The organism is Segatella copri, assembly GCF_015074785.1.
Taxonomy (GTDB): domain Bacteria; phylum Bacteroidota; class Bacteroidia; order Bacteroidales; family Bacteroidaceae; genus Prevotella.
Genome location: NZ_CP042464.1, coordinates 3203358 through 3318700 on the forward strand (window position 1 = coordinate 3203358; position 115343 = coordinate 3318700).

The 115343-nt window shown below is 45.9% G+C and carries 78 protein-coding genes, 2 tRNA genes and 1 pseudogene (1 of these 81 only partly in view); 45 read left to right on the forward strand and 36 right to left on the reverse strand.

Annotated elements, in window-relative coordinates; genetic code table 11:
- Window positions 1-622 precede the first annotated feature (622 nt).
- Window positions 623-1243 carry a hypothetical protein gene (locus FO447_RS13210; RefSeq protein WP_117588248.1) on the reverse strand — a complete coding sequence of 207 codons (621 nt, stop codon included), beginning with the start codon at window positions 1241-1243 and terminating at the stop codon, window positions 623-625.
- Window positions 1240-1383 carry a hypothetical protein gene (locus tag FO447_RS13215; protein ID WP_153089775.1) on the reverse strand — a complete coding sequence of 48 codons (144 nt, stop codon included), beginning with the start codon at window positions 1381-1383 and terminating at the stop codon, window positions 1240-1242. The genes FO447_RS13210 and FO447_RS13215 overlap by 4 nt, the downstream gene beginning before the upstream one ends.
- A 266-nt stretch (window positions 1384-1649) precedes the next feature.
- On the opposite strand from FO447_RS13215, the gene FO447_RS13220 reads away from it, so the two are divergent.
- The 3 genes from FO447_RS13220 (at window position 1650) to FO447_RS13230 (ending at window position 3346) form a co-directional block, all read left to right on the forward strand.
- Entirely contained in the window at window positions 1650-2147 is a 498-nt protein-coding gene (locus tag FO447_RS13220) for a PD-(D/E)XK nuclease domain-containing protein (protein WP_437182721.1), read from the forward strand.
- Between the two features lie 459 nt (window positions 2148-2606).
- Complete coding sequence (locus FO447_RS13225; protein ID WP_118416843.1) at window positions 2607-2813, forward strand: group II intron maturase-specific domain-containing protein; 207 nt, start codon at window positions 2607-2609, stop codon at window positions 2811-2813.
- Window positions 2814-3157: 344 nt separating this feature from the next.
- Window positions 3158-3346 (forward strand): hypothetical protein, encoded by a 189-nt coding sequence (locus FO447_RS13230; RefSeq protein WP_200756736.1) that lies wholly within the window; start codon window positions 3158-3160, stop codon window positions 3344-3346.
- A 17-nt stretch (window positions 3347-3363) separates the two neighbouring features.
- On the opposite strand, the gene FO447_RS13235 is transcribed toward FO447_RS13230, so the two are convergent.
- The 9 genes from FO447_RS13235 to FO447_RS13275 form a co-directional block, all read right to left on the reverse strand.
- Window positions 3364-5034, reverse strand: coding sequence for a RagB/SusD family nutrient uptake outer membrane protein (locus FO447_RS13235; protein ID WP_200756739.1), 1671 nt, complete (start codon window positions 5032-5034; stop codon window positions 3364-3366).
- A gap of 40 nt (window positions 5035-5074) precedes the next feature.
- Window positions 5075-8293, reverse strand: a complete 3219-nt coding sequence (locus tag FO447_RS13240; protein ID WP_200756741.1) for a SusC/RagA family TonB-linked outer membrane protein — start codon at window positions 8291-8293, stop codon at window positions 5075-5077.
- Between the two features lie 809 nt (window positions 8294-9102).
- Complete coding sequence (locus FO447_RS13245; RefSeq protein ID WP_118063380.1) at window positions 9103-10554, reverse strand: AAA family ATPase; 1452 nt, start codon at window positions 10552-10554, stop codon at window positions 9103-9105.
- A gap of 135 nt (window positions 10555-10689) precedes the next feature.
- Window positions 10690-10845, reverse strand: coding sequence for a hypothetical protein (locus FO447_RS13250; RefSeq protein WP_200756743.1), 156 nt, complete (start codon window positions 10843-10845; stop codon window positions 10690-10692).
- Between the two features lie 444 nt (window positions 10846-11289).
- Window positions 11290-13281 (reverse strand): RagB/SusD family nutrient uptake outer membrane protein, encoded by a 1992-nt coding sequence (locus tag FO447_RS13255; RefSeq protein WP_118063382.1) that lies wholly within the window; start codon window positions 13279-13281, stop codon window positions 11290-11292.
- Window positions 13282-13293: 12 nt separating this feature from the next.
- Complete coding sequence (locus FO447_RS13260; RefSeq protein WP_437182722.1) at window positions 13294-16377, reverse strand: SusC/RagA family TonB-linked outer membrane protein; 3084 nt, start codon at window positions 16375-16377, stop codon at window positions 13294-13296.
- A gap of 256 nt (window positions 16378-16633) precedes the next feature.
- Window positions 16634-18280 carry a DUF5597 domain-containing protein gene (locus FO447_RS13265; RefSeq protein ID WP_200756747.1) on the reverse strand — a complete coding sequence of 549 codons (1647 nt, stop codon included), beginning with the start codon at window positions 18278-18280 and terminating at the stop codon, window positions 16634-16636.
- Window positions 18273-20279, reverse strand: coding sequence for an alpha-glucuronidase (locus FO447_RS13270; protein WP_200756749.1), 2007 nt, complete (start codon window positions 20277-20279; stop codon window positions 18273-18275). The genes FO447_RS13265 and FO447_RS13270 overlap by 8 nt, the downstream gene beginning before the upstream one ends.
- Before the next feature lie 83 nt (window positions 20280-20362).
- Complete coding sequence (locus FO447_RS13275; RefSeq protein ID WP_200756751.1) at window positions 20363-24283, reverse strand: hybrid sensor histidine kinase/response regulator transcription factor; 3921 nt, start codon at window positions 24281-24283, stop codon at window positions 20363-20365.
- A gap of 251 nt (window positions 24284-24534) precedes the next feature.
- Here FO447_RS13275 and FO447_RS13280 point away from each other — a divergent pair, with 251 nt between their 5' ends.
- From FO447_RS13280 to trmB, 7 genes are all read left to right on the forward strand, one after another.
- Window positions 24535-25737, forward strand: coding sequence for an SGNH/GDSL hydrolase family protein (locus tag FO447_RS13280; RefSeq protein WP_200756753.1), 1203 nt, complete (start codon window positions 24535-24537; stop codon window positions 25735-25737).
- Window positions 25738-25802: 65 nt separating this feature from the next.
- On the forward strand, window positions 25803-27236 hold the full coding sequence (locus FO447_RS13285) for an MFS transporter (protein WP_200756754.1): 1434 nt from the start codon (window positions 25803-25805) through the stop codon (window positions 27234-27236).
- A 37-nt stretch (window positions 27237-27273) separates the two neighbouring features.
- The gene (locus FO447_RS13290; RefSeq protein ID WP_234699009.1) at window positions 27274-28398 is read left to right on the forward strand and encodes an endo-1,4-beta-xylanase; all 1125 of its coding nucleotides are present in this window, start codon (window positions 27274-27276) and stop codon (window positions 28396-28398) included.
- A gap of 9 nt (window positions 28399-28407) precedes the next feature.
- A complete protein-coding gene (locus tag FO447_RS13295) occupies window positions 28408-29370 on the forward strand; it encodes a glycoside hydrolase family 43 protein (RefSeq protein WP_200756756.1) in 963 nt (320 codons plus the stop codon).
- Window positions 29371-29632: 262 nt separating this feature from the next.
- Window positions 29633-31033 (forward strand): DUF5687 family protein, encoded by a 1401-nt coding sequence (locus FO447_RS13300; RefSeq protein ID WP_200756758.1) that lies wholly within the window; start codon window positions 29633-29635, stop codon window positions 31031-31033.
- Between the two features lie 36 nt (window positions 31034-31069).
- The gene (locus tag FO447_RS13305; RefSeq protein WP_153112300.1) at window positions 31070-31780 is read left to right on the forward strand and encodes an ABC transporter ATP-binding protein; all 711 of its coding nucleotides are present in this window, start codon (window positions 31070-31072) and stop codon (window positions 31778-31780) included.
- 96 nt (window positions 31781-31876) lie between these two features.
- Window positions 31877-32647: a tRNA (guanosine(46)-N7)-methyltransferase TrmB gene (trmB, locus tag FO447_RS13310; RefSeq protein WP_022121261.1), complete on the forward strand. Its 771-nt coding sequence runs from the start codon at window positions 31877-31879 to the stop codon at window positions 32645-32647.
- 260 nt (window positions 32648-32907) lie between these two features.
- Here trmB and rhuM read toward each other — a convergent pair whose 3' ends face one another.
- Window positions 32908-33909 carry a virulence protein RhuM/Fic/DOC family protein gene (gene rhuM, locus FO447_RS13315; RefSeq protein ID WP_144154584.1) on the reverse strand — a complete coding sequence of 334 codons (1002 nt, stop codon included), beginning with the start codon at window positions 33907-33909 and terminating at the stop codon, window positions 32908-32910.
- A gap of 413 nt (window positions 33910-34322) precedes the next feature.
- Between rhuM and FO447_RS13320 the strand changes: the two genes are divergently transcribed.
- Complete coding sequence (locus FO447_RS13320) at window positions 34323-36677, forward strand: beta-glucosidase (RefSeq protein WP_200758595.1); 2355 nt, start codon at window positions 34323-34325, stop codon at window positions 36675-36677.
- Between the two features lie 133 nt (window positions 36678-36810).
- On the opposite strand, the gene FO447_RS13325 is transcribed toward FO447_RS13320, so the two are convergent.
- The 4 genes from FO447_RS13325 to FO447_RS13340 all read right to left on the reverse strand — a co-directional run bounded on the left by FO447_RS13325 (window position 36811) and on the right by FO447_RS13340 (window position 41862).
- On the reverse strand, window positions 36811-37905 hold the full coding sequence (locus FO447_RS13325; protein ID WP_200756760.1) for a type II toxin-antitoxin system HipA family toxin: 1095 nt from the start codon (window positions 37903-37905) through the stop codon (window positions 36811-36813).
- Window positions 37902-38240 carry a helix-turn-helix domain-containing protein gene (locus FO447_RS13330; protein ID WP_200756762.1) on the reverse strand — a complete coding sequence of 113 codons (339 nt, stop codon included), beginning with the start codon at window positions 38238-38240 and terminating at the stop codon, window positions 37902-37904. Before FO447_RS13330 ends, FO447_RS13325 begins: the two co-directional genes overlap by 4 nt.
- 163 nt (window positions 38241-38403) lie before the next feature.
- Window positions 38404-40956, reverse strand: a complete 2553-nt coding sequence (locus FO447_RS13335; protein WP_200756764.1) for a carboxypeptidase-like regulatory domain-containing protein — start codon at window positions 40954-40956, stop codon at window positions 38404-38406.
- An 87-nt stretch (window positions 40957-41043) separates the two neighbouring features.
- Window positions 41044-41862, reverse strand: coding sequence for a GLPGLI family protein (locus tag FO447_RS13340; RefSeq protein WP_200756766.1), 819 nt, complete (start codon window positions 41860-41862; stop codon window positions 41044-41046).
- A 157-nt stretch (window positions 41863-42019) separates the two neighbouring features.
- Between FO447_RS13340 and FO447_RS13345 the strand changes: the two genes are divergently transcribed.
- From FO447_RS13345 to FO447_RS13365, 5 genes are all read left to right on the forward strand, one after another.
- Window positions 42020-43246, forward strand: coding sequence for a transposase (locus tag FO447_RS13345; RefSeq protein WP_117664388.1), 1227 nt, complete (start codon window positions 42020-42022; stop codon window positions 43244-43246).
- 251 nt (window positions 43247-43497) lie between these two features.
- Entirely contained in the window at window positions 43498-44577 is a 1080-nt protein-coding gene (locus FO447_RS16350) for a winged helix-turn-helix domain-containing protein (RefSeq protein WP_437181648.1), read from the forward strand.
- 124 nt (window positions 44578-44701) lie between these two features.
- Window positions 44702-46225, forward strand: a complete 1524-nt coding sequence (gene gpmI / locus FO447_RS13355) for a 2,3-bisphosphoglycerate-independent phosphoglycerate mutase (protein ID WP_200756768.1) — start codon at window positions 44702-44704, stop codon at window positions 46223-46225.
- A 102-nt stretch (window positions 46226-46327) separates the two neighbouring features.
- On the forward strand, window positions 46328-46993 hold the full coding sequence (locus FO447_RS13360; RefSeq protein WP_200756770.1) for a uracil-DNA glycosylase: 666 nt from the start codon (window positions 46328-46330) through the stop codon (window positions 46991-46993).
- 92 nt (window positions 46994-47085) lie between these two features.
- Complete coding sequence (locus FO447_RS13365) at window positions 47086-47721, forward strand: DUF3109 family protein (protein ID WP_118079652.1); 636 nt, start codon at window positions 47086-47088, stop codon at window positions 47719-47721.
- 82 nt (window positions 47722-47803) lie between these two features.
- On the opposite strand, the gene FO447_RS13370 is transcribed toward FO447_RS13365, so the two are convergent.
- The 4 genes from FO447_RS13370 to rpsT form a co-directional block, all read right to left on the reverse strand.
- Window positions 47804-48697 carry an alpha-L-rhamnosidase N-terminal domain-containing protein gene (locus FO447_RS13370; protein ID WP_117728176.1) on the reverse strand — a complete coding sequence of 298 codons (894 nt, stop codon included), beginning with the start codon at window positions 48695-48697 and terminating at the stop codon, window positions 47804-47806.
- Window positions 48698-48711: 14 nt separating this feature from the next.
- Window positions 48712-51087, reverse strand: a complete 2376-nt coding sequence (locus FO447_RS13375) for a glycoside hydrolase family 95 protein (protein WP_200756772.1) — start codon at window positions 51085-51087, stop codon at window positions 48712-48714.
- Between the two features lie 131 nt (window positions 51088-51218).
- Window positions 51219-53189: a DNA topoisomerase (ATP-hydrolyzing) subunit B gene (gyrB, locus tag FO447_RS13380; protein WP_022121274.1), complete on the reverse strand. Its 1971-nt coding sequence runs from the start codon at window positions 53187-53189 to the stop codon at window positions 51219-51221.
- Between the two features lie 307 nt (window positions 53190-53496).
- Window positions 53497-53751 (reverse strand): 30S ribosomal protein S20, encoded by a 255-nt coding sequence (gene rpsT, locus FO447_RS13385; protein WP_200756775.1) that lies wholly within the window; start codon window positions 53749-53751, stop codon window positions 53497-53499.
- Window positions 53752-53984: 233 nt separating this feature from the next.
- On the opposite strand from rpsT, the gene recO reads away from it, so the two are divergent.
- A complete protein-coding gene (recO, locus tag FO447_RS13390; RefSeq protein ID WP_022121275.1) occupies window positions 53985-54710 on the forward strand; it encodes a DNA repair protein RecO in 726 nt (241 codons plus the stop codon).
- A gap of 63 nt (window positions 54711-54773) precedes the next feature.
- Here recO and ftsZ read toward each other — a convergent pair whose 3' ends face one another.
- From ftsZ to rsmH, 12 genes are all read right to left on the reverse strand, one after another.
- Entirely contained in the window at window positions 54774-56105 is a 1332-nt protein-coding gene (gene ftsZ / locus FO447_RS13395) for a cell division protein FtsZ (protein WP_117692949.1), read from the reverse strand.
- Between the two features lie 89 nt (window positions 56106-56194).
- Entirely contained in the window at window positions 56195-57640 is a 1446-nt protein-coding gene (ftsA, locus tag FO447_RS13400) for a cell division protein FtsA (protein ID WP_200756777.1), read from the reverse strand.
- A 39-nt stretch (window positions 57641-57679) separates the two neighbouring features.
- Complete coding sequence (locus FO447_RS13405; RefSeq protein WP_022121278.1) at window positions 57680-58474, reverse strand: hypothetical protein; 795 nt, start codon at window positions 58472-58474, stop codon at window positions 57680-57682.
- Complete coding sequence (gene murC, locus FO447_RS13410) at window positions 58475-59851, reverse strand: UDP-N-acetylmuramate--L-alanine ligase (RefSeq protein WP_200756779.1); 1377 nt, start codon at window positions 59849-59851, stop codon at window positions 58475-58477.
- Window positions 59851-60957, reverse strand: a complete 1107-nt coding sequence (murG, locus tag FO447_RS13415; RefSeq protein ID WP_117692953.1) for an undecaprenyldiphospho-muramoylpentapeptide beta-N-acetylglucosaminyltransferase — start codon at window positions 60955-60957, stop codon at window positions 59851-59853. Before murG ends, murC begins: the two co-directional genes overlap by 1 nt.
- 91 nt (window positions 60958-61048) lie before the next feature.
- Window positions 61049-62326, reverse strand: coding sequence for an FtsW/RodA/SpoVE family cell cycle protein (locus FO447_RS13420; protein ID WP_006847637.1), 1278 nt, complete (start codon window positions 62324-62326; stop codon window positions 61049-61051).
- A gap of 38 nt (window positions 62327-62364) precedes the next feature.
- A complete protein-coding gene (gene murD, locus FO447_RS13425) occupies window positions 62365-63702 on the reverse strand; it encodes a UDP-N-acetylmuramoyl-L-alanine--D-glutamate ligase (RefSeq protein WP_200756781.1) in 1338 nt (445 codons plus the stop codon).
- Between the two features lie 43 nt (window positions 63703-63745).
- Window positions 63746-65014 (reverse strand): phospho-N-acetylmuramoyl-pentapeptide-transferase, encoded by a 1269-nt coding sequence (gene mraY / locus FO447_RS13430; protein WP_117692957.1) that lies wholly within the window; start codon window positions 65012-65014, stop codon window positions 63746-63748.
- Between the two features lie 24 nt (window positions 65015-65038).
- Window positions 65039-66502 (reverse strand): UDP-N-acetylmuramoyl-L-alanyl-D-glutamate--2,6-diaminopimelate ligase, encoded by a 1464-nt coding sequence (locus FO447_RS13435; RefSeq protein WP_200756783.1) that lies wholly within the window; start codon window positions 66500-66502, stop codon window positions 65039-65041.
- Window positions 66503-66584: 82 nt separating this feature from the next.
- Window positions 66585-68744 carry a penicillin-binding protein gene (locus tag FO447_RS13440; RefSeq protein WP_200756785.1) on the reverse strand — a complete coding sequence of 720 codons (2160 nt, stop codon included), beginning with the start codon at window positions 68742-68744 and terminating at the stop codon, window positions 66585-66587.
- Window positions 68741-69247 carry an FtsL-like putative cell division protein gene (locus tag FO447_RS13445; protein ID WP_200756787.1) on the reverse strand — a complete coding sequence of 169 codons (507 nt, stop codon included), beginning with the start codon at window positions 69245-69247 and terminating at the stop codon, window positions 68741-68743. Before FO447_RS13445 ends, FO447_RS13440 begins: the two co-directional genes overlap by 4 nt.
- Window positions 69244-70158: a 16S rRNA (cytosine(1402)-N(4))-methyltransferase RsmH gene (gene rsmH, locus FO447_RS13450; protein ID WP_200756789.1), complete on the reverse strand. Its 915-nt coding sequence runs from the start codon at window positions 70156-70158 to the stop codon at window positions 69244-69246. Before rsmH ends, FO447_RS13445 begins: the two co-directional genes overlap by 4 nt.
- A 356-nt stretch (window positions 70159-70514) precedes the next feature.
- Between rsmH and FO447_RS13455 the strand changes: the two genes are divergently transcribed.
- The 3 genes from FO447_RS13455 (at window position 70515) to fic (ending at window position 73530) form a co-directional block, all read left to right on the forward strand.
- A complete protein-coding gene (locus FO447_RS13455) occupies window positions 70515-71342 on the forward strand; it encodes a glycerol acyltransferase (protein WP_118416213.1) in 828 nt (275 codons plus the stop codon).
- Window positions 71343-71414: 72 nt separating this feature from the next.
- Complete coding sequence (locus FO447_RS13460) at window positions 71415-72410, forward strand: GNAT family N-acetyltransferase (protein ID WP_200756791.1); 996 nt, start codon at window positions 71415-71417, stop codon at window positions 72408-72410.
- A gap of 238 nt (window positions 72411-72648) precedes the next feature.
- Entirely contained in the window at window positions 72649-73530 is an 882-nt protein-coding gene (fic, locus tag FO447_RS13465; RefSeq protein WP_117692967.1) for a protein adenylyltransferase Fic, read from the forward strand.
- 84 nt (window positions 73531-73614) lie between these two features.
- Here fic and FO447_RS13470 read toward each other — a convergent pair whose 3' ends face one another.
- Window positions 73615-74952 (reverse strand): deoxyguanosinetriphosphate triphosphohydrolase, encoded by a 1338-nt coding sequence (locus FO447_RS13470; RefSeq protein ID WP_200756793.1) that lies wholly within the window; start codon window positions 74950-74952, stop codon window positions 73615-73617.
- Between the two features lie 168 nt (window positions 74953-75120).
- Here FO447_RS13470 and dut point away from each other — a divergent pair, with 168 nt between their 5' ends.
- From dut to FO447_RS13505, 7 genes and pseudogenes are all read left to right on the forward strand, one after another.
- Entirely contained in the window at window positions 75121-75558 is a 438-nt protein-coding gene (gene dut / locus FO447_RS13475) for a dUTP diphosphatase (protein WP_117692971.1), read from the forward strand.
- Between the two features lie 42 nt (window positions 75559-75600).
- Window positions 75601-77451: a tetratricopeptide repeat protein gene (locus tag FO447_RS13480; RefSeq protein ID WP_200756795.1), complete on the forward strand. Its 1851-nt coding sequence runs from the start codon at window positions 75601-75603 to the stop codon at window positions 77449-77451.
- Between the two features lie 37 nt (window positions 77452-77488).
- Window positions 77489-78403, forward strand: a complete 915-nt coding sequence (locus tag FO447_RS13485; RefSeq protein WP_234699010.1) for a DUF4292 domain-containing protein — start codon at window positions 77489-77491, stop codon at window positions 78401-78403.
- Between the two features lie 50 nt (window positions 78404-78453).
- A complete protein-coding gene (locus FO447_RS13490; protein WP_200756799.1) occupies window positions 78454-80235 on the forward strand; it encodes a murein hydrolase activator EnvC family protein in 1782 nt (593 codons plus the stop codon).
- Between the two features lie 351 nt (window positions 80236-80586).
- On the forward strand, window positions 80587-81396 hold the full coding sequence (locus tag FO447_RS13495) for a starch-binding protein (protein WP_200756801.1): 810 nt from the start codon (window positions 80587-80589) through the stop codon (window positions 81394-81396).
- Window positions 81397-81405: 9 nt separating this feature from the next.
- Window positions 81406-83607 (forward strand): alpha-amylase family glycosyl hydrolase, encoded by a 2202-nt coding sequence (locus FO447_RS13500; RefSeq protein WP_200756803.1) that lies wholly within the window; start codon window positions 81406-81408, stop codon window positions 83605-83607.
- Window positions 83608-83729: 122 nt separating this feature from the next.
- A pseudogene (locus FO447_RS13505) lies at window positions 83730-84661 on the forward strand (IS982 family transposase).
- A 41-nt stretch (window positions 84662-84702) separates the two neighbouring features.
- Here the strand turns inward: FO447_RS13505 and FO447_RS13510 are convergent.
- A complete protein-coding gene (locus tag FO447_RS13510) occupies window positions 84703-85767 on the reverse strand; it encodes a M20 family metallo-hydrolase (protein WP_200756805.1) in 1065 nt (354 codons plus the stop codon).
- 129 nt (window positions 85768-85896) lie between these two features.
- Here FO447_RS13510 and FO447_RS13515 point away from each other — a divergent pair, with 129 nt between their 5' ends.
- From FO447_RS13515 to FO447_RS13540, 6 genes are all read left to right on the forward strand, one after another.
- Complete coding sequence (locus FO447_RS13515) at window positions 85897-87705, forward strand: AMP-dependent synthetase/ligase (RefSeq protein ID WP_200756807.1); 1809 nt, start codon at window positions 85897-85899, stop codon at window positions 87703-87705.
- A 39-nt stretch (window positions 87706-87744) separates the two neighbouring features.
- Window positions 87745-88872: a peptide chain release factor 2 gene (gene prfB, locus FO447_RS13520; RefSeq protein WP_200756808.1), complete on the forward strand. Its 1128-nt coding sequence runs from the start codon at window positions 87745-87747 to the stop codon at window positions 88870-88872.
- A gap of 21 nt (window positions 88873-88893) precedes the next feature.
- A complete protein-coding gene (locus FO447_RS13525) occupies window positions 88894-89043 on the forward strand; it encodes a hypothetical protein (protein ID WP_181976430.1) in 150 nt (49 codons plus the stop codon).
- A 4-nt stretch (window positions 89044-89047) separates the two neighbouring features.
- Window positions 89048-89548 carry a CYTH domain-containing protein gene (locus FO447_RS13530; protein WP_118416221.1) on the forward strand — a complete coding sequence of 167 codons (501 nt, stop codon included), beginning with the start codon at window positions 89048-89050 and terminating at the stop codon, window positions 89546-89548.
- Window positions 89549-89714: 166 nt separating this feature from the next.
- Entirely contained in the window at window positions 89715-91079 is a 1365-nt protein-coding gene (locus FO447_RS13535; protein WP_117692993.1) for a sodium-dependent transporter, read from the forward strand.
- Between the two features lie 112 nt (window positions 91080-91191).
- The gene (locus FO447_RS13540) at window positions 91192-92547 is read left to right on the forward strand and encodes a sodium-dependent transporter (RefSeq protein ID WP_200756810.1); all 1356 of its coding nucleotides are present in this window, start codon (window positions 91192-91194) and stop codon (window positions 92545-92547) included.
- Window positions 92548-92583: 36 nt separating this feature from the next.
- Here FO447_RS13540 and FO447_RS13545 read toward each other — a convergent pair whose 3' ends face one another.
- Together FO447_RS13545 and FO447_RS13550 are read right to left on the reverse strand one after the other, a co-directional pair.
- A complete protein-coding gene (locus tag FO447_RS13545; protein WP_234699011.1) occupies window positions 92584-93426 on the reverse strand; it encodes a helix-hairpin-helix domain-containing protein in 843 nt (280 codons plus the stop codon).
- Between the two features lie 191 nt (window positions 93427-93617).
- Window positions 93618-93693 (reverse strand) — tRNA-Pro (locus FO447_RS13550).
- Window positions 93694-93848: 155 nt separating this feature from the next.
- Between FO447_RS13550 and FO447_RS13555 the strand changes: the two genes are divergently transcribed.
- From FO447_RS13555 to FO447_RS13610, 12 genes are all read left to right on the forward strand, one after another.
- Window positions 93849-93921 (forward strand) — tRNA-Phe (locus FO447_RS13555).
- 200 nt (window positions 93922-94121) lie between these two features.
- On the forward strand, window positions 94122-94478 hold the full coding sequence (locus FO447_RS13560) for a subtilase (protein ID WP_200756814.1): 357 nt from the start codon (window positions 94122-94124) through the stop codon (window positions 94476-94478).
- A 17-nt stretch (window positions 94479-94495) separates the two neighbouring features.
- The gene (locus FO447_RS13565; RefSeq protein ID WP_200756816.1) at window positions 94496-96832 is read left to right on the forward strand and encodes a pectate lyase; all 2337 of its coding nucleotides are present in this window, start codon (window positions 94496-94498) and stop codon (window positions 96830-96832) included.
- Window positions 96833-97019: 187 nt separating this feature from the next.
- Window positions 97020-98105, forward strand: coding sequence for a glycoside hydrolase family 53 protein (locus FO447_RS13570; RefSeq protein ID WP_200756818.1), 1086 nt, complete (start codon window positions 97020-97022; stop codon window positions 98103-98105).
- A gap of 17 nt (window positions 98106-98122) precedes the next feature.
- The gene (locus FO447_RS13575) at window positions 98123-100576 is read left to right on the forward strand and encodes a glycoside hydrolase family 2 TIM barrel-domain containing protein (protein WP_200756820.1); all 2454 of its coding nucleotides are present in this window, start codon (window positions 98123-98125) and stop codon (window positions 100574-100576) included.
- A gap of 156 nt (window positions 100577-100732) precedes the next feature.
- Window positions 100733-103612 (forward strand): two-component regulator propeller domain-containing protein, encoded by a 2880-nt coding sequence (locus tag FO447_RS13580; RefSeq protein ID WP_200756822.1) that lies wholly within the window; start codon window positions 100733-100735, stop codon window positions 103610-103612.
- Window positions 103613-104310: 698 nt separating this feature from the next.
- On the forward strand, window positions 104311-107247 hold the full coding sequence (locus FO447_RS13585; protein ID WP_200756824.1) for a SusC/RagA family TonB-linked outer membrane protein: 2937 nt from the start codon (window positions 104311-104313) through the stop codon (window positions 107245-107247).
- A gap of 18 nt (window positions 107248-107265) precedes the next feature.
- Window positions 107266-108792: a RagB/SusD family nutrient uptake outer membrane protein gene (locus FO447_RS13590; RefSeq protein ID WP_200756826.1), complete on the forward strand. Its 1527-nt coding sequence runs from the start codon at window positions 107266-107268 to the stop codon at window positions 108790-108792.
- 15 nt (window positions 108793-108807) lie between these two features.
- Window positions 108808-109710 carry a DUF4984 domain-containing protein gene (locus tag FO447_RS13595; protein WP_200756827.1) on the forward strand — a complete coding sequence of 301 codons (903 nt, stop codon included), beginning with the start codon at window positions 108808-108810 and terminating at the stop codon, window positions 109708-109710.
- Window positions 109711-109728: 18 nt separating this feature from the next.
- Complete coding sequence (locus FO447_RS13600) at window positions 109729-111279, forward strand: DUF5003 domain-containing protein (RefSeq protein WP_200756829.1); 1551 nt, start codon at window positions 109729-109731, stop codon at window positions 111277-111279.
- Window positions 111279-113963 (forward strand): DUF4458 domain-containing protein, encoded by a 2685-nt coding sequence (locus FO447_RS13605; protein ID WP_200756831.1) that lies wholly within the window; start codon window positions 111279-111281, stop codon window positions 113961-113963. The genes FO447_RS13600 and FO447_RS13605 overlap by 1 nt, the downstream gene beginning before the upstream one ends.
- Before the next feature lie 21 nt (window positions 113964-113984).
- Window positions 113985-115343, forward strand: the 5' portion of a protein-coding gene (locus FO447_RS13610; RefSeq protein WP_200756833.1) for a BACON domain-containing protein. It continues 693 nt past the right edge of the window; only the first 1359 of its 2052 coding nucleotides appear in the window; it begins with the start codon at window positions 113985-113987; its stop codon lies beyond the right edge, outside the window.

Consider the following 115343-nt stretch of genomic DNA (forward strand, 5'->3'; position numbering starts at 1 on the left):
CCGATTTGTATAAATACTATTGCCATCGTTTCTCCTTGGGAAAATGTTTGAGAGAGATAAAAAGAAAATTTTCGACGACATCTATTGTTTGGCCTTTCGATCTACATGCAGTGATTACAAAGTCACAATTCATTTGTAGTATTTCGGTTCAGGGGAGATTGTCCGTGTATAGACAATCTCTCCTGAGCCCATTTATGTCATTTTTTGGGAACGAGAAAATGGGAAAGTGACGAAAAGTGGTAAAACTACCACTTTTTGCTTGTAAATCACCCTCGCTAATCTTATGCAAAGATACGCTTTTCTTCTGAAAGATGCAAGGATTTACTGGAAAATTTTTTAGGGTGAGGAAGATAAAAAGAATAAGGTGTATCCTCGCTTGCCCGATGTATGGGGCAAGAAGGATATACCTTATTACATTATAGTTTTCCCTTTCCCAGATCAAAGTACAGAATGCTGATGGAATATATTATATACCAAAGCTTTTGCCCTTATAGGGTGTAGTTTGCATAGCGATATTTCACCTAGTGCGGTGTCCTGAGCTATGTGGCTCATTGCTCATTCAGCCCGCCTTGGCTGTTACTATCTGTAACTGTTCGTGTAGTTTTTTACAAACGAGTAATAGTTATGGATTAGGATAATCTGGATTAATACCTCTAGGCAGGAAATATCCCTTGATGCAGTTTGGATTGCAGACACATATCTGAATATGGTTCTTTTCTCTAAATCCCGCATTAGGATAAAGTTCTTGCCCCTCCCAAAATACACCCTTCACGGAATCGTAAGGATGCTGGTTGGCTTTTGCATTAATTCTTCTGGCTGTTTGAACAACAGCACAATCTAATTTTCTAATCAACAAATCTGTTGATTTGCCAATTGTTTCATTTCTAGGTAATGGCATGTTAGCATCAGCATAAAGTTCTTTGAGTACAGAATAAGAAGTTTTTAATTCTTGCAAATAAAAACTATCTGTTAAATCCAGACAATAGCCAAGGTCTATAATTGCACCTATTACGGCTGGTTCTTTTACACTGGAGCTTTTTCTTGTTGACAATTGTTTAGCCCATTGCCAGGCCCTATCTTCATTATTTTCCCAAAAATATATACCATTGCCTAGCCAGTCATAGTCATTGGCGCTAGCAAGAAGTTCTGTTTTGCCAGCAATCACTGCATCCACTACAGATTTGTCACAGCCATGAAACCCAACAACAAGGTTGGATCTTCTTGAATATAGAGACTCTTTCATCGTAGGTGTGGTGCTAATTGCCCATCAGGGAGCAGGATGCCTGCTTCCTTAAGAAACTTTATCGCATTTTCTTTGCTAGCAGTAATCTCTTTGATTACAGCTTGCATCCTTTCTTGTCTTTTGCTATCAAATAATTCCATATTTACCTCCTATTTTAAAGGATTAATACTATTCGACTGCAAAGATACGCTTTTCTTCTGAAAGATGCAAGGAATTATTGGAAAATATTTGAGACTGAGGGAGATAAAAAGAAAAAGGTGTATCCCGCTTGCCCGACATGTTGGGCAAGAAGGATACACCTTATTGATATTTAAATCTTGTTCGGATTTTTATTTGTATGCATCAGTACAACTTGGATTGTTGTAGTCTCTAACTGCTGCATTGTTGTTTACTTCGTTGATAGAGATTGGCCAGTTCATCCAAGCAGGACGATTTGGTATATGATAGATATAGCAAGGGTAAACTGGAGAGTAAACTGGCTTATCATGGAGAATACAAGCCATACTTTGAGTATATCGCCGACTGCCTGAAGAAGTACTCCTCCCAGCGAGACAAGCAGAAGGGAGAGGCTTTCGTGCACGGCTTCACCTTGGCGATGACAAGCCAGAACAAGTTCTATCGCCCCATCTCTGAGCTGGACAATGACGGCGGCTATGCCGACATCTTCCTCTCTCCGCTCTGTGACATCTACAAGGACATGGTAGATTCATATATCATCGAGTTGAAATATTGCAAGAGCCAAACCACAGATGAGCAAGTAAAAAAGCTCTTCGAGGAGGCTTCAGCTCAAATCTCTCGCTATGCGGACAGTGATATGGTCAGAGAAGCAGTAAAGACTACAAAGCTCCACATGCTGGTGGTTATCTACCGCGGAGCGGAAATGGTGGCTTGCGAGGAGGTATAAAACTGTTTCAACCATACAGGTCGAAAATGTTTGAGAGAGATAAAAAGAAAATTTTCGACGACATCTATTGTTTGGCCTTTCGATCTACATGCAGTGATTACAAAGTCACAATTCATTTGTAGTATTTCGGTTCAGGGGAGATTGTCCGTGTATAGACAATCTCTCCTGAACTCATTTATGTCATTTTTTGGGAACGAGAAAATGGGAAAGTGACGAAAAGTGGTAAAACTACCACTTTTTGCTTCTAAAGACAGATAACTGGGAGGTCAGGTTTGTTACCTGTCCAATAGCAAGAATGCCCTATAATCTAAGGATAGAGCGGCTAGTGCGCACACCTTTTTAGTATAATAAATCTAAAAATTTTTGGTTAGAACTCTACTTTCGCATATCTTTGCACTTAAAAAAAGTGGCACATGTGCCATAAATTTTAAGTAGAGGCATTTAGGAGTACGAAATCGGATGTTACTATTGCCGTCTGAGTTCCGCAAGGTTTTAAAGTACATCAATGAGCGACTGATCCGATGGGTGATGCGTAAGTACAAGCGCTTCTCCAAGGGTAAGAAGTTTAGCAAAGCGTATGAATGGCTTGTGGAGTATGCGGCACACAACAGAAATGAGTTTTTACCCTGGGTAAAGGGATTTGTACCCTATCCACGTCTAGGTTAATAAAGAATATAAACTTATGAACAAAAGAGTTAAGTGCGAAGAGCCTTGTGATGGGAGGCTGTCAAGCATGGTTCCGAGAGAAGGGTGGGTGAAATTCCCTCCACTTACTCGACAGCAGAACTGAAATCTTGGTACCATTTGCAGCGATACAAGCGGTACCGATTGCAGTGATAGCATGGTACCGATTATCCACGGACAATCTCTCCTGAGCCAGTATTTACCTCAGTTCGGGATAAGAAATATTGTCATGTATTGAGAATCTTTGTTTCTCAAATATTCCATCAAAAACCGATTTGTATAAATACTATTGCCATCGTTTCTTCTTGGGAAAGCCCATAAATGTTATGGAAGACACTATATTGGCTAGTTCTTTCTTACGCTACTTTGTTTTTATAGAGGAAAGATACGCTTTTCTGTCGAATGAAGCAAGGAATAAAGGAAGTTTTTTCTTGGATGTTTTTCGGGTGGAGAGAAAAATAAAAAAAGGTGTGCCCACTGCGCTCTATGACGAGCGGCGAGTGAGCACACCTTAATTATCGTAATACAAAAATTACCAATTATATTTCGGACTATCACCTACAGGAGCAGATGGTGTAGGGTTGTTCTCAGTGATTCCTGTATTGTATGAAGTCTCAGCCCTTGGCAAGCAACGATTCATCCATTCTGGAGTCTCTTGCATATTCCAACGATACAACTCAGGGTGATTGCTGTTTTCGTAGCTACGTATGATACCCTTCTTCAAGCGCTTGATATCATAAGTAGCTAAACCTTCTCCCCAGAACTCTGTTCGACGCTCCCACCAAACTTCATTTTGGAATTTGCTGGTAGAAGTATTGTAGTATGCCTCATTGTGAGTGCCATATACATACTGAGGGTCACGTGTCTTAGCAAAGGTGGTAAGCAACTGAATACCTTCTGCTTCTCGACCACTTTGCATACCTACAGCTTCAGCCTCGATAAGTTTCATTTCCTCCACACGCATCAAAGGGATATCCATACACCAACCTACATATTGATCCATTACTCCAGCTGCACCGCCAGCATTCTTGAATTTAGCGGTAATACCACCCAAAGAATGTTTGTTGGCTTTAAGTAATTCTGGATAGTCTGTATTCACCTTTAAAGCTTCCAATATACTGTTTTCATCTGTGTAAGAATCAACAGCAAAATCAACGAAGCACTTCTTGCGACAGTCTGTTGAAGGAATTGTCTCATACAAGTGGCGGTCTATATACAAAGGATAACCATAGTTGGCACCATAGCCACAGCCAGAGCCTTGCTCTGTTGTCATCTTTGCGCCCCAAGAACCATCACCATCATTATCCTTGATGTTGGTATTGGTTGCAACGTTGCGAGTTGCCAACATCCAAGACTCATTGGCAGTGTTAAACCCTTCGGTATGACTGGTATATTCATCAGCTGTCATTACTTGATAACCAGTCTGAGCCAACTTGGCATATTTCTCTGCATTTACCCAATCCTCCATCGTTAAATATGTACGAGCTTTCAAACCGTATACAACAGACAAGTCAGGTGTATACTTTGTGGTACGCTCATATCCTGCCAAATACTCCTCAGCCTTGTCAAGATCAGAGAGGATGAAGTTAAACGCCTCCTCATTAGTCATTCGAGGGTTGTTTGTAGACATCTCTCTTGTTGTAGCTTCTGTTATCTTTGGTACAGTCAATGCATTCTTGTCCTCTGCATAAGTCTTTGCGCTATACATGCGAGCGAGGTCGAGATAGAACATTGCACGCATGGCATACGCTTGACCAACTCCAGCCTTTTGGCTTTCTGTAGGCTCACCATTAGGATAAGCTATAACAGTGTTGCAGTTCTTAATCCATAAGTAATAATATGTCCAAGGCATTTGACACAGAGCATAGTTTGGCCCCAAACCTTCAGCTTGACCTGCATACCAAGTTGCAAACCATTCTGAGCCAGAGCAATCGGCTGGCACAATATCCTGTCCCATAATGTCATTCTGAATGAGTATAGATGGATAGCCCCAGTCGTTTGCATATTGACTAGAACCACTATATGTGTATTCTCCAGAAAGGTTTGATGTGATAGCATCAACAAGAGAAGCAAAAGCTTTAGGCGCTTCTTCCAACTCCTTCTGGCTAACATAACCCTTTTCTGCATCAAACTCCTTTATACAACTCGTCAATGAAGTGGCCATCAACGAGACTGCAATGAATTTAATTATATTCTTGTTCATTTTGAAATTTCATTTTATCAGTTAAACAACTCTTTCCTTATTAGAATGTAACCTGGATGCCACCAGAAATGTTACGAGTTGGAGAGTAAGAACCGTAGCTGCTTGAGCCATCGTATGAGAAACGAGGATCAAGACCCTTACGAGCAGACCAGAAGCAGAGGTTCTCGCCCATTACATAAACACGAAGCTTAGACAACAGTGGAATCATACCTTTAGGGAAGGTATAACCTACAGAAAATGATTGGAAGTTGAGATAACTTGCACTTTCCAAGAATCTGTCACTGCGTGATGCCACATACTGGTCACCATACTGATAGCGAGGAATATTGGATGAAGTATTGTCTGCGCTCCAAGACTTGAAGATATCTTTGTGGAGTCCCAATCCTCTACCTGCACTGTATGCATTATCCATAAGAACTGCGTAACCACTATCATATACCTTACCACCAAGCTGGAAGTCGAAAATCAAGGAAGCATCAAATCCTTTGAAGCTAAAGTTTGTACTGAAACCTCCAAATACCTTTGGCAGCAATGAACCCATCTCATAATAGGTAGCCTTAGAGTAATCTGTTGTGGTAGAACTCATATTCTTACCAGGGCGTGTTCCTGCATTTGCTTCCTGCAACTCGTCGTCAACCCAGTAAAGAGCTTGACCATCTTCGCTTACGCCAGCATATTTAGGTAAGAAAGCGTTATAAAGCGGACCGCCCTCACGATACCAATATTGGAATGTTCTTGTTGGGTTTGCCTCAGAGAATCCGCCATAATCCTTTGTCTTTGACTCAGGCAATTTGAGAACCTTGGTAGAGTTATGAGACATATTCAAACTTACAGACCAATCTAAATCACGTGTGCGAATGATAGAACCAGTCAAGGCAAATTCAATACCGTTGTTTCGAATGTCGCCTACGTTGCCATAGTAACCACGAGAACCATTTGACTCTGGAATAGACAGCCAGAAAAGCAAGTCGGATGTCTTCTTGGAGTAGAAGTCGATGTTACCGCTCAGTCTATTCTTGAAGAGCGAGAACTCTACACCTACGTTGAAGTTGTTGGTCGTCTCCCATGTGATATCTTCATTACCTACTCTGTAGAATGAAGGAGAAATAGTTGTTGTACCTGCAATGGTAAGTGTGTAAAGATTGGTATAAGCAAAGCTACCAATGTTATCATTACCTTGCTGACCGTAAGATACTTTCAACTTCAAGTTATCTACCCAAGGAGCGTTAAACCAACTTTCCTTGCTGATAATCCAAGCGGCACCAAGAGACCAGAAATTACCCCAACGATGTGACTTTGCAAAGTAGGAAGAACCGTCTCGACGATAAGAGGCAGAAGCGAAGTACTTCTCATCGTAGTTGTACTGTGCACGACCGAAGTAACCTTCTACGTTGTAGTCGGTTTGGTATGAGGTGTTGCTATAAGGATTGGCATACGCATAGAGTTCCTGAATATATGGAGAGAACTCATAACGAGCATTACCTTCAAGATACTTCACATTCTGACGATAGTATTCATGTCCGAGCAATGCATCAACATTGTGCTTGCCAAACTGCTTGAGGAATGTCAATGTCTGGACATTGTTTGTTCTCAAGTTCGCTGTATTGCTCTTTTTCAAAGAACCATTTGCACCAGCATTAGGACCCTCGAAAGAGTTCAAATAGTCGTGCAAATCAAACACATCGTATGTTACGGTGCTAGACAGATTCAACTTCAACCAATCTGTAAAACTGATGTCCGCAGCAATGTTGGCGTTGATCTGGTTCATACCTTGCTTCCACTTGTTGTACTGGTTGGCTGCAATAGGGTTGCCAGTAGCCATGTATGGACGAGTCATACCATAACCATTAGCTGGAGTACCGTAATCATATCTCTTGTGACCGTATTGGTCTGTGAGAATGTAAGGATTACCACTCTCATCGACACCACGAATGTAAAGAGGATAAATTGGAGCAATACGTGATACAAAGTAGAACATGTTACCTGAGCTACCTGTAGTAGAACTCAAGTTAGGGTTCTGCTCTGTGTCTGAATGAACGAACTGAGCGTTGGCAGCAAGTTTCAACCATTTCTTTGCCTGATAGTCTGCCTTGATACGTCCACTATAACGCTTGTAACTAGAGTTTTCGATAACACCATTGTCATCCAAGTAGCCTAAACTAGCATAGAAAGAGCCACGATCCAAAGCTCCCCTTACACTGATGTTATATTCCTGGCGGAACGAATTTTTGTAAGCAGCATCAGCCCAGTTGTCTGGTGTCAAATAAAGAGTCTGCCCGTTTGCGGTAATGGTTCTGCCAAGAGTTGCATTGGGATTCAACTTGCCGTCAGTGCCAATTAAAGACTCTCCGTCTGGCAAGGTGTAGCAATTGTATACCAACTGATTAAGCATCGTTTTGTTAGCCCAAGCATTTGCAGAAGTTGCATCCATACCTCTTGACAATGCATAATTATTATACTGCATATAATAAGCCTCATAATACTGACCTGGATCACGGATAACATCATATTCTGGGATAGCACGTGAGTTGGAACCCCACTTCATGTCAACAGTAACCTCTGCGTCCTTGTTCTTACCACTCTTTGTTGTAATCAGGATAACACCAGCAGCACCACGAGCACCATAAAGTGCAGCAGATGCAGCATCTTTCAATACGGTTACAGACTCGATATCTTCAGTTGGAATTGAAGAAAGGTTACCTGGATAAGGAGCACCATCAACAATAACCAAAGGTGCTGTTGCTGCATACATAGAGGCAATACCACGGATGTTGACGCCGTTGTTGTCAGAACCAGGCTGACCAGAAGTACCACGCAACTGCAAGCCAGGCACAGAACCAACCAAAGCATCAGTTACGTTAGTTGAAATCTTCTTAGAAAGTTCCTCAGAACCTACCACGGCTGCAGAACCGGTAAATGCACTCTTCTTAGCAGTACCGAAAGCAACAACCATGACTTCATCCAATGCATGATTGTCTGGGTCAAGAACAATTTTCATGTTCTTGCCAGCCTTTACAGTCTTACCAATCATACCGATGTAAGAAATCTCCAACTTAGCATTTGCAGGAGCATTCAATGAGAAGTTACCATCAACATCGGTAACTGTACCGGTATTGGTACCTGCTACTTTGATAGAGGCACCAATAACTGGGCTTCCATCCTCAGAAGAGGTAATAGTACCGGAAACTTGAGTTTGCGCCAACGCCATTCCTAAACTAAGGAAGAGGCAGGCAATAAACGTCATGAGTCTTTTTTCCATAAATCTCTCTCGTTTAATTAATTAATAAATATATAATGTTTTATATTTCTTTCTCACTACATATCCTCCCAACTTTTATTGAGCCTGGGGGCTCATTTCTTGTCTCCAACTCTTATTCCGAACTGGTGGGGTGGGTATGTTGCCATACCTTATTATATATAGGGAAGTATCTCAAACTTCACTAAATTTTAATAATATTTTTAATCGGCTGCAAAAATAAGCATTTTTTAGGAAATCACCAAACTTTTTTCTAGAAAAGTTGCACTTTCCCCGACATTTTATTATAAATATGCGGTTTTTATACACTTTTGCTTATGAAAAACAAGAGAAAGCGGCAGTTTTGTCAAAAACTGCCGCTTTCTCTGAAATACTGAAGTTTCGCAAGTTTCGCCCCACACGCCCTGGGCTAGGAGCTTCTGGGCCTTCAGCCCGTACTTAAACCACATTTGAAAGTTCTGCCTTTAATTCTTTGTCTAGAACAAAGAGCATATAGAGGGGGATGTTGATGGTTTTTGAACTGTTGTTTCTCTCGTATGGCAAGAGACTGGTGCGAACCAACTTGTCTTGCACCTTCCAGTATGAGTGGCTTCCTTCCGTGACTGTCTTTCCATTTTAACAATTGGGGTATAAGTAGTCTTTCCATACGCTAAAAATTATGTTTTGGCAAAGATGCTAATAAACAGTGAATTACGCAAGTAAAATCACATTTTCCTAAGGACTTTTAAGTATATTTATCACATTTTCCTAAGGACTTTTCTGTTAAATCATCACATTTTCCTAAGGACTTTTGACTGGAAATCCCACATTTTTCAAAACAAGTCGTCTCCTGTTACCTGTCTGTTGATCTTTCTTGCATACATATTATTATACAGTCCATGAGGGGTGACAAAAGTTGGTATGAGCGTCTTGGTGGTCTTCGTCACTTTCTTGAAAACCTTCAGGCGGTGTGCCAGATGGGCATCGTATGCCTTGCTGATTTCATATTCCCCATTGCAATATTTCATCTCGCAGATAGAGATGGATTTATCCGAGCGGTCTATCAGCAGGTCAATCTGTGTTCCACGTTTCAGGTCTTCGTCTGCCTCCTCGTCTGCCATAACTTTGGCAGTAGGTCGGTAAGACCATGAACAAGGGGTATTGATGCTGCCATCTATGCCCAAAGCTCTGATAATTTCGTTGATGTGGTGAAGGCATACGATTTCAAAGGCATGACCGCACCATGATTCATACTCTGCAGTGGTTTGCATCTTGACCCAATAGTTGTCGAGGAATGCCCCCTTATTATGCATGAATTTGAAATAAAACAGGCAGAAAGGATCTATGAGCTGATACATCATATCTTTCTTCGACTTGCCGAAAGGAGTATAACTGCGGATGAAATCACATTGCTCAAGTTCTTTGAGTATCTGGCTGAACCTTCCGTTGTTTGCCAGTCCCGTGGCGTCCAGCAGGTCTTGTCGGGTCATTCCTTTGCCTTTGCTTTTCAGGGCTTTAACTATGGTAAGATGGTTGTCGGCTTTCTTGAAGAGCGAACTGAACAGACGGTCAAACTCTTCGGTGAGTTCGCCGCCACGGGTGAAGCAAAGCTGCTGGATATTCTGTGCCACACTTTTGTTGTTTTCGAAAAGAGACAGGTAATAAGCTACACCGCCCATTGCCATATAGCACTCAATGATTTCCGGGCGCTCATAATAAAAACCCTGTGCTTTGAAATACTCTTCTACTTCATGCAGCTTGAAGGGAGAGAGCAGAATGTTGTGAGTAATGCGATTATGGAGCCCTCCCCGTGAATTGATAACCTGGTTGAGCATCCAGGTGGTAGCACTTCCACAGGCTATCAGTTTGATGTCGCTGCGGTATGATGCCCAGTCGTTCCAGAAATGTTCCAGTGCACTGATGAAGTGGGAGGCATACGTGTCGAACCAGGGAAGTTCATCGAAGAAGATGATTTTTGTTCCTTCTGGCATTTTTTCCAATGCTTTCTGCAGAAGCCGGAATGCTTCCGGCCAATTAGAAGCATCAGTTTCTATGCCTAACTGGTCGTTGAGTGCGAAGCTGAAACTCGCAAGTTGCTCCTTGGTTGTAACATTGTCTTTGCCTGTAATGCGGAATGTAAATCTGTTTTCGAACAGTTCTTTTACAAGAAAAGTCTTGCCTACACGGCGTCTGCCATAGATGGCTATAAATTCTGATTTGCGGCTTGAAATATAGTTCTCAAGCTTTCCAATCTCTTGTTCTCTGCCTATAATATTCTCCTTCATATCTATCTCATATTAGTGAAACCTGTCGCAAAGTTACAAAAAATATGAGATTACGACAACTTTTAAACGAGAAATCTGTCGTAATCTCGATAAAAAAGTGAGATTACGACAGATTTTCATGAATTTTCTCTTTAATTACTTGTCTACGGTAGAAGAAACATTGTTCTTCTCATAGAAAGCTTTGTATTCTTCACCACCATACTTCAGACCGAGATCTTCGCCGGCGATACCATCGCAGAAGCCCTTGTAAGCCCACTTGCACTTGTAGTCCTTGTCGAAGAGGTTAGGCACCTGACCCTTGAGCCAGTATTCGTGTTCTACCTCATTATCTGACTTTAGGGGCTTTCAAGGTGAAGTTACCTGCATTCTGGTATGGGAATGCAACGAATATAAACAGCAAAGACAGGTACTTTAAAGCATTACCTGCATGTCTCATGATTAATTGGTTTTTATGATTTAATTGGTTTAAAACTTGTTCGTTGGTTTATATACGAATTTTGTTTTTATTGATTTTCTGTTGCAAAGATAGTCTTTTATCTGTTAAGTGCCGTTAACTAACGTGCCATCGGTGTTTCTTTTTGTTTCATATCTGAATAATATATAAATAAAAAAACAAAAGAAGGAAATATGAAACAATATATCTCCTTCTTTTGTTAATTAAGTGTATTTCGACATCTATTTATTGTATTCTAATACGTTTGTCGAAAATATGGTATTCTGTCATTGTAGCTTGTCTTATTCTGTATAGCTTGGGTTCTGATAAGCTGCTTTTTCCTCAGCAGACATCTGGAGCGCATCAATCTGTCCCTGTGGAATAGGACGGAGATACTTCTCTGGAGTGATGAGCACACGTTCCCAAGTCTTAGGAGTATGATCGCCTGCAGTAAGACCGCAGATGGTATAGGTTCCTGCAATCTGCTTCCATGTTTGGGTGCGGACGAGATCCCACCAACGGTAACCTTCACCGAAGAACTCGCGTGAACGCTCTGCCAGAATATACTCGATGGTGATATTCTGAGGTGTAGCATCCTTCATCTGCTGACTGTAGTCTGCCACCTTCTCGCGCTGACGGTTGTTGTCGTATGTCCAGACACCGGCACGACCACGAATCTCATTGATCAGATTGCGAGCGGTCCAGTTGCCAGTTGTTGTTGCACCCTTTACTGCAGCCTCGGCAGCGATGAAGTAGAGTTCAGAGAACTTCAATACAGGGTATGGACGTGGGCTGTCACCATTTGGCTTACCCAATGCGTTGCCATTGTCTGAACGGTAGATACCATTCTTCCAGTTGTTCAACCATGCATAGCGACTGATACCACTTGCTGCAATCACCCAGTCGGCACGACCAGGAAGCACACCTGCGCCTACATTGCTGTAGCCAGCTCCCTTTTTACCATCACCAGCTGCATTCTGTACACCTTCCTGTGGATAAACGATGCCTGCAGCTTCACTGTCGTCGATGAAGGTAAGGATAGAGTCCTGTGCATTTACAGGCAGGTTGTTGGCATTATATGCTGTGCCTGAAATAGCACCAGACTTATCCCAGTTGCTGCGGAACTGATAAGCAAATGTTCCGTCGAAACGAGAGTCCATCTTCTTCTCAGCGAAGGTCTTGGTCATTACCTCGATAGGAGTAGCCATCTGCTTCCAAGGACGGTCCTTTCCCTGCACAGCTTCACGCTGTACAGAACGGAATGCATCCCATGTTGTGGCATTCTTGGATGTCTCCAGGAAGGTATAGTCCCAACGGCACATCCAACGGGCGAAGTTACCAGGCGCATTACCACCTGCCCAGTCGAAGTTGGTACCACCATCATAGTAGTTGTTAGACTCGTTGTGGTCTGCATAGAGCAAAATCTCGTTGTTGCGGTCGTTTGTACCCACGTTAACCATATAGAATGATTTCTGCAAACCAAATCCAGCAGGATTGTTGATGGCTTCTACTGCAATATTGTATGCCTGCTGGAAGTACCATGCTGCATCATGACCATCTGGGTCTTGGCGGTCGCAGGTAGGGTAGGTTGGAATGTTGTTTGGATTCTGCAACCACCATCCGTATGTCAGATAAGCCTTAGCCAGTACCAGACGAGCTGCGGTCTTGGTGACACCACCTGTGACACGACCTGCGTCAGGAAGCTGTTCGATGGCAATCTTCAAGTCAGGAAATACCGCCTTGGTATAAACTTCTGGTACTGTGTTACGGGTAGAAGTACGGGTAGCATTGATGTTGAACTTCAACTCACCGGCACCTAAATCCAATGGAACACCACCGAAGGTCTGAACCAACTCGAAGTAGTCGAATGCACGGAAGAAGCGAGCTTCTGACAAAAGACTTTCAGTAATGCCTGCAGTAGAACCATTCTCAATTACACCACTTGCGGTATTGATATCAGAGAAGGCTACGTTCCATAAAACATCTGCTCGACAGTTGCTTGGATTCAGAATCTGCTCTGTCATATCGATAGGGTAATCGTTTCCGTTACCACCATGTCCGTAGGTATACTCATCGGTGCCTTCCTCTGTAGCTATGAGCCAATAACCATTGCCCCAATAATAGCGAAGGTTGGCATAGAGTGATGTGATACCTGCCTGTACACCTTTTTCTGTCTTAAAATATTCAGGGGTATATCCCTGACGGTCGGTTTCTTCGAGCACACTAGAGCAACCTGTAAATGCAAGGCCAGATGCAAGAAGTCCTGCTGCTAATATATAACTGCGAATTTTCATTGTTGTCAATTTTTAGAAGGTTATGTTTAATCCGAGCAACCAGTTGCGGGTAGAAGGTGTGTTGAAACCTACTACGAGCAAGTTTGACTTGTAGAATGAGGTTACAGCCTGATTCTCGTTACCGTATGAGTTGGTCTCTGGGTCCATGCCTGATTCATCATGGTATGGAGAGAAGAGTACGAATGGATTCTGTACGGTTGCATAAACGCGAGCCTTGCTGATACCACATTTCTTGAGCCATGGCTGATTGAAGTTGTAACCCAATGTGATGGTACGAATCTTGAGATAAGAACCACTGAAGTAACCCAGTGAATTACCATACTTAGGGTTGTTACTGCTTTCGATACCACCTGGCTTTGGATAATCATTTGTAGGATTGTCCTCTGTCCAATAGTTTACATCAATGTTGTTACGACGACCGGTCAGCATGTTCAGGTAACCCTGTGAACCGTAGATGGTGCTGATCAATGTACCACCATGACGGTATGAAGCTACTACTGAGAGATCCCAGTTCTTGTAAGCTACACGGGTATTGAAACCACCTTCCCAGTCTGGGTCTACCTTCATGATCTGACGGTCAGCCTCACCATATGGACGGGTTGGAGTGCCATCTGCATTATAGTCACCATTGTACTTAATCTTGATCATACCAGCGTTACCACCAGGTTCTGCAACCTTGCGGATGTCTTCCTCGTCGGTCTGCCAGATACCAATCTTCTCATAGTCGTAGATGACGTTGATTGGTTTGCCAACGAACCACCAGTTACTTTCGTCACGTGTTGCTCCTGAAGCCAATTCTACCAATTCATTCTTATTGGTATAGAAATTTACACCGGCATCCCATGTCCATCCATTCTTATTGTCGATGATGGTTCCGTTCAGAGAAAGCTCGAAACCCTTGTTGCGGGTCTTACCTACATTTGCCATATAGCTGCTTACGCCGGATGTTGATGGCAAGTTAACGCTCATCAGCAAGTCTTCTGTATTCTGAACATAGTACTCTGCAGTACCGCTCAAACGACCACCGAAGAGAGAGAAGTCGATACCATAGTTCCAAGTCTTGGAATATTCCCAGCCGAGTTCTGAGTTAGGAAGAGAAGAAACGTACATACCTACCGCATAACCATTAGGGTCGCTACCGAAGTTGTAGGCACGTGTGCTTAATGCACCGAGGGTTGAATATGGGTTTACTGACTGGTTAGATGTCTCACCATAACCCACACGGAGTTTTAAGCTTTCCAGCCAAGTAATATCCTTCATGAAGTTTTCACGAGAGATATTCCAACCGAGAGATACGGCAGGATAAGTATGCCACTGGTGTCCCTTTGCCAGACGGGAAGAACCATCTGAACGGAAGGCTACGCTTGCCATATACTTGTTGTCGTAGTTGTACATCACACGACCCATTACAGACTCAAGACCACTCTTGTAATAAGCCTGGTTTGCAGGATCTACTGTGACTGTCTTGGCATAACCGATGTTATAGAACTGGAACTTGTCGTTAGGAATGTCGAGTCCATACATATAGGTCTGGCGATAGTTGGTCTGCTCAGCTGAGTAAAGTGCTACCGCATTGATAGTATGCTTGCCCCATGTCTTGTCGTATGTCAGCATATTCTCGATAGCCCAGTTGGTTGTGCGCTGGTAGCGGGAAGTGGCATGAGAGTCTGCATTATCCTTGTCTGAGAATACCCCCTGGCCTACGAAATTACCATATTCGCTGGAACGATAGTTCAAACCGAGGTTGATGCGATACTTCAATCCATCTACATGAGGAATCTTTACTTCACCATAGAAGTTGTTGTAAGTACCGTATGCCTTTGTCTGGTCCTTGTGGCTGTCGCCAAGATTCTCGATGGTATTCTTGGTATAAACCCACTGGTCATCACTAGACATGCGGATGCGTGTCTTTAAAGAACCATCTTCATTATATGGGTTAGCGATAGGAGTTGCACTCAATGTATTGTAGAGACCTAGGTCGCTATTATTGGTGATACTGTAGTTGCTGTTGGTGCTGAAACCAATCTTCACATATTTACCGATTTCTTGATCGATGGCTGCGTGCATGGCATAACGGTTGAAGTTCTGTGTTGGGATAACAGCTTCATCACGATAGTATGAGAGTCCGAAGTTATAGCTTCCTTTAGAAGAACCGCCAGATACTCCAATGTCATGGTTGGTTGTGATACCCGTCTTGAACAATTCGTCCTGCCAATCCATATCCACAGCACCATCTTCACCCCAATATTTTTCATCAGGACCGTTCTGGAACTTGTTGGCATACTGACGGAGTTTGGTGAACTGTTCTGCGTTCATCATCGGATAACGATGGAAGAGAGTCTTGGCACCGATGTAACCATTATAAGTTACAGTAGGGCGCTGTTCCTGATAACCTTTATAAGTAGTGATGATGATGACACCGTTGGCACCACGAGAACCGTAGATTGCAGTAGCAGAGGCATCCTTCAAGATGTCCATGCTCTTGATGTTGTTAGGGTCGATGTCGCTGATACTACCTGCGAATGGAATACCATCGAGTACGATCAATGGGTCATTGCTGGCAGTCAGGGAACGTGTACCACGGATACGAATCTGCATGGATGCGCCAGGCTTAGATGAAGTCTGAGCCATCTGTACACCTGCGATACGTCCCTGGAGGGCGTTGGTGATGTCTGCACCAGGAACCTCACGTACCAATGAACCAGTAACGTTAGCTACTGATCCTGTTACAGCTTCCTTACGTTGGGTACCATAACCGATAACGACAACATCGTTGAGGCTATGACCTTCTTCCTCCATTGAAACCTTAATGTTTGTCTGATTGCCTACTACAATTTCCTTGGTGTTGTAACCAACATAAGAAATCACGAGCGTAGCACCAGGCTTTACATTAATAGAGAAATTACCATCCAGGTCGGTTACTACACCGTTACCTGTTCCTTTCTCTTTGATTGTTGCACCAATCAGCGGACCCATAGAGTCGCTGATATTACCTGTAACCTTTTTTGTTTGTTGTACTGAAGTTGCTATTAGAGAATTTGCTTCTCCATTGCTAGCTTGTACCTCTGGAGCATACATTCCAAGTGCGGAACACATACCCATTAAGATTGTTGTTTGTTTAAAATATAACTTCATAGTTTAACAGCTTATAGGTATATAAAATGTTTTTTACTTACTATTTTGTTAATTGGTTTATGGCTGCAAAGATATGTCGTTTTTCGTAAAGTGCAGTTAAAATTTGTATCTTGCGTGTTTTAAAATGTTTCATGTACAATAAAACAGACATGTTTAGGTAAAAAAAAGGGGATTTGCAGCCGCAAATCCCCTTTATACTTTATTATATATAGACATTTTAGTATTCGTACAGCTTGATGTGGAGAATTTTATTATCGTCACATGAGATGCGGGCATGGCGTCCCTGGTGGTCCTGGTCGCCGTTGTCACGGCGGATAAACTGTAATTTGCCGTTTTCGTCTACTAGAACCTGGTCAACATATCCGATACCGATACGCTTGCCTTTGAAAGTAGCGGTTTGTTTCTTTGTTTCGGTTCCACCGTTGTCAGCAAATCCGTCCTCACCGAGTTTCTTTTCTTCAGCTTGCGCTTTTTCAGTCTTGCTTTGGAAGACTACGACAATTCCATTACCTGCTATGATGTATTCGTTCTTGGCGAGTTTCAGAATCAATCCGCCGCCTTCAGGCCATTTGCTTCCATCTGTAGCACGTGGATCCCATGGTAGCGTGAAGAAATGACGGCAAGTCATGGTGATATCTCCATCTTCGATGATGCGTTCTTTGTCTTTCTGGTCGAAGAGTAATCCCCAGTTTTTTCCCTTTCCCTGATGCTGGAGCAGGATAGGAGAGAGTTGGTCGATAACCTTATATGAACGTCTGAGACTGTTCTTCACCTTGTAGTTAGCTTCATCGAGAGCAAACGGACTGAAGCTGATAGCATCTGTTTCACCAAAGGTATAGTAAGCCTTTGCGCCGCTATTGATATCGCACTTCACTTCTGGAGTGAAGAAAGGATTGTCGGCACGCTTGTATTTCTCTACCCATCCCTTGTAACCGGTATCATAGATGTCTGGTGCAAAGATGTCGATACTTGGTGCACCGCATTTCCAGATATTAATCAGATGGGCAAGTGGTCCGGCAGAAGGATATTCGCCTGGTTTTCTGCCACGGCTGTTCATTGCAGCATTTACATACATCGGAATATTGTAGATGGCTTTGCCTGCTGAGGCTAGCTGCTCTACATACTTGGCATAATAATATGCTTGGAATTTCTCGTCAGCATAACGGCCTGTTCCGAAAACTTCTGCCCATGTACCTTTCTTCTTGAGCTTGAGTGCCTTGAGCAATGGAGCAGGAACGGGTTGTCTGTAAGCTTTTTCAGCAAGAGGAGAGTGGTCGCGGGCAGATTCTAGCATGCCGATTTCGTTTTCTACCTGCATCATGATAACGGTATTCTCCTGACTGTCAACTGCTTTAATGTGCTTCATCAGTTCGCAGAATGCTCGCTTGTCTGCTTGAAGCAGGTTATCGCTGAAGGCTGTGCATATCTCTAATGGCTTGCTGTTCTCTGTGAGTGAACGAGGGAAACGCTTGGTGTTTTCCTTTACCCATAGTGGAGCATAGCAGCTCATGGAGTTCTTCCAGGCACCGAACCATAGGAAGACAATCTTCAAGTCATGCTTACGGGCTGTTGTAATGATGCTGTCTACAAGTGCAAAATCATATTTGCCCTCATTAGGTTCTACAAATTCCCAATATGCAGGAACGAAGACGGAGTTGACTCCGCTATTCTTCATCTGTTTCAATGCTTTCCTGATGTCGGCAGGACTCGTTGCGGCTGAGTTGCTCAACTCACCAGCCAGGAGAAGCATCGGCTTGTCATTGACAACAAGCTGGGTTGCAGAGCCTTGCTTCTGCAGTTTCACTCCAGCTTGTATGTTGATGCAGCATAATAATGCAAGAAAAGATAATACAATCTTATTCATAGATCTTCATTTTTGAAAAGGTTTGAAAATACTTGAGACAGGTATTGCGCCATTCCTTTGCATTCTCCAACTGTACATTGAGCAGAGAGTCTGTATGTTGCCATTCCTGCTCATGCCCCTTCATATACTGCTTGGCTGAGGTATGCCAGAAATCGCGGTAAACTTCTACCATCGCTACACCCATGTTGTACTTCATGCAGAGTTCCTGCCAGAGGGTGCTGCCTGATTTCATCTTGTAAGTCCAAGGCACATGGTGGAACCAGAGAAGATATTCTTCAGGACAGGTCTTGATGTTATCATACAGACTGCGATATGGTTCTGGGTACTGACCAACGGCATCTGTACCTTTGGATGAGCGGTCGAAACCTACACCCTGAGCATCTGCCTTGTGATAATAAACCGGACACCATTCCAAAGGATAACTTGCGATGAAACCATCTGGCTCCGGACCGTAGTGGTGGTCGAACTTGAAGATATGATGTAAGCCCAAAGGCATCATATAGTTGACACAAGCTTCACGTGAGGTCATCATCATCATCTCTACAGGTTTGGTGAACTTCTCGTCCTGGTTTTCGTAGGTCTGTACGAGCCATTCATGAGCAATCTCTTCAGCTGTAAGTGAAGGATTCCATGCCAATCTGCCGAAAGCATACCAGTTAGCCTGAGAGAACGGATGACCGCACCAGTTGGCATCATCACCGATATTGGCTACACCTGAGATTCCAACCAGTCTGTCTGGATTAACAAAGCCAAAGAATTCCTTCCACATAGGAGCGAGATAGGTGAGGTGCTTAGACTGACCAAGATATTCCTGGGTAATCTGAAGTTCTGCTATCTGAGGAGTCTGTTTGATGTTGTCGAAGATTGGAGCGTATGGTTCACGTGGCTGGAAGTCGAGCGGACCATTCTTTGACTGTAGGATTACATTGTCACGGAACTTTCCATCCATACCTTTGAATTCGCTGACAGCTTGCTTTACACGGTCTTCTCCCTTATGGTTAGCACCATATACAAAGCTTCGCCACATGATGATGCCTCCGTATGGTTTGACGGCGTCGGCAAGCATGTTGGCTCCATCGGCATGTGTGCGGTGGTAATCGCCAGGACCAGGCTGTCCTTCAGAATTGGCTTTTACGAGGAAACCGCCAAAGTCTGGGATGGTAGCATATATCTCCTTTGCCTTCTTCTTCCACCACTGCTGAACCTTCTTATCCAGTGGGTCGGCAGTCTTGGTATAGCCCAATGCCATAGGCGAAGCGAAGTTGATGCTGAGGTATACCCGGATGCCATAAGGACGCAGAATGTTGGCGATGACTTTCACCTTATTAATATATTCAGCCGTCATCATCTTTGGCGATGCGTTTACATTGTTGAGTACGCTGCCGTTGATGCCCAAAGAGGCGTTGGCACGGGCGTAGGTGATAAGACGGTCGTGCAGACTCTTACTGATGCTGCCGCCCTTACCGTTTTTGCCGAGTTTGATTTCTTCCCATTTGAAGATGCTCTTTCCGGCATAGCCACGTTCGATGCTGCCATCGAGATTATCCCAATGGTTGAGGATGCGGAGACCCACTTGTGGCTTCTCGGTCTCATCAATAGCTTTGCTGAAGTTCTGCTGATTACCGCTACCTGTGTTGTAGGCATCAGTGTTCTGAAGTCGAATTAACTCGTAGGCACCATAGAGCAAACCGATAGGATTGCTGGCGGTGATAGTTGCTTCGTACTGAATGTTGTCGCCTTGCTGTGCAGGACGGGCGTAGATGTTATAGCCCTCGCCCAGGTTGAGACTCTTGTCTATCTTGAGCTCAACATTCTTGCCACGCCAGTTGTTTTCTAACTCCTGCTTGGCAATCTTGGCTGTTGCATCATCAGGCAACTGTGAGATGACTTGGCATGAGTTAGCATACTGCTTTCCGAGCCATAACTGTGAACCATCACTCTGTGCAGAAACATGGAGTGATGTAAGTACCGTAAATAATAAAATGAGGTATTTCTTCATATCTTTCCAGATCGTTAGTTTGTATTATTATTGTTTCTGCTGCAAAGATACGAAAAAATACCTTATTCTCTTCTATTTGTTGTTTATTTCTCATTTCTCTTTGTTTCAGCATACTCGCTAGGCGACATGCCATAGTGTTTTTTGAACACGGTAGAGAAGTGGGTCTGGTTGTTGAAACCTACAGAGTAGGCTACCTGCGTGATATTAATCTGCCCCTCTTCGATGAGTCGTGCCGCCTGTTCCAGTCGGAGGTTACGGATAAATTCTCCGGCAGAAACACCAGCAATCTCCTTCAGCTTACGGTGGAGCTGTGCGCGGCTGATGCCTACCTCCTCGGTAAGTTTCTCTACATTGAGGTCGGGATCGGCAAGGTGGGCGTTGATATATTTCATCACGCGTTCCATCAGGGCATCGTTGTTGCCCTTTACCTGAATCTGCTCAATTTTCGCCTTCTGACCCTGTGCTCCGCTGTATTTGCCGCGGATACGTCGCACATTATCCACCAGGTTGTCGATAAGGATATGCAGCTCTTCCATGTCGAAAGGCTTTGCCAGGAAAGCATCGGCTCCTCTGCGAAGTCCCTCCAACCGCTGTTCCACCTCGCTCTTCGAGGTGAGCAGGATGACTGGAATATCGCTGATGTTGCTGTTACTCTTGATGTTCTTGAGCATGGTGATTCCATCCATCTCCGGCATCATCACATCGCTTATCACGAGGTCGTACTTGCCGGTGAGCAGCATCTTCAAACCTTCCTTGCCGTTGCAGGCATGCTCAAAGCGGTACCAGTCGCTCAGTTCTGTCTTGATGTATTGGGCAATCTCGCTGTCATCGTCAACTATCAGGATATTGAAGTTGCGGTTAGCCTGTACTTTCTTTTTGGTAATCTCCTGCTCCTTCTTGTCTTCTTCTTCCAGTATCTCGCCTGGCTGCAGATGGCTGTTGCCCAGCGGAATGCTTACTTCGAAGCAGGAACCCTTGATGCCGTCGGTACGGTTGTAGGCCTTGATTTTGCCTCCGTGCATTTCTACAAATGCCTTACAGAGGTTGAGCCCGATACCGGTTCCTTCGATATGGAGACCGCTGCTGTTGTTTCCCTGATAGAAACGTTCGAAGAGGCGGTCGGTCTTCTCTTCTTTCAGTCCGATGCCTGTATCTTCTACCCTGATGATGGCATTCTTTTCGTCTTTGCCTATGATAACAGTAATCTCGCCGCCATCAAAGGTATACTTCATGGCATTGGAGAGCAGGTTGGAGATAACCTTGTCGAAGTTGATGCGGTCTATCCAAACCTTCAGCTTGTCTTTATCGCTGCTGAGGCTTTCGTCTTCTTTGAGCGAAAGGGTGATGTTGCGCTCCTGTGCATTGAAGCGGTAGAGCGATACGATGCCATGCAGGAAATCCTTGAGCGGAGTCTCCTGGCAATGGAGATGCATCTGGTTCTTGTCTATCTTTCGCTCATCAAGTATCTGGTTTACCAGAAGCAGGAGGCGCTGGGCATTGCGGTCGATGGTATCGATATCCTGTTTGCTTTCGGCATCTGTTAATCTTGTTTTCAGCTTGTTGAGCGGCCCCATGATTAATGTCAGCGGCGAGCGGATATCGTGGGTAGCATTGATGAGGAACTGCATCTTGGTCTCTTCCAGGTCTGCCTTGCGGCGGCGCTCGTATGTGTAGATGACATACAGGATGACGCTTACTATGATCAGGATATAGAGGAGATATGCCTCGGGTGATGCATACCAAGGGTCGCATACCTTGATGTTGATGATGGTAGGATTCTTGGAATATCTGCCATTGCTGGTAGCTCTCACCTCCAGCGTATAGTCGCCCGGTTTCAACTTGTTGAATGCTACGGCATTGGCTCCCTCATTGGTGCTGTTCCATTTGCCGTCGTTGATGCGGTATTGGAAACTGATATTGTCGGTGTTCCTGTAGTTGAGCAGCGAGAACTCCAGAGTGAATGAATTCTGGGAGTAAGGAATGCTGAAGTCTTTGACCATACAGTTGATTGGCTTTCCGTCGATGATGAAGTTGGTGAGATGTACATCTCCCAGTTCCATCTTCTTGGCTCTGACAACGTCAGGATAGAAGGTTGTGATACCATCACTGGTTCCGAAGGCGATAAGGTCGCTGGCGGTATGCATGGAAGAGCCCAGCACGTACTCACGGGTAGTAAGTCCGTTGCCGTTGATGTGCCCGATAAACTGTCTGTCCTTCTGTTCATACTGCCAGATGCCCATGGTTGTACTTACCCACAAGTCACCCTTCCTGTCTTTGATGATGCTGCAGACCTGCTTGCCTTTCAACGCTTCTGCATGAGGGAAGTTCTTCGTCTTGTTGCTCTTTCTGTCAAACAGATAGAGTCCTTCTTCCGTACCGATGATAATATCGCCGTTCTTTCCTTCGCAGATACCATTTGCCTGTCTGTCTTTCAGAATATTGTGCCATCCGAAATCCTTGAAACTGAGTGTTCGGGTATTGAGACAGGAAACTCCATTAGAGGTTCCTATCCATAAATGGCCTGTATGGTCGAGCGCCATGCTTCGCACCCAGTCGTTGCAGAGAAATCCTTTATCGCCTCTTTGCTGCATATTCAGAACGGTAACCTTGCCGCTTTCCACATTATATATATATAGGCCTTTGCTGTATACAGAAATGTAGAGGTTGCCCTGTGCATCGTCGGTCATACAGTAGATGCCGGCGCTGGTAAAGGTGAGTTTCTGCTGGTATGTACCTGTATGAGGGTTGTAGCTGTAGAGTGCGCTGCCATTGCTGATCCAGTAATCGCCACGTCGGTCTTTATAGATGATGCAGGTACCGGCAGGTGACTGGGGATGGGCGATAATCTTGCCTGAAGCGTCAAAACAGAACACACCACTGTTCTGTACCGTACACCATGTTTCACCATTCTCGCCTTGTGCAATAGATGAAACGCTGCTTCCGATGATGTAGTTCTGTGCCGAAAAGCTCCAGCTGTTGAAAGCCTGCTGGCGCTGGTTAATCAGATACAGACCTTTCTTGTAACAGCCTATCCAGAGATTGTTGTCCTTATCTTCGATGATATCGTTGACGAAGGCGGTAGCCAGATTGAAACTGCTGTTGCTGTTCTCCAACTGTTCTACCCTGTTGCTTCCCTTTCTGATCATGAGAACACCATGTTCAGAGGTACTGATATAAAGGTTGCCTTCGTGGTCGAAGGTAGCATTGTTGATGGTTACATTATTCTGATAACCGCCAAAGTCGTAGCCGGCATCAGCGATGCGGCCTGTCCGGTAATCATAATAGACGATGCCATACATGCAGACGATGAGCATGGCCTGCGGACGATGCTGGATGAAAGCCACAGGTGCTCCGCATGGCGATTTGAAGTCTTTGCGCTGCACCTTGCCTTGTTTCTTGATGAAACGGGTAAAGATAGAAAGGTGGCTACTCTGCCAGAGATAATGATGCTTATCTTCATAGATATGAGTAAAGAATACATCAGAATCGCGCTCAGCGTATTGCCTTTCCTGTCTGATAGCGAAAAGATGATCGGTTCCTTTCCGGGTATTTCTGTCTTTTACAGAATAGAGACCATATCCTGCTGTACCCAGCAGGATATCGCCATTGTGACTTTCTACCATAGAATAGATACGTGGCTTTCTGCCATCAGGAAACTGGAGACGGGCGAAATCGTTCGTCTCATAATTATAGCGCATCAGTCCCTTGGCACAACCTATCCACAGATTACCTTTCTTATCTACCAGCAGGTCGGAGATAATGTTGTCGGTAATGGAGGTTGTGTCTTCTTCGTTGTGCAGATAGTTGGTAAAGCGGTAGCCGTCAAACTTGCTGAGTCCGTATTCGGTTCCCACCCAGATATATCCGTATTTATCCTGCACCATGCAGTTGATGAGCGAACTTGACAGTTTGCCCGATATGAAAAGTTCACCACTGTCTGCCCATACCATGAGCGAAATGATGATAGCCATAAATGCCGTGAGGCAATGTTTCGTATATTTCATAAGTTTCAGTTTGTTGCTTGTTTAAAATAGGTTGTTACGGCTGCAAAAGTAACAAAAAACAATGAAAGAAACAAATTCTAATGCAACAAAATGTTTCATTTCTTTTTGTTTCTTTATCTTTTTGCGCTCTTTTTGCAAGTATGAAACAAATAGAAAAGTAATGGTAACTATTAAATGCCTGTTATTTCATTACTTATTAGTAAATTTGCATCGTCAACAACAATAGAAACATTAAAAGCATCATAATAACAATGAATAGACAAGCAATCAAAATCTTATCGCTGGCGCTCGTATTGGCTACGTCAGGTTCTGTAGCTTTTGCTCAGAAGGTATGGAAAGGATCTTGGGCTACTGCAGTGGAATGGACTGGTAAAGGAGATATGCCTAAGGAAAGCTTGAGCAACCGTTCTTGCCGGCAGATAGTTCATGTATCTTTTGGCGGAGAGGAACTCAGAGTGAAGCTCAGCAACGAGCAGAGTAAGGAGCCGGTAGAAATCAAATCGGTGTATATTGCAGATACCGATAAGGACAGCAACTGGTTTGTGAATGGTAAGACGGTGAAGTATCTTAAATTCAATGGCAAGAAGAATGTAACCATCGCTCCAGGCAAGGCTATCTTCTCAGATGATTTGAAATATGCCTTGAAGAGTGGACAGCGCCTTACGATTACCATCGACTATGGCAAGCAGACTCCAGTGAATGCAACATCCCATCGTGGTTCACGTACCACATCTTATATAGTAAACGGTTTGCATCGTACTCCTAAACCGATGGATAAGAGTTTTGATGATGGCGAGGAGGTGGACCACTGGTACAATCTTTCCGCCATTGATGTGAAGACCGATAAGGCTACCCCTGTGGTAGCTATCCTCGGAAACTCTATTACCGATGGCCGTGGAAGTACTACTAACCATCAGAACCGCTGGACCGATTTCCTCTCGGATGCTCTGAATGCAGAGAAGCCATACGGCGTATTGAATCTCGGAATCGGTGGCAACTGCGTGGTGCAAGGTGGATTGAGCGAACCAGCCATGAAACGTTTCGACCGTGATATCCTGGGACAGGCTGGTGTAGATAAACTCATCATCTTCGAGGGAACCAACGATATCGGTTGCTGCGGCGAAAATTATGAGCATGTAACAGATACCCTGATTGCCTGCTACAAGGTGCTGATAGCGAAAGCCAAGGCAAAGGGAATCAAGGTGTATGGCGGAACCATCACCCCAACCAAGGGAAACGGCTGGTATTCTTACTGGCATGAGGCGATGCGACAGACCGTGAACGAATGGATCAGAAAAAGTGGTGCCTTCGACGAGGTCATCGATTTCGATGAGCTGACTCGCGATCCGAAAGACCCTCAGCGTCTGAAGGCTGAGTATTCTGACGACTGGCTGCATCTCAATCCGAAGGGATATGAGGCAATGGGCAAGTTTGCCGCAGAGAAATTGAAGTAAATATATTATATGCATCTTTTATGTTATATATATAATAAGGTGTAAATTTAATGACAGAATAAAATATGGAACAGACATCTGTAACACAGGAATCTAAGGGATTCTACAAACTGAATTGGCTACAACGCATCGGATTCGGATCTGGCGACTTGGCGCAAAACCTCATCTACCAGACCATCTGCATGTATCTGTTGTTCTTCTACACCGACATCTATGGACTTAATCCTGGTGTTGCTGCCACCATGTTCTTGGTGGTTCGCTTGGTCGATGTACTCTGGGACCCATTGGTGGGAACTTATGTAGATAAGCATAATCCACGTTGGGGTAAGTATCGTTCATATCTCGTCCTGGCGGGTTTGCCACTCACCGTACTTGCCATCCTCTGTTTTTGGAATGGTATGGAAGGACAGACAGAAACCATCAAACTTATCTATGCCTATGTAACATATGTAGGCTTGTCTATGCTTTATACATTGATCAATGTGCCTTACGGAGCCTTGAACTCTTCGCTGACTCGCGATACAGACGAAATAACCATTCTTACCTCTGTACGTATGTTCATGGCAAATGTGGGTGGACTCTGTGTATCGGCAGGTGTTCCAATCCTGGTAGCGATGCTCGCTGCAGCCAAGGATCTTCCTATCGAAATGGCGCTCTTCATGGGCTTGGGCTCTTTGCCATCTTTCATCTTTATGCCACTGGTTCCTGCCATCAAGAAAAAGGTGGGCAAGAAGAATATGTTCTATATCTTCCTTACTGTGGCTATCGTGGGTATGGTGATGCTTTATATCATCAGCAAGATGGGACCTGTAAAGGATCATATCACGCTGGTTTATATCGCTCAGTTCATCAAATCAACAGGTGTAATCGTAGCTACAGGATATATGTGGGCTCTGATTCCGGAGGTTATCTCTTTTGCAGAATATACCAGCGGCAAGCGTATTGCCGGTATCGTCAATGCCCTGACCGGTATCTTCTATAAGGCAGGTATGGCTCTGGGTGGCGTTATTCCTGGTGCAGTTCTTGCATGGACCGGTTATCAGGCAGCAGCTGCTCAGGAGAGCAACTCTCTTCCTACCGACAGTAATGCTTGGTTTGTTGCCATGCTGATTTTTGCCCTGGTAGGTTTCGCCCTTCTGGTATTCTGCTTTACCCAAACCAAGGAACGTGTGGTAATGGATGAGAAGGAAACCAAGAATGTAAAGGTGAGCGACCTGTGGACAGAATTTTTCCACAACCGTCCTCTCCGTATCGTGGCACTCTTCTTCATTACAGCCTTTGCCATGATGTCGGTAGGTAATGCTGCCGGTGCTTACTTCATGAACGATTTGGAGCAGCAGACTCCTCTGGGACAGGAGGGTATCCGCTGGCTGGTATGTGTGATTCCTGCCATCTTGTTGGGCTTGGCGATGTTCATCATCTCTAAATATGAGTTGACCGATGAGGTTATCGACGACATCAACAAGAAGATTGAGGCCCGACACAAGGAAGAAAACTAGAGACTATAATTATTAACGAGAAAAATAGATATAAGATATGAAAAAGATCACAACTCTGGCACTGGGGCTGATGCTTGCTTCAACAGCTTTCGCTCAAAAAGCGAACTCAGCAGCTCAAATCCCAACATTCCAGGAAACTATGGGTAAGTACTTCCTGGTAGGTGCTGCCGTTAATACCGATTTGCCTAATGGACAAGACCCTGCAGGTGAGGAAGTAGTGAAGAAACAGTTTAACCAGGTAGTTGCCGAAAACTGTATGAAGGGTGAGAAGAATCATCCGGAGGTGAATCGCTTTGATTTCACTGATGGCGATAAACTCGCTGACTGGGCAGAGAAGAACGGCAAGACCTTGATAGGGCATTGTCTGGTTTGGCATTCTCAGCCACCTAAGTGGATGTTTACCGATGCTAAGGGTAATCTGGTAAGCCGTGAAGTGCTCATTGGCAGAATGTATAACCACATTATGAATGTGGTTACTCATTATAAAGGTAGAGTAAAGGGATGGGACGTAGTGAACGAGGCATTCGAGGATGATGGCTCTTACCGCAAGTCTTTGTATTATAAGATTATCGGTCCGGAGTTCATCGAACTGGCTTTCCGCTTTGCTCATGAGGCTGACCCTAACGTAGAACTCTACTACAATGATTATTCTACTTCGAAGCCAGCCAAGCGAGAGGCTATCTGCAAACTGGTTCGCGATTTGAAGGCGAAAGGTCTCCGCATCGATGCAGTAGGTATGCAGAGCCACAATGGTTTTGATTATCCTGACTATGCTGAGTATGAGAAGAGCATCGAGGCTTTTGCTGGTGAAGGCGTGAAGGTGATGCTGACGGAGTTGGATATGAACATGCTTCCTAATCCGGAAGGATTCGGCGGAGCGGAAATCAGCCAGAAGTTTGAACTTCAGAAAAAGTACAATCCATACGTGAAGGGACTTGACAAGAAGGCGCAGAAACTCTTCAATCAGCGTTATCTTGACCTCTTTAAGATTGTAGAGCGCCATAAGGATGTTATCAGTCGTGTTACCTTCTGGGGTGTCAACGATGGTCACTCTTGGTTGAATGGCTGGCCTATCCCTGGCAGAACCAACTATCCACTGCTCATCGACCGCAACAACAATGTGAAGCCAGTGGTGAAGGAAATCGTAAAACTCTTTAAATAATAAACAACAATGAAAGCAAGATATTTGTTCCCAAAGGATTATATGGCAGACCCATCTGCCAATGTGTTTAACGGTCGCCTGTATGTTTACCCATCTCATGACTGGGATAGCGGCGAAAGCTTCGACGATGATGGCGGTCACTTCCAGATGAAAGACTATCATGTTCTCTCTATGGACGATGTGATGGAAGGTGAGGTAACCGATCATGGTGTGATTCTCGATGTGAAGGATGTGCCATGGGCTGAGAAGCAGATGTGGGACAACGATGTTGTAGAGAAGGATGGCAAGTACTATCTCATCTTCTCTGCCAAGGATTATAATGGCGTGTTCCATCTCGGCGTGGCTGTGGCTGATAAGCCAGAAGGTCCTTTCATTCCGAATGCCGACCCAATCCGCAAGTCATACAGCATCGACCCTTGCGTGTTCAAGGATGATGATGGCAAGATTTACTGCTACTTCGGTGGTATCTGGGGCGGTCAGCTTCAGTGGTACAAGGACAACAAGGCACTGAAGGATGAGCATCTTCCAGAGGACAAGGAGAATCCGTTACCATCTCGTGTAGCCATGATGACGGATGATGTGCAGCAGTTTGCTGAAATGCCAAAGCCTGTTGTCATCGTTGACGAAGAGGGTAATGTATTGCCAGCTGATGATCCACATCGCTTCTTCGAGGCCAGCTGGATGCATAAGTATAAGGGCAAGTATTACTTCAGCTACTCTACCGGTGATACTCATTATCTCTGCTATGCTGTAGGTGATAATCCTTATGGTCCGTTCACTTACAAGGGCGTCATCCTGGAACCGGTAGTAGGTTGGACAACCCATCACAGTATCTGTGAGTACAAGGGACAGTGGTATCTCTTCCATCACGACTGCGTGCCATCTAATGATACAACCTGGCTTCGCAGCGTAAAGGTGGCTCCTCTCTTCTATGACGAGGATGATAACATCTTGCCGGTTCAGCCAGAATAAGAGTATTATACGTTTTAGTTGACTTTTAGGTTTATAATAGTTTTGATAAATAGTTGATATATAAGTTAATGTTAGTTTGGAAGATACGGCATCTTCGTGAGGAGATGCCGTTTTTACATATATGCCTTTTCTTTCTTTTCTTCTCTTTCTGTTTTCTTTTGCTTTTCATCTAATGTTATTTTTAAGTTATTTCTATCATTTTGTAGGAGATTTCGGATATTTTTATTTACCTTTGTGCCCGTAAATCATAAAAGAATAATTTATGTTGAGATTACTTTTAAGGCTTTGGTGGTTGCAGCAGCGCCGTAACTTCCATAAGAGAGATGCCTTCGTGGCGTGCTACATCATCTTCCTGTATGTGGTGATGGGCGTGAGCTTCTTTCTCAGCTTCACCGAGAATGGGGGAGAACTTGGGGGCGAAGACATGCCTGCCCTGTTGGGAGCCGGTATCGTTGTCGGTATGCTGATTCCAGACATCATCATGAAGATGGTGATGAAGCGGGATATTACGGCAATGGATGATTACGTGAAGTCGCGCCCTGTGCCAGAGAAGATCTGGAACAAGTTCCTGCTCACCACCAATCTCGTGAATTTCTGGAACTATGTGCTTCCGGTGCTTACGCTTCCGGTGTTTATCTATTTCCTGTCTGTAGGTCAGGTTATTGCCAGCTTCTTTCTGTTTCTGGCGTTTTCTTATATCAACGGCATCTATATCACCTGTTACCGCAAGGCTACGGAGTGGATTCTGAAATGGCCTTTGATATTGGGATGGATGGGAATGTTTGCCGTGCTGATAGGGTATATGTTTGTGGCTTCCTTCTTCCCGGTATGGATGGGATGGATAGGTCTCTTCTTCCTTGCCGGAGCGGTATTCGCCGGACTTACCGTCTATCTCTATCACGAAAAGATTTATAACGAGCAGAAACAGAAGGTTTCCAGGTTCCGTGGTTTCAGCCATATCAACCTCTTCAGTCTGCAATATATCGGCACATTGAGAGCAAAACGTGTCCGTACGATGGTGATTATGATTACTGCTATCTTCCTTTTCGATGCCTATCTCTTTGCCTTGCTCCCGGCAGAAGCGGGACAGGAAACGGGGGACAAGGTGGCTATGACTACCCTCTATGTGGCTGGTGCCATCCTGCTGCCATCGGTGGTGTTGTCGCAGTGGACCTTTGGCATCGAGGCAAACTTCTTCCATGGTTTGATGACCAAGCCTGTCAAGGTTAAACAGATGCTGCAGAATTGCTTTTATTATTATATGGTGGTGAGTGCTGTCGCTTTGTTGCTCACCCTTCCGTTCCTTTTCCTGCAGGCAGGAATCGGAATCCAGGTGCTTATCAGCGGTTTCTGTCTGGCAGTATTCATCAATCTCTTCAATCTGCCTACGGCACTCTTCTCTTCCCGTCTGGAGATATTCCAGACTTCCATGTTCAGCATGCAGGGAGCGAATCTGAAGATTAATCTTTATGCCATCGCCTTTCTCTTCCCGCTGGCTGGTGTCTGTGCTGTCTATTATTTCTTCGGTGAGACGGCATGGTTTATCACCTGCGTAACGCTGGCAGTCATCAGCATCGCCATCCACAAATGGTTCATCGCCAAGATAGCTGCCATCTTCGAGAAGAACAAGTATAAGCGTATGGAGAAGTTCATGGAAAGCTAAGTAAACATTAAACACTACACATTAAACATTAGAATAATGGATATTAAGATTCAGAATCTCAAAAAAATATATAATGGCAATACCGTACTCGATATTGATAATCTGGGTGTTGCAAAGGGCGAGCTGATAGGACTCGTAGGTAATAATGGTGCGGGCAAGACCACCTTGCTCCGTCTGATTCTCGACCTGATTCAGGCTGATGATGGTTTCGTGGAAAGCAATGGACAGAAGGTGAACGAGAGTGAGACCTGGAAGGAATATACCGGCAGTTACATCGACGGCAGATTCCTCATCGACTTCCTCACCCCTGAGGAATATTTCGATTTCATCGCTGATGTTTATCACATTGACGATGAAACCCTGCAGGAGCGATTGGCTCAGTTTGAGGGCTTTATGCACGATGAAATCATGGGAACCAAGAAGTATCTCCGCGATTTCTCTCAGGGCAACCGACAGAAGATTGGTATCATCGGAGCGATGATTATTAATCCGAAGGTTCTTCTCCTGGATGAGCCGTTCAACTATCTCGACCCATCTTCTCAGATGACTATCGCCCACATGATTCAGCGCATCTGCAAGGAGCAGGGCACCACGGTCATCATCTCCAGCCATAACCTCAACTTCGTTGCCGACATCTCCACCCGCATCCTTCTGCTGGAGAAAGGCAAGCTGGTGAAGGATCTTCCTAATGCCGATGGTGCTGCCATCGCTGAACTCAACGAGTACTTCGGTATTCAGGCGGAATAAACTTTTTCCGTTAATATTATACAAATTCCATGATATGATTTGTATAATTATCGTTAAATGCTTACCTTTGTACCCAAACGAAGAAAAAAAGAATCAATGAGCAAAGGAAAATTAGCAAAGTTTGCGGATATGGAGCGTTTCGAGAACGTGTTCCAGTATCCATATAGTGTTGTAGATGACGTGCCTTTCGATATGAAGGGCAAGTGGCGTGAGATGTATTTCCACAATGATAACCCTATCGTGCTGGAGTTGGGATGCGGCAAGGGTGAATATACCGTGGAACTTGCCAAGCTCTATCCTGAAATGAACTTCATCGGTGTGGATATCAAGGGCGCACGTATGTGGACCGGTGCCAAGAAGGCGATAGAGGAAGGACAGAAGAACGTGGCTTTCCTCCGTACCAACATCGAAATTATCGACCGCTTCTTTGCCGAGGATGAGGTGCAGGAAATCTGGCTCACCTTCTCTGACCCGCAGATGAAGAATCCTCGCAAGCGTCTTACATCTACATACTTCATGAACCGTTATCGCCACTTCCTCGTGGATGGTGGCATCATCCATCTGAAGACGGACTCCAACTTCCTCTTCACCTATACTACTTATATGGTGGATGGCAACCATCTGCCTGTGCTCTTCCGCACAGAGGACCTCTATCATCAGGAGGGTATCGACGAGGAAACCCGTAAGATTCTCTCTATCCAGACCTATTATGAGAGTATGTGGATAGAGCGTGGCTTGAACATCAAGTATCAGAAGTTCGCCTTGCCACGTGAGGGCGAGTTGGTGGAACCTGATATTGAGATTCCGCTGGATGATTATCGCAGTTATCGCCGTGATAAGCGAAGCTCAAAGGATACAGCGAAGTAGATTTCTACAATGATTTGAATAAGCTTCCGCAATGCTTTGAATGCCTTTCCTCAAGTGTTATTGGCGTTTGAAGAATGCGTCATAAGTATCTGAAAGAAGTAACTGAAGTTGTTCGGAGATACAATAGAAGTTGTTGGAACAGTAAGTATCTCGAAGCGCACAACAGTTGATATGCGGTCGCACATCAGCTGTTGTGCGCTTGTCTTTCAGCTGTTGTGCATGCGTAGAACAGCTGTTGTGCGGCTTTTTAATGGAAATTCTTATTGATTGTCTTTGTTAATCAAGTTGACGACTACTTTTACCATTACATCTTTTTCCTCAGTTCTGCTTTCTGCAATCATCAGAGTCAGGGCAACTAGTGTGTTGTCGGCAATTCTCTTATGTCCATTTTCTGCATACAGAATGCCATTTTTCTCCATAAACCAAAGAAAAAGCATGGCCGCAATTCTCTTGTTGCCATCGCTGAATGAATGGTTTTTTACGACAAGGTAGAGCAGCATGGCTGCTTTTTCTTCTACCGAAGCGTAGAGTTCTTCACCACCGAAGGTTTGGTAAATCTGACCTATGCTGCTCTTGAATGAATCATCCTTCTCATTGGCAAACCATTTACTGCCTCCAAACTTTTCTTTCAAAGCATTGATGGCTTCCATTGCATTTTCGTAGGTGGCATGGAACGGCTCGGCTTGAGTCGTCTTGTCTATGAGTAATGTCTGATAATCATATTTGTCGAGAGTATCCAGGGCATAAACATAGTCGCTGATGACATTGAACAGTCCGTTATATTCGCCCTCGGATACTTGATCTTGCAATGTAATCGCACGTGACATCAAACGAACCACTTCTTTCAGTTCGTTGTAATTGTCTAGGCGTTTCTGGTTGATGGCATAACCCTTGATAATGTATTGCTTCAAGATAGAGGTTGCCCAACGGCGGAAAGAGGTCGCATTCTTGCTATTCACTCTGTACCCTACCGAAATAATCATGTCAAGATTATAATAAGGAATATCACGAATGATTTGTCTCTTACCCTCAAAACGAACCTGTGCATTTTTTGCACAAGTTGACTTTTCGTCTAGTTCTTGACTCTTGTAAATGTTGCGAATGTGTCGTGTAACAGATGTTCTGTCAACAGCAAACAATTCTGCCATTTGGCTTTGTGTAAGCCAAACGGTATCATTCTCTAATTTTACATTCAGCTCTATGTTGCCCTCTGGGGAACGATAGATTTCGATGGAAGAATTTCTCTGCTCCATACCTTTCATTATTTAAATGTCCTTACACTAGTACCCAACTTTTGGATAATTCGGCAAAGATACGATAATTATCTGATTCCTACAAGGTTTTCGAGTATTTTTTCTTCTTTTTGATGAAATTTGCGAAAGATTGAAATGGAAGGAATGTTTTGTTTTTGATTACTTCCAGATTAAATATCAGGACTAGTCTTAGGTTAAGGATATGTATAGTATGTTATGTTCTTCCTATACCTTTTGTTAAATCCGGGAATAATCTTGTTGAATTCAAGAAAAAAAGGTGGAAATGCTTGGCGTTTCCACCTTATTTTATTATATTTGCAGCAAGTTTTTGAAGAAATGCAGTATTCTCAGGGACTGCATGGAACTGACGAAACGACTAAAAGAACAGAAAAGTAATAACTAACTAGATAAACGACAAAATGATGAACTACAAGAAATTGGCTCTTACCGTTGCGGCTGGAGCGATGGCAACAACAATGATGGCGCAATCTGCACCAAAATTGAATGCCAACAACATCGACGAAGTAATCAAGGCGATGACCTTGGAAGAAAAAGCCCAGATGCTGGTGGGCGGTGGTAACGATGGATTCGTGGGCAGTGGCGCTATGCTCGGACATCAGAAGAAGTTCGTGCCGGGTGCTGCGGGTACTACTGTAGCCATCCCTCGTCTCGGCATTCCTACTACCGTTCAGTGTGATGGTCCTGCCGGTGTTCATATCGATGCTCATCGCCAAGGTGACAGCCGTAGCTACTTTGCTACCGGTTTCCCTATCGGAACCTGTCTGGCTTCTACCTGGAACACTGACCTGGTACGCAAGGTGGGTGAGGCTATCGGTAACGAAACCCTGGAGTATGGCTGTGATGTTGTGCTCGGACCGGGTATGAACCTGCATCGCAATCCGCTCTGCGGCCGTAACTTTGAGTATTATTCTGAAGATCCAATCGTAACGGGTCTTATCGGAACCGCCTTTGTACAGGGTGTGCAGAGTCAGGGCGTGGGTGTAAGTGCCAAGCACTTTGCCGTGAACTCTCAGGAAACTGACCGTACCAAGGTGGATGAGCGATTGAGCCAGCGTGCTCTCCGTGAGCTGTACCTGAAGGGTTTCGAGATGATGGTTCGCAAGAGCAATCCTTGGACTATCATGTCTGCCTATAATAAGATTAACGGTGTTTATGCCCAGGGCAACAAGGGACTCTTGACCGATATTCTCCGCAACGACTGGGGATATAAGGGAATCGTGGAGACCGACTGGATTGGTAAGCGTGCCGACCTTCCGCTGGAACAGGAAGTAGAGGCTGGCAACGACCTGATGATGCCAGGTTATCCAGCTCAGGTGCAGGATATTGTTGATGCAGTAAAGAATGGCAAGCTGGATATCAAGGATGTGGACCGCAATGTTCGCCGTATGCTCGAATATATCGTGAAGACTCCTCGATTCAAGGGATATAAATATAGTGGTGAGCCAGACTTGAAGGCTCATGCTGCCATCACCCGTCAGAGTTCTACCGAGGGTATGGTGCTCCTGAAGAATGATGCCGCTCTTCCTATCCAGGGCTTGAAGACCGTGGCGCTCTTCGGTGTCAACTCTTACGACTTCATGTCGGGTGGCCTTGGCAGTGGAGCAGTTAATGTAGGCTATTCTGTAGATATGGTTACCGGTTTGAAGAATATCGGCGTGGCAACTACTCCTCAGCTTACGGAAATCTATCAGAATTATGTGAAGTATGCCAAGGCTAAGTTGAAGGCAGACAAGAATCCGATGATGTGGTTCCTGGATCAGGGTCAGCCAAAGCTCGATGAAATCGAGATTACTGAGCGTTGTGTAGCTGGCGAGGAGCCAAAGGCAGACGCTGCTATCATCACCATCGGTCGTCAGGCAGGTGAGGGAATGGATCGCCAGATCAATGGTGAGTTCAACCTCAGTCAGATAGAGCAGGATATGATTTTCCGTGTATCTGATGCTTTTCATGCCAAGGGTAAGAAGGTGATTGTCATCATCAACTCTGGTTCTGTGATGGAGACTGCCAGCTGGAGAGACCGTGTGGATGCTATTCTCGTAGCTTGGCAGCCAGGTATCGAGGGCGGCAACTCTGTAGCTGATATCCTGACTGGTAAGGTGAATCCATCGGGTAAGTTGACCATGACCTGGCCTATCGCTGCTACCGATCATCCTTCTACAGCCAACTTTGCCAAGGATTACGATATGTATACCTACAAGAATCTGCTGGATTGGAGCAAGGGTAATATCAAGGGTTACGATTATAGCAACCACGAGGAGGATATCTACGTAGGTTATCGCTACTTTGATACCTTCAAGAAGAATGTGGCTTATCCTTTCGGTTATGGCTTGAGCTATACTACCTTCGAGTTTGGCAAGCCATCAGTCAAGGCTAAAGGCAACAATATCGAGGTTAGCGTAACTATCAAGAATACCGGTAAGGTTGCCGGCAAGGAAGTTGCTGAGGTTTATGTTACCGCTCCTAAGGGCGCTTACGAGAAGCCAGCCAAGGAACTCAAGACCTTCGGCAAGACCAAGTTGCTGAATCCAGGTGAGAGCCAGACTTTGAAGATGACCCTCGAGAAGCGTGATCTTGCCAGCTTCGATGAGGCCAACAGTCAGTGGAAGGTAGATGCAGGTAACTATCTCTTTAAGGTAGGTAGTGACGTAGAGAACATCAAGGGTACTGCTACATTGAAGGTGGCAGAATACACCGAGAAGACAAGCAATGCCTGCGCTCCTAATGTTCAGTTGAACTATCTGAAGCAGAATAAATAATTCGTGGTTTGTGCAAAATGAAATAGATTAAACAGAAACGCCTCTATCTCCGAAAAAGAGATAGAGGCTTTTTTATTGTAATTCCGTTGTAAGGAATTGACCACACAGCGCACGCAGATAGTTCGCTTTTATTCTAGCATTGTTCGCTTACCTCTTCATAGATTTTGCGGCATCTGTTTTCCTTCATTTTATTCTTTACGCCAACGGCTATCATATCCTCTACGGTCGGATGCCCAGTTCCATTTACAGATGTTGCGTGTTCACCATTATATCCCTCGGTGCAATGGGTGAGGTCGTAGGCAGGAGCTAAATGCCAATGCCATTTGCCATCGCTCTCTTTCTGAACCAAGAAAGAGAAGTTCTTGCAGTGGTCGTCCTTGTTGTCCATTATGTAATTAAAAACCATGCGGCGGAACATCTCTTCTACATCCTCTTGGCTCTGAGTAAGATAACCAGTAAGCGCCAAAAGGTTGAGATAATCGAGAATGGGGTTGGAAAGGGAAACGTTGAGCAAGGCTCCAGCTGTGGCTACGTGAATGCGTTCGCCTGTTGGAGAAATGTCGAAGCGACGGCAGGCAAAATACTTGTTGTTTAACAGTTTGAAGTCGGGTACTTGGATACCACATTGCTTGGCTATCTTATTATAATGATACTCTTGCTTTCCCATATCTTGTGGGTCATAGGTATGGCGAAACTTGACCAACCAATGGCCATCCTCATTTGTGAAAATGGCTTTCGGGCGACAACCGCCACTATTACCACTATTATATAATAGCAAACCAGCGTCATTATCCTGTTGCTCCTTCAATACTTCCAAGGCTTTGGCTTGTAAAAGGTCAAAGTCCTCAATCTCGTGTCCAGTCTGGATAGAAGTTATAGGTTCGTAGGTCAATGCGCCCATACCTCCATTGCCCACGATGCTCAGTCGGTCGAGAGCAGATAGCTCAAAGTCGTTGATGCCCTCTTTTAGCAAGGCTTTATGCAATAGGTATCTACCATATCCATCGGGAAGGCTGTCTTCGAAGATGCCAAAGTTCCCGTTGAAAGGGGTGGCTTTGGCAATGAAAAGACCAGGCTTCAGTGGCAATTCCAACGGAGATATACTAAAGCCAGATGCCAACCACTGATTGTCATACTCGAATGTGCATACTTTTCCATCGGCACTCAATGACAGTGTGCCGACTTTCTCCTGGTGATATTTCACGGCTAAAGATTCTATATGTTTCATTGTCTGTAAGCCTTTTTCTTGTTAGCGTTTCTTTTTATCTGTTGCAACTCCTCCATGGTGGAGTACTTGGGTTGCGAGAAGACGTTCTTGATTTCTGAGGTGTAGTCCAACGCTATGGCGATACCAATCAGATTTTTGAGGGAGATGAGGCCTTTTTGCTCGAATCTGGTGATGTTGCTGACGGCAACGCCTGACTTGTCTGCCACTTGCTCACGTGTCAGATTCTTTTCTATTCTTCGTTTTCTGAAGTCGTTTGCCATCTCCTTTGCAATCTCATCAGGATTGTCGTGGAGGTAGCTGTCTAATATTGCTAATATATTATTCGTTTCTTGCATAATCATTGGGATAATAATAAGATATTATCAGTTGCAAAGATACAAATAATAATGTTATGTTCCAAATAAAAATCAACTAAAAAAGTTAAAATCCCTTATAACCTTGTCTCTTATCCTTAAAAGCAAAGAACTCCCATCTCTGAAAAGAGACGGGAGTTCTTGTTTAGAAGGAATACTGGGCGGAAATCATCAGTTCGCGAGGGCGAAGATAATAGCAGTCGGTCAATGTACTGATGCCGCTATAGATGGTTTCCATATAATTCTTCTTATTGAATAGGTTTCGAAGCTCTGCTGAAAGGCGGAGCTTTTTCATTCTCCAAACTGCAGAGGCATCGCCAAGGAGGGTGTTAAGATGGCTGCCCTCTTGCAGTTCATTGCGATAATGTACGAGCGAGAAGGAGAGGTCCACATGGCTGATGGTAGCGGTGGCAGATATGCTTTGGCGCCAATTAAATAACGATGACTTCGCCATTTTTTGACGTTTCGAGTTGTAAAAAGAGAATTCTCCCTCATAGCTAAAGGCGCACCAGGACGGCGAGAAGTCGATGCTAGGCTTTACAGTATAGTTGTCGGCGGTGTAGCTGATGGCTTTGCCGCTGCTGTATTGCTCACCCTTGCTGTAGTTGTAACTGCCCTCCAGGCGGGTCTTCAGATGAAGGTCGTAGAAACCCTTGGAGATATAGAGCGAACCTCCGATGTCGTTGCTCTTGCTGTCCTGCTTATATAATGAGGTATAGTATTTGCCATCCACGATGCGTAGGTCGGATGCCGTGTTCATCCAGTTTTTGCTGGCATTGACCGATGCGCTGAAGAAGATTTCCTTGATAGGGCGCTTGTAGTCGTAACTCAACTTGCCATAAAGAGAGCGAGTTATCGGAATGATGTCGCTCGAAGTGTACCAAGAACGATAACTTTGACGATATTGCTTCATGGCGTAGTTGGTGGCATTGCCTGTTCCTGTACTGTATCCTGTGTAGATAGTCAACTCTCTACGGAAATCCAATTTCTTATATAAGTAAAGGTAGGGTGATACGGTAAGTAGAGTCTTCTGTGGATAGGTGAAGCGTTCCCAGATGAAATCGGGAGAGAACGACATACGGAACGTCTCGGTCTTGTATTGCCAGTAAGGGGTGAACTTCCCTGTGATGTTAAGGCTGTTTTGACCGATTTCATCGTGACTATTTTCGATGAATCCGTTGTTTTTGCCGATTTTATCGCTTCTTTCCTGATATTTCGCATAGATGTTGTTGAGGTCGATACTCATTCTATATTCCTGTGTCCAGTGGAAGCGATTCTTCATCCACTGTAAGGCGTGGGCTGTATGCCAAAGGTTGGTGCGGATGCGATTGCGCTCGTCGTTAACGTAGAGGTCCGCCACACCATGGTGATAGTCGGCAGTGCTACGCCAGGAGAGTTGGCTCTTCTTGAAGACGAAGAGACGGTAGATACTTGCCGAGAGGTCGAGCTTTGGGATGCGGACACGTTGGGTAAGCGTGTCGTTGATGTTTGACAAACCGTCGCTTTGTGCTGCGCTGAGGCTGATGCTCTCGTTGCCATAATGCTCAGCCTTGTTTACCTTGTTCTCCCATTGCAGATTGAAGGCATCGCTGATTATCGTCTTGTGGTTGTGCTCCGTGGTAACTGTGGGAGCTTCGCCGCCGAGGTCGTAGATACTCATGTTCTCTCGCTCTTGTCGGGTTACCGTACGAAGATAGTTGGCTTCTATGCGAGTCTCTGCATCGTCCTTGTTCTTCTTGATATGGTTGATGGAGTATTTTTGCGAGGTGTTGAAGCGCAGGCGTTCTTCGTCAATAGGAGCGTCAAGCGATGGTACTGATATCCATGATGGAAGGGAGGCAGGAGCCAGACGATTGCTGTAAGATGCGAGTTGGTTAAGTGCATAGCCGAGATTTTTACCTGTTCTGTCGTATTCTGCATCATACATCATCTGTTTCTTCTTGCCAATTTGCATGATATTGATGCTTCCGCCTACGCGGGACGGATGCCCTACGAGCATGTAAGGCTTGAGGGTGGACATCAGTTTGTTGCGAGCACTGTCTTTCAGGGCGATGTTCATCGCTACATTATCCGTAAAGGTCTTGTTCTGGAGCGCCTTGATAGGCTGGTCATGCTCGATGACTTCGGCCTTTTTCACATCTTTCGCCTTGATGTTCTCCTCTAGTTGGTTATATTTGCCACCGGTCAGGTCGAGACCTTCCACAGTGAATCGGTTGATGGGCTTACCATTGTAGTTGATACGACCATTCTTCTCTATATCCACGCCTGGCAGCTTTTTCAGTACATCTTTCAGTGAGTTATCTCGTTCGTTGGCAAAGCGGGTGAGGTCGAAAGATATGGTGTCTCGACCCGTGATGCGAGAGCCTTTCACCTGTACTTCCTTCAAGACAAAAGCTGTTGAAGCCATACTGATGATGGTTTCTTTTCCCGATGAAACCGCCTTTTTTTGCTTTTTATAGCCCATGTAGGAAACTTGCAGCATATCGCCAGTTTGCTTTTGTGCTATGGGAATCAGGAAAGTTCCGTCTTCCTTGCTGCGTGTAAACTTCAAGGGCTTTCCATTGCGCAGCAGTGTAACCGATACGTTGGTCAGACGGTTGTGTGTAAGTGAATCTTCCACATAACCGCTAATCTTCTCTTGGGCAAACGCATGGCACGCCACGAACAGAATAGTGAAAAGAACTATTATTTTCTTCATCTTTTTTCTCTCTTTTCTATTTTACCTTAGACACTTATCTTGCTGATGTCTTTAAGACGCTTGTCTGGCAAAAATGTAAACTGCTAATTATTTTTCTATCGGATTGTATGGCTCAGCACGCTTGGAATGCTTCAGGATATTTCCTTTTTCATCCTTGATCTTTACAATTGCAGCATACTTGGCATCTTGAAGCAGATAGCCGATAGGGTCGGCATAGTATTTCTTGTAAATGGAGGTCAATGATTTGCGGTCGATAGGCTCGAAAGTCTTACCTTTATAATAGATAGGTATGGAGCCTTTGCCTGTTGTGAGTCCTACAGCTGTAAATCCATAATCGTTCTCGGAGTCGTGAGCCTTGAGTATCAATCCCGGCAGTCCGCTCAGCTTCCAGGGACCATTGTCAATAGGGATGTCTTCCGTGTACCATGCAATCCATGTTCTCCCCTTAAACTTGGCAATAGCCTGGTGGCACTCGTAACCGCAGATGGAATCGATACTGTCTGTGAGTTGCCAGTCTATCGGTTCCATCGGTTCAATGCACAAATATCTGTCAGCAGCAAAGAAATCGAGATAAGCGGTCTTGCCCTGTTCTGGATAGTTCTTATATACTTTCCAATTAATCTGTCCGCCATTACCGGAGAAATTGACAGGTATTCCTTTTGCCATATTTGCGGAGATGGTAGAGTCTCTTTGGAATATCGGATAACTGTAGAATGCGGAATACTTGTTGCCAATCTGCAAGAGCATTTTCTCTTCGATGCGGCCAATGATGGTGTCGGTCTTGGTATATTTCTTTTCGTAAATATACTCGGCATCATATACTACCTGATACTTTACCTGATCAATGGAATCTCCAATGCCAATGCTTGATTCATCGAACAGGTTTACTGTTTGAGCTTGGAGCATGCATGCATATAATGCAAGCCATGCTATTAATCAATACTCTGTTAATTCTTATGTAATCGATTGAAAATGAGAGAGTTAATTAACGTAATATAACTAATAAAATTTGGTTAAGTGGCTGATTATCAGTAACTTTATAGTTCTCTAAGCTCAAAGTTATATGACATCAGAACCACTCAACCAATATACGGAAATATGCAGAGATGCTATCAAAAGTTCATCTGCAAAGTTAAGCAAAACTTTCGAGAGTCTACTCTTGGAAATACTTTTATTGTACATGACGATACAAAGAAAGATAAATTTCACTCAAATGGAGCGTTACGGCACCCATTGTGAGCAGACCTACAGAACGAACTTCAACCGTGGTCGTGCTAAATGCATAGACTGGGTGAAGTTCAACCTTGCCCTATGCCGACGTTACTTGAATATGGATGGTCTATTGGCTATAGCCATCGATCCGAGCTACATCAGCAAGTCGGGTAAGAAGACTCCGCATATCGGTACTTTCTGGTCCGGTTGTGCAAGTTCCATGAAGCATGGGCTTGAAATCATGGGGCTTGCACTTGTCGATGTCCATGCCAACAGTTGCATGATGCTGCGCGCCCATCAGACTCCATCTACTGGAGAATTGAAAATGCGTAACATGACTCTCGTGCAACATTACATAGCGGTCATCAAGCGTTATAAGAAGGATTTGTTGAAGGTCACCGATATTGTTGTCGCTGACGCTTTCTTCTCTATCCGTCCGTTTGTGGACGGAATCAAAGAGTGCGGTTTCCATCTTGTCAGCCGCTTCAGGGATACTGCGAGCCTATATTATGTGTATACGGGACCTCGTTCCAATAAGCCTGGACGTCCCAAGACACTTGACGGAAAAATCAACTACAAGAAACTTGACCTCACACGTATGGCAGAGTTGCATATTGAAGGACTTGAAGGCACAGCCTACACACTCATAGCCTATTCAAAGGCATTGAAGCAGAAAGTGCGCCTTGTCATTTGGGTTATGCCGAACGGAAAACACAAGCTTTTCTTCTCAACAAAGACATCCATGTCGGGTGAGGAAGTGTTGCGCACATACCGCTCAAGATTCCAAATAGAGTTTTGTTTTCGCGATGCAAAGCAATATACTGGTCTTACGCATTGCCAAGCAAGACACAAGAACCAGTTGGACTTTTCCTATAATGCATCATTCGCATCACAGAATGTTGCGAAAGTGATGATGAAGGAAAATGAATTGCCGTATTCCATGGCTTCTTTCAAGGAGATTATGGCAAGCACATACATCGCTAAATTAATTTTCAACAAGTGTCGGAGAATACCGAACCGAAAGTTAATTAGTCATACTATCAAAGAACTCTTTGGCTGGCAACGTAAAGCTGCTTAGCCATTATCTCAAATTTTAACGAACTATTGATTAATAATACCTTTTTCATAATCTTCGTCTATTATTCATTATTTTATCTGTTTCATTCGTTTTTGTGATGCAAAGGTACTGAGATCATCCGATGAAATCGATGATTTCTGTTACTGAGTTATTATTTTTGCTTTTTTTTGTCTATTATTATTTTATTACTCTTGCCTTTGTTTACGGATTTTTCAGTAACTTTGCTGTCAAATTCAAAAGATCAGAAAAGTATGAACAGTAACAGTAAGCTGAAAATAGTATGGATGGTATGTGGAGTAGCAATCGCATTGTTGTTCTGCACGCAGGCATATTGGCTCCATCTTCAATGTCAATATAGCTTAGACCAGCAGGTAGAGCAATTCAAGAAGGATTGTGATGAAGTGTTAGCGCAAGATTTGAAGAATAGAAAAAAGTTGCAGGAGAATTCATCTACGAAAGGTAGAAGAGATACGGTTATGCTTAAGATAGAATCTGAATATGATATGAAGAAGGGATGTAGCCGTACTACGCTTTCTTTTTGGAACAATCACCGCTTTCTTGTCCGTTTGAATGATCCTGATCTTACGGGTGATGATGCTTATCTCATCATCAGCAGATATCTGGCTTATATAGGTAAGCATCCCTCGTTGGCTTCTTATCAAAGATTACTGGATGATAAGGGATATGGGAAGATATCCTTTTTTCGCCATCTGGATTACAAGACTGTCTTCCTGAATGCAAAATATGATGCCGAAGGCAGATGGTCACGTGTGGTGACGGTAAAGTATCAGACGAACCCAATGTTTCGCCAAGGTATTTCTTTTCAGGTGCCCATTCCTATTACTCGAACGTTCAAAGCCATGATGTGGCAATTGATAGGAAGCATCTTTCTCTTTTTCATATTGATAGGATGTCTGTATTATCTGGTGAAGACCATAGTCTTCCAGAAACGCATTGATGGCATTCGCCATGAGTTTCTGAAGAATATGATTTATGAGTTGAAGCAACCGAAAGAAGACGACAAAGGTGAAGAATCTGCTGTTTTTATCGGTTCCATTGCTTTCTACTATGCGCAGAATGAACTGCTATGTGGTAATTTCAGAGTAGTCATCACATCTCGTCAAGCTGAAATTCTGAAGCTTCTTGCCGAGAACCAGAACCAGCTTGTAGAGCGGGATTTCATATTGAATGAAGTATGGGGTGATGATTCATACTCCAATTCCCTTGCCCTGAACGTGCAGATTACCTATCTTCGCAGGGCATTGAACCTGGATGAAAAGGTAAGTATCGAAGCTGTCATCAAAAAGGGATATATCCTGCGAACCTGTTGATCTTGTTATCAACTCTCATCTTTTTAGAAAGGTGGAAGTTTTTTTATCTTAATTTATTTTGTCCTTCACCTATTTTGTTGTAACTTTGCAGTCGAAATTCGAATTTAAATTATTTTATGTAATTATGGCAAAAAAAGCTCTTTTAATGATTCTCGACGGATGGGGAATCGGTAAGCATGATAAGGGTGATGTTATCTTCAAGACTCCAACTCCTTATCTCGATTATTTGACAGCAGTTTCAGCACATTCTACTCTCCAGACTTGTGGCGAGGACGTAGGTCTTCCTAAAGGTCAGATGGGTAACTCTGAGGTAGGTCACCTCAACATTGGTGCTGGTCGTGTGGTATATCAGGACCTCGTTAAGATCAACAAGGCTTGCGAGAGCGGTGACATCTTGAAGAATCAGGAGATCATCAACGCTTACAGCTATGCTCAGAAGACTGGTAAGAAACTCCACTTGATGGGCTTGACTTCTACCGGTGGTGTTCACTCTTCTTTGGATCACCTCTTCAAGTTGATTGAGATTGGTAAGGAATATGGTTTGAAGGAGACATACGTTCACTGCTTCATGGATGGTCGTGATACAGACCCTAAGAGCGGTAAGGGCTTCATCGAGGAGGTGCAGGCTTGCTGCGACAAGAATGGTGCACACATCGCAAGCATCGTGGGTCGTTTCTATGCTATGGACCGTGACAAGCGCTGGAACCGTGTGAAGGAAGCATACGACTTGCTCGTTGAGGGTAAGGGTAAGCAGGCTGACGATATGGTGAAGGCAATGCAGGAGAGCTATGATGAGGACGTAACAGACGAGTTCATCAAGCCAATCAATAACTCTAAGGTTGACGGTACTATTCAGGAGGGTGATGTTGTTATCTTCATCAACTACCGTAACGACCGTGCCAAGGAGTTGACACAGGTATTGACTCAGCAGGATATGCCAGAGGAAGGCATGCACACCATCAAGGACTTGCAGTACTACTGCATGACTCCATACGATGCAGGCTTCCAGGGCGTTCACATCCTCTTCCCTAAGGAGAACGTAATGAATACCCTCGGTGAGTACTTGAGCGCACAGGGCAAGAAGCAGCTCCACACTGCAGAGACAGAGAAGTATGCTCACGTAACATTCTTCTTCAATGGTGGTCGTGAGACTCCATACGAGGGCGAAGACCGTATCCTGGTTCCTTCTCCAAAGGTGGCTACATACGACTTGAAGCCAGAGATGAGCGCTTACGAGGTAAAGGATAAGTTGGTTGGTGCTATCAACACTCAGGAGTACGACTTCATCGTTGTAAACTTCGCTAATGGTGATATGGTAGGTCACACAGGAATCTACAACGCTATCGCTAAGGCTGTTCACGCTGTTGACAACTGCGTAAAGGACGTTATCGAGGCTGCTAAGGCTAACGATTATGAGGCTATCATCATCGCTGACCACGGTAATGCAGACCACGCTATCAACGAGGACGGTACCCCTAACACCGCTCACTCTTTGAACCCAGTTCCATTCATCTACGTAACTGACAACAATTCAGCTACTGTAAAGGATGGTCGTTTGGCAGACGTAGCTCCTTCTATCCTCCATATCATGGGCTTGGAGAAGCCTGCAGATATGACAGGTGAGAACTTGATTTCTGACAACAAGTAAAAACGATTTTATATACCTCAAAAAAGTATCCTAAGATACTTGGCCAAGTATCTTAGGATACTTGCGTAAGTATCTTAAGATACTTTTGAATTTATATTAAGCATGAACGTAAAGATAGAAGAAAGTTGGAAACAGCATATAGGAGAAGAGTTCAACAAGCAGTATTTTGTTGACCTCACAAACTTCGTGAAAGAGGAATACCTGCGTACGCCCTGTTATCCTCCTGGCCGCTTGATTTTCAATGCCTTCAATCTCTGTCCTTTTGATGATGTGAAGGTAGTGATTATCGGACAGGATCCATACCATGAGCCGGGTCAGGCGATGGGACTGAGTTTCTCTGTGCCGGACGGAATCACTTTCCCACCATCATTGATTAATATATTCAAGGAGATTCAGATGGATCTCGGTACTCCGATGCCAGCTACGGGCGATTTAACCCGCTGGGCAAAGCAGGGAGTATTGTTGCTCAACGCCACGTTGACCGTTCGTGCCCATCAGGCAGCGAGTCATCAGCGCAAGGGCTGGGAGGAATTCACAGATGCTGCTATCCAGGCGCTCAGCAAGGATAAGGAGCATCTGGTGTTTATCCTTTGGGGCGGTTATGCCCGGAGCAAGGCGAAGCTCATCGATACAAGCAAGCATCTGATATTGGAAAGCGTTCATCCTTCGCCATTATCAGCCAACCGTGTCGGATGGTTTGGCAATCATCATTTCTCCCGCTGCAATGCGTATCTGCAGCAGAACGGAATTGCGCCTATCCAATGGTAGGTACACCGATTAATATATAGCTATCCACTCATGGGTAGCTATCATTATTTTTTATTATACACTCAAAGAAATTTATTCATCTCAAAAACATTATGAAGAAAGACGAACTGCGTATTCTGCAGGTGGGCAACGTATTGGTTTCACCTGATATTATCACCGAAAAATTCTGTTGCGACCTTGATGCCTGCAAGGGTGAGTGCTGCATCGAAGGCGATGCGGGAGCTCCTGTTACCCTGGATGAGATTATGGAGATTGAGGATGCGCTGGATGTGGTTTGGGATGATCTCTCAGCTTCTGCCCAGGCTATCATAGATAAGCAGGGCGTGGCTTATACCGATATTGAAGGCGATTTGGTGACGAGCATCGTGAATGGTAAGGATTGTGTGTTTACATGCTACCAGGATTTGAAAGACCTGGGCGATGGACATACGATTCCGAATTGTTGTCTCTGTGCCTTGGAGCGTGCTTATCGCGAAGGAAAGTCGAAGTTCAAGAAGCCTATCTCCTGTGCTTTGTATCCAATCCGTGCCAAGGATTTCGGCAACGAGGTGTATGGCATCAACTATAACAAATGGCGTATCTGCAAGGATGCCATCAAGAAAGGAGAGGAGTTGAATCTTCCGGTTTATAAGTTCCTGGAGGGTCCGTTGGTAGAGAAATTCAGCAAGGAATGGTATGATGAGCTTTGCGAAGTGGCAGAGCAAGTACTTGCCGAATTGGAAGACTAAATTCAGTTAGAGACTTTGGAAGATAATAGTTCCGAAGTCTTTTTTGTTTTATAAAAAAAGAGATTTCGAAACGCTGTTGAGCTTATTCCGAAATCTCTAATCCTTCTATATTTGTGATATTACTTCTTCTGAAGCCTTTATCCCATGTTATCACGAAATCTTTTTGATGCTCAGCATGGAAACGGTAATAGGCTTGCTCGTCCATTTCGCCACTGCATACATATTGGTTTCCGTTAATATGAAGTGTTGTTCCTTTGCTGGCATTGCGTATCGTGAGCCGGATGGTTCCACGGAACGGACGTCCGAAGTCTATACGGCATCCCTGATGATCAAATTCCTCCTGGTATGGTTCTAATACCATTTGAAGTTTGTTCTGGGTGAGGTATGGCAGCTGGTCAACAAAGATATAGTTTACCGTATCTTTGAAGGCGCCTGTCGGATGAACCCATCCTGAAGATTGGTATTCAGCCGATTTCCACTCAGTAGTGTATATTCTATTGTCAAAGTGTTCCTTTTCGTTGTAACTGCCGCCTTTCAGGGGCTTGCACCACCATGTTTCGTCTGCTTTATGATAAAAAGGAACAGAGTCTGTATACCAGCCATGAAGTTCCAGCGAGAGTTGTTTGCTCTTATTTCTTATTCTTCCTGGTGCATACCAGACCGCGATGATGTTTTCGCCCTTTTTCAGATATCTGGAGATATCTATGGTTTGCATCAGAAGGATGCTGTCTCTGGCTCCTTCGTTGAAAATGCTTGGCGTAGCATTTCTTTCGTTGATGTATAGGCGGGTATTTCCTCCACTTGCCATGTTTATCTCAGCCTTTAAAGGCTTTTGATCAAGATGATAGATTTTCCTGTATAATATCTCAGAAGAATCGTTGGGGAATGGATATGATACCCAATGGGTACCGAATTCCTGTGCATAGGAATTCAGCACCCAGAGAGTTGTAAAGATGAGAATTGTAAAATATCTCATAGATTATTATTTGTCTATTTTATGAGTTTTGTTTCGCCAGCCTTGAAATTTAATGCTTTCTGCTTACCATTATACTTGACGGTCAGGTTTCCGGCATTCTTGCTGGTGATGGAAGCTTTGCTGACCTTTCCTCCGTTCCATACGAGATTAATCTCGTAGTTTCCACGTGCTTTGATACCCTTAATTTCGCCTGCAGGCCATTCTTTAGGTAGAGCAGGAAGAAGATGCATAGTCTCGCCATCGCATTGCATCAGCATCTCGCATACACCTGCTGTGCCTCCGAAGTTGCCATCTATCTGGAAAGGTGGATGGGCATCAAAGAGGTTAGGGTAGGTGCCACCGCTGTGGTGTTTGCTGTCCTTGTAGACTTCAGGGCTTACGTAGGTGAGCAGCTTGCGGTATATCTGATAAGCTTTGTCGGCACGATGCAGACGAGCCCAGAGGTTGATTCTCCAGCCTGTACTCCAACCGGTGGAATTATCGCCCTTGATTTCCAGGGTCTTGGTTGCGGCAGCAGCAAGTTCCGGAGTCTTGTTTACCGAAATCTGATGGAATGGATAGAGCCCCAGCAGGTGTGACTGGTGGCGATGATGCCAATCCTGGTCTTCCCAATCGTGGTACCACTCCATCAGATTGCCCCGCTTACCGATGTGGTAAGGGCGCAGGCGATTGAGGGCTGATTGCAACTGCTGCTGGTAATCGTTGTCGATGCCCAGGGCTTTTGCTCCCTTGATGGTATTCTTGAAGAGCTCGCGGATGATGGCGAGGTCGGCGGTTCCGCCATAGAAACTGCTGCCACGGTAGCCCTTATCGGTAATGTAATCTGCCTCTGGCGATGTGCAAGGAGCAGTAATCAGCTCGTTTGGATTGTGTGGATTCGGGATGAGCCACGCAAGCAGGAAGTCGGCAGCCCCCTTCATCAGCGGATAGGCTGTATTGCGAAGATATTCGGTATCGCGGGTATAGTCATAGTGATCCCAAAGGGTTTCTACAAGCCAGGCTCCACCCATAGCCCAGTTGCTCCATTGCGGACTTTCGTTTCCGGTTCCTACAGGATTGGTCATTGCCCAGGCATCAGTGTTGTGTCCAGCGCACCATCCCTTATCGATACCATAGAAGTGCTGGGCATTGTGGCGACCTGTCACAGCCATACCCTCTACCAATCCGTCTACTGGGGCTACCAGTTCTGAGAGGTTCGCAACTTCTGCCGGCCAGTAATTTTCTTCCAGATTGATGTTGATGGTATAGTTGCCGCGCCATGGCGAACGGAGGGCTGGTGCCCAGAGTCCCTGTAGGTTGGCAGGCACTCCCTTGGTTCTACTGCTGCTGATGAGCAGGTATCTGCCATACTGGAAATAGAGCTGTTCCAGATAAGGGTTGTTCTCGTGGTTGTCGCTGTAGGCGAGCAACTGTTTGTCGGTAGGGCGGGTGGCATCAAACTTGGCTCCTTTCAGGTTCAAACTCACTCTATCAAAGAGTTTCTTGTAGTCGGCGATGTGACGCTGTTTGAATTCTTCGTAAGTGAAGTTGGCAAGGTGCCAGGCTTCATCGGTTACGTTCTCGATGTATGGAGCTCCTTCCTTCACAGGATGCTTGTCGAATCCGTTGTAACTTGTTTCGTTTACGAGATAGATGATAGCCTCGCTCACATTCTTCAGATGGAGTACAGAATCGCTTGCCCACACTTTTCCGTCGGTGTTCTTCACCTGAAGCATGGCACAGTAATGCGTACTGTTGGTTTCATCGCCGAGAACATGTCCCGTCATGGTGAGCTGTCCTCTGGATGCTTTTACCTGATGGGGAATGAGGGAAGTGAGTGAGATGTCGCTGTTGATGGATCTCTTCTGGGAGGCACTCAGCTTGATGGCAATCATCTTGTCGGGATGAGAAGCAAAATACTCTTTGGTGTATTGGATGCCGTTGCGCCTGTAATGAACAGTAGCCAGGGAGTTGTCGAGGCTCAGTTCGCGGTAATAATCCGTAAACTCGCCCTGGTTGCAGTCTTTGATATTGATCATGCCCAGTGGCTGATAGAACTCCGAGTTATGGCCTTGCACATAGTGTTGCAGGGAATCGGCGGTCTTGTAATCCTCCTTGAACAGCGCCTCTCTGATTTTCGGAATCCACTTGTAGGCTTCGCCACCTTCGTTGGGATTCACAGGCACGCCCGTCCAAAGGGTGATGTCGTTGAGCTGGATAGAGTCATTATTGGCTCCACCATAAACCAGCGCACCCAGTTTGCCATTGCCTAATGGCAGTGACTCTTCGAAGGCGTATGCAGGTTTGTTGTACCACAACTTGTTGGGTTGCAACTCTTTACTTACTGTTGTTGCCTGGCAGTTCCACGTACTAGAGGCAGCTAACGCAATCGTAAAAAATATATGCTTCATAAAGATGGTATTGTTGGTTTTAAAATTCGATGCCCGGAAACGAAGTCGGAAGGTGATGCTCATTGGATGAGGCTATCCAAAAAAGGGGGAAGACTCTCGCTGAGTCTACCCCCAATATGTTCGTGTTAACTTTAAGCGTCGATATTGGCGTAAGTAGCATTCTGTTCGATGAACTCGCGGCGTGGTTCTACATCATCACCCATCAACATAGAGAAAATCTCATCAGCCTGGGCTGCGTTCTCGATAGTAACCTGCTTGAGCAAGCGTGTAGATGGGTCCATAGTAGTTTCCCAAAGCTGCTCTGGGTTCATCTCACCCAAACCTTTGTATCGCTGGGTGTGGATATTCTTGTCTTCTACTCCATCTCCATACTTGTCGATGAATGCCTGGCGCTGCTGCTCTGTATAGCAATACTCGCTTACCTTGCTGCGATAAGTACACTTGTAGAGTGGTGGGGTAGCGATATACAGATGGCCTTCTTCAATAACCTTTGGCATGAAACGATAGAAGAGTGTCATAATCAATGTGTCGATGTGAGAACCATCGACGTCGGCATCGGTCATGATGATAATCTTGTCGTAACGCAACTTGTCGGTATTAGCCTCCTTGCTGTCTTCGCCATCTACACCGAAGCGGACACCGATACTTTGGATGATATTCATGACAGACTCAGCTTCGAATACCTTGTGCCACTGTACCTTTTCTACATTCAGAATCTTACCACGCAATGGGAGAATGGCCTGACGGAAACGGTCGCGACCCTGCTTGGCAGAACCACCGGCGGAATCACCCTCGACGAGGAAGATCTCGCATTCTTTAGGATCCTTCATTGAGCAATCGGCAAGTTTACCAGGAAGACCACCACCTGTCATGAAGTTCTTGCGCTGTACACTTTCACGTGCCTTGCGGGCAGCTATGCGGGCCGTAGCAGCCAGGACAACCTTTTCGCAGATTCGCTTTGCCTCGTCTGGATGTTCTTCCAGATAATCAGACAAAGCCTCGTTTACAGCCTGCTGAACGGCACCTTGTACCTCGCTGTTACCGAGCTTGGTCTTGGTCTGTCCCTCAAACTGAGGTTCAGCTACCTTGATGGAGATAACGGCAGTAAGACCCTCGCGGAAGTCTTCTGGTGCAATCTCTACCTTTGCCTTCTCAATCTGTTTAGAGATGGTTGGGTCAGCTTCTGCGTAAGCCTTCAAGGTGCGGGTCAACGCCATACGGAAACCAGTCAGGTGGGTACCACCCTCAATGGTGTTGATGTTATTGACGTATGAGTGGATATTCTCAGAGTAATCTGTGTTGTACATCACAGCAATCTCGATAGGAATACCCTGCTTTTCTGTCTTCAGATAGATAACATCATCGAAGAGATGAGTGCGGTGACGGTCTACGTAACGGACGAATTCCTTCAAACCATCCTTAGCGTGGAAAACCTGCTCCTTGGTCTTACCTTCCTCGTCAGGGCGCAAATCTTTCAAGGTAATCTTGATACCTGCATTGAGGAATGCCAACTCGCGCATACGGTTGGCAATGATGTCCCACTTATAGACAGTGTGAGTAAAGATGGTTGGATCTGGCCAGAACTGCTGGCGTGTACCGCGCTTGTTGGTTTCACCTACCACCTTAACCGGATAGAGAGGCTTACCCTTCTCATATTCCTGCTGGTAGATTTTGCCGCCACGGAACACCTGTGACAACATGTGGGTAGAAAGTGCATTCACACAACTTACACCCACACCATGTAAACCGCCAGATACCTTGTAAGAACCCTTGTCGAACTTACCACCTGCGTGAAGCACGGTCATAACGACTTCGAGGGCTGATTTATGTAGTTTCTCGTGCATATCCACAGGGATACCACGACCATTATCTTCTACGGTGATAGAGTTGTCTTCGTTGATGGTAACTTCGATGTCGGTACAGTAGCCCGCCATTGCTTCGTCAATAGAGTTGTCTACAGTTTCGTTTACCAAGTGATGAAGACCCTTTTCGGAGATGTCACCAATATACATCGCCGGACGTTTGCGAACAGCTTCCAGGCCTTCCAGAACCTGAATGTTACTCGCAGAGTAATTATTTGCGTTGTTTTGATTTTCTGCCATTTTAGTATTGTCTTATTTCCGTGCAAAGATACTAAAAAAAGCTGAGAAACAGGAACTTTTGTTTGTGAAAAATCACCAAAAAGTGAAGAAAAAACGTAGAATGTGAACTTTAGCGGCAAAAGTGTCTTGAAAAAGCTGTTTAATAATCGTTTTGCGCGTTTTTATAGGGTATGTTGTAGTATAAAACCGGTTGTGATGGGAAGATTTTATGATGCAGGAAATGGATAGTCGGGTTCATAGAAAAGAATAAGGCTGCGACCCTATAAAGGATTGCAGCCTTATTTATTTCTTTGCTTTGACTTATAAGTTAGGCCAACTTAGCGATGTGCTTTGTAAGACCAGACTTCAAGTTTGCAGCCTTGTTGTCGTGGATAACGTTGATCTTAGCCAACTTGTCTAAAAGCTTCTGAACAGTAGGATAGAGCTTTGCAGCCTCTTCCTTGTCAGACATGTTGCGCAACTTGCGGACAGCATTGCGCATAGTCTTTGCATAATACTTATTGTGCAAAGACTTCTTCTTGTCCTGACGGATTCTCTTGATTGATGATTTGTGATTTGCCATCTTCTTTATGTTATTTTTTTTATTTCTTAAATGTTTGTAGTCCCTAGCAGAGTCGAACTGCTCTTTAGAGAATGAAAATCTCTCGTCCTAACCGATAGACGAAGGGACCATTGCTTATTTGCGGGTGCAAAGTTACTACTTTTATTTGAATCTAGCAAATTTTTCATAGAAAATTTTCGCTAAATGCGCATTTTTTTGTATTTTTGCCCTGTTTTTCACTAATATTAGGCAAAATGGAGATAAAAACTAGTGCTATCGTATTGCAAACCATCAAGTATGGGGACTCTCAACTTATCGTGGATTTCTTCACCGAAAAGTTGGGAAGACTCTCCTTTATGGTACGTGTGCCTAAGTCATCTAAGGGGAAGATGAAACGGCAGCTTTTCCAACCGCTCATGGTCTTGAATTTAGAATTTGATTATCGTCCCAAGTCAAATCTGCAGCGCCTTAGGGATGTTTCGATTCAGATTCCATTCTCTGATATCCCTTTTTCTCCATACAAACTTGGCATTTCCATGTTCTTGGCAGAACTGCTTTCATATGCTACCCGTCATGAGCAGGCTAATGGTGCGCTCTATCTTTTCATACAGGACAGTATCGAATGGTTAGACCATGCTAAAGGTGCTATTGCCAATTTCCATATAGTCTTTATGATTCAGCTCTCTTTTCATTTGGGTTTTATGCCCAATATAGAGAGCGGTATGTCTGGCGATTATTTTGATTTGGTAGATGGATGTTTTGCAGCTCATGTTCCTTCGCATGTACATTATTTAAATAAGGAAGATTCTATGCGGCTTGTGTCTTTGTTCCGTTTAGACTATAAAACAATGCACCTCTACACAATGTCTCGTATGGAACGAAACAGGTGTGTAGAGGTGATACTGGAGTATTATAAACTTCATTTGCCAGGTTTCCCGGAAATGAAGAGTTTTGCTGTTCTTCAGGAACTGTTTGCTTAGTCTTTTCAGGTTTCCCCGCTTGCTTGATGTAAGCGGGAAACAGACGACGGCTATGTCCTCTGTTTAGGCAAAACTGATAACGCCCTGTACTGTAGCATCATCATTATTGTCTTCTTTCGGTTCTGTATTACCGGAAGCTATATTACGGATTTCTTCCAGAGTCTGTCGGGTACGCTTATAGGTAGGCGTGTTTTCTACCTGAAGGATGACATCCTCGTTATCCAAATCTTCCTGGCGGAACAGGAATATGTGTGGATGACGCTTATACTGTGTCGTATTGCCATCGCTGCCATAATAGCGCTTGCGGCGGTCTTCTCTTTCAGCACGTTTCTCCTCTTCTTCAGCGAGACGGCGAGATTCTTCCTCAGTATGTTTCTTGAGGTGGCGGTTCATTCCCTCTACATCCTCGAGTCCGAAACCTGTTGCGAGTACGGTTACCTTTACGCGGCTTCCCAATTCAGGGTCAATGGCAAGACCCCATTTCAATTCGAAGTCGTCACCGAATTTCTCCATAAAGTCGTTGACATCATTCATCTCGTCCATGGTCAAGCCAGGATTATCTTTCTTCTCGCTTGCAAATGCGATGCTGAGCAGAATCTTCTTAGAGTTGAATACGTCATTATCGTTAAGGAGTGGTGAGTTCAATGCATCTTCTATCGCTTTCTTTACTCTTCCTTCTCCCTCACCGTAACCTGTACTCATGATAGCCACACCGCCATCTTTCAGTACGGTCTTCACATCATTGAAGTCGAGGTTGATGAGACCATGTACGGTAATGATTTCAGCGATACTCTTGGCAGCTACACTCAATGTGTCGTCAGCTTTGCCGAAGGCATCGAGAACGGCAAGGTCTGGATAAATCTGGCGAAGACGTTCATTGTTGATTACCAGTAAGGCATCTACATGCTTCGACATTTCCTCTACACCATCCAATGCCTGGTCAATCTTCTTAGGACCTTCAAAACGGAATGGGATGGTTACGATACCAACGGTAAGAATACCTAACTCCTTACTTACTCTGGCGATGACAGGTGCTGCACCTGTACCGGTACCGCCACCCATACCCGCTGTGATGAATGCCATTTTTGTTCCATCGTTGAGCATGTTCTTGATATCTTCAAGAGTCTCTTCGGCAGCCTGGCGTGCCTTGGCAGGTTTGTTTCCTGCACCCAGACCTTCCTTACCTAGCTGCAGGTGTACAGGCACAGGTGAGTCGTTAAGTGCCTGGTTGTCTGTGTTGCAGAGTACGAATGTTACATCGTGTATACCTTCGCGGTACATGTGGTTGACGGCATTTCCACCGCCACCACCAACACCAATCACTTTGATGATGCTATTTTCTTTTTCAGGTTCCCCAAAGTCAAGAATATGAGGAGCGTTTCCATTATCTAGCATAGTCGTATAATCTTTATAGGGTTTATCTATCTGATTTTTTATTTAACCTGTTGTGAAATCTGTTTTCTGATAGCCTGGTCTTTGGCATCTTATTCTTCTTCAGAAATGGTATCTTTCACAAACTTCTTGAAACCTCTCATCATTTTATGGATGAGACTGTTTTCTTTGCGTCTCTTTTCTTCTTCTTCGGCTTCTTTTTCTGCCAGAAGTCTTGCCTCAGCTTCTTCCAGTTCTTTTTGCTTGCGGGCAGCTTCGTCAGCAGCCGCTTTTTCTGCTGCAGTAAGAACAACGCCCTTGCCGGCAGTCTCGTTAGGGTTTCTTGGAGCCTTGTGCTGCTCGGCTGCTACTGGCTTTTCTGAAGAATTGCTGAAGAGATCAGTGCCGATTTCGTCACCTGCACAGTTCATGTCTCCCTTTGCCAGGAGTCCCAATACGGTGTTCATTGTACCATCGTGATTGGTAATCTTAGGATCCTTGGAGTTGACTGTTTGAGAAATAAACTTGGCAATGCGTACTTTGTCGATGTGGGTATGTGTCTTGAAAACCTTATCGATTTCAGGCATGTTGCTGCCGCCACCTGTAAGGATGATACCACCCAACAGCTTATCTGAGAATTCCACAGGAATCTGGAACCATGCGTTTTCTACGATTTCCTCTACGCGTGCTTCTACGATTTCGATGAACTTCTTGCTTTCAACCACTCTATCCTTGTCGATAGGGTAGTTCAGGGTCGGGTCGATATTGTTGATATCGGTATAAGCCTTGGCATACTTGAGTTTCATATTTTCTGCATCAGGCTCTTCAATCTGAAGACAAGTTAAGTCTTTGGTCACGTTGCCGCCGCCCAATGGGATGACAGAGAGATGACGAAGTATACCTTTATAATATACAGAAACGGTTGTCGTATCGGCACCCAAGTCAACAAGCATACAGCCTGCACGCTTTTCTGAGTCTGTCAAAACGCTGTCAGCCATAGCTAAAGGAGCCAGGTACATTTCTGCAATAGGAATGTTGGCATTTTCAAAACAGGTATTGATATTGTTATAGAAGTTCTTGCGCCAAAGTATATTCAGGAAGATACCTTCCAGATGGTTACACTGTATTCCTACAGGGTCTATCTGGTATTGGTTGTCTATCTTGTATTCCTGAGTTGCAGCATCCAGGATTTCCTGGTCCTGATAGGTCATGTTGCGGTTGATATCCATCAGTTCATTGATCATCTCTTGTGAGATGATGGTGTTACCTGGGAGATCCTTGACAATGACGTTTTTGATACTGCGTATAGAGCGACCGCCCACGCCTACATAGACCTGGGTGATATCCTGTTTCAGTATATTCTTCAACTTCTTGATGATGTTGGTCAAGCATTGGCAGGTTTTGTCAATGTTATAGATTACACCCTTTCTGATGCAAGAAGATGAATCTTCCTCTACGGTGGCAAGTACGGTGATGCTGCCGTCCAAATTCTTCTGACCTGCTATACCTGTCATCTTAGATGAGCCAAGTTCGATAGCTACAATAAATTCCTTTGGCATAGTTCTTATATGTTATCTTAATCTGTTTCTATTTTCTAATTAGCTATTTTGATGCTTTTTACATATGATCTGGTTGTCGAATTCGATATTGATATACGAATACTTGTTCCAGCCAGCTTGTGAGAGTCCATACTTATAGAATTTCTCTAATCGATTCATCTTCTTGTTGACGAAATCGTTGATGGCTTGCTCTCGTTTGTCGATGAGGTTGGTCTCTGGCAGGTTACCTATATATATAATGTGGTTGCCTACTCGCGGTACCAGTTCTATTCCTCTATCAGGCAGGACATTGATCTGTTCTATCTGGTTTCGCCAGAGTTCATTCGTCATCAGCGCTTTGCTTAGTAATGAGATGTATTTTTTAGCATACCACTTGTTGATGTAGCCCGTTGCGATGATAATGTCGCATGTATAGTTCGTGTTGGGCATGATCTGATTGTGGTCATCAATATAATAGTCCTCGTTGCTGATGCTTTTGATTCTGACGATTGGCATGCGTTGGGTGAGGTAAATGTCAACAAGACCATCCTGAGTCTTTGAACATTCTGCCGTCTTGACGAAAGGACTGGTCTTCAAGGTTTCTTCTATCATGCGGGCGTTCACCTCTTTGAGCGGTTCCCCCAGCGGATAGAGTTTCCTGGCTTCCAGTCGTTTCTTGATTTCCTTCGCATTCAGAAAGCCATTCGTCATCTCATCTTGAATGTTGATGTTCACCTTGGTGCATACCAACTTCGTTTCATCAGGTTTGTTAAACCTGGTGAAAGCGAATACCAGATAAGTACCGAGTACTAAATCCAGTGCGATGATGATGGTTTTCTTCCAATTGATATGCATTTATTTCTTTTCAAGTATTTTGGTAATTTGTGGAACATAGTTGTCCAAATCGCCAGCTCCTAAGATAACTAGAACATCGAAGTCTCGATTCTTTACCAGGTCAAGAACGTCTTCTTTGTGAATCATGCTCTTTTCTACACCTGGTTTCAGATTGTCATAGATAAGCTTGGAGGTTACTCCTGGAATAGGCTGCTCACGAGCTGGATAGATGTCGCAGAGGATAACCTCGTCCAAGAGACTCAAACTGTTGGCGAAATCTTTATAGAAATCGCGGGTTCTAGTATACAAGTGAGGCTGGAAGATGGCTGTTATCTTACGGTCCTTGTATAACTCTCTGATACTCTTAGCACTCTGATATATCTCCTTTGGATGATGAGCATAATCAGACAGGAATACCAGTTTGTTATTCTTGATCTTAAAGTCGAAACGGCGGTCAACTCCTCCGTAGGTCTTCATGCCGTTACGGAGTTCATCGGCTGTACAACCATTCAACTGTGCCATTGCCATTGCTGCCACACCATTTGTGATGTTGATAGGCACAGGCTGTCCGAGTTCTACGCCCGTTACGTTCTCGATAGGAGAGATGAAATCAAAGGTGATACCTCCATTCTCTATCTTGATGTTCTCAGCGTGGAAGTCGCCCTCGTCCTGACTGTATTCGTATATCTTGACACCGTCTTGTACGTGTTGCTTCATCTCCAGACCTTTGTGGATGATGAGTGCACCGCCCGGTTGGATCAGTTCTGTATAGTGACGGAAACTCTCCAGATAAGCCTCCTTGGTGCCGTAGATGTCGAGATGGTCTGGGTCTGTAGCCGTGATGACGCTCATCCATGGGCGCAACCAGTGGAAACTGCGGTCAAACTCATCTGCTTCAATGACAACATAGTCGCTCTTGTCGGAGAGGATATAGTTGGTGCCATAGTTCTTTGAGATACCACCCAGGAAGGCATTACAGTCAATATGGCTTTGGTGCATGATGTGAGCACACATGGTAGATGTTGATGTCTTTCCGTGTGTACCCGCTACGCACAGTCCCTTATGTGTACGGGTTAATGTACCCAGAACCTGAGCTCGCTTCTCGATGGTGAAGCCATTCTCATGGAAGAAAACCAGTTCCTTGTGTTCAGCAGGAATTGCCGGTGTGTAGACTACCAATGTTGTCTTGGCGTCCTTGCAGGCTTCTGGTATGAGGTCAACATTCTCCTCATAGTGGATAAGCATTCCCTCTTTCTCCAACTCGTGAGTTAGATTGGATGGAGTCTTGTCATATCCGGCTACAACCAACTTCTTGCTGAGGAAGTATCTGGCGATGGCGCTCATTCCGATGCCGCCCGCTCCTACAAAATAAACTGCTTTAATATCTTTTATTTCCATTACTTTGTTGCTAATTTGATTACTTCGTCGGCGATGACGTCGGCAGAGTTCTTTAATCCTAATTTCTTGATATTCTCACAGAGCGAAGCAAGCTTAGCCTCGTCTTTTACCGTGTCAACTGCTTTCTTGAGCAATACCTCTGGTGCATCGGCATCCTTTACGTAGATGGCAGCATCTTTGTTGACTAATGCCATGGCGTTCTTGGTCTGGTGGTCTTCTGCCACATTAGGGCTTGGAACCAGGATAACCGGTTTGCCGATGAGGCAGAACTCGCTGATACTGCTGGCACCTGCGCGGCTGATAACCAGGTCGGCTGCCTTGTAAGCTGCACCCATGTCGCTGATGAAATCAGTAACCTTGAGCATTGGCAGCTCCTGACCTTTCAGTTGCTCCATGATGGCAGCATTATAGTATTTACCTGTTTGCCAGATAAACTGTACGCCGCTTTCTTTCACCAGGTCGAGGTGCTGGAGCACACTCTCGTTGATGGTTCTTGCGCCAAGGCTGCCACCTACGAGCAAGATAGTCTTCTTTTCTGGGTCGAGACCGAATTGCTTGCGTGCTTCTTCCGGGGTGATGGTAGTTTCCAATACATTCTGGCGAACAGGATTACCGGTCATGATAATCTTGTCTGCTGGGAAGAAACGCTCCATTCCTTCGTAAGCCACACAGATTTTTTCAGCCTTCTTGGCCAAGAGCTTATTGGTTACACCAGCGTATGAATTCTGCTCCTGGATGAGGCAAGGTATTCCTTTGCTGGCACAAACATTGAGAGTCGGACCGCTAGCATAGCCACCTACGCCCACAGCTGCCATAGGCTTGAAGTTTTTGATGATGCTCTTTGCCATGTGCTGGCTCTTCCATATCTTGAAGAGTACGGCGATGTTCTTGAGCAGATGCTTTCTGTCAAAGCCGCAGATAGGCAAGCCCTTGATCTCATAACCCGCAGCAGGTACACGCTGCATTTCCATTCTGCCGAGTGCACCTACAAACAAAATCTTAGCATCAGGGCGCTTTGCCTTGATGGCATTTGCAATGGATACGGCAGGGAAGATGTGACCACCTGTGCCGCCTCCGCTTATGATAATTCTTAATTCATTATTCATATCCGTTCATGTTTATAACGCAAAGGTATAAAAAAATATCGATTTAACGGCATTTTCTGCCATTTTTTCACCTTAATTTATAAAACTCTTGTCAGGCAGCCACCATTTTGCTGTCGTCGAGCTCATTTTGAGGTATCTCTTTCTTCTTGGCTGTTCTACTGATACTCAGGATGATGCCCAGGTACAGACAGTTGATGATGGTAGATGTACCACCTCTACTGATGAGTGGTAGTGGCTGTCCTGTAACAGGAGCCAAACCTACTGCTACTGCCATGTTGAAGAGTGCCTGGGTAACCAGCATGATGGCGAGTCCCATGCAGAGGAATGCTGGAAAATTGTTCTCGCACCGGTTGGCTATTCTGCCAGCTCTGAACAGGAGGATGATATAGAGGAATGCAACCAGTGCGGCTCCCCATATACCCATCTCTTCGATGATGATGGCATAGATGAAGTCTGAGAACGCCTGTGAGAGGAAGTCTCTTTCTACTGAGTTTCCAGGCCCTTTGCCTACGATGTTGGAAGAGGCGATGGCGATGTTGGCATGTGCCACTTGGGCATCTTTGTCGAGATCGACATCCTGTGGGGCTACAGGCTTTGAGTTCATAAACTTGTCAATACGGGCTTTCCAGGTGTCGGCTCTATGGAACATCTTTTCTGCCATGTTAGGCTTGTTCTGTTCCTGCTCAACCTTCTCGGTCAGCGTATTTTCCGGTTTATTGCCCTCTTCGCCCTTGTCCTGTCCTACTATCATGATACCAGCAAAGGCTGTGACGATGACAATCATGCACAGTCCCACCAGCTTGCCAATCTGGTTCATCGGCACTCGTCCGATGAGCATCATGGCTAAGATTGTGATACTGAGGAGCATGGCTGTGGATAAGTTTTCCAGTCCGATGAGAATTACAAATGGAGCAGTTGCTACAAGTATGAACTTGAAAGCCTTCCTGTTGGCTCCTTGAGTTGTTTGCATAGCACTAAGAATCTGAGCTACAGCCAGTACTACCGCTCCCTTTGCTATTTCTGAAGGCTGGAACTGTATGCCCATCAGAGAGAACCATCGGGAGGCTCCGTTGGTAGATTGACCGGTAGCCAAGACCAGGACGAGCAACAGTAATGAGATGCCCATCACGACGGGGGTAACAATCTTGAAGTACTTGCATTTCACCTTGAGCATGCAAATCATGGTGAACAGACCGCCTCCCAAGAGCAAGATGTGGCGGATGACAGGTGCCATGTAGTTTCCTGTCTTGTACGACAAGGAGCTGGAGGCAGAATATACCTCCACGATGCTTATCATACAGAGAAAGAAGAAGACCATCCAGATCACCTTGTCTCCCTTGAAAATATTACCAATGCTCTTGTTATTCATTTCTTTATAGTTCTATCTGTTCTATTTTTTGAAAACTGTTATTCTCCGATAGCTCTTGCCAGCGCCTTAAACTGCTCGCCTCTATCTTCCATGTTCTTGAAGAGGTCGAAACTTGCGCAGCATGGGCTGAGGAGTACGGTATCGCCCGGCTTTGCCAATTCCTGGCAGGCTGCCACGCAATCCTTCATGCTGTGGGTGTCGCGTACAGGGATGCCGAGTGCGTCAAAGTTGTCGTGCAACTTCTGGTTGTCGGCTCCGAGATATACGATACCAGCACATTTCTCCTTTACCAGGTCCTTGATCTGGTTATAGTCATTTCCCTTATCCTTACCGCCGATGATGAGGATGGTAGGGGTGGTCATACTCTCCAGCGCATACCAGCAGGCATCTACGTTGGTAGCCTTTGAATCGTTCACATAGTAAACGCCCTGGTACTTGCCCACTTTCTCCAGACGGTGCTCTACACCAGGGAAGTCGCTCAAGCCTTTGTGCAGGGTCTCGTGGTCGATGCCTACGATGTTGCATGCCAGACCTGCAGCCAGACTGTTATAGATGTTATGCTTGCCGCGTAGACTCATGTCTGCCTGTGGCATTTCGAAGTCTGAAGGGAAGTTGAGTTTGTATTTGCCGTCTTCGATAAAGCCAACGCAACCCTCCTCCTTGAACTCAGAGAATGGGCAGAGATGTGACTTGAGGTTGTACTTAGCCAGCTCCTTTGTAACGATAGGATCATCGTTCCAGAAGATGAAGCTGTCTTCCTCTGTCTGATTCTGGGTGATGCGCATCTTGGCATCGGTATAGTTCTGCATCTTAAACTCATAGCGGTCCAGATGGTCTGGAGTGATGTTGAGCAGGATGGCCACATTGGCACGGAACTTATACATATTGTCGAGTTGGAAACTGCTCAGCTCGATGACGTAGTACTTATGAGGAGTTTCAGCCACCTGAAGGGCCAGACTCTTTCCGATGTTGCCTGCCAGACCTACATCATAGCCAGCCGACTTGATGATGTGGTAAATCAGCGAGGTAGTGGTTGTCTTACCGTTACTTCCCGTGATACAAATCATCTTGGCATCAGTATATCTGCCCGCAAATTCTATTTCGCTGATGATAGGTGTACCCTTAGCCATCAGTTTCTGTATCATAGGTGCTTCCTTAGGAATACCCGGACTCTTGATGACTTCATCTGCATCTAAAATCTTTTCTTCTGTATGGTGACCTTCTTCCCATTCGATGTTGTGGTCATCCATCAACTTCTTGTAGTTATCCTTGATCTTTGACATGTCTGAAACAAAGACCTCGAATCCCTCTTTCTTTGCCAGCACGGCTGCACCTGCGCCACTTTCGCCAGCTCCTAAAATTACAATTTTGCTCATTGTCTTATTCTCTATACTTGTCGGGCTGATAAGAGCCTGTATTTTATCTGATCTTCAATGTGATGATGGTCAATGCTGCCAGAATGATGGTTACAATCCAGAAACGGATGGTAATCTTTGATTCATGGAAGCAGTTGCGAGGCTTCTTCCACAGATACTTGCAGTCAGGATCCAGCTGACTGTCCTGTGTGCGGAAGTTGTCGTGGATAGGTGTGCGCTTGAAGATACGCTGCTTCACACCTCTCCGCTTTCCTATCTTGTAATAGTAAACCTGCATCATCACGCTGAGGCTTTCTACGAAGAAAATACCGCAGAGGATAGGCAGCATCAGCTCCTTGTGGATGATGATGGCACCTACTGCGATGATACCGCCGATGGTCAGCGAACCCGTATCGCCCATGAATACCTGGGCAGGGTAGGCGTTGTACCAGAGAAAACCGATGAGGGCTCCGATGAAGGCACAGAAGAATACTACCAGTTCCTCAGAACCAGGAATATACATGATATTGAGGTAGGCGGCAAACTCGATGTGCGACGACACATACGCAAGTATGCCTAGCGCCACACCTATGATGGCGGAGTTTCCGGCACACATTCCGTCCATACCATCGTTGAGGTTGGCACCGTTTGATACGGCTGTTACAACGAAGATGGTCATGATGACGAAGAGAATCCAGCCTGCTGCTACCTTGTACTTACCGCAGAAACTGGTGATGCTGGAATAATCGAGGTTGTGTCCCTTGACGAATGGGATGGTGGTCTTCAGCGATTTTCTTGCTTCCGTACGATGCTTTACCACCGTTTCCTGTCCCTGTTGCTCGATGGCGAGGTTCTCGTTCATCTTTACATCAGGTGAAGACCAGAGTACCAGTCCCACGATCAGGCCGATGCCAATCTGTCCTATAATCTTATATTTGCCCTTCAATCCCTCCTTGTCGCGCTTGAATATTTTGATGAAGTCGTCCATTCCACCGAGAAAGCCGAGCCATACGGTGGTGATGATCATCAGGATCAGATAGATGTTGCGCAAACGTCCGAGTAACAGTACCGGTACGAGGATAGCCAGGATGATGATGACACCACCCATAGAAGGAACGCCAATCTTCTTGACACCGAACGGGTCGATGCTGGCATCGCGCTGTGTCTCTGTAATTTGCTTGCTTTTGAGATACTTGATGAATTTCTCGCCGAACCAGGCAGAGATTACCAATGATAAAATCAGCGCAAGCAGGGCACGGAATGAGATGTAGCCCCACATGTGAGAACCTGTGATGCCCCACTGCTCCAGAAATCTAAAGAGATAGTATAACATTTTTCTTTCTTTTCTTGATTGATTTTACTTCTGTGAAATTCCGAAGATGTCGCGAATCACCTCCTTATCGTCAAAGTGGTGCTTTACGCCCTTGATTTCCTGGTAATCTTCGTGTCCCTTACCGGCTACGAGAATCACGTCGCCCTTCTTTGCCAGCATGCAGGCTGTGCGGATGGCTTCCTTGCGGTCTACGATGCTGATTACCTTCTTCATCTGCTGGGCATTGAGTCCGGCAAGCATGTCGTTGATGATGTCCTGTGGCTCTTCGAAACGTGGGTTGTCGCTGGTGATGATTACCTTATCGCTCTGCTTTACAGCCTCCTGTGCCATCAATGGACGCTTGCCCTTGTCACGGTTGCCACCGGCACCGCAAACGGTGATGACTTCTCCGTCCTTGCCTTCGAGCACTTCATGGATGGCGTTCAATACGTTCTCCAGTGCATCTGGTGTATGGGCATAGTCAACAATGGCGGTATAACCTTCTGGCGACTGGATTGGTTCCAGTCTTCCGCTTACGCTGTGAAGGGTACTCATCACTACGAGTACATCCTCTGGCTTCTTGCCGAGCATAATGGCTGCACCATATACGGCAAGCAGGTTGCTCACGTTGAACTTACCGATGAACTGTACGCCCACTTCTCTGCCGTCAATCTCCAGATACATGCCGCCGAAGTGACACTCCAGGATCCTGGCTCTGAAGTCTGCCATGCTGCGGGTAGAGTAGGTTTTCACGGTAGCCTTGGTGTTCTGTACCATGATCATGCCGTTCTTGTCGTCGGCATTGGTAATGGCAAAGGCAGTCTTAGGCAGTCCGTCGAAGAAAGCCTTCTTGGCGTTACGGTAGTTCTCGAATGTCTTGTGATAATCGAGATGATCGCGGGTCAGGTTGGTGAACAAGCCTCCGGCAAACTGCAATCCTCCGATACGCTTCTGTGCGATGGCGTGAGAAGAGCACTCCATGAAGGCATACTCGCAGCCTGCCTCTACCATCTTGCCCAGGAGCATGTTCAGCTCGATAGGGTCTGGGGTGGTATGGTCGGCAGGGATAGCCTCGTCCTCAATGTAGTTGCAGACGGTAGAGAGCAAGCCGCACTTATGGCCGAACTTGCGGAACATATTATATAATAAGGTGGCAATGGTGGTCTTACCATTGGTACCTGTTACGCCTACCAGTTTGAGCTTTCTTGAAGGGTCGCCGTAGAAGAGGGTTGCTACCTTGCCGACAGCATCCTCGGTCGAAGCGACCTGAATGTAAGTTACGCCTTCAACTTTCTCTTCAGGCATGTCTTCGCACAAAACCGACTTTGCGCCCAGTTCCAATGCCTTTGGAATAAACTTGTGACCGTCAACCTGCGTTCCTTTCATGGCAACGAAGAGATGACCTTCCTTAATCTTGCGAGAGTCGATGTTTACTCCCGTAACCTCTACATCAGCATCGCCGATTATCTGAACCGGCTCGATGTTTTTGAGTAATTCTTGTAACTTCATATCCTGTTTCTGTTTTATATTCTATATATTTCTTTATCTACACCTTATTATATATAGGGTTTCAGATAACTGTTTCTGAGTTTTATTCGAGCACAATGCTGCATACGGCACCTTTCTTGATGACCGTTCCCGGCACCAGACTCTGCTTTACTACCTTTCCTCTACCTATAATCTGGGTCTTGATGCCCCGGCTCTCCATATTGTAGATAGCGTCTCGGGCTCCCATTCCGGTAACGTCGGGTACGATTGTCTTGCCGTATTGCTTCTCCCTGATGAGTTTGATGCTGTGGTTACCCACGCGCTCCGCCTTACCCCAGATAGGGTTGCCGTCGGCATAGCTGCCACTCCAGTTGGCATTGGTCTTGATGCCGAGGTGGCTGAGCACATAGTTGGCAGCAAGTATATTGCCTGCCTTTACGTCAGGAACGAAGACGGATGCTGAGTCGCGGGCGTCCTTTACGTCAACTTTCAGACTCTGCGCCATGATGCCTTCTGAAATCTCATGGAACACCTTACCGCACATCGTACCGCCCGAAGCAGGCAAACCGGATTTCTGTATGCAGACGATACAGCTGTAGCGTGGCGCATCGGCAGGGAAGTAGCCTGCGAAACTGATGAGATAGCTGGTTCCGCCACTCTTATATCCACCGGCACCTTTTGAAATCTGGGCTGTACCGGTCTTTCCTGCCACTTTGAAGTTAGGCGAACCGGCTTTCTTTCCCAGTCCCACGCTTACCACCTGTTCCAGGATGGTTTGCAGTTCCTTGATGCTCTTCTCCTTGGCTATCTGCTGGCGCATCACTTCAGGAGGAAATTCCATGATGGTTTCTCCGTTCTTCATTACCTTGCTCACGAATCTTGGTCGCATCATCTTGCCGTTGTTGGCGATGGTGTTGTAGAAGGTGAGGGTAGAGATAGGCGGTATCTGGGTCTCATATCCGATACTCATCCATGGCAAACTGGTCTTTGCCCAGTTGTCATATTGTCCGTTCTTGTTTCTGTGCGGCATGCGGATTCTGGCTGGCGTTGCTCCCACCAGCGGAATCTTCAGGTCGTCGTGCAGACCGGTACGGTAGATACCCTTTACGAATTTCTCCGGGTTGTTGCGGTAATGGTCGTCTATGATGCGGCTCACACCGATGTTCGAACTGTACCACAGGGTCTGTGCGAGGGTCAGCATTCCGTATCCGCCTTTTCGCCAGTTGTGGTCTTTCATTTCTCTGCCGTACATCGGCCATATACCGCCACCGGTTTCTACGTGATAGGTTGTGTCTACCACTCCGTCGTCCAGCGCTACGAGGATAGAGGCTGGCTTGAACACCGAACCTGGCTCCAGAAGGTCGCTCACGGCATGGTTGTGGATCTCTCTGTATTCGCCGTCGAAACATTTCTCCATGTTTACGATGGCCTTGATGTCGCCCGTAGGTACATCCATCACGATGGCTACACCCACATTGGCGTTGATTTCCTTCAGCTCGTCGATGAGTGAGCGTTCGGCAAGGTCTTGCATGCTCACGTCGATGGTGGTCACGATATCGGCTCCGTCAATAGGAGGGGTATCGGTAATGTCGAGGAACTTGTTGCGCACCTTGCGGCGATGCACGATACCGTTGGTGCCTCGCAGGATGGAGTCGTAACTCAGCTCCAGACCGAAGCGGGCGGTATCCTTGGCGCCATACATGGCTCCGATGGTACGGCCTGCCAGCGAACCGTAAGTTCTGGTTCGGGCATTATATTCTTCCCAGTGGAAACCGCTCTGGTAGGGTTTCAGGCGGAATACAGGGATGTCCTTTATCTCGGTGAAGGTGTTATAGTCTACACGCTTCGGATAAACCGGCCAGTGGCGGCTCATCTTGGCGCGACCTTCGGTGAGGTGCTTCTTGAAATCAGACTCGCTCAGGTTCGGGAATATCTGGTGCAGGCAAAGACAGATGGAGTCTTGCTTGGCATCCCACAGCGAGTCGTTTTCTGCATCTTTCAGCGCCTTGAAGTCCATGAAAACCTTAAACTCCGGCAGCGAACTTGCCATCAGCTGTCCTGTGCAGCTCAAGATGTTGCCTCGGTTTGGCTTTACGGTCACGGAATCCTTTTTCTGCCGTTCTGCCACCTTCATCCAGTAATCATGCTTGGCGGTCATGATGTAGAGCGCTTTACCCACTACGGCTATGGCGAAAATCGTCATGATGATGGCAATGGCGCTGTAGCGGGGCATTACTTTCTTGTGATCAAATTTGCTGCTCATTCTTCGGGTACGTTTATGATGTATGGAGGTTGGGTAGCGATGTGCAGCACGCTGTCTTTGTTGTTTTTCAGCATGTCGAGCACATTACTTTCACGACTCTTCTCTGTTATCTGGCTGCTTGTAGACAGCGCTTTATATTTGGTGTCTTGCAGTTCTTTCTGCAGTTTGTCCAACTCGATGATATCGTTCTGGATATTGTATCGGTTGGATATGTAGATAATGACAAAAAACACGATGAGGATAACGAGCCATATCTGCCGGCGTATGATTTGTGCGGTAAGAATGTCTCCACCCAGAATCTTTCGCAGCGTAAAGCTCGATGATCCTGAAGCCTCTTCCTCAATGGCTTGCTTGGCAATCACTTCCTTGAGCGAAGCCTGTAGAGCCTCCTGCTGCTGTGGCTCCTGCTGCGGAGTTTCCTGCTTCGGCGGTTCCTGTGATGCCTGTGCCTTTTCTTCGGCTATAGGCTTCTCGCTGATGTTTATGTCTTTATCGTTTATCATTTCTTTTCTGCTATTCTTAGTTTGGCGCTTCTGCTCCTAGGGTTTCTTTCCTGCTCGTCGGCATCGGGAACGATAACCTTGTTGTTCACGAGTTTGAAAGGGGTTTCTATTCTTCCGAAGAAGTCCTGCTCTATCTTGCCTTCTGCATTGCCCGCTTTCATCATGTTCTTTACGATTCTGTCTTCCAGCGAGTGATAGGTGATGACGCTGAGTCTGCCTCCCGGTTTCAGGAGTTCCGTGGCTGAGCGGAGCATCTCTTTCAGGGCGTCCATCTCGTGGTTCACTTCTATGCGCAGCGCCTGGAAGAGCTTTGCCATGTCTTTCTTCTCGCGTTCCCGCTTGAAGAGGGGCTCTACGGCTGCCATGAAGTCTTTGGTGGTGAGGATGGGCTTCTCGGCTCTTGCCTTGACGAGTGCCGAGGCGATGCGGCGCGAGTTCTTCAGCTCACCGTATAGGTAGAAGATGTCGGCAAGGGCACCTTCGTCATATTCGTTTACGATGTCGGCAGCAGTCTTCCCCGCACGTTTGTTCATGCGCATGTCGAGTGGGGAGTCGAAACGGAAGGAGAAACCGCGGGTCTCGTCATCGAAGTGATGGCTCGATACGCCCAGGTCGGCTAACAGTCCGTCGAGTCCGTCTACCCCGTAGTAGCGCATCCAGTTTTTCAGGAATCTGAAGTTGGAGCATACGAAGGTGAAGTTCTCGTTTGCCACCACGTTGCGTTCTGCATCGGCATCCTGGTCGAAGCTGTACAGGTGCGCTCCCTCCGTCAGGCGCGACAGAATCTCTTTAGAGTGTCCGCCACCACCGAAGGTTACGTCTACATAGATGCCTCCTGGCTGTATGTTCAACCCGTCAACGCTCTCCTTGAGGAGCACCGGTACGTGATATGTTTCTGCTGTCTTTATCATATATCTTTTTGCTGTCTTATCGCGTTATAATATTGCGTGCGTACTTATTAGTGTATAAATTTGGGTTCAAAGGTACATAAAAATCTCCATATAGCCTTACATTTTCCCACAAAATTTATAAAACTTAATGAAAAAGTTGTTTTTGGTCAACTTCACCTTCCAGTTTCGGGCATCGCCTTTTTGTTCTCATCAAGTGTGATGTTTTTGCAAAAATACGTGCAAAATGGGCTCGATTTGTCGTGATAGTTTAAAAAAACTAATAATTTTTCGCTTTTTTGCTATTTTTTTGGAAAAAATGGCACGTATTTGAAAAAGTTGAGTTACTTTTGCACTAACTTATATAAGTTTTAGCAAACATGAGTGAATCAATAGAGAAAACGATAGACATAGATAAGATTCTTAAGAGCAAGATGGGAAGCAAGGTGAAATTCGTACCGCGCTTCCTGGTTTCCTGGCTCAAGAAGATTATTCACGAGGACGAAGTGAACAGGTTCTTGTGGGAGAGCCGTGGCCTTTCGGGTACTGAATGGCTCACCGAATGTGTGCGCTATCTGAAGATGGATGTTGAAATCGTAGGCTTGGAAAACCTGCCTGACAAGAACGACGGCAAACTCTATACCTTTGTTTCCAATCATCCTCTGGGCGGACAGGACGGCGTATGTCTCGGTTCCATCATCGGCAAGCACTATGATGGCAAGTTCCGCTATCTGGTGAATGATCTTCTGCTCAACTTGCCGGGTTTGAAACCTGTAAGTATCGGCATCAACAAGACGGGTCGCCAGAGCCGCGATTTCCCACGTATGGTGGAGGCGGGCTTCAAGAGTGACAACCACATGCTGATGTTTCCGGCAGGCTTGAACAGCCGCAAGCGCAAGGATGGAACCATCCACGACCTGCCTTGGAAGAAGACGTTTATCTCTAAGAGTGTAGAATATCAGCGCGATGTGGTGCCTATCCATTTCGGAGGGCGCAACTCTGAGCGTTTCTACCGCATCGCCCGATTTAGCGACAAGTATCTGCCGTTCAATCTCGCCATGCTGTTCCTAGTTGACGAGATGTACAGAAATGTGGGCAAGCATTTCCGCATCTCTATCGGCAAGCCGATTCCTTGGCAGACTTTTGATAAGAGCAAGTCGGCTACAGAGTGGGCGCAGTATGTTGAAGACAGGGTTTATGAACTTTAATGGTTTGCAAAACCCGGAAGAATTGTTTTATATTAACGAAATCGTAGAATCATAGCATATAAGAAGAGTAATATGGAAGAAGAAATCATCCAACCGATTGACCGTGAGCTCCTGAAGAGCGAGCTTACACCCGACAAACAACTGAGAATGACCAATAAGAGCCATAACGAGATTTACATCGTTACGGCAAAAGATTCGCCTAATGTGCTGAAAGAGATTGGTCGACTTCGTGAAATCGCATTCCGCGAAGCGGGAGGCGGAACGGGCAAATCTATGGATCTTGATGAGTTCGACTTTGGTGACAACTGTTACAAGCAGCTGATTGTCTGGAATCCTGAAGCCGATGAGATTATCGGCGGTTACCGTTATCTCCTGGGTAAGGACTGGCTGCTCGATGAGAAGGGACAGCCTAAGCTGGCAACCAGCCACATGTTCCATTTCTCCGACAAGTTCCTCAAGGAGTATATGCCTTATACCGTAGAGTTGGGCCGTTCCTTCGTTTCGCTCGAATATCAGAATGTGCGTACCAACACCAAGAGCATCTTTGCTCTTGACAATCTCTGGGATGGTTTGGGCGCTTTGACGGTTCTCTATCCGGAAGTAAAATATTTCTTCGGCAAGATGACGATGTATCCGTCTTACATCCGTCGTGGTCGCGACATGATTCTCTATTTCCTCAAGAAGCATTTTGATGACAAGGAGAACCTCGTAATCCCGATGAAACCGCTGAAATTGGATACTCCGGAGAGTGATTTGGCTGCCATCTTTACAGAAGATGACTTCAAGGCAGACTATCGTATCCTGAACCGTGAGGTTCGCAAGTTGGGTTATAATATCCCTCCTCTTGTTAATGCCTACATGAGTCTGAGTCCTACGATGAAGCTTTTCGGTACCGCCATCAACTATGGTTTTGGTGATGTGGAGGAGACCGGTATCCTCATTGCCATCGATGAGATTCTCGAAGAGAAGCGAGTTCGCCATATCAACAGTTTTATTAAGGAACATCCTGAGGCTCTGAAGATTACGAGCGGAGCCAATAAAGTAATTTATAAGGAAAAAAATATCTAACCTATACCGCAGAATCCCATGTTCTTATTGCTTATTGGCAATAGAAACATGGGATTTTTGTTTTCTGTAAAAACTGCTTGCCTCGGTTAAATAGTCTTAATGAATCTCTGAAAAGGCAGCGGAATTTTGGTTTTATGTGTCGAAAAGTGTATCTTTGCGCAGGTTTTATGTGTCAGAAAGTGTAAAGATATATCACCAACATGCCGTTATACGGGGTGTCTTTAAAATGAATTGCAATATGGACAGAAAATTATCAATCAGATTTTATAAAGACCGGGAAGTAAGAGCGGTTTGGGACGGGGAATACAACAAGTGGTGGTTCTCTGTGCTGGATATTATCGGCGTATTGAACGAGCAGGACGATTATAGCAAGAACCGTAATTACTGGAAGTATCTGAAAAATAAACTGAAGAAGGAAAATAATGAACTGGTTAGTGCTACTAACCAGTTGAAATTACAAGCTCCTGACGGCAAACTGCGTTTGACCGATGTCCTCGACAACGAAGGTATTATGTTGCTAGCCAGGAACTTTCCTAACAATAAAGCTGCCGACTTTCTGGATTGGTTTACCTATAGCGATAATACCATTGATGGCCAGAGCCGCAAGAAAGCATACACTCTTTTTGAGAGTGAACTGATTAATTCCATTACTGAAGGTTCTGTCAAAGGTTTGCAGCAGATTCATGCTTTCCTCTTTGGTGGTCTATACGATTTTGCGGGACAGATCCGAACTATGAACATTGCAAAGGGCGGTTTCCAATTTGCCATGGCGCAGTATCTTCCACAAACACTTGCTGGAATCGAACAGATGCCGGAAAGTACGCTGGATGAAATCATCGACAAATACGTAGAAATGAACATTGCTCATCCTTTCCGTGAGGGAAATGGCAGAGCTACGCGCATTTGGCTTGACTTGATATTGAAGCGCAGGCTGAAAAAATGCGTGGATTGGAGCCTTATTGACAAGAACGATTATTTGGCTGCGATGACACAAAGTGTTGTTGATAGTAGTAGCATCAAACAGCTTATTTCCAATGCTTTAACAGATCAAATTGAAGACCGTGAGGTCTTCATGAAGGGCATAGACTATTCTTATTATTATGAGCAGGTGGATGAATAAATAAAAAGAAAAATAACACGGACAAATTCAAATTGTCCGTGTTATTTTTTAGTTTAAGATCTGTTTTATCCCTTACATTTTCCCTTATACAATAGGCAGACTGATTCCGTTGATTTTCTGATAGATGTCGAGCGCATAGATGTCGGTCATGCCGCTGATATAATCAATTACCGCCATGATGCGCTCCTCCAGATTCTCGTTCTCTATATCATACTGGCTACTTACCCGGCGCAGGAGCTGTTTGGAGTAGAAGCGCGATGGGTTTACGGCAGCTTCGATGAAAACCTCCATCAGAGTTGCCATGATTTGATAACCCGACAGTTCTATGTCGAGTACCGGCTTGCTTTGGTAAATCTTTGAGTAAGAGATCTTCTCACATTCCTTGTATGCCTTTTTCTGGCGCTCGGAAATGTGGTCGATGAGACAGCCCTCGAAAGTTCCGGCAAGGATTTCCTCCTCGTGCGCCAGGAAGGCTGCCACACATTCGTTCTCCAGTTTGCCGATGACGCTGGCTCTCATGTAAACCACTTTCTCGTTTTCGTCAGTCAGTTCTTCGTCGATGATGCGCTGGCGTATCTTCTGCTGGATATCTTCATCGAAGAAACTCAGCAGCAAGTGCTCGGTCTCGGCAAAGGAAAGAATCTTGAGCTTATGGGAGTCTTCGATGTCCATGATTTCGTAGCAGATATCGTCGGCAGCTTCTACCATATATACAAGTGGATGGCGGGCGTATTTGAGAGGCTCACCCGGTGCAGATTTGCAAAAAATGCCCAATTCATCGGCAATTTTCCTATAAGATTCCGTTTCTGAAGCAAAGAAACCGAATTTTCCGTGGTTGCCGGCAAGACAGCTTGCAAACGGGTATTTCACGATGGAAGCAAGCATGGAATAGGTCATGACGAAACCACCCTGACGGCGCCCCTTGAATCGGTGGGTCAGGATTCTGAAGGCATTTGCGTTACCTTCGAAATGCGTAATATCATCCCAAAACTCCGATGAAACCATTGATTTTATCTTCTGACCCGGTCCTTCAGAGAAGAAAGTCTGGATGGCTTTCTCGCCGGAATGACCGAAAGGCGGATTGCCCAAATCATGTGCCAGACAGGCTGCACTTACGATGGTACCTATCTCTTCGACGAGCGTATCCTTCAGTTCAGGCCGCTTCTGGATGACACGTCGGGAAATGTCGTTACCTATCGACATGCCCACACTTGCCACCTCCAGACTGTGGGTGAGGCGGTTGTGAACGAAGATGCTGCCCGGCAAAGGGAAAACCTGCGTCTTGTTCTGCAGGCGGCGGAATGCCGATGAAAAGATAAGACGGTCGTAATCGCGCTTGAATTCAGAGCGATCATCATGGCGCTCGGCATGCTTATGCTCCTGTCCGAAACGCTTGTTGGATATCAGTTGTTTCCATTCCATATTATTGTATTACTTGATTCTGTAGCGCAAAAATACACTAAAGTAAGCACAAATCAAAATAAAATATGATAAATTACATGTTTTTATCCTCAAAAATTCATTTATTCCATCAAAATTGCTTATTTTTGCAGATTATTAAACTCAGACACAGATAAAAAAGAAGAAGTCATGATAAAAGTACAGATTATCAACAAGGGGCATCAGCCTCTACCTGCGTTTGCCACACCTCAGAGTGCCGGCATGGATTTGCGTGCAAACATCGATGAGGCAATCGTGCTTCATCCTATGGAGCGACGACTGGTGCCAACCGGTCTTTATATGGCTTTGCCTGCAGGTTATGAAGCGCAGATCCGTCCTCGCAGCGGTCTGGCTTTGAAGCATGGCATTACCGTATTGAATACGCCGGGAACCATTGATGCCGATTATCGCGGCGAAATCATGGTTCTGCTCATCAATTTCTCTACAGAGGATTTCGTTATCAACGATGGCGAACGTATAGCCCAGATGGTGCTGGCTAAGCACGAACAATGCGATTTCATCGAGGTTAATGAACTCGATGAAACCGAACGTGGAGCCGGCGGATACGGTCATACGGGTGTAAAATAACAGATTATTAAAGATAGAATAGAAAGGATTAGAATCGTGAAGATGAATCTTAGAAATATCAGTTGGGCAATGGGGCTGGTCTTGCTGGGTTCGGTAGCCATGCCGTCGCTTGCCCGTAAAAAGAAGGTGCAGCCGGTTCAGAAGCCGGCGGTTCAGGAGGACCATCTCTCTCCGAACGACCGCCAGCGCTACAACTATTTCTTCCTGGAGGGAGCGCGCCAGCAGGCTGCCGGCAATTATTCGGCAGCTTTCGACCTTTTTGAGCATGCCCGGAAGATTGACCCGAAGGCGGCTGAAACCTATTTCTATGAGTCGCTTTTCTATTCTCAGCTCAAGCAGGATTCCCTGGCACTTGCCTATATGCAGAAGGCAATAGAACTGAATCCGGAAAACCAGACCTATGCAGAGCAGTTGGGCAGATATTATATAGGTAGCCAGAAATACGATCTTGCCATCGATGCCTATGAGGATCTGTATGCCAAAAACCACGATAATACCGATGCCCTCCGCATCCTGGTTCAGCTTTATTCCCAGAATAAGGATTATAAATCGGTACTCAAAACCATTTCGCGTCTTGAGGTGGAAGAAGGTGAAAGCGAACAGTTCACCCTCTCTAAAATGAGAGTTTATGAACTGATGAACGACAAGAAGGCTGCCTATCAGGAACTGAAGTCGCTGGTAGACCAGCATCCGCTGGATATGCAGTATAAGACAATGCTGGGCAACTGGCTCGTACAGCACAACCGCCAGAAGGAAGCCTACAAGTGCTTTACCGATGTACTGAAGGAAGAGCCTGATAACTCCTATGCCCAGATGTCGCTTTACGACTATTATAATGCCACCCATCAGGAGCAGCTTGCCGGGCAAATGCTCGATAAGATATTGATGAGTCCGAAATCGGATCTGGAGACCAAAGTGATGATGTACCGCTCTTTCATTCAGAAGAACGAGAGCGAAGGTGGCGATTCTACCAAGGTGATTGCGCTGTTCGACAAGGCACTCAACGTAGCTCATCCGTCAGCCGAAGTGGCAGAGATGAGAGCTGCTTATATGAGTTTGAAGAAGATGCCTGCCGACTCTGTTTGCCGTGCCTTCGAAAAGGTGCTTACCATAGCTCCGGATAACGTGAATGCCAGAATGCAACTTGTACAGATGCTCTGGAACGAGAAGAAATATGACCTGGTTTCCCTGCAATGTAAGGCGGCTCAGGAGTATAATCCCGAAGAAATGGTGTTCTATTACTTCGGTGGAATGGCGTATTATCAGAAAGATAAGGAAGACGAGGCGCTCCGTGAGTTCCGTCTCGGATTGGCGCAGGTGAATGCACAGTCGCCTGCCGACCTGGTATCCGACCTCTATGCCGTAACCGGCGATATCCTTCATAAGAAAGGTGAAGAGCAGGAAGCCTTTGCGGCTTACGATTCCTGCCTGCAATGGAAAGACGACAACGTGATGGCTCTGAACAACTATGCCTACTATCTGAGCGAGAAGGGTGTTGACCTGCATAAGGCTGAGGCGATGAGCTACAAGACCATCAAGGCAGAGCCGAACAACGGTACTTATCTGGATACCTATGCTTGGATTCTCTTTATGGAAGAACGCTATGCTGATGCCAAGACTTATATAGACCAGGCACTCAAAAACCGCGATTCCACCGCAGATAACAGTACGGTTCTGGAACATGCCGGAGATATCTATTATATGAATGGTATGGCCGATGAATCCGTGGATTTCTGGAAGAAAGCCTATACCGGCGAGAACCAGACTGAGGTGCTGGCATGGAAGATTAAGAACAGACAATATATTACCGGAGAAGAACTGAAGAAGCGTAATGCGCCAAAGCAGAAACCTGCCGCTACGAAGAAGTCAGTTAGAAAAGGTAAGAAGAAATAAACGGAAAGTAGAAAAATCAGGAAAGATGAAATATACAATGAAGAAGAATAAGATGATGCTGCTTGCCGCAGCCTGCAGCATCCTGCTCCTCGGTTCTTGCGGAACCAGCAAGAATGTACAGGGTTCTGGCTCCACATCAGCCAGTCATCAGAAAGAGAATGCCACCAAGGGTTCTGCCTCTCGTCAGAGTGAGACGCTCAAGAAGTTGGCTTTCGTACAGAAGGTTTCAGACAATCAGGTGTATACCAGGAATATTGTAGGCAACATGTCGTTTACTCTCCAGGCAGGTGATAAGGACATTACCGTGCCGGGCAAACTGAGCATGCGTAAGGATGAAATCATCCGCATCCAGCTCTTTATTCCTATCTTAGGTACAGAGGTGGGCCGTCTGGAGTTTACTCCCGACCATGTACTTATCATCGACCGTCTTCACAAGGAATATATCAAGGCAGATTATACCCAGGTAGACTTCCTCAAGAAGCAGGGCATCTCCTTCTATTCTCTGCAGGCTCTCTTCTGGAACCAGCTGCTCCTGCCGGGCGAAAGAACTGTGAAGGAATCAGACCTCAAGAAGTTTGATGCCACCCTGGATGTGGCAGGAGACAATGTGCCGGTAAGTTTCAAGAATGGAAACATGACCTATTCCTGGACAGCCAACCGCACTACCGGCCGTATCATAGCTGCAGATGTTGTCTATAAGAGTGCGCAGAACGGCACCTCCAATCTCCACGTCGACTACGGCAACTTCAAGAGTGTAGGCGTCAAGATGTTCCCTGCCTCCCTGAATCTGGCGATGACCACTACTGCTACCAGGAAAAAGCAGGAGGCTAAGATCAGTCTGGAATTGAATCAGGTGAAGACCGACAGCAAGTGGAGTACTCAGACAGAGATTTCCAGCAAATACAAGCAGATTTCTCCAACAGATGTGCTCAGCAAGATATTGAGTATGTAGATGCTCATCGAGAGTTTGTAAGTATAGAATATGAGTTTTTAATATAAGAAATGAAGCGAATCTTATTATTCATCATGGCAATCACCTTCTCGCTCGCACCTTTTGCGCAGAAGCATTCTGCCCAGAAGAAGCCGGTGAGAAAGACTGCCGTAACTGCGAAAAAGAAGCCTGCTACTCCTGCCAGAAAGACGAACAGCAGAAGTCATGCGGCCAGAAAGACATCCAAACCAGCTGCGCCAACCAGAGCAGAACGCAAGGCGGCAACCTATAGCAATGCCTCTATCCGAGGTTTGCAGGGACAGCGCGCTTCTATCCGGAAGAAGATCAGAGAGCAGGAGCAGGCTTTGCAGAGAAATAAGGCGGATGTGAAGAAACGTCTTGAAGACCTGATGGCGCTGAACGGAGAAATAGACCAGAGTCAGAAGAAGATTGACGGCATCCAGAAGGATATCCATCATATTGACGGCAATATCGGCATTCTGCAGGCACAGTTGAAAACGCTTCAGCAACAGTTGCAGGACCGCAAGAACAAGTATATCCGTTCCATGCGCTATATGAGCCGTCATCATACGGTTCAGGATAAGCTGATGTTCATCTTCAGCGCCAAGAATCTGACACAGATGTATCGCCGCCTTTCCTTCATCCGCCAGTATTCTTCCTATCAGAAGGTGCAGGGCGAGGCTGTAAAGGCTAAGCAGAAGCAGGTGAACGAGAAGCACCAGCAGTTGCAGCATGTAAAGGGACATAAGAACACCTTATTATATAAGGGTAAGCAGGAGAAGACGGCATTGGAAGGTAAGCAGACCCAGCAGCAGGAGATGGTGCAGGGACTGCAGAAACAGCAGAAGACCATTCAGGCTGTAATTGCCGACCAGCGTCAGAAAGATGCGGCAATCAACGCTCAGATTGACCGCTTGATAGCTCAGGAAGTAGCCAAGGCAAGAGCCCGTGCTGCTGCCGAGGCTAAGCGAAAGGCCGCTGCCGCTGCTGCCGCCAAGAAACGTGCCGAGGAACTGGCTCGCAAGAAAGCTGCTGCCGAGGCTGCTGCCAGAGAGAATGCCCGTCGTATAGCCGAAGCCAAGGCGCGTGAGGCTGCTGCCGAAGCTGCCCGCAGAAAGGCTGCCGAAGAAGCAAGACTGGCTGCCGAGGCTGCAAGAAAGGCTCAGGAGGAGGCTGCTGCCCAGGCAGAAGCAAAGGCGAAGGCAAAAGCGCAGGCTAGGGCGCGTGCTGCTGCCGAGGCTGCCAAGCGTGCTGCCGCAGAGCAGGCTGCCCGTGAGGCTGCTGCCGAACAGGCTGCAAGAAAGGCGGAGGCTGAAAGACAGGCTGCCGAGTTGAAGGCGAAGATGGATGCGGAACGCAGTACCCGTGAGATTGCCGCTGCCAAGAAGGAGGCACAGGAGGCTTCTACCTTGAGTTCGGTAGACCGCATGCTGAGCGGTGGATTCGAGGCTAACCGTGGTAGATTGCCGATGCCTATCAGCGGCAGTTACCGTGTGGTGAGTCATTTCGGTCAGTATAATGTAGAAGGTTTGAAGGGCGTAACGCTCGACAATAAGGGTATCAATATCCAGGGCAAGCCGGGTTGTGTGGCTCGCAGCATCTACGATGGTGAGGTGAGTGCCGTTTTCGGTTATGGTGGCATGTGGAACGTGCTGGTCCGTCATGGTGCCTACATCTCTGTTTACTGTAATCTGAAATCGGTCAGCGTTCATAAGGGTCAGAAGGTAAGTACCCGTCAGGCTTTGGGTAGTGTTGGCTCTGAAAACATCCTCCAGTTCCAGCTTCGCAAGGAGACTGCCAAGCTCAATCCGGAGGCTTGGCTGAGCCGATAATGTATGAATAATTGCAGACGGTAGTATTTTTACTGCCTGGTTGCTGTAAATGATTCAAGTTTCGTAAGTTTTTGCCCCACACGCCCTGTTTTGCCCCACACGCCCTGAAAGGGCAGAAACTCCTAGCCCAGGGCGTGCTGCTTCTGGAGCTTTTGGGCCTTCAGCCCGTACTTAAGCCATATGCGAAAGTTCAGTTGCTAAGTCAGAAAATAGAAGACAATCGCTTGCAAATTGTGCAAACGATTGTCTTTTTTTTATGCTATTTATTTAACTTTTCTTCATCTGCTTTTCAAAAAGTATTCTTATTTTTGCCGACGAAATCTTATAATTCAAACTTAATACATTTTGTTTATGCAGAAATTTTATACGTTGATTTGTACACTGGTATTGCTGCTGAGCATGACCTTCATGGCTCCAGTTTCAGCACTTGCGGCAGACTATACACCAGTGGTAACGGAAAATGAAATCTCCGTGTTTTTGGAAACAAGTTATGACAATGCCAAGATTTGGGCATGGAATGACAAGGTGAGTCAGTTTACTACTGCTAAGTGGCCTGGAGATGCCATGACTTTGGTGGGAACTAAAGATGGCAAGAATGTCTTTAAATGGACATATACAGTTGGTACTGAAATTCCTACTGGTGTTATCTTTACTCATGATGGTGGGCAGAAACTTGTAGACGCTAACCTGGAATTCAAGAATCATGGATATTATGTAGAAGGTAATTTCACCAAGACCATTGAGACTGCTCCTGCAGGCAAGGTAAAGGTGTTCTTTGATAATACAATAGAGAACCTGAAGAATGTATATTGCTATATTTATAACGGAACTGAGGCTTCTGTAGAATGGCCTGGCGTGAAGATGCAGCTCGACGAAGAGACTGAGTATAACGGCAAGAAAGGCTATTATTCTTTGGAGGTTCCTGCTGCTTTCCTTACAGGTTGTTTCGTCATCAATAATGGCGAAGCAGGTTCAGCTCTTCAGGGAGAAACGGTTTATGTAGACGGTAAGGTTGTTACAGCCATAGAGAATACTACCATCACAGCTGTGAAGAAGACAACCGATGATGCCTGGTATTCTATCACAGGTGTCCGTATCAGCAAGCCTGCTCAGCCAGGACTCTATATTCACAATGGTAAAAAAGTAATCATCAGAAAATAATAGCAGAATATGAAAAAGACAATCAATTATGGTCTTCTGATGTTGGTGATGCTCTTCACCATGGCATCCAACATCTTCGCAGACAACAAATATGGTCTTAAAGACAATATTCAGGATGGTGTCATCCTTCATTGTTTCGACTGGACGTTGGCAGATATCCAGGAAGAAATTCCTAATATCGCCAAGGCAGGCTTTACTGCCGTTCAGACTTCTCCTGTTCACGAAAGAGCAGGTAAAGGATCCGTCTGGTATGATGTTTATCGTCCATACGACTTTAAGATAGGTAATGGTCTTGGTACTGAAGCTGACCTGAAGGCTCTCTGTGCTAAGGCTCATGAGTATGGGGTCAAGGTAATTGTGGATGTTGTTGCCAACCATACCGACCATCCTAACGTGGCTGCACGCTTGAAGGACGAGAGTCTTTATCATGAACGATTTGGTGTGGGTAACTGGAATGACCGCCATCAGGTTACATTTGGTATGATTGGAATGTGGGACCTCGATACCAACAATCCTACTGTGCAAGCCATCATCAAACAATACATCCAGGATTTGAAGGCCTGTGGCGTGGATGGTATCCGTTGGGATGCTATCAAGCACATCGCTTTGCCTTCTGAAGGCGATTCTTTTATGAAGAATGTGGTGGATCAGGAGATGTACAACTATGGTGAGATCCTTGACAGTACTGGTGGTGATGATAATGTCCTTTTCCCAGAGTATCAGACCTACATGAGCATTACCGATAATGGTTATGGTAACGGTTTTGCCAATTCTTTTGCTGGTGGTTCTATCAACGAATCTGTTGGCAATTTCAATCAGAGAAATGCAAAGACAGAAAAGTTGGTTTATTGGGGTGAAAGCCATGATACTTATGCCAACGATGGTGGTGAGTCAAAGAATAAAAGCCAGAATGTTATCGACCGTGCTTATGCAGTTGTAGCAGGAAACAATGGAGCTACCGCTCTTTATTTCTCTCGTCCTTTCCAGAAGGATAAGGGAGCTATCAAATTTGGTGATAAGGGAAGCGTTCACTTCAAAGATGCTGAAGTAGCTCAGGTAAACTACATGCACAACGTTTGTGCCGGCGAGCCAAACTATTATGTAAAAGGTAATGGCGTTTGTGCTCAGGTTCGTAAGAGTGGCGCTATTATCGTATTGGGAAGTGGTTCTGACCGTGACGTGACTGTAGCCAATGGTGCTGGCGACGGCAAGTGGCTCAAGCCTGGTACTTATAAGGATATGGTAGGCGGTGGTGCTTTCACCGTCAATGCTTCTACAATCTCTGGTCATGTTGGCGAGTCAGGTATTGCTGTCATCTATAATGCTGGTTCTATTGTGCTGCCTCCTGAGGTTGTTTTCAATCCAGCTGATGGTACAGCCTTCTCTGATGAGACGCTCACTGTGACTGCTACTCCTTTGAATGCTGTTTCTGCCTGGATTCAGGTGAATGATGGTGCTAAGCAGGATTTTACTGCTGACAAGCAGTTTACTGTAGGTGCTGATGTTGCCTATGGTAAGAATGTCACTATCACTTGGGGTGCAACTGACAAGGAAGGCAAGACAGAAACAGGTTCGGTAACTTACAAGAAGGTGAAGGCTTACGTTCCTGAATTGGGCAAGGCTGATGAAATCTCCTGTTTCTTGGAGACATCTAATGCGGCAGCAGCCGTATATGTATGGAATAACAAGGTTAGTCCTGTAATTAAGTATGCTGGTGATTGGAATGATGCTATCAATAAAAAGTTGCCTCCTGTAGGTAAGAGTGTTTCTGGAAAGAATGTCTTCAAGTGGACTTATGATGGCACCGAGACAAGTGCTCCTACTCAAATCATTTTCTTGGATGGTAATGGAAATAAGATAACTGCTGACGTGGAGTTTGTCAACCACGGCTACTATGTTGACGGAGCATACAGCACTACTGTGACCAAGGTACATGAAGATGAGATCGTTGATCCAGAGTATGTTTACTTCGATAACGCTTCTAAGTGGGAGAATGTTTATTGCTACTTCTATAATGGCACAACCTCTTCTGCTGCATGGCCAGGAGTCAAGATGACTTTCGATGCATCTGCTTCTCATAATGGTAAGACTGGTTGGTATAAGGTTCAGATTCCTACGGCATATCTCAAGGCTAAGTTCTTTATCAACGATGGTACTGCCGGTACTCCTATTAATGGCGAGAATGCCTCTACTGAACAGGTAGTGAAGTAATTCTGCAGGTAAACATATATATATAATATAACCTGTTGGCGGAATTAAAAAACCGCCTGAAAATTAGTATATTTTTATGGAGAAAAAAGTTGTGCATCTCGTTGATTTTTAGTAACTTTGTAGTGTCCAATTATAAAGTTATATATTTCACGCTATGCACAACTTGTATGCAAATTTCGTAAAAATTCTTGAGATATGCAAGGATTTCTCCAAAAATTTAGTTAATGAGCTAGGAAATATTCCTCGCCCAGGAGTCGTACCACGTTTTTCAGACCTCGAAGTTGTTGCTTTGAGCTTGACAGCCGAGCATCTTAGCATCGACAGTGAAAACAACTTGTTCGATAGGCTGAAGGAGTATAAGGCAGATATGCCAAATCTGATTTCTCGACGCCAGTTCAATGACAGGCGAAAGTTCACTGCGGAACTATGTGAGAAGATTCGTAAGCGCATAGCGTCAAAGATGGATGGTGCAGAAGAATATTTCTGCATAGATTCCAAACCAATAGAGGTGTGTCGCTTGTCCAGAGGCTTGCGTTGCAAGATGAAAGGAACAGACGTAACAAACTCTCCTGCATTTGGCTATTGCGCTACTCAGAAGATATACTACTTTGGGTATAAACTCCACGCTGTCTGTGGGTTAAGTGGAGTTATCCACTCGTATGACCTGAGTCCAGCTAATGTTCATGACATTCATTTTCTTAAAGATGTAAAGTTTCAATTCCATGACTGTTGCATCCTTGGCGATCGAGCTTACCTCAGTGCGGAACTACAGCAAGACTTGTTTTCTTCTGTAGGCATCAAGTTGGAAGTTCCATATCGCTTGAACATGAAGAATTGGCGACCAACATTTAAGCCTTATGCTAAGGCGAGGAAGAGAATCGAGACAAATTTCTCTCAACTTTGTGATCACTTCATGCTCTTCCGAAACTATGCTAAGCAAACACTAGGACTGTTTACCCGAATCATCGGGAAAATCAGCGCATTTACAGTCTTGCAATATATTAATTATGTAAACAACAGACCGGTTGGCAGGGTTAAGTATGCGCTAAATTAATTCCGCCAACGGGTATAATATAGATGAATTGAGCAGAGCTCTTAGATGGCAGCGCCATCTAAGAGCTCTTTGTATTTGGCGATAGCATCAGCTATCTCGCTTATTTTGATGAATTCATCGGCAGAATGGGAGCGGGAAGATTCGCCAGGACCCAGTTTGAACGAAGGGAAGTGCATCAGAGCCTGGTCGCTGAGGGTAGGACTGCCGAATGGCTTCATGCCCATGGCTACACATTTCCTGATAAGAGGATGCGCCGGGTCGATGCGGGATGACTTCAGACGGAAACTGTGGGCCTTCACCTCGCTCTTCAGGTGCTGGCAGATAAACTCGTAAACCTCCTCGTTGTCGTAAAACTCGTTGGTGCGGATATCCACAAGCATCGTACACTTATCCGGAATCACATTGTGCTGGGTTCCGGCATTCACTACGGTAAGCGTCATCTTGGTAGGTCCCAGGAATTCGCTTACCTTCTCAAACTTATAGTCACGAATCCATCGCATATCATCCAATGCCTCGTAGATAGCGTTTACTCCCTCGTTTCGGGCAGCATGACCGCTCTTTCCGTGAGCAATCACATCCAGCACCATCAGTCCCTTTTCGGCAACAGCCGGGTTCATGCCGGTAGGTTCACCCACGATGGCAAGGTCGATATGCGGAAGCAAAGGCAGGGCACGGGTAATGCCATCCTTTCCCGACACCTCTTCTTCGGCGGATGCCAGATAGATAAGATTATACTGCTGAGGCTTTGCGGTCAGCATTCTGAATATCTGGAGGAGCGAACAGAGTCCGCCGCCGCAATCGTTGCTGCCCAAACCGTAAAGTACACCCTCTTCAACATCCGGTGAAAACGGGTTGCGTGTCCATGAAGCCACAGGCTTCACGGTATCGATGTGAGCGTTGAGCAGCAGGGTAGGTCGGCTCTCATCGTAATGAGGGTCGATAATCCAGATGTTGTTCGCCTCACGCTGAGGTTCGAAACCATATTTGCGGATGGTCTGCTCCATGATGTCGGCAGCATCCTTCTCGTTTCTGCTTACAGATGGGGTGGCGATGAGCTTTTTCAGCAAATCCACGGCATCGCTTACATATTCTTCTTGTGTCATCATAATCTCCCTTTTTATTGTTTCGAGGGCAAAGATACGAAAAAAAGAGCAGATAAAGTGGAAAAAATATCTTTTTATTTTGTGTTCTTAACAAATTCTATTATCTTTGCATCAGAATATAAATATAAGCTTATGCAGATTAATAGTCATCTTTCGGTACTGGTACATGATCTCGCCAAGAAATGGGGAGAGAAAACTGCTTTAACTTTCAGAAAGTTTGGCAGCGACCAGTGGCAATCGGTTTCATTCAACCTCTTTTCCTTAAGAGTGAAACAAGTGAGCAATGCCCTCCTGAATCTTGGGGCTAAACCTCTTGACAAAATCGCTGTCTTCTCGCAGAACTGTGTGCATTATCTGTACACCGACTTCGGTGCGTACGGTATCAGAGTTACTGCTGTGCCATTCTATGCCAACAGCAGCGAGCAGCAGATTCAATATATGATTAATGATGCGCAGATTCGCTTTCTCTTTGTAGGCGAACAGGAGCAGTATGACAAGGCTCACCGTATCTTTGCCCTCTGTCCTTCTCTGGAGCGTATCATCATCTTCGATTCCAGCGTACGCATCAGTACACACGATCCTGCAGCCCTCTATTTCAAGGACTTTCTGAAGTTGGGTGAGAATCTTCCTCGTCAGACAGAAGTGGAGGAACTCTACAAGCAGGCAAGTATGGATGACTTGGCTGATATCCTCTATACCAGTGGAACAACGGGCGACAGTAAGGGCGTGATGCTGACTTATAGCCAGTATTATGCTGCTTTGAAGGCAAACGACGAATGCGTGCCTGTTACCGACAAGGACCGTGTCATCGACTTCCTTCCATTTACCCATATCTTTGAACGTGCCTGGTCTTACCTCTGCTTGAGCGAAGGTGCCGAACTCATCATCAATACTTATCCTCATGAAATTCAGGAGAGTATGAGAGAGGTGCATCCTACCTGTATGTGTAGTGTGCCACGTTTCTGGGAGAAGGTGTATATCGCCGTAAAGGCAAAGATGGATGATGCCGGTCCTATCCAGAAGAAACTCTTCTACCATGCCTTGTCGGTAGGTAAGAAACGTAATATCGAGTATATTGCCAACTGCAAGCGTCCTCCTTTGGCTCTGGAGTTGGAATATAGAATTATCAACAAGACCGTTTTGAGCATGGTTCGCAAGCAGTTGGGCTTGGAAAAACCGAATATCTTCCCTACAGCGGGTGCTTATGTAAGTCCGGAAGTAGAGGAGTTTGTACATGCCATCGGTATCGATATGGTGGTGGGTTACGGTCTGACCGAGAGCCTTGCCACCGTATCCTGTGATCATCTCGACAAGAAACGCAGTCTGGGTTCTGTGGGTCGCCCGATCTCCTGCATTCAGGTAAAGATAGGTGAGGATAATGAGGTGCTCCTCAAGGGTCCTACCATCACTCCGGGATATTATCATCGTGATACCACCAATGCGAAGGCATTCGACAAGGATGGATTCTTCCATACCGGTGATGCCGGCTACATGAAGGATGGCGAGCTTTATCTCACCGAGCGTATCAAGGACCTGTTCAAGACATCGAATGGTAAATATATCGCTCCGCAGCAGGTAGAATCATTGCTCCTGGTAGATAAGTTTATCGATCAGGTGGCTGTTATAGCCGACCAGCGCAAGTTCGTATCAGCCCTCGTCGTTCCAGAGTTCCGTCTCGTGGAGGACTGGGCACGTGAGCATCATATCGCCTTCACCTGCCGTGAAGATTTGTGTGCTAACGAGAAGGTGCAGAAGATGCTGATGGACCGTATTCAGATTCTCCAGCAGCATCTGGCTTATTATGAGCAGATTAAGCGCATTACCCTCCTGGCTCACCACTTCTCTATGGAGTCGGGCGAGTTGACCAATACCTTGAAGATTCGCCGCCCTATCATCAACAAGAACTATAAGGCGGAGATTGACAAGATGTATGAGGAGTAATCATATAGTTTAAAGTTAAAAGTTTATAGTTAAGAGTTAATGATTACAGCTGACCAGTTGAAGGATGTGATGGACAGAGCTGACGCTCTGCATCGCTATCTCAATATAGACCAGAAGAAAGTAGAATATGAAGAGGAGCAGCTCCGCACCCAGGCTCCTGACTTCTGGGAAGACCCGAAGTATGCACAGGAGCAGATGAAGAAAGTGAAGGGCATCCAAAAATGGCTGGATGGCTATAAGACCGTACGTCTTTATGCCGATGAACTGCAGCTAGCTTTCGACTTCTATAAAGATGAAATGGTGACCGAGGAAGAGGTGGATGCCGATTATGCCAAGGCGATCAAAGCCATCGAAGACCTGGAGTTGAAGAACATGCTTCGCCAGAAGGAAGACCCGATGGACTGTGTGCTCAAGATTAATTCCGGTGCCGGTGGTACCGAGAGCCAGGACTGGGCACAGATGCTGATGCGTATGTATATGCGCTGGGCTGAAGCTCATGGCTATAAGGTAACTATCACCGATATGCAGGAAGGTGATGAGGCTGGTATCAAGAGCGTCACCATGACCATTGAGGGCGGTGAGTACGCTTATGGCTATCTGAAGAGCGAGAACGGTGTGCACCGACTGGTGCGTGTTTCTCCTTTCAATGCCCAGGGCAAGCGAATGACCAGTTTCGCCAGTGTCTTCGTAACTCCGCTGGTAGATGATACCATCGAGGTATATGTCGACCCAGCCAAGCTCTCCTGGGATACCTTCCGTTCGAGTGGTGCCGGTGGTCAGAATGTGAATAAGGTGGAATCAGGTGTCCGTCTGCGTTATTGGTATACCGATCCTGATACAGGTGAGGAAGAAGAAATCCTCATCGAGAATACCGAGACCCGTGACCAGCCAAAGAACCGTGCCAAGGCATTGTTGCTCTTGAAGAGCCAACTCTACGACCGCGCCATGAAGAAGCGTCTGGAGGCTAAGGCTAAGATTGAGGCTGGTAAGAAGAAGATAGAGTGGGGAAGCCAGATTAGAAGTTATGTCTTCGACGACCGTCGTGTGAAAGACCACCGAACCAACTATCAGACATCGGATGTAGATGGCGTGATGGACGGCAAGATAGATGATTTCATCAAGGCATACCTGATGGAGTTCCCTACGAATGATGACGAACAACAATAATAATCTAAAAAATATACGACTATGAGTGGAAATAAAGACTTAAGAAGAGCCAAACATGAGGCTTATCAGAAGAAACAGGCTGCAAAAGGCGAGAAAGTAATCAAGTGGATATTTATAGGATTGATAGTCCTTGGTATTCTTTTTGCCATTTATGCAACAACATTAGTATAAAACAATGAGTGGATTAGAGATAGAAAGAAAATTCCTCGTTAAGAAGGGCGACGCTTATAAAAGCGCCGCCTTTTCTTCTAGTCATATCCAGCAGGGATATATTCCTGCCGAGGGGGCTACGGTGCGGGTTCGCACACGGGATGAGAAGGCTTACCTTACCATTAAGGGCAAGTCGGTAAATGGCGGCATGACCCGCTATGAGTTTGAAAAGGAGATAACGATGGACGAAGCGCAGCATCTCCTGCAACTTTGTCAGGGAGGCGTCATCGATAAGCGTCGCTATCTTGTGAAAAGTGGCAGTCATACCTTCGAGGTGGATGAGTTCTATGGCGATAATAAAGGACTGGTCATGGCAGAGGTGGAGTTGGCAAGCGAGACCGAAGCCTATGAGAAACCTGATTTCATCGGCATGGAGGTAACAGGCGACAAGAGATTCTACAATTCGCATCTCTTGGGCAATCCTTTCTCGAAGTGGCGTGATACCTTGCCGGCTGAATATCGTTAGAAAATGTATCGAAAAAGTCATTTCTGCGTCCTAAAACGGATTAAATTGCATAAATATTACTAAATTTGTGTTTTTGCTTTCAAATAATTCATATATTTCAGAATTATTTTATAATTTTGCACGAAGAAAAATTAAAAAGTAAGAATTTAGTAATAGAAAGATAGAAATGACAGATTCAAATAGAGGAAGTTTTGGTAGCAAGATAGGATTGATTCTTGCTACAGCAGGTGGCGCCGTAGGTTTGGGTAACGTATGGCGCTTCCCTTATATGGCTGGTCAGGAAGGTGGCGCAGCCTTTATTCTGGTATACATCGGAAGTGTGCTCCTGTTGGGCATTCCATGTATGATTTCTGAGTTTATCATCGGCCGTCATGGTGCCTCTAATACCGCACGTGCCTATACCAAACTCTCTAATGGTACGGCTTGGAAGTGGGTAGGCTATCTTGAGGTGCTTACCGGTTTTCTGATTACGGGCTATTATGCGGTGGTTTCGGGCTGGTGTCTGCAGTATGTCTATGCCAGTATCATGGGCGAACTGCATGGTGACCCTACCTTTGTGGCGAATTACTTCAAGGAGTTTTCTTCTGATCCTGTGCGTCCGGTTATGTGGACGGTAGCGATATTCCTGATTTGTCATTTCGTGATTATTCATGGTGTGCGCGGCGGTATAGAGAAGGCTTCTAAGGTGATGATGCCTCTCCTGTTCATCCTGCTTTTGATTATTGTGGTAGCAGCTTGTCTGTTGCCGGATGCAGGTAAGGGCGTGGAGTTCCTGTTGAAGCCTGATTTCGGAAAGGTAGACAGAAACGTGTTCCTGAATGCCTTGGGTCAGTCGTTCTATTCTATGAGTATCGGTATGGGCTGTATCTGTACCTATGCCTCTTACTTCAGCCGTCAGACCAATCTCTTCAAGAGTGCTTTGCAGATTTCCATCATCGATTTGCTGGTAGCAGTACTGGCTGGTCTGATGATTTTCCCTGCAGCCTTCTCTGTAGGAGTATCACCGGATAGTGGTCCTTCGCTCATCTTTATCACTTTGCCGAATGTCTTTAATCAGGCGTTTGCATCGTTACCTGTACTGGGTTGGATCATCTCGCTGCTTTTCTACGTATTGCTGTCGGTAGCTGCCCTGACCTCGCTGATGTCACTTCATGAGGTGAATACTTCTTTCTTCTACGAGGAGTTGAAGATAGACCGCAAGAAGGGTGCTACCATTGTTACAGTTTCCTGTGCCATCATCGGAGCCTTCTGTTCTCTCTCTTTGGGTGCAACAGACAAACTTTCGTTCTTCGGAAAGGCGCTGTTCGATTGGTTCGACTTCGTTACGGGTCAGATATTCCTTCCTCTGGGAGGATTCCTTACCTGCCTGTTCCTGGGCTGGTATGTACCTAAGCAGATCGTACAGGATGAGTTTACCAACTGGGGAACCTTGAAGGGCCGTCTCTTCGGTATTTATCTTTTCCTGATTAAGTTCGTTTGTCCTGTCCTCATCTTCCTGGTATTCCTGAACCAGTTTGGTGTCTTCGGATAAAGTATTTGTAATCGGATGATCATATAATCTCAGATATAACTATATATAATAAGGTGTAGCATCTGCCGTTTCTTCGGAAAACAACAAACACTACACATTAAAGATTTAGATAATGGAAACAAGAGGAAATTTTGGTAGTAAGTTGGGCGTTATTCTTGCCACAGCCGGCTCGGCAGTCGGTTTGGGTAATGTGTGGCGTTTCCCTTATATGGCAGGTCAGAATGGTGGCGCCGCCTTCATTCTCATCTATTTGGTATGTATCATCCTGCTCGGATTGCCTGGCATGATGAGCGAATTCATCATCGGCCGCCATTCCGCGTCTAATGCAGCCCGAGCTTATTCTAATTTGGGTAAGCATAAGGCTTGGGGTGCTTTGGGCTTGATGGGTGTCATCACCTCTATGATTATTCTGGGTTTCTATGCCGTAGTGGCTGGCTGGTGCCTGCAGTATCTCTATGCCAGTATCATGGGTGGTGTTCATGGCGACGCAGAGTATGTGAAGACCTATTTCCAGACCTTTTCAGCTGATCCTATCCGTCCTACCTTATGGGCAGTAGGTTTTATCTTGCTTACCCACATGGTGGTAGTGCGCGGTGTGCGCAATGGTATAGAGAAAGCATCCAAGATTCTGATGCCGATGCTTTTCTTCCTGTTGGTAGTTATCGTGATTGCTTCCTGCTCTCTGCCGGGAGCGATGAAAGGAGTGGAGTTCCTGCTGAAGCCGGATTTCTCTAAGGTCGATGAGAATGTGTTGCTCGAAGCGCTGGGACAGGCGTTCTTCTCTTTGAGTATGGGTACAGCATGTCTGTGTACTTATGCCTCTTACTTCAACAGACAGACCAATCTCTTGAAGTCTGCTACTCAGATTGTGACCATTGATACGGTAATCGCCGTATTGGCAGGTTTGATGATATTCCCTGCAGCCTTCTCGGTAGGTGTGCAGCCAGACAGCGGTCCTTCGCTCATCTTCATTACCTTGCCAAACGTATTCCAGGAGGCTTTCGGTAACATGCCGGTTGTCGGTTATGTGATTTCTGTGTTGTTCTATGCTTTGCTGGTATTGGCAGCCCTGACTTCTACCATCTCGATGCACGAGATAGGTACCGCCTTTATTTATGAGGAGGGTAAGATAAGCCGTGCCAAGGGAGCCTGGTTCGAGACCATCGTTTGCTGCATCATAGCCGTATTCTGTTCGCTCTCTCAGGGTGCCGTACCTGATTTGGGTTTCTTCGGCAAGGATTTCTTGAGCAATTGTGACAACTTTACAGCCCAGCTGCTCATGCCGTTGAGTTCATTCATCACCTGTCTGTTCCTGGGATGGTATGTGCCTAAGAAGATTGTGCGTGATGAGTTTACCAACTGGGGAACCCTGAAGGGAACTCTCTTCCCTGTTTTCCTGTTCACCATCCGTTTTATCTGTCCAATCTGTATTTTCCTTATCTTCCTGCACCAGTTTGGTGTCATTTAGCAAAACCGGCAAACTTGCAGACAGGCTATCTTGCCCCTAGTAGGCAAGATACGGCTTGATTCTTTCTATTTCGGCAGGTGGAAAGTCTTTGAGAAGACGCAGCTCTTCAGCACTTTTCAGCGGACCATGGGTTCTGCGGTAGTTTACGATTTCCTTTGCCTGGTAAAAGTCCAGATAAGGATGTTTGCGCAGTTCGGCTAAACTGAGCTGGTTGACATTCATTTTCCGGATATGTTTTGCATCAATATTCATATAGTGGAGGGCTGTCTCGGGCACGCCTTCCACTTCTTGTATCTGGCTCATGGAAACGAAACCGCCTAACCGCTCTCTGTATCGGATGATGCTTCTGGCATAGTAAGAGCCTATGCCGGGAATTTTCTGCAGTTCGGTCGTATCAGCAGAATTGATGTTGATATACTGACCTTCTTTCAGCTTTCGTGGATAACTGTATTGGGTAGTGTCTTTCTTCCTTTCATCTCTAGTTCTTATAGCTGTCTCTTGATAGCCGTAGTTGTATCTTTCTCTTGGGTAAAAGTTGGCAGCCGGCTGGTAGTCTTTACCAATTCTGATAAAGGGCAGCAGTTTTTCGAATTGCTTCTTGGTTAGTCCGTAAACCCGTGCAAAGTCTCTAGGTGTCCTGAAGATACCTCCTTTATTTCGATATTTGATGATGTTTCTGGCTTGCCATGATTCCAGTCCCAGCCGTTGGAAATCAGATTGGCTTGCCGTATTGGGGTCAAAGGCGAATACTTCGCTCGACTGAAGTCCTTCGTCATAATAGCCTGGCTGTTGCCGCGTGGCATGTCTGATGATACTATCGTTATGGGCTTGTTGTTTTTCTGAGGGCATGGTTTCTTTAGAACCTACAATGAAAATCATTGTGGTACTGACAACGAGCAGGGTCAGGATTACGAGTAATGCTCGCCGTTCATGGTAATTGATATAAAAAAAATCCTTTATAAACTTCATAGGCTTACGGATTTTTAAGTTCTTGTGATATCGAAATTTCGCCGACCATTTTGGCCACGACCAAGGCAAATCCCCTGTGTATAGGCACATTAGACGGCTTTTGGTCGGGATTACTGGACTCGAACCAGCGACCTCATCGTCCCGAACGACGTGCGCTACCAACTGCGCTAAATCCCGATTTCTGCTGCAAAGGTACATTAAATAATGGATAATACCAACAAAAATAGACTTTTTTATCTTTTTTTGAAAGAAATTTCCCGAAAAATTTGCAGGAACCAGAAAAAAGTATTACCTTTGCACCCGCAAATGATAAATCGCGATTTGTGAAAGTTGGTGCCATAGCTCAGTTGGTAGAGCAAAGGACTGAAAATCCTTGTGTCCCCGGTTCGATTCCTGGTGGTACCACTTCTTTATGAGACTGAATCTTCGTAACAGGATTCAGTCTTTTTTTATGCCCTTTTTTATAATACTTCATTTTACACTTATGAAAACGTTTGCGTATGAAAAATGAGCCAGGATGTTTTATAATAGATATTTTTTCACTACTTTTGCATTGTAAAAATCAACAACAAACCAAAAAATTAATCTAACAAACATTCATTAAAATGAAAAAAGCTTATTTATTATTGTTGGCTGGAATGTTGTCTACGGCAGTATTTGCCGGCAGCAAACAGACGGTTAAGATTGATGGTCAAGTCATAGACAAGACTGTCACAGAGATTACCTTTGATGGCGACAATGTCGTTCTTCAGTATTCAGATAATACATCTGATCAGGCAGACATGTCGCTCGTAACCCTTTCTTTCACTTATCAAACTACCGGCATCAGTCAGGTAGAAGGCATTAAGCAGGCATTGCAAGGTAAGGTTTATAACCTTCAGGCCCAGTGTGTAGGTTCTTCCCTCCAGGGGTTGTCTAAGGGTGTTTATATTATTAATGGTAAGAAAGTAATTATCAAGTAAAAAAGGAGGAACGCAAAATGAAGAAAATGGTATTTACTTTGGCACTCCTCCTGATGAGTTTGAGTGCAGCTGTGGCTCAGACAGGGACATTTAAGATTACCCATGCCGTGGCTCGTAACAGCAAGGTCAATCAGATGTATGTTACCACCAATGCTGGCGATGTGAAGTATTACAATACAGCCGACTTGACAAGTGTTAAGTTCGAAGGTGACAAGACTATTATTACTCCTAAGTCTGGTGCAGAGAATGATGAGTATGATGCTTCTGTTCAAGCCATCAGTTTTGCCAAGAAGGCTGACCAGGGTGAGAGTGGTGATATTGATAATCCTGCAGGTGTTATTCAGATTACTGAGGCTAAGGGCTGGCAGGAGTCTGCCTACCTGAAGTGGGCTCCATTTGAGGGCGCTTCTTCTTATAATGTATATGTAGATGACAAGAAGATTGATGCTCAGTTGATTCGTCAGTATGCTTCTTACTATCGTGCCGATGTTCTCGGTTTGAAGGCTGGTACTTATTCTGTAAAGGTTGTTCCTGTCAATGCTGAAGGTACAGAGATTACTGGTGCCAATACAGCTTCTAACTTGGTAGTAAAGAGTTTCAACCGTGAGGGCTTTGCTCATTTCAAGTATGATGGTGTAGGTGCTTATAATAATGATGGTACTTTGAAGGCTGGTGCTAAGGTTCTGTATATTACAGCCAAGACCGCTAAGACAGTTTCTACAACCGTCAATACAGGTAAGTCAGAGACTATTACTGGTCTTCAGTCTATTATTGATGCTTATTCTAAAGGTAAGGATAAAACTCCTATCGCATTCCGTATCATTGGTAAGGTTAGTCTTTCTGATTTGGATCACATTTCAAGTTCTGCAGAAGGTTTGCAGGTTAAGGGAGCTACTATGAATATGACATTCGAAGGTGTCGGTGATGATGCTACCGTATATGGCTTCGGCTTCTTGCTTAGAGAGGCAGTGAGTGTAGAGTTCCGTAACTTTGCTATCATGCGTTGCCTGGATGATGCTATGTCTCTTGACACCAAAAACTCTCATGTATGGATTCACAATATGGATCTCTTCTATGGTAAGAAGGGTGGTGCTGCCGACCAGGCTAAGGGTGACGGTACTGTAGACATCAAGGGCGATTCTAAGTATGTTACTGTAGCTTACAACCGCTTCTGGGATAATGGTAAGGCTTCTATGTGTGGTATGAAGAGTGAGACTGGTGAAAACTGGATTACTTATCATCACAACTGGTTCGACCATTCAGACTCTCGTATGGCTCGCGTTCGTACCATGAGTGTTCACATGTACAACAACTACTATCAGCATAATGATGTTTATGGTATTGGTGCAACAAAGGGTTCAAGTGTATTCATGGAGTCTAATTACTTTGATGGTGTTAAGCGTCCTATCATGAGCTCTAAGCAAGGAACTGATGCTATGGGTGATGGTACTTTCTCTGGTGAGGATGGTGGTCTGATTAAAGCGTACGGCAATGTATTTGCCAACAAGCCTGATAACTTCAGCTATATCACATACGCAAACAATAATACAAGTTTTGATGCTTACGAGGTTTCTGCCCCAAGTGAGCAGGTTCCTTCAAGCGTAAAGACTTTGGTAGGTGGTACTTCTTACAACAATTTCGATACCAACTCAAGCCTCATGTATGCATACGCTGCAGATAAGGCAGAAGATGTTCCTGCTATTGTAGAAGAATTCTATGGCGCAGGTCGTTTGAATCATGGCGATATTGATTTCGTTATTCCTGATGAGACAGTCGTAACAAATGGTCATCAGCAGCCATGGCCTGCTTTGGCAAGCATTCTTGACGCTTATACTTCTGGTGTTGTTAAGGTATTCGGTGAGAGCAATGCAACTGGCGAAGGTGGTTCTACAGAAGGTGGCAGCACTGGTGGTTCTGGCGAAGGTGGTAGCACTGGTGGCTCTACTGGTGGTACAGAAGGTGGCAGTACTGTAACTCCTATCGAGGGTACTGTTTTGGTAACATTCACAGGTTCTAAGCCTTCAAGTAGCATAGTAACAGTTTCAGGCAACTATACTACAAATAAGGGAACTGCTACTATTGACGGCACTTCATATTCTACTTGTGTAAAGATGGAGTCTGCAACTAATATCTCAGTAACTGTTGATAAGAAAGTCACAATGACCCTTTATTTCAGTTCAACAGATACCAAGACGAACGCCAAAATTGATGGAAAGAAGCCTGCTGAAGTAAATGCAGTTATTGATTCAACAGCTAAGACAATGACTGTAACATTGGATGCAGGTTCTCATACTATTACAAAGCAGGATACATGCAACCTCTTCGGTATTAAACTTGTACCTATAACAGAGTAAAGGTATAGAACTGATTTAAAGATTCCTGCCTCTTTAATGACAAAACGGACAAAAGCTAGATAAAGATTTGCTTTTGTCCGTTTTTTCTTTATTTTTGTCTTAAATCTATCTGCTGTTTTCTTCTTTTTTCTCTACTTTTGCAACCGAAAACAATTTTAAACGTAAAACGCAACCTAAGAGTAAAATAATGAAGAATATTTTAGGAAAAGCCATATTGCTGGCTTCAGCACTCTTGTTTTCGATTACGGGCACGAGTTGCAGCAATGATGATAATACCACTCCCGAAAAGGAGAAGACATACGATATGAGTGGCTTCGCCAAGGGTGCCGATGTAAGTTGGCTCACAGAGATGGAGAAGAATGGTGTGAAATTCTATAATCAGAATGGCAAGGCTACAGAATGCATGAAGCTCCTCCGCGAAGAGGGAACCAATTCTATCCGTCTGCGTGTCTGGGTAAATCCGGAAGGTGGCTGGTGTGGCAAGAATGATGTCATCGTCAAGGCTTGGCGAGCTCAGCAGCTCGGCTTCCGTCTGATGATTGACTTCCACTATTCTGATACCTGGGCTGACCCGGGTAACCAGAAAGTTCCTGCTGCATGGCAGGGCTATACTGCCGAACAGATGAAACAGGCTGTGGCTGATCATACCAAGGATGTGTTGACAGCCTTGAAGGATAGAGGTGTAACCAACGTAGAGTGGGTGCAGGTGGGCAATGAAACCCGCGACGGAATGCTCTTCAACAGCGATGAGGCTGTAACCGGTCAGGTATCTAAGAATGCAGCCAATTTTGCAGCTTATATCAACGCCGGTTATGATGCTGTTAAGGCGGTTTATCCACAAGCTAAAGTCATCGTGCACGTGGATGAGGGTCATGACCTCGGCCGTTATACCTGGCTCTTTGGTGAATTGAAGAAGAAGGGTGGAAAATGGGATGTCATCGGTATGTCACTTTATCCAGAAGATAACAATTGGCAGGATTTAACCACCAATTGTCTGAATAATATTAAGACTTTATCTGATCAGTACAACTGCCATGTCATCATCTCTGAAATCGGTATGTGGTGGGGCTCTGACCAGGCTGCGCCAATGATGAAGAAGATGGTGGATGGCTGCAAGGCAATCTCTACCTGCGAGGGTATCTTCTATTGGGAACCAGAAGTTCACAACAACTGGAAGCCAGCCAACTATACCACTCTGGGTTGGTCTGCATATACCAAGGGAGCGTTCGACAACAGCGGCAAACCAACTGCCGTATTCGATGCATATAAATAAGAAAATTAAATAGCAATATGATCAAGAGAAGCATTACTTTCATTACTCTTGCCCTGGCACTCACTACGCTGTGTCAGGCGCAGAGCAGAAAAGTCATCACTTTGTCATCGTGGGACTTCTCCCGTGATGGCAAGGCGTGGCAGCAGGTAGCTGTTCCGCACGATTGGGCTATCTCGGGACCTTTTGATAAGAAATGGGACCTGCAGATGGTGGCTATCGAGCAGAATGGCGAAAAGGAGAAGACCGAGAAGTCGGGACGCTCTGGAGCTCTCCCTTGGATTGGAGAGGGTATGTATAAGATGAATCTTCAGTTGCCGAAGGGCTACAAGCGTGCCGTCCTCGTTTTTGATGGTGCGATGAGTCAGCCTATCGTTAAGGTGAATGGCAAGGAGGCTGGCAGATGGGCTTACGGCTACAATGCCTTCCGCATCGACATTACTCCTTACGTGCAGTTTGGCGGAAAGAAGAATCTCATCGAGGTACATCTTAATAATGTAGAAGAGAGTAGTCGATGGTATCCTGGTGGCGGTCTCTACCGTCCGGTTTCCGTGGAACTTTACGGCAACGAGAACTTCTCTACCTGGGATACCTTCGTCCGTACCCTGAAGGCTGATAAGCAGGAGGCTGAAGTAGAAGTAAACGCCCTACTGGAAGGAAAAACTGGTAAGTCGGGCAAGACCGTCATAGCCCTGTTGGATGAGGCTGGCAAGAAGGTTGCCGAGCAGATCGTCACAGGTGCCAATCCTGAAATCAAGACTACTCTGAAGGTAGCGAACCCTCAGCTCTGGTCTCCGGAATCTCCTTATCTCTATCAGGTGAAGTTAACCCGATATGAAGGAAAGAAGGTGGCTGATGTTCAGACCCTGAAGACCGGTATCCGCACCATCGCCGTATCAAAGGATTATGGTTTCCAACTCAATGGCGTTACCCGCAAACTGAAGGGCGTTTGCCTGCACCACGACCTCGGTCCATTGGGCGCTGCAGAGAACAAGGCAGCTCTCATCCGCCAGATCAAGATGATGAAGCAGATGGGTTGCGACGCCATCCGTACCGCCCACAACATGCCTTCTACCATGCAGATGGAAATCTGCGATTCTCTCGGTATGATGGTCATGGCAGAGAGTTTCGATATGTGGATTTATCCTAAGTGCAAGAACGGCTACGCCAAGTTCTTCAAGGAGTGGAGCGATAAGGATATCACCAATCTGGTAAAGCACCACCGCAATCATCCTAGCATCGTGATGTGGAGCATCGGTAACGAGATTCCTGAACAGTGGAGTCAGGAGGGTGTGCAGATTGCCAAGCGTCTGCAGGACCTCTGTCATCTGTATGACCCATCCCGTCCTGTTACCCAGGGCATGGATAGGGCAGAAGATGCCTTGAAGAGCGGCTTTGCCCAGGTAATGGATGTACCGGGCTTCAACTATCGCGTACATAAATATTATAAGAATATTGAGCAGTTGCCTCAGGGCTTCCTCCTCGGTTCTGAAACCGCCTCTACGGTCAGCTCCCGTGGCGTATACAAGTTCCCGGTAGTGGTAAGTGATAAGGCTACCTATCCTGATGGTCAGTGCTCCAGCTATGATACGGAGTATTGTTCCTGGAGCAATCTTCCTGATGATGACTGGAAGATGCAGGATGACTACAGTTGGGTAATCGGTGAGTTTGTATGGACCGGTTACGACTATCTGGGCGAGCCTACTCCATACGATACCTACTGGCCAAGCCGCAGCAGTTACTTCGGCATCTGTGACCTTGCCGGACTTCCAAAGGACCGCTACTATATGTATCGTGCCCGCTGGAACGAGCAGCAGCATACCACCCATCTTCTTCCTCACTGGAACTGGAAGGGTAGAGAGGGACAGGTTACCCCTGTATACTGCTACACCGATGGTGTGGAAGGCGAACTCTTCGTCAATGGCAAGAGTCAGGGCAGGGTTCGCAAGGACAAGTCAAGCCGTCTGGACCGCTATCGCCTGCGCTGGAACAATGTGAAGTATGAACCGGGTGAGATTCGCGTGGTTACCTACAATCAGTATGGCGAAAAGGTGGGCGAGGACGTGAAGCGTACTGCCGGCGAGCCTGCACAGATGAAGTTCAGTGTAGAAACACCTGATCATGAACCTATTGCCTGCATGGTAGAAGGCTGTACCGATGAGCACAATGTGCTTCTGAATGCCGATGGCAACGACCTTGCCTTCATCACCGTGAGTCTTCTGGATAAGGACGGAAATGAATGTCCGCTTGCCGATGACGAACTGACCTTCGAGGTGAGTGGTGCCGGCACTTTCAAGGCTGCCTGCAACGGCGATGCCACATCGCTCGAACCGTTCACCCAGCCACAGATGAAACTCTTCTCCGGCAAACTCGTAGTCATCGTACAGAGCAGCAAGCAGAAGGGCGACATCATCCTGAAGGTAAAAGACAGCAAGCGAAATATCGAAAAGTCGATTACGCTCCAGGCAATATAAGATAACAAAGACCGATTTCGGTTGGTTATAAAGTATATAGTTTATATCGGATCCTCTGGGAATAGCAGCGGCTATTTTTCCCAGGGGATTCTTTTTTTTATGAATTTCCTCCGATATTTTTTGGCGTTATCATGAATATTGTGTAAATTTGCACACATGAAGAAGTCAATAAAACCTATATACCGCATCAGCATGGCAATTGCTATGCTCTTTATTTCGCTTGCCATCCATGCGCAGCGTTTCGTCAACACCTCCCTTGAAGGTGCTCAGGCAGTTTGTGCCATTACCCAGGACAGTGATGGAATGATATGGCTCGGAACCGACAACGGCCTTTACAGCTATGATGGTTATCATGGCTACCGCCATTTTCAGGAACATACATTCAGCAATACGCGTGTCAATGCGCTCGGTTTCGAGGGCAGAATGCTCTATCTGGCTACCGGCAACGGCATCCTGAAATTCGATACGCAATCTTATCAATATGCCGAAACACCAGCCATGAAGGCTTTTGCAGATGAGACGAAACGCAGGCAGTTGAAGGAACTCCGTGTGCTCGATATCAAGGGTGGCAAGACAGACTTCGGTGGCGATGTCTATGCCTTGCTCTCTACTCCGCGAGGCTTGCTCGTAGGTTCGCTTGCTGGTCTGCATCTCGGCAGCAGACTGATTCCGCTCCGTGCCGGAGAACAGCCGCTGGTCAATGCGCTCGCCTATGATGCCAAGCGCCGATGCTACTGGATTGGTACCGAGGGGGCTCTCTATTGTGCCGACCTGCAGCTCAGGAACTTCTCACAGATTCCAGCTCTCAACGGCAATTCTATCAAATGTCTTTCTACAGATGCAGCCGGCAATCTCTATATCGGAACAGATAACGGACTCTATCAGATGGCACTCTCCAATGCCATCACCCATTATATCCACGATTCCCGTGATGATGCTTCTATTCCTAACAACATCGTCTGGGCTTGCTTTGTAGATAAATGGCAGAATGTATGGGTGGGTACTGACAATGGACTCTCCCGTCTCACTACCCAAACCTATTACCGCTATGTATCGCTCGATAAGATTATGATGTCGGGTGAGGGCAACTGTCTGCATGCCATGCTCCAGACCCGTAACGGCGAATGGTGGATGGGCGGTACCAACGGTCTGATTCATTTCACCCGGAATGCTGAAGGTTATAAGAATGTGGCATGGTACAAGCAGAACAGCTCTGCCTTCCCGCTGAGTCATAACCGTGTACGCAAGATTTATGAAGACCATGACGGCGATGTATGGATCTGTACCGACCATGGCATCAACTTCTATGACCGCAGTTCCCGTCAGATGCGCAACTTCATCGTCTACGATAAGAGCGGTAAGTATTCTACCGCCTGGGCTTATGATGTTCTCCAGGACAAGAAGGGCAGAATATGGATGGGTTCTTATCAGGGTGGTGTCTTCGTGATGGATAAGGCGGCTCTTCTGAGTGGCAAGACCATAGCCGACTGGCATTACTCGGACAAGGGAAAGAATGCGCTCTCTGGTCTGCATGTAGGTCAGATGGTGATGGATGGAAAGGGTAGGATTTGGGTTTCTACCTATACCCGTCTCAACTGCATCAATCCGAACGATATGAAGGTGGTACAGGTGGCTAACTCAGATGTCGTCAACTATCTGATGGCAGACAGCAAGGGCAATATCTGGATGGGTGATAACAGTTCGGTAACCTGTTATTATGCAGCCGGTTCTGTGCTGGGTAACAGTTTTTCTTCCAAGACATGGCAGATTGGTGGCAAGGTAAGTACCATGTGTGATGTGGAAGGCAAGATATGGGTGGTATCGGGCAATGAATGCTGCGTAATCAATCCTGAGGGCGAGAGCCAGCGCTTCATGATTCCTTCTGTTGTGCCGCTCAACATCTGTTACAGCAGACAGACTCATGAGGTAATGATGGGCGGCAATGACGGCTATGTGGCAATCAGTTCCGATGTAGCACAGAAGCCTAAGCAGTTTACCCGCTTGATGCTGGCTGGAATCATCGTAAACGGACAGGCTCGTGAGGAGCGTGGAGAAATCCTGAAACTGAAGAGTGATGAGAACAACTTCACCCTGCAGCTCACCGACCTTCCTTTTGCTGATCATCCTTCAGCCGTTTATGCTTACAAACTCGAAGGCAGCGACCACGACTGGCATTATCTGAACTCCGGCAATATCGATATCACCTATAATGGTTTGTCGTATGGCGATTATCATCTTACGGTTCATGCCGTGGATGGTGAAGGCAAGGTAGCTGCCGAGGTTTATTCGCTCGACATCTCCGTCCTGCCGCCTTGGTATCTCTCCTTGTGGTGCAAGCTCTTCTATATCACGGCACTCATCGTGTTTGTGGCATGGCTGGTAAGCTGGTATTTTCTGCGCAAGGAACTGGCTGATGCCCAGAAGCAGAAGACTGAGGTGTTGGAGCAGGTACAGATGCGTATGGACTTCTTCAATCGTCTGACGGAAGATTTGAAGGCAGCTGTGGCTCATCATTCATTTGATGAGGTGACAGCTCTGATGGTCCGCTACCTGAACGTGAAGATACCAGAGAAGCCATCAACTGTTGCCACAGGGTTATCCGCTTCGGCCTTATCTGAGCCTGAGGCATCAACCTCAGAACCAGTTTCTGCACGCTCTGAATCTTCTGAAGAGGAAAAGAAGGAAGTAAATGTCAGCGAGTTGGATGCGGCAGACAAGCGTCTGCTCGAAGAGATCAATGAGGCGATAGAGAAGCACATGATTGATTCCGACTTCAACGTTTCGATGTTGCAGGATGTGATAGGTATAGGTGGCAAGCAGCTGTATCGCAAGACGAAGGCGATAACGGGGCGTACGCCTGTAGAGTATATCCGTGAGATGCGTATGAAGCGTGCAGCCGAGCTCCTGAGCCAGGGCAAGTTCAGTGTTTCCGAGGTGATGTATACCGTTGGTTTTTCCAACAGCAGTTATTTCTCCAAATGCTTCTCCAAGGAGTATGGCATGACTCCTACGGAATACATGAAGGTGAAGAGGTAAATAAATGATGTGCTTCCGTTTGCCTATAGATATGACTGCGTGGGGTTAAGAATATGACAGTATTGGGTTACGGATACGACTCCGTCAGGTTACGGATACGACTCCGTAGGCTAATGGAGACGTATCCTTCGGCTTGTCGAGATATCTGCGTCAGCTGATTGAGCTACTTGAGTCAGCTGATTGAGCTACTTGCGTCAGCTGACTGAGCCACTTGCGTTAGCTGATAAAATACGTTCCGATGCATTAAAAAATGCGTCCCGATGTAGCATTTGCTACGTCCCGACGCAGCAAAAGATACGTCCGGACGTAGTACAAGCTACGTCGGGACGTAATTTCAGCTTTATGAAAACGGCTGCATAGAAACAAAAAAAAGTGTGTATTGAACTTGTTTTTGCAATCTGTAATCGGATGTGACAAAAAATCGACAATTAACTAAATTTATGAGCAAATATGCTAAAAAACATAGATATTACGTGTTAATTATTTAAATTTTAAGCGATTATCTTGGGCAAATAAGAAAATATTCGTAATTTTGCACCGATTTAAGTTAAATAGGTATTTCCATGCGTGCATTTTAGTGAAAGAATGTATAAATGGAGGGGTGAAGTGTCGCCCTGAGTGCTTTCGGCTTTTACCAAACGAGAAAAAAATGAGAAAAAAATAATAATTATTAATTAATAAACTTGAAACAAACAAGGATGAGAAGATTAACTCTTTTACTTGTCTCACTTGTATTGTTGTCTATCCAATCGGTCTTGGCGCAGAGTTTCAGCGTCAAGGGTACTGTCGTGTCTGCTGAAGACAACGAACCGATGATTGGTGTGACCATTATGCAAGAGGGAACATCAAATGGCGTAGTGACCGATATTGACGGTAACTATACCATCGAAATTAAGGGTGCTTCGAAGGCTACGCTTGCCTACTCTTATGTGGGATGCGTTACGCAGAAGCACGTTGTGAATGCGCAGACAAATACGCTCAACATCACCCTTGCTTCGGATTCCAAGATGATGGATGAAGTGGTTGTGGTGGCGTATGGCGTGAGAAAGAAGGGAACCATTGCGGGTTCCGTGTCTGCCGTAAAGTCTGAAAAGATAGAAAATGTGCCGGCGGCAAGCTTCGACCAAGCTTTGCAGGGACAGAGTACTGGTTTGCAGGTCATCTCTTCTTCGGGTGAACCTAGCAAGGCGGCTACCTTCCAGATTCGTGGTACCAACTCTATCAACTCCGGCAAGTCGCCACTCTTTATCCTCGACGGCGTGCCAATCTCAAGTTCTGATTTCAATACCTTGAGTCCTAACGACATCGAAAGTATCTCTGTATTGAAAGATGCCTCTTCTACCTCAATCTATGGTGCACGTGCTGCCAATGGTGTGGTTGTCATCACTTCCAAGCGAGGCTTGTCAATGGACCAGGCGAAGATTACGCTCCGTGCACAGTATGGTTTCTCTGAGTTGGCGCAGACCAACTGGAAGATGATGAATACCGACGAGCGTATACAGTTTGAGAAAGAAGTAGGTCTGGATACAGGTAAGGATTACAATCTCCTTTCAAGAGTAAACGTAAACTGGCTGGACGAGGTGTTCAACGACCGCGCTCCGTTGCAGAGCTACGAACTCTCTATCAACCGTGCTACCGACCGCTTGAACTACTATGTTTCTGGTGGTTTCTACGATCAGGACGGTATCGCACAGAATTCAACCTTCCGCCGTTACAACATCCGCACCAATGCTGATGTAAAGGCTAGCAAGTGGTTGAAGGTAGGTACCAACACCATGGCTGCCTATGAGGAGGCTCAGCAGGCTGACGATGGTAGCTATACTACCGTTACTCCTATCTCAGCATGCCGATTCATGCTGCCTTACTGGAATCCATACGCAAAGGATGGCAGTCTGGCTTCACTTTCAGCAGGCAACTGGGCTGGAACCAGCGAGAACCCTATCGTTTACATGGGCTTGAATCCTATCAAGAACAAGAAATATAAGGTACTCTCTACCATGTATGCTGAAATCTATCCGATAGAGAATCTGACTATCCGTACTCAGTTTGGTGCCGATTTCACTCATTCTACAGCGTTCCTCCAGTCGTTCCCAAGTCTCTCTTCAAATAACGGACAGGGTACTGCGGCTCGTCAGAGCAGTGATGCCATCAACCTGACAGAGACCACTACGGCTAACTACCGTTTCACCCTGAACGATATCCATTCGTTCAACGTGATGCTGGGTCAGGAGGCTGTCAATTTCCACTCAGAGGGTTTCCAGGTATATTCCAAGGGTCAGACCAGCGATCTCCTGACCAACGTATCATCAGGTACACGTGCCAGCCGCTGGGCAGATTCATCTTCTGATTATTCTTACCTGTCATTCTTCATGCGTGGCGAGTATAACTATAAGGAGCTTTACTATGCCGACTTCTCTCTGCGTACTGATGCTTCTTCACGTTTCGGTAAGGATCATCGCTGGGGTACATTCTGGTCGCTCGGTTTCATGTACAACGTGAAGTCTACCGACTGGCTGAAGGATATGAAGTGGCTCAGCACAGCCCAGATTGCCGTAAGTACCGGTACATCGGGTAACTCTGAGATTCCTAACTATTATCATCTGGCTCTGGTATCGGGTGGTGCCAACTACGATAATACTGCCGGTTTCTCTCCATCACAGAGTGGTAACGAGGAATTGGGTTGGGAGTCAACATGGGCAAACAACTTCGCCCTCCGTTTGGGTTTCCTCGACAGAATCAACTTCAGTTTCGAGGCTTACTACAAGCGTACCTCCAATATGCTGATGCGCGTTCCTGAGTCTTACACCGTTACCGGCGAGGGCTATCGCTGGAAGAACGTAGGTGTGATGGCTAACAAGGGTATCGAGTTGAGTGCTGACGGTGATGTAATCCGCACACGCGACTTCACCTGGAATGTAAGTGCCAACGTATCTTACAACCAGAACCGATTGAAGGAACTCTATAACGGTGTAACCGAGTATGTAAACTCAACCACCGGTTTGAAGTATGTGGTAGGTCACTCAGTAAGCGAGTTCTTCCTGAACCGTTATGCCGGTGTGAATCCAGCGAATGGTGAGCAGCTCTGGTATGATAAGAACGGCAACGTGACCAACGAGTTCCGCGAGAGCGACAAGGTGATGACGGGCAAGACCTATGATGCACCTTGGATGGGCGGTTTCGGTACAAGCTTCCGTTGGAAAGGCTTGCAGTTTTCTGCCCAGTTCAGCTGGATCGGTACACGCTACGTCATCAACAACGACCGTTACTTCGAGGAGAGCGGTGTAACCTTCGGTACTGCTTACAACCAGTCAAACCGTCTGTTGTACGACCGTTGGAAGCAGCCAGGCGATATTACCGACATCCCACGTTGGGGCGAGGTAACCCAGCTCGACGACCGCTTCTTGGAGAATGCATCGTTCCTCCGTCTGAAGAATCTCAGTCTGTCCTATTCATTGCCACAGAGTCTGTTGCGCAAGACCAACTTCTTCTCTATGGTCAGAATCTATGGTCAGGCACAGAACCTCTTCACCGTAACCGGTTTCAACGGTCTGGATCCTGAGGTTTCATCCAATATTTACCAGGCACAGTATCCGGCATCACGCCAGTTTACTCTGGGTGTTGAATTGCAATTCTAACCAAGAAAGGAGAAAAAAATGAATATCAAAAATATAAAGACATACATCCTGTCGGGAATCCTAGCCCTCTCGATGTCTTCCTGTCTTGATAAGTATCCTGAGGATTCTATCCGCATGGACCAGGCTATCAACACGGTGGGCGACATGGACAAGCTGGTGTACGGTATCTACGACAGTTTCAAGAGCAGCGCCCTCTATTCGGGCAATCTGACAATCCTGCCAGATCTGCAGGCAGACTTCGTGTACTGCGTGAAGGGCTACTCTAATGCCTATGGCGATATCTACCGTTGGAAAGATATCAAGGCTACCAACACCGATATCGAGGCGGTATATGGTGCGCTTTATGGTGTTATCAACAATGCCAACTTCCTGCTCGATAATGTAGATAAGGTAAAGGCAAACACCAACAGTGATAAGGAGCTCGACAAGTTGGAGCAGTATCAGGGCGAGGCTTACTTCGCACGTGCCCTGGCTTACTCTGAGTTGATCAAGTGTTTCTGCAAGGCTTACGATAGCGATGAGCAGGCAGAGAAGGAACTCGGCGTGGTACTCACAGAGCACTATTACGGCAATGAGCCACAGAAGAGAGCCACTCTGAAGGAATCATACGAATTCGTATTGAGAGACCTTGACAAGGCTGCCGAATATCTGAAGGTAGACGAAGACTTCACAGGAAGTCTCTACAACGAGATTTACTTCAACGAGTATACCTGTCATGCCTTGCGTGCGCGCGTATCCTTATATATGCACAAGTACGATGATGCCATCAAGTATGCATCTAAGGTAATCGGCAGTAAGTATTATACATTGGAGAAGGCTTCTTCCAACACCTATTCAAACCAGGTGAACGATTACAAGTATATCTGGACCTATGGTGATTCGCGTGAGGCTATCTGGAAGGTAGGCTTCACCGTGAACAGCTATGGCGGTGCACTGGGTACCATCTTCGATAACTACAACTATGTAACTTATCGTCCAGACTATGTGCCTGAGACATGGGTCATCAACTCATTCGACAGCAATGACCTCCGTGCTGCAGCAATCTTCACAACCCGTGTAACCGGTTATGAGCACGGTTTGCAGTGGTCTTTGCTGAGCAAGTATTTCGGCGATGCAGAATTCCTGAACAACAATATCCTGCATGTTCACCAGCCAATGGTGTTCCGTCTCTCAGAGCAGTATCTGATACGTGCTGAGGCTTACGCCATGAAGAAGGACTACGCTAAGGCAGGTAAGGACATCTCTACCTTGCGTACAGCCCGCTACTCTTCATATGGTGGTAACACCTCGATGAGCGAGAGCAACGCCATGAAGATAATCGAGGCAGAGCGCGTGAAGGAACTCTATATGGAAGGCTTCCGTCTGAACGACCTCAAGCGCTGGCACAAGGGATTTGAGCGTAAGGCTGCCGACCAGCCTGCTGCCAACTTCGTGCAGAGCAGACTGAAGGTTGAAAAGGATGACCCTCTCTTTGTCTGGCCAATTCCTCAGCATGAGCTTGAGGCTCCAGGTTCTGAGATTCAGCCTAATGAAAGTAACAAATAAAATAAGGAGACGATCATGAAGAAAATAATGATGGGATGTTTGGCAGCCGTAGCTGCACTCATCGCTCTTGTGAGCTGTTCACAGGATTATACCACTTATGCTGGTCCAAGTCATATCATGTTCTCTGATACGCTCTATCAGTATGCTGTACAGGAAAGCAATGAGGTTTTCAATGTGCCTGTATCTGCAACCGAAAAAGCTGACTACGACCGCACCTTCGGCGTGGAGGTAGTAGACAAGCAGAGCAATGCCATCGAGGGTAAGCATTACCGCATCCTCAACAACACCGTTACAATCAAGGCGGGCGAGATGGTAGGAAATGTGAAGGTTCAGGGTATCTATGATAACATCGGCAAGACCGACTCGCTCGGCTTCACCCTGAAACTGGTGATTCCGGAGAAGTATAACTGGACAGATCTCTATAAGGACTATGCCCACGTGGTAATGCAGAAGTCTTGTCCTTTCGATATCCACAACTTCTCTGGCTGGTGCATGGTAACATCTACCTTCTACAGCAAGTATCTGAACAACGTAACCAACCGTCTGATCAAGACTGAGGTAGTGGAAGGCGAGGAGAATACCGTTCTGCTGAAGGATGTTTACTATAAGGGCTACAACCTGAAGTTGAAGTTCAGCACCAAGAACATTCTTGAGCCAAAGGTAGAGATGGACGACCAGATAGCCGGTGAGACCGGCGAGGCGTTCGGTACCATCTATGGAGACGGCAAGTTGCGCATCAGCCAGCCTTCTCTCTATACCTCTTATTATAACACCTGCCAGAACTATGTATTGCAGTATGTCAACATGAGTGTTGACAACAAGGATGGTTCAAGCTTCGGCAACGTAGGAACCTTCATCACCATGTATGAATGGATCAGCGATGCAGAGGCAGAGAAATTGAAAGAACAAGGATATTAATCGTAGAATAAAAAGAAAATGAAAACATTGATTTCAAAATATTGGCTCGTATTGATGGCGCTGGTATCAGTGACTCTGTTCACAGCTTGTTCCAGCGATGACGATGCCGTAACTCCTGTGTTCCCACAGGTAAAGACTATCGGCGGTGCAGCTGGCGCTGAGTTGGACTTCACCTTCGATGCTAACGAGAGCTGGAGCCTTTCTTCAGACAAAATCTGGTGTAAACTGGTGCAGGGCGAGAAAACAGACGCCTTCGTACTCAATGGTACTGCAGGCAAGCAGACCATCAAGGTTAAGATTACTGGTGATGATGCCAGCGATGATATGAGCGTGGCTCAGCTCTTCCTGAATATGGGTGGTCAGAAGGTTGCCATCGCTGAGGTTAAGCGTTCGGCTGCCGACCATATACTGACGGTTTACGATGCGGATGGCAATGATATCACCAAGACAGGTATCACTGTAGGTTACAATGTATACACCAAGTTTACCGTAAAGTCAAACTTCCGTTTTGCGGTTACCAATACTCCAGCTTGGGTAGACTTGGAAGGCGGCTTCCTGGTAGGTACACCTAACAAGGATGCTGTAGGCGGTGTTGCCTTCAAGGAGAATCAGGGCGTAAGTGCTAAGTATGCCATCGCTAAGGACGGCAACTACACCATCACCTTCACTTCTGAGGATGGCAAGGCTGCTGTAACCGTACCTGTTATCTATAATGGTATGACCACCAGCACCATGGATGTTACTTATCCAACCTCTTCACAGTGGGCAGTATGGAATGTATCTCTCGATGGTAAGGTGTTCACTCAGAATGGTTCTAGCCTGAATGGCGGTGAAACCAACGATTTCACCTTCTACACCTTCGTTCCTTTCACCCTCAAGACTTTGGGTGATGCTTACCAGCTGGTAGTCTTCGAGAAAAAGGAAGATGGTCTGCGCGAGGAAACATCCGGCGCTGTGAAGTTGCAGGGTGAGAAGGGTGACGTGAAGCTCACAGTCGCTCCATTAGGCAGCGGAATCCGTGAGTTCCTGGTCTATGCATTGCCACAGAGCGTATTCGAGAGTCTGGAGAATGGACTCGACGGAATGCTGGAGGAAGACTTCATGACAGTGAAGAGCGATTACGACCGCTACTTCCTGATGGATGTTGTCCAGAAGGAAGAAAAGAAGGGCGATTCTGAGGTTACTGCTCCGATTGTTACCAGCATGGGTATGGAGGCAGATTGTGCCTTGACAACCAATGAGGAGTTTAAGTCATATGCTGAGGGCATCTTCAGTTATACTGGTAAAGAAGTGTTTGAATCAACAGTTTATGGTGGTTATGTAGCCATTTATCCTCAGATTGACGGATGGGATCCTACAGCTGGAGCAAAAGTAGTCATTTACGACGGTACAGGAAACCCTGTTGATGTTAAAAACTACGAGGTAGGACAGGACGATAAGGGTATCTATGTTGGCTTGAATGCCGATAAGCTCACTTATCCTATCCTTGCTGGTTTCACCGACATGCAGAGAGTATGCCAGCGAGTGGTCATTATCAATAATATGGGATTTAGAAGCAAGAGAAAGTAATGAAGACATTCAGAAAATATAGTAAGGCACTCTTGTTGCTCTTGGTCTCTCTCCTGACCTTTGCAGCAACAAGTTGCTCGGATGATGAGACCGAGGGTTGGGACGGCACATACGGATATGTGCAGTTCAAGCTCAGCAAGAAGGTTTCTTCTAGAGCTACCCGTGCTGCTGCCCTTGACAAACTTGAGAAACTGGATGATGCCAAGAAAATCAAGGTGGTCATGGAGCACAACGGTACAACTGTCTCTCAGACACTGGTGCTCAATTCTTATAATTCAGAGAATGCAGAGTATGGTCTGAGAAGTGAAAAACTGCAACTCGCTTCGGGTACTTACACCGTCATCGGTTTCTATCTCTATGATGCGGTAGACGAAGAGTTGCTGGCTTCTTCTGCCGGCGAAACATTCACTGTAGTAGGTGGCGGTCTGGAAGTACAGAACCTCATGGTGGAGACTGTGGAGCGTGGTAAGGTGAAGTTCAATCTCGTGAAGGAGTGGGAGAAGACCCGTGCCGGTGGTACTGAGTATCTCTTCTCTAACATCCGTCTCGTTGATGTCAGCGTAACTAACCTCTTTACCCGTGAGACCTATACCTTCCCTGAACTGAAGGTGAAATATAAGGAGTCTAGCGTAGAGCATCAGAATCCAGACAATGAGAACGATAAGTATATGGACACAGGTACAGCTTACTGCGATTCTACCGTATGGCTGCCTGCCGGTACTTATCAGGTTACCTCTTATACCACCTACGGCAAGACAGGTGCGGTGAAGACCAAGTACGAAACCCAGCCTGTAAAGGGTAAGGCGTTTATTGTAGAGGATAATCAGCTAAATGATACAGCTCAGGTGCCTATCCTCCTTTCCAAGACAAAGGAGTATATCAAGGACTATGAGGCTTTGAAGGCTATCTGGGAATCTCTCCATGGTAAGGAGTGGAGCTTCTATGGCGATGCTACCTTCAAGGGAGCTAACTGGAACTTCAACAAGGAACTCGATATGTGGGGTGAACAGCCGGGCGTAACGCTCAACAGCAACGGCCGTGTCATCGGTCTCATCATCGCCGGTTTCGGTGCAAAGGGAATCGTACCTGATGCCATCGGACAGCTGACAGAACTCCAGGTGCTCAATCTCGGTTCTCACGATGAGAAGATTGGTGCCAACATCTTCAATGATTATGATGCAAACAGTCTGACTGCTGCAAAGAAGAGCAGCATGCGTCACGACTATGAGAACAAGTTCCTGAAGTATGACCCACGTGCCAACATGTCGGATATGATTGTAGAAAGCTACAACTCTGATCCTAAGGTGGCACCGAAGAACAGAATCAAGAAGGACAGCCGCATCAACCTGAAGGATGCGCAGATCGGTACATTGACCAACAAGATTACAGGTGTATCTAAGGCCATCTATCGCCTGACCAAGTTGCAGCAGTTCTACATCGGTAACTCTTCTATCACAGCCGATGAGGTTTGTGCGAAGTTCTACAATGCTGATGATCCTGTTTATGGTAAGTTTGCGAAGGAGTTTAAGGATGAGGATTGGGACAAGATGGAAAACCTGACCGATATCGAACTTTACAACTGTCCGAAGATCAGTCGCATTCCAGACTTCTACTATAATCTCCCTAAATTGCAGGCGATGAATCTGGCACGATGCAAGGGAATCTCAGCCAACCAGTTGAGAAACGACTGGACTCGCTTAGCTGAGGGGAAGACCGGTAAGACGCTCCAGATTCTCTATATGAGCTACAACAACCTGGAGGAGTTCCCTGAGTCATCTGCCTTGAGCAAGATGGTGAACCTCGGTCTGCTCGACCTGGCTTACAACAACATCAAGAAATTGCATCCGTTCGGTTCTGAGGTAGCGCTTTCTTCACTCTATCTGAACAACAACCAGATTGAGGAGGTTCCTGCTAATCTCTGTGCCTTTACAGATGATGTGGAGAGTCTGACCTTCGCCCACAACAAACTGAAGAAGATTCCGAATATCTTCGATGCAAGTTCGGTTCGCGAGATGGGTTCTGTAGACTTCTCTTACAACGAGATTACAGGTGTAGATAAGAGTCATGGTACCTACAAGGGTATCAATGCAGCAACCGTTACTCTGTCGAACAACAAGATAGAGAAGTTCCCTTCAGAGCTGTTTACAGCCGGTTCGCCAATCACAACCATCGATTTGAGCGGCAACCAGATGCGCACCATCCCTAAGGGTTCCATCAAGGGCAAGAAGGCTTATCTGCTGCAGGTCATCGACCTCCGATTCAACAAGTTGACATCCCTCTCTGATGACTTCCGCTCAACCACATTGCCATACATTACCAATATGGACTTGAGCTACAACTGCTTCACCGAGGTGCCAACCCAGCCATTGAACAGTGCCGTGCTCCGTGCCTTTGCCATCAACCACCAGCGTGATGAGAATACCGACCAGCGTTGCCTGCGTACATGGCCTACAGGAATCACAACCTGTCCGAGCCTGATCCAGTTCCAGATTGGTTCCAACGATATCCGTAGGGTAGAAGAGACACTGACCTCTCACCTTTATATCCTGAATATCGCAGACAACCCTAACATCTCTATCGATGTAACCAGCGTCTGCCCATACATCAAGGCAGGTATGTATAAGCTGTTCTACGACAAGAATCAGGACATCCGCGGTTGCGATGCTTTGGATCTCGAAAATTAAACGAATAGAAAGTAAGATAATATGAAATATATTAATAAACTTACATGGCTCCTCGTTCTGGGTGCAGGTCTGATGACTGCATCCTGCAGCGATAGCGATGATGTAGATATCCCAGGCGGACTCGCCATCGACAAGGAGCAGATTGAAATAGCAGCTGAGGGCGGTAGCGAACAGCTTGCCATTGCTGCCTCACAGAATTGGGTGGCTAACGTGGATGAGCCTTGGCTGATGCTCACTCCTGCCAATGGCGTGGGTTCTACTACTGCAACTGTGGTAGTTGACTCTACTCTGATGAGCGGACGCCGTACTACCGATATCGTCTTTATCGGCGATAACGGTCAGCGCCGCACCGTTTCCGTAAAACAGTTTGGTTATGGTAAGCAGATTGACATCAAGGAACCAACTGTAGAAATCGAAAATTCAGAATCATACGATAAGCGTGCTTTCGAGAGTTTGATTTCTGCCAATGTGGAATGCAAAATCGGTAAGATAGAGTATTCTTTCGAGGGTGATATGACTGATGCCGAGAAGGCAGAAAACGAGAGCGAGCGTGAAGGTTGGCTTCTGAATAGTAAGGATGAGGATAAACTGACAGGTACCAATCTCGGAATCGTACTTGATAGAAAGGCGCGTCCTCGCAGCGTGAAGTTCAAGTTCCGCTGGGCGATGAACGTGGTTCCTGCCGTTCGTGTGGCTAAGGTTCATCTCGTGCCAGTCAAGGCTGAAGACCAGCTGGTAGATGCTGATGGCAATCCTACAGATGATGTCATCCTGACCGTTCGTCAGAAGGCAGCACCTAAGATTGAGGACAACCGTGCCGGTGACTCTCTCTCTGTCATCATGATCAACCAGAAACTGGGTAGCATTGCTACCTTCGATTCCAGCGATAACATGCGCAACTGGAGCGGCGTAACGCTCTGGGAAGCTACTGATGCTTTTGTGAAGGATCATCCTGAGGCTTTAGGACGAGTACGTTCTGTCAAGTTCAGCATGTTCAACCTCAAGAGTGGCGAAACTCTTCCTAAGGAAGTGGGCAACCTCAAGTTCCTGGAGTCATTCTCTGTTGCTGCCAACGAGAACAACCAGATTCGTGAGGTGAACCTTGGTGATGAAATCTGCTCGCTGAAGTATCTGAAGAATCTTACCGTTCAGGCTTACGGTCTGACTCAGTTGCCTGCTAACTTTGTTAATCTGGGCAAGAGTCTTGAAACGCTCAATCTGGTAAGTAACAACTTCAACAAGTTGTCGGATATCACCAATATCGTCAACGAGAAGAACTTCCCTAAGTTGCGCAATCTCATCCTCTACGCACAGCGCCGTACGGATGTTGTCACCAACATCGCTTCGCTGGGCGAAATGAATGCATCAGGCGTCTATGTT

Coding starts and splice junctions, on each gene's coding strand:
- FO447_RS13470 (WP_200756793.1), bottom strand. CDS start 74,952: ATGGAATGGAAACAACTGATATCCAACAAGCGTTTCGGACAGGAGCAT.
- FO447_RS13565 (WP_200756816.1), top strand. CDS start 94,496: ATGAAGAAAATGGTATTTACTTTGGCACTCCTCCTGATGAGTTTGAGT.
- recO (WP_022121275.1), top strand. CDS start 53,985: ATGGAGATAAAAACTAGTGCTATCGTATTGCAAACCATCAAGTATGGG.
- FO447_RS13225 (WP_118416843.1), top strand. CDS start 2,607: ATGTTACTATTGCCGTCTGAGTTCCGCAAGGTTTTAAAGTACATCAAT.
- FO447_RS13295 (WP_200756756.1), top strand. CDS start 28,408: ATGAAAGCAAGATATTTGTTCCCAAAGGATTATATGGCAGACCCATCT.
- FO447_RS13595 (WP_200756827.1), top strand. CDS start 108,808: ATGAAGAAAATAATGATGGGATGTTTGGCAGCCGTAGCTGCACTCATC.
- FO447_RS13490 (WP_200756799.1), top strand. CDS start 78,454: ATGAAGCGAATCTTATTATTCATCATGGCAATCACCTTCTCGCTCGCA.
- FO447_RS13440 (WP_200756785.1), bottom strand. CDS start 68,744: ATGAGCAGCAAATTTGATCACAAGAAAGTAATGCCCCGCTACAGCGCC.
- FO447_RS13560 (WP_200756814.1), top strand. CDS start 94,122: ATGAAAAAAGCTTATTTATTATTGTTGGCTGGAATGTTGTCTACGGCA.
- murD (WP_200756781.1), bottom strand. CDS start 63,702: ATGAGCAAAATTGTAATTTTAGGAGCTGGCGAAAGTGGCGCAGGTGCA.
- FO447_RS13345 (WP_117664388.1), top strand. CDS start 42,020: ATGACATCAGAACCACTCAACCAATATACGGAAATATGCAGAGATGCT.
- FO447_RS13375 (WP_200756772.1), bottom strand. CDS start 51,087: ATGAAGCATATATTTTTTACGATTGCGTTAGCTGCCTCTAGTACGTGG.
- FO447_RS13575 (WP_200756820.1), top strand. CDS start 98,123: ATGATCAAGAGAAGCATTACTTTCATTACTCTTGCCCTGGCACTCACT.
- FO447_RS13305 (WP_153112300.1), top strand. CDS start 31,070: ATGGATATTAAGATTCAGAATCTCAAAAAAATATATAATGGCAATACC.
- rpsT (WP_200756775.1), bottom strand. CDS start 53,751: ATGGCAAATCACAAATCATCAATCAAGAGAATCCGTCAGGACAAGAAG.
- FO447_RS13530 (WP_118416221.1), top strand. CDS start 89,048: ATGAGTGGATTAGAGATAGAAAGAAAATTCCTCGTTAAGAAGGGCGAC.
- FO447_RS13480 (WP_200756795.1), top strand. CDS start 75,601: ATGAATCTTAGAAATATCAGTTGGGCAATGGGGCTGGTCTTGCTGGGT.
- murC (WP_200756779.1), bottom strand. CDS start 59,851: ATGGAAATAAAAGATATTAAAGCAGTTTATTTTGTAGGAGCGGGCGGC.
- ftsA (WP_200756777.1), bottom strand. CDS start 57,640: ATGCCAAAGGAATTTATTGTAGCTATCGAACTTGGCTCATCTAAGATG.
- FO447_RS13320 (WP_200758595.1), top strand. CDS start 34,323: ATGAACTACAAGAAATTGGCTCTTACCGTTGCGGCTGGAGCGATGGCA.
- fic (WP_117692967.1), top strand. CDS start 72,649: ATGGACAGAAAATTATCAATCAGATTTTATAAAGACCGGGAAGTAAGA.
- FO447_RS13215 (WP_153089775.1), bottom strand. CDS start 1,383: ATGGAATTATTTGATAGCAAAAGACAAGAAAGGATGCAAGCTGTAATC.
- murG (WP_117692953.1), bottom strand. CDS start 60,957: ATGAATAATGAATTAAGAATTATCATAAGCGGAGGCGGCACAGGTGGT.
- FO447_RS13585 (WP_200756824.1), top strand. CDS start 104,311: ATGAGAAGATTAACTCTTTTACTTGTCTCACTTGTATTGTTGTCTATC.
- FO447_RS13500 (WP_200756803.1), top strand. CDS start 81,406: ATGAAAAAGACAATCAATTATGGTCTTCTGATGTTGGTGATGCTCTTC.
- FO447_RS13285 (WP_200756754.1), top strand. CDS start 25,803: ATGGAACAGACATCTGTAACACAGGAATCTAAGGGATTCTACAAACTG.
- FO447_RS13370 (WP_117728176.1), bottom strand. CDS start 48,697: ATGAGATATTTTACAATTCTCATCTTTACAACTCTCTGGGTGCTGAAT.
- FO447_RS13590 (WP_200756826.1), top strand. CDS start 107,266: ATGAATATCAAAAATATAAAGACATACATCCTGTCGGGAATCCTAGCC.
- FO447_RS13255 (WP_118063382.1), bottom strand. CDS start 13,281: ATGAAAATTCGCAGTTATATATTAGCAGCAGGACTTCTTGCATCTGGC.
- FO447_RS13435 (WP_200756783.1), bottom strand. CDS start 66,502: ATGAAGTTACAAGAATTACTCAAAAACATCGAGCCGGTTCAGATAATC.
- rsmH (WP_200756789.1), bottom strand. CDS start 70,158: ATGATAAAGACAGCAGAAACATATCACGTACCGGTGCTCCTCAAGGAG.
- FO447_RS13495 (WP_200756801.1), top strand. CDS start 80,587: ATGCAGAAATTTTATACGTTGATTTGTACACTGGTATTGCTGCTGAGC.
- FO447_RS13525 (WP_181976430.1), top strand. CDS start 88,894: ATGAGTGGAAATAAAGACTTAAGAAGAGCCAAACATGAGGCTTATCAG.
- FO447_RS13340 (WP_200756766.1), bottom strand. CDS start 41,862: ATGCTCCAAGCTCAAACAGTAAACCTGTTCGATGAATCAAGCATTGGC.
- FO447_RS13210 (WP_117588248.1), bottom strand. CDS start 1,243: ATGAAAGAGTCTCTATATTCAAGAAGATCCAACCTTGTTGTTGGGTTT.
- FO447_RS13280 (WP_200756753.1), top strand. CDS start 24,535: ATGAATAGACAAGCAATCAAAATCTTATCGCTGGCGCTCGTATTGGCT.
- trmB (WP_022121261.1), top strand. CDS start 31,877: ATGAGCAAAGGAAAATTAGCAAAGTTTGCGGATATGGAGCGTTTCGAG.
- FO447_RS13545 (WP_234699011.1), bottom strand. CDS start 93,426: ATGATTTTCATTGTAGGTTCTAAAGAAACCATGCCCTCAGAAAAACAA.
- FO447_RS13300 (WP_200756758.1), top strand. CDS start 29,633: ATGTTGAGATTACTTTTAAGGCTTTGGTGGTTGCAGCAGCGCCGTAAC.
- FO447_RS13510 (WP_200756805.1), bottom strand. CDS start 85,767: ATGATGACACAAGAAGAATATGTAAGCGATGCCGTGGATTTGCTGAAA.
- FO447_RS13460 (WP_200756791.1), top strand. CDS start 71,415: ATGGAAGAAGAAATCATCCAACCGATTGACCGTGAGCTCCTGAAGAGC.
- FO447_RS13535 (WP_117692993.1), top strand. CDS start 89,715: ATGACAGATTCAAATAGAGGAAGTTTTGGTAGCAAGATAGGATTGATT.
- FO447_RS13265 (WP_200756747.1), bottom strand. CDS start 18,280: ATGAATAAGATTGTATTATCTTTTCTTGCATTATTATGCTGCATCAAC.
- gpmI (WP_200756768.1), top strand. CDS start 44,702: ATGGCAAAAAAAGCTCTTTTAATGATTCTCGACGGATGGGGAATCGGT.
- prfB (WP_200756808.1), top strand. CDS start 87,745: ATGATTACAGCTGACCAGTTGAAGGATGTGATGGACAGAGCTGACGCT.
- FO447_RS13455 (WP_118416213.1), top strand. CDS start 70,515: ATGAGTGAATCAATAGAGAAAACGATAGACATAGATAAGATTCTTAAG.
- FO447_RS13325 (WP_200756760.1), bottom strand. CDS start 37,905: ATGAAACATATAGAATCTTTAGCCGTGAAATATCACCAGGAGAAAGTC.
- mraY (WP_117692957.1), bottom strand. CDS start 65,014: ATGTTATACTATCTCTTTAGATTTCTGGAGCAGTGGGGCATCACAGGT.
- ftsZ (WP_117692949.1), bottom strand. CDS start 56,105: ATGCTAGATAATGGAAACGCTCCTCATATTCTTGACTTTGGGGAACCT.
- FO447_RS13365 (WP_118079652.1), top strand. CDS start 47,086: ATGAAGAAAGACGAACTGCGTATTCTGCAGGTGGGCAACGTATTGGTT.
- FO447_RS13605 (WP_200756831.1), top strand. CDS start 111,279: ATGAAGACATTCAGAAAATATAGTAAGGCACTCTTGTTGCTCTTGGTC.
- FO447_RS13540 (WP_200756810.1), top strand. CDS start 91,192: ATGGAAACAAGAGGAAATTTTGGTAGTAAGTTGGGCGTTATTCTTGCC.
- FO447_RS13270 (WP_200756749.1), bottom strand. CDS start 20,279: ATGAAGAAATACCTCATTTTATTATTTACGGTACTTACATCACTCCAT.
- FO447_RS13485 (WP_234699010.1), top strand. CDS start 77,489: ATGAAGAAGAATAAGATGATGCTGCTTGCCGCAGCCTGCAGCATCCTG.
- dut (WP_117692971.1), top strand. CDS start 75,121: ATGATAAAAGTACAGATTATCAACAAGGGGCATCAGCCTCTACCTGCG.
- FO447_RS13235 (WP_200756739.1), bottom strand. CDS start 5,034: ATGAACAAGAATATAATTAAATTCATTGCAGTCTCGTTGATGGCCACT.
- FO447_RS13405 (WP_022121278.1), bottom strand. CDS start 58,474: ATGCATATCAATTGGAAGAAAACCATCATCATCGCACTGGATTTAGTA.
- FO447_RS13420 (WP_006847637.1), bottom strand. CDS start 62,326: ATGAATAACAAGAGCATTGGTAATATTTTCAAGGGAGACAAGGTGATC.
- FO447_RS13445 (WP_200756787.1), bottom strand. CDS start 69,247: ATGATAAACGATAAAGACATAAACATCAGCGAGAAGCCTATAGCCGAA.
- FO447_RS13360 (WP_200756770.1), top strand. CDS start 46,328: ATGAACGTAAAGATAGAAGAAAGTTGGAAACAGCATATAGGAGAAGAG.
- FO447_RS13600 (WP_200756829.1), top strand. CDS start 109,729: ATGAAAACATTGATTTCAAAATATTGGCTCGTATTGATGGCGCTGGTA.
- FO447_RS13570 (WP_200756818.1), top strand. CDS start 97,020: ATGAAGAATATTTTAGGAAAAGCCATATTGCTGGCTTCAGCACTCTTG.
- FO447_RS13240 (WP_200756741.1), bottom strand. CDS start 8,293: ATGGAAAAAAGACTCATGACGTTTATTGCCTGCCTCTTCCTTAGTTTA.
- FO447_RS13245 (WP_118063380.1), bottom strand. CDS start 10,554: ATGAAGGAGAATATTATAGGCAGAGAACAAGAGATTGGAAAGCTTGAG.
- FO447_RS13290 (WP_234699009.1), top strand. CDS start 27,274: ATGAAAAAGATCACAACTCTGGCACTGGGGCTGATGCTTGCTTCAACA.
- FO447_RS13330 (WP_200756762.1), bottom strand. CDS start 38,240: ATGCAAGAAACGAATAATATATTAGCAATATTAGACAGCTACCTCCAC.
- FO447_RS13230 (WP_200756736.1), top strand. CDS start 3,158: ATGGAAGACACTATATTGGCTAGTTCTTTCTTACGCTACTTTGTTTTT.
- rhuM (WP_144154584.1), bottom strand. CDS start 33,909: ATGAAAGGTATGGAGCAGAGAAATTCTTCCATCGAAATCTATCGTTCC.
- FO447_RS13275 (WP_200756751.1), bottom strand. CDS start 24,283: ATGAAATATACGAAACATTGCCTCACGGCATTTATGGCTATCATCATT.
- FO447_RS13515 (WP_200756807.1), top strand. CDS start 85,897: ATGCAGATTAATAGTCATCTTTCGGTACTGGTACATGATCTCGCCAAG.
- FO447_RS16350 (WP_437181648.1), top strand. CDS start 43,498: ATGAACAGTAACAGTAAGCTGAAAATAGTATGGATGGTATGTGGAGTA.
- gyrB (WP_022121274.1), bottom strand. CDS start 53,189: ATGGCAGAAAATCAAAACAACGCAAATAATTACTCTGCGAGTAACATT.
- FO447_RS13580 (WP_200756822.1), top strand. CDS start 100,733: ATGAAGAAGTCAATAAAACCTATATACCGCATCAGCATGGCAATTGCT.
- FO447_RS13260 (WP_437182722.1), bottom strand. CDS start 16,377: ATGTGTTCCGCACTTGGAATGTATGCTCCAGAGGTACAAGCTAGCAAT.
- FO447_RS13335 (WP_200756764.1), bottom strand. CDS start 40,956: ATGAAGAAAATAATAGTTCTTTTCACTATTCTGTTCGTGGCGTGCCAT.